At 62.4% G+C, this 111,579-nt stretch carries 110 protein-coding genes and 3 tRNA genes (1 of these 113 only partly in view); 43 read left to right on the forward strand and 70 right to left on the reverse strand.

Annotated elements, in window-relative coordinates:
- Positions 1-42: 42 nt before the first annotated feature.
- From M1E05_RS18435 to M1E05_RS18500, 14 genes are all read right to left on the reverse strand, one after another.
- Entirely contained in the window at positions 43-1,083 is a 1,041-nt protein-coding gene (locus tag M1E05_RS18435) for a thioesterase domain-containing protein (protein ID WP_458113136.1), read from the reverse strand.
- A gap of 74 nt (positions 1,084-1,157) precedes the next feature.
- Positions 1,158-1,706, reverse strand: coding sequence for an HAD family hydrolase (locus M1E05_RS18440; RefSeq protein ID WP_461163826.1), 549 nt, complete (start codon positions 1,704-1,706; stop codon positions 1,158-1,160).
- 99 nt (positions 1,707-1,805) lie between these two features.
- Positions 1,806-2,564, reverse strand: coding sequence for a GAF and ANTAR domain-containing protein (locus M1E05_RS18445; RefSeq protein ID WP_461163827.1), 759 nt, complete (start codon positions 2,562-2,564; stop codon positions 1,806-1,808).
- An 83-nt stretch (positions 2,565-2,647) separates the two neighbouring features.
- Positions 2,648-3,232, reverse strand: a complete 585-nt coding sequence (gene pyrE, locus M1E05_RS18450) for an orotate phosphoribosyltransferase (RefSeq protein ID WP_461163828.1) — start codon at positions 3,230-3,232, stop codon at positions 2,648-2,650.
- A gap of 10 nt (positions 3,233-3,242) precedes the next feature.
- Entirely contained in the window at positions 3,243-3,791 is a 549-nt protein-coding gene (locus tag M1E05_RS18455) for a gluconokinase (protein WP_458113132.1), read from the reverse strand.
- Positions 3,781-5,010: a D-mannonate dehydratase ManD gene (gene manD / locus M1E05_RS18460; RefSeq protein ID WP_461163829.1), complete on the reverse strand. Its 1,230-nt coding sequence runs from the start codon at positions 5,008-5,010 to the stop codon at positions 3,781-3,783. The genes M1E05_RS18455 and manD overlap by 11 nt, the downstream gene beginning before the upstream one ends.
- A gap of 4 nt (positions 5,011-5,014) precedes the next feature.
- Positions 5,015-6,469, reverse strand: coding sequence for a mannitol dehydrogenase family protein (locus M1E05_RS18465; RefSeq protein ID WP_461163830.1), 1,455 nt, complete (start codon positions 6,467-6,469; stop codon positions 5,015-5,017).
- A complete protein-coding gene (gene uxaC / locus M1E05_RS18470) occupies positions 6,466-7,866 on the reverse strand; it encodes a glucuronate isomerase (RefSeq protein ID WP_461163831.1) in 1,401 nt (466 codons plus the stop codon). Before uxaC ends, M1E05_RS18465 begins: the two co-directional genes overlap by 4 nt.
- A gap of 59 nt (positions 7,867-7,925) precedes the next feature.
- Entirely contained in the window at positions 7,926-8,831 is a 906-nt protein-coding gene (locus M1E05_RS18475) for a sugar phosphate isomerase/epimerase family protein (RefSeq protein ID WP_461163832.1), read from the reverse strand.
- Positions 8,832-8,835: 4 nt separating this feature from the next.
- A complete protein-coding gene (locus M1E05_RS18480; protein ID WP_461163833.1) occupies positions 8,836-10,002 on the reverse strand; it encodes a Gfo/Idh/MocA family protein in 1,167 nt (388 codons plus the stop codon).
- Positions 9,999-10,847 (reverse strand): sugar phosphate isomerase/epimerase family protein, encoded by an 849-nt coding sequence (locus tag M1E05_RS18485; protein WP_461163834.1) that lies wholly within the window; start codon positions 10,845-10,847, stop codon positions 9,999-10,001. The genes M1E05_RS18480 and M1E05_RS18485 overlap by 4 nt, the downstream gene beginning before the upstream one ends.
- Before the next feature lie 5 nt (positions 10,848-10,852).
- Entirely contained in the window at positions 10,853-11,767 is a 915-nt protein-coding gene (locus M1E05_RS18490; RefSeq protein ID WP_458113125.1) for a carbohydrate ABC transporter permease, read from the reverse strand.
- A complete protein-coding gene (locus tag M1E05_RS18495) occupies positions 11,764-12,795 on the reverse strand; it encodes a carbohydrate ABC transporter permease (protein WP_458113124.1) in 1,032 nt (343 codons plus the stop codon). The genes M1E05_RS18490 and M1E05_RS18495 overlap by 4 nt, the downstream gene beginning before the upstream one ends.
- 6 nt (positions 12,796-12,801) lie before the next feature.
- Positions 12,802-14,160, reverse strand: a complete 1,359-nt coding sequence (locus tag M1E05_RS18500) for an ABC transporter substrate-binding protein (protein WP_461163835.1) — start codon at positions 14,158-14,160, stop codon at positions 12,802-12,804.
- Positions 14,161-14,369: 209 nt separating this feature from the next.
- On the opposite strand from M1E05_RS18500, the gene M1E05_RS18505 reads away from it, so the two are divergent.
- Together M1E05_RS18505 and nadE are read left to right on the forward strand one after the other, a co-directional pair.
- The gene (locus tag M1E05_RS18505; protein WP_461163836.1) at positions 14,370-15,401 is read left to right on the forward strand and encodes a LacI family DNA-binding transcriptional regulator; all 1,032 of its coding nucleotides are present in this window, start codon (positions 14,370-14,372) and stop codon (positions 15,399-15,401) included.
- A 105-nt stretch (positions 15,402-15,506) separates the two neighbouring features.
- Positions 15,507-16,328, forward strand: coding sequence for an ammonia-dependent NAD(+) synthetase (gene nadE / locus M1E05_RS18510; RefSeq protein ID WP_461163837.1), 822 nt, complete (start codon positions 15,507-15,509; stop codon positions 16,326-16,328).
- Between the two features lie 12 nt (positions 16,329-16,340).
- Here the strand turns inward: nadE and M1E05_RS18515 are convergent, their stop codons facing one another.
- Complete coding sequence (locus tag M1E05_RS18515) at positions 16,341-17,120, reverse strand: IclR family transcriptional regulator (protein WP_458113120.1); 780 nt, start codon at positions 17,118-17,120, stop codon at positions 16,341-16,343.
- A 188-nt stretch (positions 17,121-17,308) separates the two neighbouring features.
- Between M1E05_RS18515 and M1E05_RS18520 the strand changes: the two genes are divergently transcribed.
- Genes M1E05_RS18520 through M1E05_RS18530 form a run of 3 tightly spaced genes read left to right on the forward strand, consistent with a single transcriptional unit; the run spans position 17,309 to position 19,935 of the window.
- On the forward strand, positions 17,309-18,025 hold the full coding sequence (locus M1E05_RS18520; RefSeq protein ID WP_461163838.1) for a CoA transferase subunit A: 717 nt from the start codon (positions 17,309-17,311) through the stop codon (positions 18,023-18,025).
- A gap of 30 nt (positions 18,026-18,055) precedes the next feature.
- The gene (locus M1E05_RS18525; RefSeq protein WP_461165287.1) at positions 18,056-18,724 is read left to right on the forward strand and encodes a 3-oxoacid CoA-transferase subunit B; all 669 of its coding nucleotides are present in this window, start codon (positions 18,056-18,058) and stop codon (positions 18,722-18,724) included.
- Positions 18,721-19,935 (forward strand): acetyl-CoA acetyltransferase, encoded by a 1,215-nt coding sequence (locus M1E05_RS18530; RefSeq protein ID WP_461163839.1) that lies wholly within the window; start codon positions 18,721-18,723, stop codon positions 19,933-19,935. The genes M1E05_RS18525 and M1E05_RS18530 overlap by 4 nt, the downstream gene beginning before the upstream one ends.
- A 10-nt stretch (positions 19,936-19,945) precedes the next feature.
- On the opposite strand, the gene M1E05_RS18535 is transcribed toward M1E05_RS18530, so the two are convergent.
- A complete protein-coding gene (locus M1E05_RS18535; protein WP_461163840.1) occupies positions 19,946-20,560 on the reverse strand; it encodes a DnaJ family domain-containing protein in 615 nt (204 codons plus the stop codon).
- Positions 20,561-20,703: 143 nt separating this feature from the next.
- On the opposite strand from M1E05_RS18535, the gene M1E05_RS18540 reads away from it, so the two are divergent.
- Positions 20,704-21,381 (forward strand): SGNH/GDSL hydrolase family protein, encoded by a 678-nt coding sequence (locus tag M1E05_RS18540; protein WP_461163841.1) that lies wholly within the window; start codon positions 20,704-20,706, stop codon positions 21,379-21,381.
- An 11-nt stretch (positions 21,382-21,392) separates the two neighbouring features.
- Here the strand turns inward: M1E05_RS18540 and M1E05_RS18545 are convergent, their stop codons facing one another.
- The gene (locus M1E05_RS18545; RefSeq protein ID WP_461163842.1) at positions 21,393-22,307 is read right to left on the reverse strand and encodes an SRPBCC family protein; all 915 of its coding nucleotides are present in this window, start codon (positions 22,305-22,307) and stop codon (positions 21,393-21,395) included.
- 257 nt (positions 22,308-22,564) lie between these two features.
- Between M1E05_RS18545 and M1E05_RS18550 the strand changes: the two genes are divergently transcribed.
- From M1E05_RS18550 to M1E05_RS18565, 4 genes are read left to right on the forward strand one after another with little or no spacing between them, the layout of a single operon-like run.
- The gene (locus tag M1E05_RS18550) at positions 22,565-24,097 is read left to right on the forward strand and encodes an ABC transporter substrate-binding protein (RefSeq protein WP_461165288.1); all 1,533 of its coding nucleotides are present in this window, start codon (positions 22,565-22,567) and stop codon (positions 24,095-24,097) included.
- A 26-nt stretch (positions 24,098-24,123) separates the two neighbouring features.
- Positions 24,124-25,065 (forward strand): ABC transporter permease, encoded by a 942-nt coding sequence (locus tag M1E05_RS18555; RefSeq protein ID WP_458113114.1) that lies wholly within the window; start codon positions 24,124-24,126, stop codon positions 25,063-25,065.
- Entirely contained in the window at positions 25,058-25,894 is an 837-nt protein-coding gene (locus tag M1E05_RS18560) for an ABC transporter permease (RefSeq protein WP_461163843.1), read from the forward strand. Before M1E05_RS18555 ends, M1E05_RS18560 begins: the two co-directional genes overlap by 8 nt.
- Complete coding sequence (locus tag M1E05_RS18565) at positions 25,887-27,635, forward strand: ATP-binding cassette domain-containing protein (RefSeq protein ID WP_461163844.1); 1,749 nt, start codon at positions 25,887-25,889, stop codon at positions 27,633-27,635. The genes M1E05_RS18560 and M1E05_RS18565 overlap by 8 nt, the downstream gene beginning before the upstream one ends.
- A gap of 12 nt (positions 27,636-27,647) precedes the next feature.
- On the opposite strand, the gene M1E05_RS18570 is transcribed toward M1E05_RS18565, so the two are convergent.
- Both M1E05_RS18570 and M1E05_RS18575 read right to left on the reverse strand, forming a co-directional pair.
- Positions 27,648-27,968: a DUF6221 family protein gene (locus tag M1E05_RS18570; RefSeq protein ID WP_458113111.1), complete on the reverse strand. Its 321-nt coding sequence runs from the start codon at positions 27,966-27,968 to the stop codon at positions 27,648-27,650.
- 80 nt (positions 27,969-28,048) lie between these two features.
- Positions 28,049-29,182 (reverse strand): acyl-CoA dehydrogenase family protein, encoded by a 1,134-nt coding sequence (locus tag M1E05_RS18575; RefSeq protein WP_461165289.1) that lies wholly within the window; start codon positions 29,180-29,182, stop codon positions 28,049-28,051.
- Between the two features lie 207 nt (positions 29,183-29,389).
- Here M1E05_RS18575 and M1E05_RS18580 point away from each other — a divergent pair, with 207 nt between their 5' ends.
- The gene (locus M1E05_RS18580; RefSeq protein ID WP_458113110.1) at positions 29,390-29,893 is read left to right on the forward strand and encodes a MarR family winged helix-turn-helix transcriptional regulator; all 504 of its coding nucleotides are present in this window, start codon (positions 29,390-29,392) and stop codon (positions 29,891-29,893) included.
- 71 nt (positions 29,894-29,964) lie between these two features.
- On the opposite strand, the gene M1E05_RS18585 is transcribed toward M1E05_RS18580, so the two are convergent.
- Together M1E05_RS18585 and M1E05_RS18590 are read right to left on the reverse strand one after the other, a co-directional pair.
- The gene (locus M1E05_RS18585; RefSeq protein ID WP_461163845.1) at positions 29,965-30,342 is read right to left on the reverse strand and encodes a zinc-binding dehydrogenase; all 378 of its coding nucleotides are present in this window, start codon (positions 30,340-30,342) and stop codon (positions 29,965-29,967) included.
- A gap of 300 nt (positions 30,343-30,642) precedes the next feature.
- Positions 30,643-31,224 (reverse strand): helix-turn-helix domain-containing protein, encoded by a 582-nt coding sequence (locus tag M1E05_RS18590; RefSeq protein WP_461163846.1) that lies wholly within the window; start codon positions 31,222-31,224, stop codon positions 30,643-30,645.
- Positions 31,225-31,316: 92 nt separating this feature from the next.
- Here M1E05_RS18590 and M1E05_RS18595 point away from each other — a divergent pair, with 92 nt between their 5' ends.
- Positions 31,317-32,291: an NAD(P)/FAD-dependent oxidoreductase gene (locus M1E05_RS18595; RefSeq protein WP_461163847.1), complete on the forward strand. Its 975-nt coding sequence runs from the start codon at positions 31,317-31,319 to the stop codon at positions 32,289-32,291.
- Between the two features lie 32 nt (positions 32,292-32,323).
- Here M1E05_RS18595 and M1E05_RS18600 read toward each other — a convergent pair whose 3' ends face one another.
- The 5 genes from M1E05_RS18600 to M1E05_RS18620 form a co-directional block, all read right to left on the reverse strand.
- The gene (locus tag M1E05_RS18600) at positions 32,324-33,169 is read right to left on the reverse strand and encodes a CPBP family intramembrane glutamic endopeptidase (RefSeq protein WP_461163848.1); all 846 of its coding nucleotides are present in this window, start codon (positions 33,167-33,169) and stop codon (positions 32,324-32,326) included.
- Between the two features lie 6 nt (positions 33,170-33,175).
- Positions 33,176-33,955, reverse strand: a complete 780-nt coding sequence (locus M1E05_RS18605; RefSeq protein ID WP_458113105.1) for an enoyl-CoA hydratase — start codon at positions 33,953-33,955, stop codon at positions 33,176-33,178.
- On the reverse strand, positions 33,952-34,998 hold the full coding sequence (gene mmsB, locus M1E05_RS18610) for a 3-hydroxyisobutyrate dehydrogenase (protein ID WP_461163849.1): 1,047 nt from the start codon (positions 34,996-34,998) through the stop codon (positions 33,952-33,954). Before mmsB ends, M1E05_RS18605 begins: the two co-directional genes overlap by 4 nt.
- The gene (locus M1E05_RS18615) at positions 34,991-35,995 is read right to left on the reverse strand and encodes an enoyl-CoA hydratase/isomerase family protein (protein WP_461165290.1); all 1,005 of its coding nucleotides are present in this window, start codon (positions 35,993-35,995) and stop codon (positions 34,991-34,993) included. The genes mmsB and M1E05_RS18615 overlap by 8 nt, the downstream gene beginning before the upstream one ends.
- A gap of 101 nt (positions 35,996-36,096) precedes the next feature.
- Positions 36,097-37,596, reverse strand: a complete 1,500-nt coding sequence (locus tag M1E05_RS18620; RefSeq protein ID WP_461163850.1) for a CoA-acylating methylmalonate-semialdehyde dehydrogenase — start codon at positions 37,594-37,596, stop codon at positions 36,097-36,099.
- 249 nt (positions 37,597-37,845) lie between these two features.
- On the opposite strand from M1E05_RS18620, the gene M1E05_RS18625 reads away from it, so the two are divergent.
- On the forward strand, positions 37,846-38,652 hold the full coding sequence (locus tag M1E05_RS18625; RefSeq protein ID WP_458113101.1) for an exodeoxyribonuclease III: 807 nt from the start codon (positions 37,846-37,848) through the stop codon (positions 38,650-38,652).
- A gap of 37 nt (positions 38,653-38,689) precedes the next feature.
- Positions 38,690-39,571: a hypothetical protein gene (locus M1E05_RS18630; RefSeq protein ID WP_458113100.1), complete on the forward strand. Its 882-nt coding sequence runs from the start codon at positions 38,690-38,692 to the stop codon at positions 39,569-39,571.
- On the opposite strand, the gene M1E05_RS18635 is transcribed toward M1E05_RS18630, so the two are convergent.
- From M1E05_RS18635 to M1E05_RS18695, 13 genes are all read right to left on the reverse strand, one after another.
- A complete protein-coding gene (locus tag M1E05_RS18635; protein WP_458113099.1) occupies positions 39,568-40,662 on the reverse strand; it encodes a LacI family DNA-binding transcriptional regulator in 1,095 nt (364 codons plus the stop codon). The two genes, M1E05_RS18630 and M1E05_RS18635, sit on opposite strands and share 4 nt — an antisense overlap.
- A gap of 144 nt (positions 40,663-40,806) precedes the next feature.
- On the reverse strand, positions 40,807-41,775 hold the full coding sequence (locus M1E05_RS18640; RefSeq protein WP_458113098.1) for a carbohydrate ABC transporter permease: 969 nt from the start codon (positions 41,773-41,775) through the stop codon (positions 40,807-40,809).
- Positions 41,772-42,737, reverse strand: a complete 966-nt coding sequence (locus M1E05_RS18645) for a carbohydrate ABC transporter permease (RefSeq protein ID WP_458113097.1) — start codon at positions 42,735-42,737, stop codon at positions 41,772-41,774. Before M1E05_RS18645 ends, M1E05_RS18640 begins: the two co-directional genes overlap by 4 nt.
- A 96-nt stretch (positions 42,738-42,833) precedes the next feature.
- On the reverse strand, positions 42,834-44,168 hold the full coding sequence (locus tag M1E05_RS18650) for an ABC transporter substrate-binding protein (protein ID WP_458113096.1): 1,335 nt from the start codon (positions 44,166-44,168) through the stop codon (positions 42,834-42,836).
- Between the two features lie 154 nt (positions 44,169-44,322).
- Complete coding sequence (locus M1E05_RS18655) at positions 44,323-44,934, reverse strand: hypothetical protein (protein WP_461163851.1); 612 nt, start codon at positions 44,932-44,934, stop codon at positions 44,323-44,325.
- Positions 44,931-45,494, reverse strand: a complete 564-nt coding sequence (locus M1E05_RS18660; protein ID WP_461165291.1) for a hypothetical protein — start codon at positions 45,492-45,494, stop codon at positions 44,931-44,933. The genes M1E05_RS18655 and M1E05_RS18660 overlap by 4 nt, the downstream gene beginning before the upstream one ends.
- 128 nt (positions 45,495-45,622) lie before the next feature.
- Positions 45,623-46,006, reverse strand: a complete 384-nt coding sequence (locus M1E05_RS18665) for a hypothetical protein (RefSeq protein WP_461163852.1) — start codon at positions 46,004-46,006, stop codon at positions 45,623-45,625.
- Positions 46,003-46,194: a hypothetical protein gene (locus M1E05_RS18670; RefSeq protein WP_309108420.1), complete on the reverse strand. Its 192-nt coding sequence runs from the start codon at positions 46,192-46,194 to the stop codon at positions 46,003-46,005. Before M1E05_RS18670 ends, M1E05_RS18665 begins: the two co-directional genes overlap by 4 nt.
- Complete coding sequence (locus tag M1E05_RS18675) at positions 46,191-46,685, reverse strand: Asp23/Gls24 family envelope stress response protein (RefSeq protein WP_461163853.1); 495 nt, start codon at positions 46,683-46,685, stop codon at positions 46,191-46,193. Before M1E05_RS18675 ends, M1E05_RS18670 begins: the two co-directional genes overlap by 4 nt.
- 86 nt (positions 46,686-46,771) lie before the next feature.
- Positions 46,772-47,218, reverse strand: coding sequence for a hypothetical protein (locus tag M1E05_RS18680; RefSeq protein WP_458113092.1), 447 nt, complete (start codon positions 47,216-47,218; stop codon positions 46,772-46,774).
- Between the two features lie 606 nt (positions 47,219-47,824).
- Positions 47,825-47,900, reverse strand: a tRNA-Phe gene (locus M1E05_RS18685).
- Between the two features lie 48 nt (positions 47,901-47,948).
- Positions 47,949-48,022, reverse strand: a tRNA-Asp gene (locus tag M1E05_RS18690).
- A 109-nt stretch (positions 48,023-48,131) separates the two neighbouring features.
- Positions 48,132-48,204: transfer RNA gene (locus M1E05_RS18695), tRNA-Glu, on the reverse strand.
- 240 nt (positions 48,205-48,444) lie between these two features.
- Here M1E05_RS18695 and M1E05_RS18700 point away from each other — a divergent pair.
- From M1E05_RS18700 to M1E05_RS18715, 4 genes are all read left to right on the forward strand, one after another.
- Entirely contained in the window at positions 48,445-49,434 is a 990-nt protein-coding gene (locus M1E05_RS18700; RefSeq protein WP_461163854.1) for a DMT family transporter, read from the forward strand.
- Between the two features lie 10 nt (positions 49,435-49,444).
- The gene (locus M1E05_RS18705) at positions 49,445-49,870 is read left to right on the forward strand and encodes a metallopeptidase family protein (protein ID WP_458113090.1); all 426 of its coding nucleotides are present in this window, start codon (positions 49,445-49,447) and stop codon (positions 49,868-49,870) included.
- 66 nt (positions 49,871-49,936) lie between these two features.
- Positions 49,937-50,857, forward strand: coding sequence for a cation diffusion facilitator family transporter (locus tag M1E05_RS18710; protein ID WP_461163855.1), 921 nt, complete (start codon positions 49,937-49,939; stop codon positions 50,855-50,857).
- Between the two features lie 186 nt (positions 50,858-51,043).
- Complete coding sequence (locus tag M1E05_RS18715; protein ID WP_461163856.1) at positions 51,044-52,423, forward strand: C40 family peptidase; 1,380 nt, start codon at positions 51,044-51,046, stop codon at positions 52,421-52,423.
- Between the two features lie 43 nt (positions 52,424-52,466).
- On the opposite strand, the gene M1E05_RS18720 is transcribed toward M1E05_RS18715, so the two are convergent.
- The 4 genes from M1E05_RS18720 to M1E05_RS18735 form a co-directional block, all read right to left on the reverse strand.
- A complete protein-coding gene (locus tag M1E05_RS18720; protein WP_461163857.1) occupies positions 52,467-53,354 on the reverse strand; it encodes an ABC transporter permease in 888 nt (295 codons plus the stop codon).
- Entirely contained in the window at positions 53,344-54,336 is a 993-nt protein-coding gene (locus M1E05_RS18725) for an ABC transporter ATP-binding protein (protein ID WP_458113086.1), read from the reverse strand. The genes M1E05_RS18720 and M1E05_RS18725 overlap by 11 nt, the downstream gene beginning before the upstream one ends.
- A complete protein-coding gene (locus M1E05_RS18730; RefSeq protein WP_461163858.1) occupies positions 54,333-55,451 on the reverse strand; it encodes a LolA family protein in 1,119 nt (372 codons plus the stop codon). The genes M1E05_RS18725 and M1E05_RS18730 overlap by 4 nt, the downstream gene beginning before the upstream one ends.
- Before the next feature lie 97 nt (positions 55,452-55,548).
- On the reverse strand, positions 55,549-56,580 hold the full coding sequence (locus M1E05_RS18735) for a universal stress protein (protein WP_461163859.1): 1,032 nt from the start codon (positions 56,578-56,580) through the stop codon (positions 55,549-55,551).
- A 437-nt stretch (positions 56,581-57,017) separates the two neighbouring features.
- On the opposite strand from M1E05_RS18735, the gene M1E05_RS18740 reads away from it, so the two are divergent.
- Positions 57,018-57,650: an FAD-dependent monooxygenase gene (locus tag M1E05_RS18740; RefSeq protein ID WP_458114615.1), complete on the forward strand. Its 633-nt coding sequence runs from the start codon at positions 57,018-57,020 to the stop codon at positions 57,648-57,650.
- Between the two features lie 58 nt (positions 57,651-57,708).
- On the opposite strand, the gene M1E05_RS18745 is transcribed toward M1E05_RS18740, so the two are convergent.
- Positions 57,709-58,380, reverse strand: a complete 672-nt coding sequence (locus M1E05_RS18745) for a copper resistance CopC family protein (protein WP_461163860.1) — start codon at positions 58,378-58,380, stop codon at positions 57,709-57,711.
- A gap of 110 nt (positions 58,381-58,490) precedes the next feature.
- Between M1E05_RS18745 and M1E05_RS18750 the strand changes: the two genes are divergently transcribed.
- The gene (locus M1E05_RS18750; RefSeq protein WP_461165292.1) at positions 58,491-59,933 is read left to right on the forward strand and encodes an NCS2 family permease; all 1,443 of its coding nucleotides are present in this window, start codon (positions 58,491-58,493) and stop codon (positions 59,931-59,933) included.
- Between the two features lie 174 nt (positions 59,934-60,107).
- A complete protein-coding gene (hutG, locus tag M1E05_RS18755; protein ID WP_461163861.1) occupies positions 60,108-61,124 on the forward strand; it encodes a formimidoylglutamase in 1,017 nt (338 codons plus the stop codon).
- Between the two features lie 3 nt (positions 61,125-61,127).
- On the opposite strand, the gene M1E05_RS18760 is transcribed toward hutG, so the two are convergent.
- The gene (locus M1E05_RS18760) at positions 61,128-62,999 is read right to left on the reverse strand and encodes a hypothetical protein (RefSeq protein WP_461163862.1); all 1,872 of its coding nucleotides are present in this window, start codon (positions 62,997-62,999) and stop codon (positions 61,128-61,130) included.
- 316 nt (positions 63,000-63,315) lie between these two features.
- On the opposite strand from M1E05_RS18760, the gene M1E05_RS18765 reads away from it, so the two are divergent.
- From M1E05_RS18765 to M1E05_RS18775, 3 genes are read left to right on the forward strand one after another with little or no spacing between them, the layout of a single operon-like run.
- Positions 63,316-64,650, forward strand: coding sequence for an ABC transporter substrate-binding protein (locus M1E05_RS18765; RefSeq protein ID WP_461163863.1), 1,335 nt, complete (start codon positions 63,316-63,318; stop codon positions 64,648-64,650).
- A gap of 45 nt (positions 64,651-64,695) precedes the next feature.
- Positions 64,696-65,682, forward strand: coding sequence for a carbohydrate ABC transporter permease (locus M1E05_RS18770; protein ID WP_461163864.1), 987 nt, complete (start codon positions 64,696-64,698; stop codon positions 65,680-65,682).
- Positions 65,679-66,647 (forward strand): carbohydrate ABC transporter permease, encoded by a 969-nt coding sequence (locus M1E05_RS18775; protein ID WP_458113078.1) that lies wholly within the window; start codon positions 65,679-65,681, stop codon positions 66,645-66,647. Before M1E05_RS18770 ends, M1E05_RS18775 begins: the two co-directional genes overlap by 4 nt.
- 29 nt (positions 66,648-66,676) lie before the next feature.
- On the opposite strand, the gene M1E05_RS18780 is transcribed toward M1E05_RS18775, so the two are convergent.
- Both M1E05_RS18780 and M1E05_RS18785 read right to left on the reverse strand, forming a co-directional pair.
- On the reverse strand, positions 66,677-67,981 hold the full coding sequence (locus tag M1E05_RS18780) for a cation:proton antiporter (RefSeq protein ID WP_461163865.1): 1,305 nt from the start codon (positions 67,979-67,981) through the stop codon (positions 66,677-66,679).
- A gap of 68 nt (positions 67,982-68,049) precedes the next feature.
- Positions 68,050-68,850 carry a GDSL-type esterase/lipase family protein gene (locus M1E05_RS18785; protein ID WP_458113076.1) on the reverse strand — a complete coding sequence of 267 codons (801 nt, stop codon included), beginning with the start codon at positions 68,848-68,850 and terminating at the stop codon, positions 68,050-68,052.
- Between the two features lie 157 nt (positions 68,851-69,007).
- Between M1E05_RS18785 and M1E05_RS18790 the strand changes: the two genes are divergently transcribed.
- The 3 genes from M1E05_RS18790 (at position 69,008) to M1E05_RS18800 (ending at position 70,869) form a co-directional block, all read left to right on the forward strand.
- Positions 69,008-69,493 (forward strand): transporter substrate-binding domain-containing protein, encoded by a 486-nt coding sequence (locus tag M1E05_RS18790; RefSeq protein ID WP_461163866.1) that lies wholly within the window; start codon positions 69,008-69,010, stop codon positions 69,491-69,493.
- Positions 69,490-70,515: a cation transporter gene (locus tag M1E05_RS18795; protein WP_458113074.1), complete on the forward strand. Its 1,026-nt coding sequence runs from the start codon at positions 69,490-69,492 to the stop codon at positions 70,513-70,515. Before M1E05_RS18790 ends, M1E05_RS18795 begins: the two co-directional genes overlap by 4 nt.
- A gap of 120 nt (positions 70,516-70,635) precedes the next feature.
- Positions 70,636-70,869, forward strand: coding sequence for a hypothetical protein (locus tag M1E05_RS18800; RefSeq protein ID WP_309105682.1), 234 nt, complete (start codon positions 70,636-70,638; stop codon positions 70,867-70,869).
- Between the two features lie 137 nt (positions 70,870-71,006).
- On the opposite strand, the gene M1E05_RS18805 is transcribed toward M1E05_RS18800, so the two are convergent.
- The 10 genes from M1E05_RS18805 to M1E05_RS18850 form a co-directional block, all read right to left on the reverse strand.
- Positions 71,007-71,243, reverse strand: a complete 237-nt coding sequence (locus tag M1E05_RS18805) for a hypothetical protein (RefSeq protein WP_309105683.1) — start codon at positions 71,241-71,243, stop codon at positions 71,007-71,009.
- Positions 71,244-71,405: 162 nt separating this feature from the next.
- A complete protein-coding gene (gene hutH, locus M1E05_RS18810) occupies positions 71,406-72,998 on the reverse strand; it encodes a histidine ammonia-lyase (RefSeq protein WP_461163867.1) in 1,593 nt (530 codons plus the stop codon).
- 10 nt (positions 72,999-73,008) lie between these two features.
- On the reverse strand, positions 73,009-74,727 hold the full coding sequence (gene hutU / locus M1E05_RS18815) for a urocanate hydratase (RefSeq protein ID WP_461163868.1): 1,719 nt from the start codon (positions 74,725-74,727) through the stop codon (positions 73,009-73,011).
- Positions 74,728-74,929: 202 nt separating this feature from the next.
- Positions 74,930-75,763: an IclR family transcriptional regulator gene (locus M1E05_RS18820; protein ID WP_458113071.1), complete on the reverse strand. Its 834-nt coding sequence runs from the start codon at positions 75,761-75,763 to the stop codon at positions 74,930-74,932.
- An 89-nt stretch (positions 75,764-75,852) separates the two neighbouring features.
- Positions 75,853-76,428: a hypothetical protein gene (locus M1E05_RS18825; RefSeq protein WP_458113070.1), complete on the reverse strand. Its 576-nt coding sequence runs from the start codon at positions 76,426-76,428 to the stop codon at positions 75,853-75,855.
- Positions 76,429-76,489: 61 nt separating this feature from the next.
- The gene (locus tag M1E05_RS18830) at positions 76,490-77,638 is read right to left on the reverse strand and encodes a zinc-dependent alcohol dehydrogenase (RefSeq protein ID WP_461165293.1); all 1,149 of its coding nucleotides are present in this window, start codon (positions 77,636-77,638) and stop codon (positions 76,490-76,492) included.
- Positions 77,639-77,687: 49 nt separating this feature from the next.
- Complete coding sequence (locus tag M1E05_RS18835; protein WP_461163869.1) at positions 77,688-78,056, reverse strand: hypothetical protein; 369 nt, start codon at positions 78,054-78,056, stop codon at positions 77,688-77,690.
- Between the two features lie 41 nt (positions 78,057-78,097).
- On the reverse strand, positions 78,098-78,310 hold the full coding sequence (locus M1E05_RS18840) for a hypothetical protein (RefSeq protein WP_461163870.1): 213 nt from the start codon (positions 78,308-78,310) through the stop codon (positions 78,098-78,100).
- Positions 78,311-78,526: 216 nt separating this feature from the next.
- Complete coding sequence (locus M1E05_RS18845) at positions 78,527-78,772, reverse strand: hypothetical protein (RefSeq protein ID WP_458114612.1); 246 nt, start codon at positions 78,770-78,772, stop codon at positions 78,527-78,529.
- On the reverse strand, positions 78,772-79,116 hold the full coding sequence (locus M1E05_RS18850; protein WP_461163871.1) for a hypothetical protein: 345 nt from the start codon (positions 79,114-79,116) through the stop codon (positions 78,772-78,774). Before M1E05_RS18850 ends, M1E05_RS18845 begins: the two co-directional genes overlap by 1 nt.
- Before the next feature lie 441 nt (positions 79,117-79,557).
- Here M1E05_RS18850 and M1E05_RS18855 point away from each other — a divergent pair, with 441 nt between their 5' ends.
- Complete coding sequence (locus M1E05_RS18855; RefSeq protein ID WP_461163872.1) at positions 79,558-81,714, forward strand: amylo-alpha-1,6-glucosidase; 2,157 nt, start codon at positions 79,558-79,560, stop codon at positions 81,712-81,714.
- Positions 81,715-81,734: 20 nt separating this feature from the next.
- Here M1E05_RS18855 and M1E05_RS18860 read toward each other — a convergent pair whose 3' ends face one another.
- Genes M1E05_RS18860 through M1E05_RS18880 form a run of 5 tightly spaced genes read right to left on the reverse strand, consistent with a single transcriptional unit; the run spans position 81,735 to position 87,382 of the window.
- Positions 81,735-82,745: a D-2-hydroxyacid dehydrogenase gene (locus M1E05_RS18860; protein WP_461163873.1), complete on the reverse strand. Its 1,011-nt coding sequence runs from the start codon at positions 82,743-82,745 to the stop codon at positions 81,735-81,737.
- Positions 82,742-83,824: a tartrate dehydrogenase gene (locus tag M1E05_RS18865; RefSeq protein WP_461163874.1), complete on the reverse strand. Its 1,083-nt coding sequence runs from the start codon at positions 83,822-83,824 to the stop codon at positions 82,742-82,744. The genes M1E05_RS18860 and M1E05_RS18865 overlap by 4 nt, the downstream gene beginning before the upstream one ends.
- On the reverse strand, positions 83,821-85,368 hold the full coding sequence (locus M1E05_RS18870) for an aldehyde dehydrogenase family protein (protein WP_461163875.1): 1,548 nt from the start codon (positions 85,366-85,368) through the stop codon (positions 83,821-83,823). Before M1E05_RS18870 ends, M1E05_RS18865 begins: the two co-directional genes overlap by 4 nt.
- Before the next feature lie 34 nt (positions 85,369-85,402).
- Positions 85,403-86,680, reverse strand: coding sequence for an NAD(P)/FAD-dependent oxidoreductase (locus M1E05_RS18875; RefSeq protein WP_461163876.1), 1,278 nt, complete (start codon positions 86,678-86,680; stop codon positions 85,403-85,405).
- 27 nt (positions 86,681-86,707) lie between these two features.
- Entirely contained in the window at positions 86,708-87,382 is a 675-nt protein-coding gene (locus M1E05_RS18880; RefSeq protein WP_461163877.1) for a haloacid dehalogenase type II, read from the reverse strand.
- Between the two features lie 414 nt (positions 87,383-87,796).
- On the opposite strand from M1E05_RS18880, the gene M1E05_RS18885 reads away from it, so the two are divergent.
- The 13 genes from M1E05_RS18885 to M1E05_RS18945 all read left to right on the forward strand — a co-directional run bounded on the left by M1E05_RS18885 (position 87,797) and on the right by M1E05_RS18945 (position 101,313).
- Positions 87,797-88,726: a transporter substrate-binding domain-containing protein gene (locus M1E05_RS18885; RefSeq protein WP_461163878.1), complete on the forward strand. Its 930-nt coding sequence runs from the start codon at positions 87,797-87,799 to the stop codon at positions 88,724-88,726.
- A 48-nt stretch (positions 88,727-88,774) separates the two neighbouring features.
- Positions 88,775-89,671, forward strand: a complete 897-nt coding sequence (locus M1E05_RS18890; protein WP_458113059.1) for an amino acid ABC transporter permease — start codon at positions 88,775-88,777, stop codon at positions 89,669-89,671.
- A complete protein-coding gene (locus M1E05_RS18895) occupies positions 89,668-90,435 on the forward strand; it encodes an amino acid ABC transporter ATP-binding protein (protein WP_461163879.1) in 768 nt (255 codons plus the stop codon). Before M1E05_RS18890 ends, M1E05_RS18895 begins: the two co-directional genes overlap by 4 nt.
- 2 nt (positions 90,436-90,437) lie before the next feature.
- A complete protein-coding gene (solA, locus tag M1E05_RS18900; protein WP_458113058.1) occupies positions 90,438-91,592 on the forward strand; it encodes an N-methyl-L-tryptophan oxidase in 1,155 nt (384 codons plus the stop codon).
- A 56-nt stretch (positions 91,593-91,648) separates the two neighbouring features.
- Positions 91,649-92,902: an aspartate aminotransferase family protein gene (locus tag M1E05_RS18905; RefSeq protein ID WP_458113057.1), complete on the forward strand. Its 1,254-nt coding sequence runs from the start codon at positions 91,649-91,651 to the stop codon at positions 92,900-92,902.
- Between the two features lie 29 nt (positions 92,903-92,931).
- Positions 92,932-94,386, forward strand: a complete 1,455-nt coding sequence (locus M1E05_RS18910; RefSeq protein ID WP_458113056.1) for an NAD-dependent succinate-semialdehyde dehydrogenase — start codon at positions 92,932-92,934, stop codon at positions 94,384-94,386.
- Positions 94,387-94,429: 43 nt separating this feature from the next.
- A complete protein-coding gene (locus tag M1E05_RS18915; RefSeq protein ID WP_458113055.1) occupies positions 94,430-95,122 on the forward strand; it encodes a GntR family transcriptional regulator in 693 nt (230 codons plus the stop codon).
- A 181-nt stretch (positions 95,123-95,303) separates the two neighbouring features.
- Complete coding sequence (locus tag M1E05_RS18920) at positions 95,304-96,230, forward strand: ABC transporter substrate-binding protein (protein ID WP_458113054.1); 927 nt, start codon at positions 95,304-95,306, stop codon at positions 96,228-96,230.
- Positions 96,231-96,240: 10 nt separating this feature from the next.
- Positions 96,241-97,173: an amino acid ABC transporter permease gene (locus M1E05_RS18925; protein ID WP_458113053.1), complete on the forward strand. Its 933-nt coding sequence runs from the start codon at positions 96,241-96,243 to the stop codon at positions 97,171-97,173.
- On the forward strand, positions 97,170-97,937 hold the full coding sequence (locus tag M1E05_RS18930; protein WP_461163880.1) for an amino acid ABC transporter ATP-binding protein: 768 nt from the start codon (positions 97,170-97,172) through the stop codon (positions 97,935-97,937). The genes M1E05_RS18925 and M1E05_RS18930 overlap by 4 nt, the downstream gene beginning before the upstream one ends.
- A 16-nt stretch (positions 97,938-97,953) precedes the next feature.
- Entirely contained in the window at positions 97,954-99,087 is a 1,134-nt protein-coding gene (locus M1E05_RS18935; protein WP_461163881.1) for an FAD-dependent oxidoreductase, read from the forward strand.
- 117 nt (positions 99,088-99,204) lie between these two features.
- Positions 99,205-99,906 carry a GntR family transcriptional regulator gene (locus M1E05_RS18940; protein ID WP_461163882.1) on the forward strand — a complete coding sequence of 234 codons (702 nt, stop codon included), beginning with the start codon at positions 99,205-99,207 and terminating at the stop codon, positions 99,904-99,906.
- A 771-nt stretch (positions 99,907-100,677) separates the two neighbouring features.
- On the forward strand, positions 100,678-101,313 hold the full coding sequence (locus tag M1E05_RS18945) for a LysE family translocator (protein ID WP_461163883.1): 636 nt from the start codon (positions 100,678-100,680) through the stop codon (positions 101,311-101,313).
- Positions 101,314-101,367: 54 nt separating this feature from the next.
- On the opposite strand, the gene M1E05_RS18950 is transcribed toward M1E05_RS18945, so the two are convergent.
- Positions 101,368-102,123, reverse strand: coding sequence for a 3-hydroxybutyrate dehydrogenase (locus M1E05_RS18950; protein WP_461163884.1), 756 nt, complete (start codon positions 102,121-102,123; stop codon positions 101,368-101,370).
- A gap of 124 nt (positions 102,124-102,247) precedes the next feature.
- Here M1E05_RS18950 and M1E05_RS18955 point away from each other — a divergent pair, with 124 nt between their 5' ends.
- On the forward strand, positions 102,248-103,156 hold the full coding sequence (locus M1E05_RS18955; RefSeq protein ID WP_461163885.1) for a LysR family transcriptional regulator: 909 nt from the start codon (positions 102,248-102,250) through the stop codon (positions 103,154-103,156).
- Here M1E05_RS18955 and M1E05_RS18960 read toward each other — a convergent pair.
- From M1E05_RS18960 to M1E05_RS18970, 3 genes are all read right to left on the reverse strand, one after another.
- A complete protein-coding gene (locus tag M1E05_RS18960) occupies positions 103,153-104,049 on the reverse strand; it encodes a spermidine synthase (RefSeq protein ID WP_458113046.1) in 897 nt (298 codons plus the stop codon). The genes M1E05_RS18955 and M1E05_RS18960 overlap by 4 nt on opposite strands.
- A 95-nt stretch (positions 104,050-104,144) precedes the next feature.
- Positions 104,145-105,689 carry a D-glycero-beta-D-manno-heptose 1-phosphate adenylyltransferase gene (gene rfaE2 / locus M1E05_RS18965; RefSeq protein ID WP_461163886.1) on the reverse strand — a complete coding sequence of 515 codons (1,545 nt, stop codon included), beginning with the start codon at positions 105,687-105,689 and terminating at the stop codon, positions 104,145-104,147.
- Positions 105,686-107,212, reverse strand: a complete 1,527-nt coding sequence (locus M1E05_RS18970; protein ID WP_461163887.1) for an aldehyde dehydrogenase family protein — start codon at positions 107,210-107,212, stop codon at positions 105,686-105,688. Before M1E05_RS18970 ends, rfaE2 begins: the two co-directional genes overlap by 4 nt.
- A gap of 252 nt (positions 107,213-107,464) precedes the next feature.
- On the opposite strand from M1E05_RS18970, the gene M1E05_RS18975 reads away from it, so the two are divergent.
- The gene (locus tag M1E05_RS18975; RefSeq protein WP_458113043.1) at positions 107,465-108,610 is read left to right on the forward strand and encodes a glycosyltransferase family 9 protein; all 1,146 of its coding nucleotides are present in this window, start codon (positions 107,465-107,467) and stop codon (positions 108,608-108,610) included.
- Here M1E05_RS18975 and M1E05_RS18980 read toward each other — a convergent pair.
- The 4 genes in view from M1E05_RS18980 to M1E05_RS18995 are tightly spaced (at most 56 nt apart) and all read right to left on the reverse strand, a layout consistent with a single transcriptional unit that may run on beyond the window.
- A complete protein-coding gene (locus M1E05_RS18980) occupies positions 108,576-109,277 on the reverse strand; it encodes an SDR family oxidoreductase (RefSeq protein WP_461163888.1) in 702 nt (233 codons plus the stop codon). The genes M1E05_RS18975 and M1E05_RS18980 overlap by 35 nt on opposite strands.
- Positions 109,278-109,309: 32 nt before the next feature.
- A complete protein-coding gene (locus M1E05_RS18985) occupies positions 109,310-110,704 on the reverse strand; it encodes a PfkB family carbohydrate kinase (RefSeq protein ID WP_458113041.1) in 1,395 nt (464 codons plus the stop codon).
- On the reverse strand, positions 110,701-111,363 hold the full coding sequence (locus M1E05_RS18990) for a D-sedoheptulose-7-phosphate isomerase (protein WP_458114611.1): 663 nt from the start codon (positions 111,361-111,363) through the stop codon (positions 110,701-110,703). Before M1E05_RS18990 ends, M1E05_RS18985 begins: the two co-directional genes overlap by 4 nt.
- A 56-nt stretch (positions 111,364-111,419) precedes the next feature.
- On the reverse strand, positions 111,420-111,579 hold the final stretch of the coding sequence (locus M1E05_RS18995; protein ID WP_458113040.1) for a glycosyltransferase. Its footprint extends 1,100 nt past the window's final position; the window shows 160 of its 1,260 coding nt (coding positions 1,101-1,260); its start codon lies off the right edge, out of view; it ends in the stop codon at positions 111,420-111,422.

A 111,579-nucleotide genomic window follows, 5' to 3' on the forward strand; every position in this document is an offset into this window, starting at 1 on the left:
CGTTGCTTCCTGGCAAGGGCCACAGGCTTCCCGACAGGACCGCTAGTAAGCCGTCACACGCCCGCCGCCACCAGGCAGGGGGAAAAGCTGTTCCTCGAGGTCTGCCACCACACGGCTGTACAGGGAAGGATTCCATTGAGGGCTGGCGTGGGCCGGCACTGCACCCTCCGTCAGCAGTTCGTTGGAAGTCATGTACTGGGAATAAGTACGTGACCAGGACCTGCGGGCGGTTTCATAATTGACGGTCTTGTCCCGCGGGTTTCCGATAAAAGCCATGCGCGCCTTGCCAAGCTTGTCCACAAAGCGGGTGGCATCAAAGTGGTAGATGTAAGCGGATTCGGACTGGATCAGGATGCTCGATGGCGCCAGCGGTGACAGTTGCTCAAGTGTCTGGTCCATGATCTGACGCCAGGTGCGCTCGTCCTTGTGCACGATCCGTTCGCCGAGCTCATAGCCCCCACGCAACACTGTAGGCACCCGGAAACCACTCTCGTACAGGACCACCACTCCTTCGAACCAACTTTGGTCCAAGACGTCGTATTTGCTGTAAGGGCTGGAGTCCAACAGAATCAGCTCGACACCCACCCCGTGGAGTTCCAGCAGCCTCGCGGCCACTTGCGTGGCGACCATACCGCCAAAGCTATGGCCGTAGAAGTAGAGCTTTGTCAGCTGCCTTGCCCGGACATGCTCAATGATGGCAATGACCAGCTGGTCAATGTCCAGCCCCTCGTTGGAATACCCGACGGCGGCGAGCTGGCCGCGTTCGCGCAAGGCACCACGGAGCGAGTTGAGGATCCACTGTGCCTCCTCCCAGCTGGTTTTGTAGCCCGGGAACAGGATCCAGCTGGAGTTGGGAAAGTACTTCTCAGCAAAGTCGTCTTCCACGGTGAGGATCTTGTTGACCTGGCGCTCGCGTTGCACACGGCGGGTGAACAGCATGTCTGCGGCCAGGACGGAGGATGCTCCGGCACCAATAAAAAAGCTTCGACGGGAGAAGGTTTTGAGCTCGGCGGCGTGCCGGAGTAGACGGACCCCGTCAGGGCTGGGGCCACTGTTGGGGTCCACATCCTCCACACGCGGCATACTCCTACCGTATCCACACGTGGCCCGTGTGGTGCAATTCCCAGGAGGCGCCGGCGGAGCGGGGGGAGTACGAATTACTCGATGAGGGATTTACGTTCGGATTCTCTCTCCGAGGGGCTGCTTTGGCGCCGTTCAATCTCCATGCCGATGGCTTCGTACTGCGCCAGCAGCTCAGATCCGGTCACGGCAGCGGGATCGTCCAGCATACCGAACACGGAATCACTGGCAGCGAGCAGCTCGTCATCAGAGTACTTGGCGAGCGGATGGGATCCTGAGGGATCGATGGAAGCTAAGAATTCTCCTGTAACTTCAAGCGCCTGCGCGTCATTGTCACTGTCTTGGTGGGAATCCAGGCCGCGCTGGATCAATTCCAGGGACACGCCGGTGGCGCCTCCGTCAATGGCATTGAGGTCGTTGCGGAGGCCTGCGAGAGCGGCGGATTCAACGTGCATGGCGCGGAAAAGGTCAACGCGGATGTGCGACTTGATGCCCATGCGGCGGATTCTGCGGATGACGTGCACCAGGGCAGAGCGGGAATCCTGTGTGAGGTTTCCCTGGACGTCAATCCGGACAACGTCAGACACGACGTCGAGTTTAACGAGGGCTTGCAGCTTGCGGTCCATAGGTACTCCAAAAATGGATTTCTATGGCCGACGGCTCAACCGTTTGTCAGCTTATCCCGGCTGAAGAGTTACTACAAGCCGTAGGGTTCCAAAAAGCCTTCAGCCGGCCTGGCTTTTCTCGGGCTCCTGGTAATGGGTTCGCGTGGCCGCTCCGCCTACCGATTCCACAAGCGACTTTGCGATATCCCGGAGTTTGACATTGCTGTTGCTCGAGGCATCCGCGAGGATCCTGGCTGCCGAATCCTGGCTGCAGCGGTTCTGTGCCATCACGATTCCTACGGCGATATCGATGGTGGTGCGTGATTCCAGAGTGGCGCGAAGGTTGGTGGCACTGTCGGCGTGAAGGGAGAAACGCACAGCGAGCCGGAGGGCCTGGGAGATCTCGCGGGTATAGCCCCGGGCCTTCGCCGCAGCCTTCTCATCGAACTTGTTCGGAGCATCCGAGTACAGGTTCAGGGCGGCCTTGGCATCACCCTGGAGATGGAACGGAAGCGACAACACGGAGCGCAGGCCATGGGCAGCAACCGCGTTTGCATAGTCCGGGCCCCACCGGTCCTCTTCGAACAGATCAGGAACGTGGACTTCCCGCTCTTCCTCGGCAGCCGTCAGGCATGGTCCCTGCGACAGGGAATACTGGATTTCATCCACCTCGCGGGCAGAATCACTGCTCCAACCTATGGTGGCGGCCTTACGGTCCCGCAGGAGGGTGATTCCGCAGAGCGCGTCGTCGCCGTCGCCGGCCATTTGGTGAGCTGAAAACCGTGCCAGTTCGTTCAGGAAATCCTCGAAGTCAGCGCTCTCCAGAATCAGGTTCTGGATCTGGTCAACGGTGGTCAAGGATTTTTCTGGCGGGGCCATGGCACGGTTCTCCAAAGGGCAGGTACTGACGTGTGGATAGGCAAATGATAGGTCACTGCCGAACTGCCGTCCACACGCAAGCGCTAGCTGAGGCCGAGCTCATCCTTGCCAAAGGCGAAGAGGTAAGGGACTCCTGTTTCGGCTTCAATCTTCTCTTTGGCACCGGTGTCCCGGTCCACGATGACTGCTACGGCCACTACATTGCCGCCGGCCTTGCGGACGCCCTCCACTGCGGTCAGGGCTGAGCCTCCAGTGGTGGAGGTGTCCTCCAGTACGAGAATCTTGCGGCCTTCGACTGAGGGGCCTTCGACCTGACGCCCCATTCCATAGGATTTCTGCGCCTTCCGGACCACAAAAGCATCAACAGCGCGGCCGGCATCGGAAGCCGCATGCATCACTGCCGTGCCGACAGGATCTGCCCCCATCGTGAGCCCACCGGCGCACTCAAAGTCGATACCGGCGTCGTCAACGAGGGAAAGCATGACCTGACCCACCAGCTTCGACGCTTCGTGGTGCAGAGTGATGCGCCGTAGGTCGATGTAGTAATCGGCCTCGGCACCGCTGGAGAGGATCACCTTGCCCCGGACTACGGCGAGTTCCTTGATCAGTTCCAGCAGGCGGGCGCGGGCAGCGGAAGCGTCAGCTGCAAAGTCAGGGGTGGAAGTCATGGGTTCCAGTTTAGTGGCTGCGCGTAAGTGCCCCTGCCTTGGACAGACCGGCCAGCGCCTCTGTCACCACGCCGTCAACCGAACCTGCGATATCCACCACCACGCCGGGTTCGTCCGGCTCAAGTGGCTCGAGCGCTGCCAGTTGGGACTCGAGCAGCGTTGCGGGCATGAAGTGGCCGCTGCGGTCTTGCAGGCGTGAGGCAAGGACCTCCCTCGCTCCGTCCAGGTGCAGGAAGACGGTCTGCGGGGCGTAGGCGCGGATGGCGTCACGGTAGCTGCGTTTCAGTGCGGAGCAGGCAAGCACCACGCCCCGCGCTCCGGCGCCGGCCAGCTCACTCCCTATGACGGCGAGCCACGGCCAGCGGTCTTCATCCGTCAAGGGCGTCCCGCTGGCCATTTTGACGACATTCTCCACGGGGTGGAGCGAATCGCCATCGAGGAAGGGGATGCCGAGTTGCCGTGCCACCAGACTACCGATAGTGGTCTTCCCGCAACCGCACACCCCCATCACCACAATGCCGGAGCTGCCAGGCACCGGCAGCCCCTCCTCACCAGTCATGGACGGTTCCGTCAACGAGGCGGTTGTAGGGCAGGTAGGCCTGCTGGTACGGGAACGTTGCGGCTGCTTCCTCGTTAAACTCAACGCCGATGCCCGGCTTATCGCCCGGGTGCAGGTAGCCGTCCACGAACGTCATGGACTGCTCGAAGACGCTGTTCGTTTGCGGCGAGTGCTGCATGTATTCCTGGATGCCGTAGTTGTGGATGGCCAGGCCAACGTGCAGTTGCGCGGCGAAGCCGACCGGGGAGATGTCGGTGGGCCCGTGGAAGCCTGACTTGATCTGGTACTGCGCGGCGAAATCCATGACCTTCTTCAGCGGGGAGATCCCGCCGAAGTGCGTGGAGGCTGCCCGGACGTAGTCAATCAGCTGCTCTTTGATGATGGTTTGGAAGTCGTACACGGTGTTGAAGATCTCCCCGATAGCCAAAGGCGTGGTGGTGTGCTGGCGGACCAGGCGCAGCGCCTCCTGGTTCTCGGCCGGCGTGCAGTCCTCCAGCCAGAACAGGTCATACGGCTCCAGGGCCTTGCCGAGCTTGGCGGCCTGGATGGGCGTCATCCGGTGGTGGCCGTCGTGCAGCAGCGGCAGCTCCGGGCCGAACTCGTTCCGGACGGCTTCGAAGACGGAGGGAAGGTGGCGCAGGTAGGCGCGGGTGTCCCAGTCCTCCTCCAACGGGAAGGCCCCGCGGCCGGCCGGCTCGTAGTCGTAGCGTTCGCCCGTGGCCTGCACCTGGGAGGCGACGCCGTAGATGGACTTCAGCGAGGGCACCGCGGTCTGGATGCGGACGGACTTGTAGCCCAGTTCCAGGTGTTCACGGACAGAGTCGAAGAGCGAGGGAAGATCCATACCGGAGGCATGCCCGTAGGCGCGCAACCCGTTGCGTGACGCACCACCCAGCAGCTGGTACACCGGCATGCCGGCCATCTTGCCCTTGATGTCCCACAGCGCCATGTCAACGGCGGCGATCGCGGCCATCGTTACCGGCCCCCGCCGCCAGTACGCCGAACGGTAAAGGAACTGCCAGGTATCCTCGATCCGCTGGGGGTCCTTGCCGACCAGCAACTGCGCAACATGCTCCTTCAGGTACGCGGCGACGGCGAGTTCCCGCCCGTTGAGCGTGGCGTCACCGATGCCCGTGACGCCGTCCTCAGTGGTGATCCTGAGCGTCACGAAATTACGGGACGGGCTGGTGACAAAAACTTCGGCTGCGACGATCTTCATAATTTCAGCTGTTCCTTCCGGAAATCTTTTGCGGGGTGGGACTCATGGTGCGCGTTGCGCCAGGGGCGAAGGCCCCAAGAAGGCCAGCCACGAGCGAGACGATCTGCGGGTCAGCGGAGAGTTGCGGGCTGACGAGGCTGAGGAGGGCTGCCACCCGGTTCTCTCCTTCCAGCCTGTTGGCCATGCCGAGGGCCGGGGCTCGCGGGTCCTGCGGCTCGCTTTCCCGGCCAAGGTAGTCAATCCAGGCTGCGAGCATCAGGGCGCTGCCGGCACCGGAACGGCCCTGGGCTCTTTCGGCAGCCAGGACCGGAAGGGCCCTCATCCTGAGTTTTGTGGTGCCGTCCGCTGCGATCTGGGAGAGATGGTGGGCGATGCGGCCGTTGCCGAACCTTTCGCGCAGCGCTTCCCGGTATTCGGGGATGTGGAGGTCTTCACCGTCCAGGTGCGCCGCCGCCTCATCCCAAAACAGCTCCATGGCCTCCCGGCAGAGCCTGTCGTTGAGTGCTTCCGACACTGTGGTGTGGCCACGCAGCTGCCCGGCATAGGCCAGCAGTGAATGTGCCCCGTTCAGAAGCCACAATTTCCGGTTCTCGTACGGCTCGATGTCATCCACAACAACGGCACCGGCGTCCTCCCACCGAGGGCGGCCCGCCGGGAAATCGCCGCTGAGCACCCAGTTCCGGAAGGGTTCGGCCACCACTGGCGAGTTGTCGCGGTAGCCGCAGCTCTCCTCAACTTCGGCGACGTCAGCCGCCGTGGTCCGCGGCGTGATCCGGTCCACAGAGGTACTGACAAAACTGACGTTCTCATCGATCCAGCCCGCGACCGTCGTGTTCCAGGCATCCGCCATGCCAAGAACAGCACGACGAGCCACGTCACCATTGCCGGAAAGGTTGTCGCAACTCACGACGGCGAGAGGTCCCGCTCCGGCCTCCCTGCGGGCGGCGAGGGCCAGGACCAGGCGACCCAGCGGCGTCGTCGGATTTTCGCTGCCGGCAGCGCGGGCGGCGCCACTGGCGCCACCCCTCAGCCGGGCGAGATCGCCCGCCACGACCCGTGATCCGGCGTCGAAACTCCCGTCGGAGGCCAGGCCGTAGGCGGCCTCAGTGATAGTCAGGGTGACCACGGACGTCTCCTTTGCAGAGACCAGCTCACAGAGGCGTCCGACGTCGGCCCCGTCCACTGCCTCGACGATGCTGCCGATCACCTCAAAGCTGTCCTCCCGGCCGGAGCGTTCAATCAGCGTGAACAGGCCATCCTGCTCCGCGAGCGCGTCCGCCGCATCCGGGCGCCTGCCGGTGAAGGCGGCAATCCCCCACTCAGCACCGTCGCGGGAATGCTGGGTGTACCAGGCCTGATGGGAGCGGTGGAAGGCACCGAGCCCGAGGTGCACCATCCGGACCGGAGCTTTGGGGAAGGATAGGAGCGTCCGGTCCAGCACAGGCGGGTTCCCGCTCATAGTTTGAAGACCCTTCGCGGGGAGGAATCCACTATGTCCAGGATGAGTTCGTGGGCACGCTCCTCGCTGATCCGGTGCTCAGCCACGAGCCGGGCCAGGAACGCGGACTCGATCCGCCGGGACGTATCGTGGCGGGCGGGGATGGAGCAGAACGCCCGGGTGTCGTCGATGAAGCCGGAGGACCTGGAAAAGCCAGCCGTTTCCGTGACAGCGGAGCGGAAACGCAGCATTGCGTCAGGTGCGTCAAGGAACCACCAGGGGGCGCCTACGTAGACCGACGGGTAGAAGCCGGCCAGCGGCGCCAGTTCCCGTGAGAACACAGTCTCATCCAGGGTGAACAGCACCAGATGGAAGTCCTTGGCTGTACCGAAGTCCTGCAGCAGGGGGCGGATGGCTTCCGTGTAGTTCACGGCGAAGGGGATGTCGTGCCCGGCGTCAGCACCAAAGGCCTCGAAAGTGGGTTCATGGTGGTTCCGGTACGAGCCGGGGTGGATGGTCATGACCAGCCCGTCCTCCACAGACATCCTGGCCATCTGGTACAGCATGTGGGCTTCAAACACCTCGCGGTCCTCAGCGCTGGCCTTTCCCGCGCGGGCCCGCTCGAAAATCCGGCCTGCCTCGGCGTCGTCCAGCTTGAGTGTGGCCGGTGTATGCACACCGTGATCGGCCGAGACGGCGCCCCGCTCAACGAAGTAGCGCCGTCGTTCCGCCAGGGCCGCAAGGTAACCGGTATAGCCGGATGACCCCGGCACCGCCCCCAACAGCCTTTCGACGTTCGTCTGCCACTGGGGGTGCGCGATGTTCAGGTAGGCATCCGGGCGGAACGTGGGCAGCACGCGGCCGGCAAAAGCGCCGTCTGCCGCCAGGGCAGCGTGGCTGTCCAGGCTGTCCAAGGGATCGTCCGTGGTGGCGAGGACCTCTATGTTGAATTCCTTGAAAAGCTCCCTCGGACGGAACCCCGGTTCAGCAAGCTTGGCGGAGATGGCATCGTAGGTCTGGTCCGCCGTCTCCACGGCGGGCTCCTCCCTGATGCCGAACACGTGCTCGAACTCCTGGCGGATCCAGTATCCCGAGGCCGTCCCTTCGAAGAGCGGCCATGCCTTGCAAAACTCATGCCAGATTCGCCGAGAGCCGGTTGCTGAAGACCCCAGCCCAAGCTGATCAAGCGAGACTCCGGACGTATGGATCAGGCGCGTCACGTAATGGTCAGGCGTCACCAGGAGTGCTGCGGGATCCGGAAACGCCAGGTTCTGTTCGATGACGGCGGCGTCCACGTGCCCGTGCGGGGAAATGATGGGCAAATTCTCCACTCGGGAAAACAGCGAGCGGGCTATCTGCCGCACTCCTGGGTCTGCGGGGAGAAGTCGGTCCGGGTGGGCTGCAATCGGCTGTGGCATGGCTCAAATCTTTCGGGTGTTCAGGAGCGGCAGCTGTCCGGCGGCCGTTCTGGTCTGGTTCAGCGGATTCCGGCACCGACGGTGAGCCCGGCCAGGGCTGCCGTGCGGCGCAGGTAATCGAGGTTTCCGGCTGTACGTTCCTTGAGCGGCAGATCGGTGGAGAAGTCCTCCACCGTGACCCAGCCGTCATAGCCAAATTCGGCGAGCGCGCGGAAATACCGGAGCACGCTCCCCTGCCCGGACTGCAGCGGAGCCCACTCGTTCTCCCAAACCGCAGCACCGGATTCATCGGTGGCCTCCCGGCGGGCCCAGCGGGTGTTCTTGACGTGGATGTGGGCCAGGTACTCCCCCAGCAGCTGGAAGCCTGGCAGCGGGACTTCGTACCCCTCGATCAGCAGATTTCCGAGGTCGTGGATGACGCCTACATGCCGGGGGTCCAGGCCTTCGAGCAGGCGCCGGGCGGCCGACGCGGAAGAGGTCACAGTGCCATGGTGGAGCTCCACCAGGGCCTTGACGCCGTGATGCGCGGCCCTTTCCGCGACCCACTCGTAATGCTCCCGGGTCTCCGCAAACAGCTCCGGGTACGGGATGCCGGTGGGTCGCTGTGCCGCATGTCCGGCTGTTCCGAGCGGAAGGACGTTGACGCGGACCTGCCGGGCACCCAGGGCGGCCGTCGCCGACAACATGCGTTCGACGTCGTCATGGTTGTCGCACCGCGCATAGCCGCCGAGGCCCGAGTACTCCAGTCCGGCGTCGGAGGTCACGCGGGCAATCTCGCCGAGGTTGTCCTCCAGCCCTGTCAGCGGCCAGGTACAGCGGTTTCCTGCCCAGAAGCCAGGCTCCGGAGCCGCCGCCTGGTCCGTGATCCGCCATTCGACGCCGTCCCAGCCTTGCGCCGAGAGTTCTGTGGCTGCCTCGGCCGGGGTCCAGTCCGGGGTGGAGGCGGTGAATACTGAGAATTTCATGGCTTCAGACCCTTTCCGATGACGCCGTGCCGGTCTGGGCCACGAGATCGTTGTACTTTCCGGCCAGGACGTCCTCGAAGAGCACGGGCTGGTTCAGAGTGGCCGACACATAGACGGCCCGGACTGCCGCCAGCGCGTTGACAGCATCGGTAACGGTTACCCCGGGCGCACGTCCTTCCTCGATGGCACCGAGAATGTCGCGGTACTGGCGGACGTGCCCTGCCGGGTTCACAGTGGGATCCTTCGCCTCATAGTCCTCAGCCGGGTAGTTGGCCAGTTCCTGTGCCGCCTGGTTACCTCCGCCTGCCAGTCCCATGCTGGAGGCTTCGTCACTCGCATCGGCAGCGTGGAAGTAGGCAAGGAGGTCATTGTCCACGACGGCGGAACCCTCAGAACCCATCAACTGCACGCGGACCGTCAGTCCCGGATACGCCGCGGTGGTGGCGTGGAGCACGGCGAGTCCCCCGTTTTCGAACGTGATGGTGGCCACCGCGGTGTCCTCCACCTCGATCCGGTCATGGGCCAGGCGTGCTGTCCGGGCATTGATCTCCACGGGACGGCCCATGAACCACAGCAGCAGGTCCACGGTGTGCACGCCTTGGTTCATCAGGGCTCCGCCGCCGTCCATCGCCCAGGTGCCGCGCCAGTCGCCGGAATCGTAGTACCCCTGGCTCCGCCACCAGGCCACGGAGGCGATGGCCGAGGTCAACCGGCCGAAGCGGCCCTTGGCGACGGCGTCTGAAACAGCGATGCTTGCCTGATCGAAACGGTGCTGGCTGATGACTGAAGCAACAACGCCGTCCCGGGTTGCTGCCTCGACGGCGGACTCAATCTCCTGTGCTCGGCTCAGGTCGACGTCGAGCGGTTTTTCGATCACAACGTGCTTGCGGGCGGCGAGCACCTCGAGGGCCTGCTGGATATGGAGGCCGCTCGGGGTTGCGAGCGCAACGAGGTCGACGTCCCGGGCAGCGAACGCCTCGGCCTGGGTGGCGTAGACGCCGGGACGCGGCTGTCCGCTGTGTTCGATGTAGTCCGCCAGGGATTCGGCGGCGGCCGGGATCGCGTCCACGAGCGCCACGATTCTGGCCTGCGGAAACTCCTGCAGCGCAGCGGCGTGGGTGCGGCCGATGATCCCGCAACCGGTGATGGCAACGTTCAGGGTGTCTTTCATGCTGTCTGGACTCCTGCCTCTGAGGTGACTTTGGCAAACGCCCTGGCTGCAATTCCAAACGCCGTAGGCCCTGAGAAACCGCCCAAGCCGTGGGCCCCGGCCAAATGGGGTTCCAGGGATGCGAATCCGGTGTAGCCGTCGGCCTTCAAGGCTTCGACCGTCCGCAGCAGGTCCCCGTCGCCCTCGCCTGCAGGCATGACGTGGCCGGTGGAGAACAGGGCGTCCTTCACCTGCAGATACACAAGATGGGGGCGGAGCTTCCCGTAGCCTTCGTCGAAGGGTTTGACCCCCACCTGGACGAAGTTCGCCGCGTCCCAGGCCACCTTTAAGGCAGGCGAGTTCACGGTCTCGATGATGTCCAGCACGCGGTCAGGTGTATCGCCGTAGATGTCCTTTTCGTTCTCGTGCAGCAGCACAACGCCGGCTTCTTCTGCCACACGGGCGAGGGCAGTCATCCGCTCCATGACCGCATCGCGGATGCTCTCCACCGCGACACCCTCGCCGTAGTAGAAGGAGAAGATCCGGATGTACTGGGCTTCGAGCACCTTGGCGGCATTCACGGCGCGGTGCAGCCGTTCCACCTCGTGCTCAGCGGGCAAGCTGACATCGACCTTCCCGATCGGGGAGGCGATGGCGGAGACCTTCATGTCCTTCTCGGCCAGGAGCTCCTTCAGCCTGTTTAGCTGTTCCTCAGAGAGATCCACAATGTTGGTACCCCAGGCGCTGCGGACTTCGATGTGGCTGGCACCGAGGGCCTGCAGCACCGCGATCTGAATGGCGGGGTCGTCGTCGATCTCGTCTCCGAAACCGGATAGCAACCAGGTGGGCGAAGTGTTCTCACTCATAAGTTTTACTTGACTCCTCCGGCGGTCAGTCCGCCAACTAGGTAACGCTGGAAAATGAGGTACAGGATCACCACTGGCGCGGCACACACCAGGGCGGAGGCCATCATCTGGCCGTAGAAGGGGATGGCGCCGCCCTCTGCCGAGGACCCAAAGACCTGAAGCGCGACGGCGGCCGTCTGGCTTTCCGGCCGGGTCATGACAGAGGCGAACAGGACGTCGTTCCACCCGAGCAGGAAGGCGAAGATGCCGGACACGACGATTCCGGGCCAGCTCAGCGGCAGGATGATCCGGAACAGGACGCCCAGGTTGCTGGCGCCGTCGATCCTTGCCGCCTCTTCGAGTTCCCGTGGCAGGCCGCGCAGGTAGGTCACCATGACCCAGGTGGAGAAGGGCAGGGCGAAGGTGAGGTAGGTCAGGAACAATCCCCACTGGGTGCCGATCACCCGGACGCCGAGGTACGTGGCCGCGGAGGAGAAGAGAACGAAGACGGGGAGCAGCATCAGGGTGCCGGGAATGGACTGCAGTGCCAGCAGCCCACGAAGGATGGTGAGCCTCCCGCGGAACTGGTAACGGACCAGCACGTAGGCGGTGGAGACGGAGACAGCCGCCGAAACGACCGCCGTCGAACCCGCCACCAGCACACTGTTCATCAGCCCGTTAGCCAGGCCGACGCTGGTCCAGATCTTGGAGTAGTTCTCGAACGTGACTTCGGCAGGCCAGAAGTCGCCCCGGGCGACGCTGATGTCCGTGTTGATGGAGGCCAAAAAGATGTACAGCATGGGCACCAGCACGATGGCCGCCAGGACAGCGATGACGATCACCAGCAGCGGGGTGGGGAGCAGTCGCGTCACCTCATGCTGGCGACGGGAGCCGGGGCGGAACGTTGCTGTATCCCGGCGGGTGGCAGTCGAGGTGCTCATTTGCGGACTCCTGGAGTTTCCGCATCATCGAGCTTGACGGCGCGGAGGTAGACGAACAGCGGGATCGCGACGAGCACCAGCGACACGAACGCCATGGCGGCGCTGAGGCCGAAACGGAAGCTCTGGAAGCTCGTTACATATGTCAGCAGCGGGAGGACTTCAACGTCGCTGGGGGCTGGCAGTCCGAAGAGGACGAACGGCAGCGTGAAGTTGTTGATGTGGTGCAGCATGCCGATCAGGAAGGCCAGCGACAACGGACCCTTCAGGTACGGGAAAACGACGTATCTTAGCTTGTTCCACCAGAGCGCCCCGTCAATTGCCGAAGCCTCGTGGACTTCATGGTCAACTGCCTGGAGCCCGGACAATGCCAGCAGGTAGATGAAGGGCCATGATGCCCAGACCTGCACGATGATCAGGGTCCAGTAGCTGTTCGGTCCGTTGAGCCAGAGTCCTGACTCGATGCCGATGCCCTGAAGTGCGTTGTCAATGATGCCGCCAGGCTGGAACATGGTCCGCCAGACGGTAGCCACCACAAACGCCGGCAGCACGTACGGAATGAGGAAGACGGAACGGACAATCCCCCGCCCCTTGAAGGAGTTCTGGGTTGCCACCGCTGCGGCGATTCCGAGCGGGAGGGTGATGATCATGGCCACGAGTGAGTAGCTCACACTGAGCCAGATCGCCCGGATCAACGGTGTTCCCGTCAACGCTTCAACAAAGTTCTCGGCACCGATGAAGGGAGCGCTGACCCAACGGCGCAGGGAGTACTGGTCCAGGTTCAGGGTGGCCATGTAGATGCCCAGGAGCATCGGCAGGACCACGATGACGACCATCAGGGCACCGCCCGGGATCAGCATCCACAGTGGGCGGTTCTTTTCACTGGACATCCGTCGACGCCGTTGCCCGCCCTTCCTGCCACCGGGTTCAAGGTTTTCCGCCACCGGAGTCACTGATTCCACAGGACGTGGCGGGGTGACTGTTACTGAGCCCCCCTCGAGCAACGACTCTTCTCGTGAATTGATGGGCATGGCGTCCTAGCCTTTGGCTGCCCGGTCAAGGGAGGACTGGACCTTGCCCTGGCCCTCTTTGAGCCGCTGAGCAAGGGCCGAATCCGGAACAGAGCCACCGGCGAGTTCCGGGACTGACTGGACCACAACATTCATCAGGCCCAGCTGGAAGTCTCCCCAGGCGCCGGTGAACGGCGTGGCCTGCGATTTCTCGGCGGCTACGGTGATGGCGTCGAGTTTCGGATCCGAGCTGAGTTCCTTCAGAGCCTCGGCATTGGCGGGCAGGTCGCCGAAGATCTTCTGGTAGTTCAGCTGCTCTTCCTTGGAGGTGATGAGCTTGATGTATTCGTAGGCAAGGTCCTTGTTCTCCGAGTAGTCAGCCACAACGAGGTTGTCGCCCGAGAGGATGCTCGCTACTTCCTTGCCGTCCTGGGGCTTGGTTTCACCCGGAGCGGCCACAGGCATGAGGGCATAGTCGTACTTGTCGGCGACGGCGGACTTGTTCAACGTGGGGACGGACCCGGAACTGGTCATTGGGAAAAATGCGGCCTTGCCGGCAGCGAATTCCGCCAAGGCCTGGGAGTTGGTCCAACCGACTGAATCAGGAGAGACCACCTTTTCCTTGGTGAGCCAGCCGAAGTACGTTTCGTAGGCTTTTTTGGTGGCGGGGTCGTCGAGTTTCGCGGTGTCGCCGTCAACAAGGGGGTTACCGGCTTGAACTGACATCGCCCAGATGAATTTCCAGGGGTCGAAGTTGTCCTTGTAGGCCACGGCCATTCCATAGGTTCCGGCGGATGCGTTGGTGGTCTTCTTTGCCTGCTCCACCAGGCCATCCCAGGTGGTGGCGGGCTTGTCGATGCCCGCCGCTGCGAGCAGTTCCTTGTTGTACGCCATGACAAACGGGCGGCTGACGAAGGGGATGCCCACCTGGTGGTCCTCATCAGGCCCGGAGATTCCCAGGGCGGCCGGGTTGAAGCGGTCCTTGCCGCCCACCTTCTCCCACTCCGCATCGCCGAGGGTCACAAAGGCCTTGGTGGAGTAGGCAGTGGGGGTGAAAGTGGTGCCGAGGCCATAGACGTCGGGGCCCTCTCCGGAAACGACAGAGGTCTGGATGCGGGTCAGCTCTTCGTTCGCATTCGCAAACGTCTCGAACTTGACCTCCGCGCCGGTCTGTTCCTTGAACTTCCCTGCGATGTCAGTCATCCAGGTCTTTTGCTGCTCCGGGTAGGCTGCGTTGCTGGCGACCAGGACATTGAGGGTCTTACCGGCTTCGTCAACAGCTCCCCCGGGGCTTCCGGAGCCTCCTGATCCGGAACTGCAGGCTGTGAGTGCCAAGGCTGCGACCGCAACGACGGCGGACAGGCCTTTCGACGATGCAAACTTCATTGTTTCCTCCTCTGAGCACCTACAAGGCCACAGCTTCATGTGGCACACGTCACTGCAGGCGACCGGGTTCTAGTTTAGGAAGTGGCAACAACGGCGGCAAGCGTTTGCCAAAAGTTGCCAAAAGTGTTGAAATCAGAAGAGCGGGTTCCCGTGGAACCTGCCTCCCCGGGACGCTAAAGGGGGATTGGTACTCGGAGGGGATGGCCATCATGGAGGCACCAAAGCAAGAACAGGGCGAGCCTACCCGCCTGCCCACCATCAAAGACGTTGCCGAGCTTGCCGGAGTGGCCACTTCCACTGTCTCGCGGGCCTTGTCCAATCCGGACCGCGTGAACCGACGCACCAGGGAACGCATCGAAGAGGTTGCTGCCCGGCTTAACTACGTACCCAGCTCCCAGGCCCGCGGCCTTAGTTCCGGCCGCACCAACGCCGTCGCCGTCCTGGTTCCGGACATCACGAATCCCTTCTACTTCGACATCATTCGCGGCACCCAGCATCAGCTCAAGGCAGCCGGCTTCACCCAACTCCTGGTGGACACCGAGGAGTCCAGCGAGATGGAACTTGATGCACTGCACAAGATGCGACGATCCGCCGACGGCTTTATCCTTGCCGCTTCCCGCCTGACGGATGCGGAACTGGCCGAGGTCTCCGGGACCCAGCCACTGGTGACCATCAACCGGGCCTCAGCCATCGCGCCGTCGGTGGTGATCGACACGCCGTCCGCCATCATCCAGGCACTGGAGCACCTGGCGTCCCTGGGCCACCAACGCGTCTGCTACGTCAGCGGGCCTCCAACCTCCTGGTCTAACCACATGCGCTGGAAGGTGTTTGAAGAGGAGTCGGCCCACCGGAGCATGGAGACCCACCGCATCGGGCCTTTTATCCCCAAAACCACTTCGGGGGCTGCCGCCGCCGACGCTGCTGTCCGGACAGGTGCAACGGCATGCATTGTGTTCAACGACCTTCTCGCTATCGGCATGCTCCAGCGGCTGCGGGAACGAGGGATCCGTGTACCGGAGGACATCAGCATCGTTGGATCAGACGACATCTTCGGTGCTGACTTTTGCAATCCCCCGCTCACCACCATCGCGAGCCCCATTGAACAGGCGGGCCGGGTGGCGGTCTCGATGCTTCTGTCCCAGCTCAATCCCACCCCGGGCCGGTCCAGCCGCCAGCTTGCCGTCATGCCGACGCACCTCACCATCCGCGCTTCCACAGGCCCTGCCCCGGCTCAGGTGTAGCGGCAACCGGCTCAGGCGTAGCGGCAACCCCAGTTGAGAACCAGGCGAGGGGAAAACGGACGTCGCAGTTGAGGGCAGTTGACACTCCTGACTAGGCTGGGACACATGCGCGAACTCCAGGCCAAGATCATTGAAGAAATGGGCGTGCAGCCCCAGATCGATCCCGCAGGGGAGGTGCGCAAACGCGTCACTTTCCTCAAGGAGTACTTGAAGGCCACCCACACAAAGGGCTTCGTCCTGGGGATCTCCGGAGGCATCGATTCCTCCCTCGCCGGCCGGCTCACCCAGCTTGCCGTGGAGGAACTGAACGCAGAGGGAGTGGACGCCGACTTCATTGCCGTCCGCCTGCCTTACGGTGTCCAGCATGACGAAGACGACGCCCAGGCTGCCCTGGAATTTATCCAGGCCAAGACTGAACGAACCTTCAACGTTTCGGCCGCCGTCAACGGCATTGAGGACGAGTTCGAAAAAAGCACCGGCTCCCCCATCTCTGACTTCCACAAGGGCAACACCAAAGCCCGTGCCCGCATGACCGCGCAGTACGCCTTGGCCGGTGAATTCAACTACCTCGTGGTCGGCACGGACCACGGTGCGGAATCAGTCACCGGGTTCTTCACCAAGTACGGCGACGGCGGCGCCGACATCCTGCCGCTGTTCGGCCTGAACAAGCGTCAGAACCGGGCCCTGCTCGGCGAGCTTGGCGCTCCCGCCCGGGTCTGGGAGAAGGTCCCCACAGCTGATCTTCTTGACGGCAGGCCCGGCCGCACTGACGAGGATGAACTCGGCGTCACCTATGACCAGATTGACGACTACCTTGAGGGGCGTGAGGTGCCTGAAGGCGTAGCCATGCTGATCGAGGAGAAGTACTTGCGGACCAGGCACAAGCGCACTGTCCCCGTCACCATTTTCGATTCCTGGTGGAAATAGCGGTTCCGCCGCCTACCTTTCAGCTGTGCGCAGTGCGGTTGTGATCCTGTGCGCTTCCTCCATGAGCAGCCGGCCCAGGAATTCCTGCCTGTCCTCGCGGAACCGCGGCTCGATACCTGTCAGCGATAAGGCACAAGCCGGACGGCCCTTGGCGTCGAACACTGCCGCCCCCATCCCCCAGCTTCCCTCCAGCACAAGCCCCGGGTTCACAGAGTAGCCAACATGGCGCGTCCGCTTAAGGTTCTCCCTGACCACAGAGGCCGGATGCCCCTCGGCAAATGTTCCAGCGTGGCTATTCCATCGGCCCAACAGCTCCTCCTGTTCCGCTTCGGGCAGGAAGGCCATGATCGCCGTGCCGGCTGAGGCAACGCCAAGGGGGAAGCGGACGCCTTCATGCAGCACGAAAGAGCGGATCGGGAAGCTGCCCTCTTCCCTGAGCACGCACACCGTTTCCAACCCGCGGCGGATTGAGAAAAACGCGCTCTCCCCGGTTTCCTCGGCCAGCCGCCGCAGGCTTGGCCGGGCCACTTCCTCCAAAGGGAAGCGGGCGGTGGCGACGGAGGACATCAGCAGGATCTCCGGCCCCAGCACCCAGTTGCCCGTCCGGGCATCCTGATCCAGCAGCCCCTCGGAAGCAAGCGACGTCAGCAGCCGGTGAACTGTTGGCCTGGTCAGCCCTGATTCCCGTACTACCCCGACGAGCGGAACCCCTTCGGGTTTCCTCGCGACGATGCGAAGCAGGGCTGCCACCCTGCTCACTACCTGCGCCCCTTGAACTGGTACCGACGTCACTGCTTTCCCACTTTCCATCCAATCCGTCCATATTATGGATAGCCCCAAGCATATCGTCCACAGTGTAATCACGCGAGTTCTGGCCCTATTCCGTTCCTTGACAGAAGCCTCCGAGCAACCCTAGGCTCCTGAGTCAGGACTCTCCGTCCACAAAGTGGAGGGGATAAACCACTCAATGAGGAGATGCGATGTCAAAGGTTCGATCCAATCCGGCGGGTGCGCTACGGGACGTGCTGCGAGACGGCATGACCCTGGCTGTGGGCGGCTTCGGCCTGAGCGGCATCCCCGCAGACCTCATCGAAGCTGTGCGGGATTCACGTGTCCGGGACCTGACCGTGGTGTCCAACAACATGGGCGTTGACGGCAAGGGACTCGGCATCCTCATCGAGGCCGGACAGGTCCGCAAAGTCATCGCCTCCTACGTTGGTGAAAACAAGCTGTTCGCGGAGCAATACCTGGCCGGCCTCCTCGAAGTGGAATTCACACCCCAAGGCACCCTGGCCGAGCGGCTCCGGGCAGGCGGCGCCGGAATCCCCGCCTTCTACACCAAAACGGGCGTCGGAACCCTGGTTGCCGAAGGCAAACCGCTGGCAGAGTTCGACGGCGAAACGTATGTTCAGGAGCGCGCCATCAGGGCCGACGTCGCACTCGTCCATGCACACACCGCAGACACCGACGGGAACCTCATCTACCGCTTCACCGCCCGGAACTTCAACCCGGTGGTGGCAACCGCCGGCACAACGACCGTCGCTGAAGCAGAGGTGATCGTTGAACCCGGGGTACTTGATCCCAATCACATCGTCACTCCCGGTGTTTACGTCCAGTATCTGGTCCAGGCCAGCGGCAGGATCAAGGACATCGAACAACGGACGGTCCGGCAGCATACCGGATTCGTTCCCGCCTGATCTGCTTCCATGACTACAAAGGAGAAAACCGTGGCCTGGACCAGGGATGAAATGGCTGCGATAGCAGCCGAAGAACTGAACGACGGCGACTACGTGAATCTCGGCATCGGGATCCCCACCCTTGTGGCCAACAACCTGCCCGACGGTGTCCGGGTGGTCCTGCAGAGTGAGAACGGGCTGCTCGGCATGGGCCCCTTCCCTTACGAGGGTGAGGAGGATGCAGACCTCATCAATGCAGGCAAGCAAACGGTGACGGTCCTCCCGGGCGGAAGCATCTTTGACTCAGCGACGTCCTTCGGCATGATCCGCGGCGGGCACGTCAAGGTCGCAATCCTCGGCGCCATGCAGGTCTCCGGCAGCGGCGACCTCGCCAACTGGACCATCCCCGGAAAGATGGTCAAGGGCATGGGCGGTGCAATGGACCTCGTGGCCGGCACGCCGCGCGTGGTGGTCCTCACCGAGCATGTTGCCAAGGACGGCACACCAAAGATCGTTTCCGAATGCAGCCTGCCGCTGACAGGACTGGGCGTTGTGGACCGGATCATCAGCGACATTGCAGTATTTGACCTCATCAAGAACGACGGCGGGCGGCAACTCACGCTAACCCGCCTCGCCCCCGGTTTGACCGAGCAGGAGATCCGCGAAAAGACCGCAGCCGAATTCACGGTTGCCCTCGAAACTGAAGGAGCAGCCGCATGAGCCTGAAAGAACAGTTCGGCAAGGACATCCTGCTGACGGGATGGGGCCACAGCCGCTTCGGGAAACTGAGCGATGACACCCTGGAGTCACTCATCGTCCAGGTTTCCACCGAAGCGATTGAGAATGCCGGTATCGAACCCGGCCAGATCGACGAAATCTACCTGGGACAGTTCAACTCCGGAATGATGCCCTTGGCGTTTCCATCCTCCCTCGCCCTACAGGTTTCGGAGGAACTCGCGTACGTTCCTGCCACCCGGGTGGAGAACGCCTGTGCCTCAGGTTCGGCCGCCTTTCAACAAGGGGCAAAAGCACTGCTGGCCGGAACTGCTAAAACCGTCCTGGTGATCGGCGCGGAAAAGATGACCCACGCCGGCGCGGACATCGTCGGCTCCGCCTTGCTGGGAGCGGATTACGACATGGCAGGCAAAGCCTCCACCACTGGCTTCACCGGGCTCTTCGCCGAGGTGGCAAAACACTATGAAAAGCGCTTCGGGGAACGTGGCTACGGCGGCTCTTTCGGAAATCTTGGCGACGTCCTGGGCACTATCGCAGCCAAGAACCACCGGAACGGGGTGGACAATCCTTACGCCCAGCTCCGCAAGGACCTCGGCGAGGAATTCTGCCGAACGGTCTCGGACAAGAACCCGATGGTGGCCGACCCCCTGCGCCGCACCGACTGCTCCCCCGTCTCTGACGGCGCCGCCGCCGTCGTCCTCTCTGCCGCGGCGCGACAGAGGTCAGCAACAGGGCCGGTCCGCCTGGCGGGCTTCGGCCATGCGAACGACTTCATGCCTGCCGAACGCCGGGACCCGACAGCGTTCGCCGCGACCCGTGGCTCCTGGCAGCGGGCACTGGCCATGGCCGGCGCCGGGCTGGAGGATCTTGACTTCGCCGAGGTGCATGACTGCTTCACCATTGCCGAACTGCTCATGTACGAAGCCATGGGGCTCACCGAGCCGGGCCAAGGCGTCCGTGCCCTGGAGGAAGGCTGGGTGTTCAAGGACGGAAAACTCCCCATCAACATCTCCGGCGGACTCAAAGCAAAGGGCCATCCGGTTGGTGCCACCGGAGTTTCGCAGCACGTCGTCGCCGCCATGCAGCTCACCGGCACTGCCGGGGCCATGCAGCTGGCCAATCCGCGCCGCGCCGCCGTGCAGAACATGGGCGGGGTGGGCATAGCCAACTACGTCAGCGTGCTGGAAGCCGTGTAGCCGACCTGGGTCAATTGGGGCCGCGGACTGACCAAAGCCGCCTCCACCATCCCCGGCGGACTTCCGGTTCAGGCTCAGGCGGGCGCGCAGCTGCGGCCGCGATCCGCCGTTCGCGCCAGCGATCCACCTCATGGTCGACGTCCCTCGTTTTGGTAATGACCGGAGGGCCTCCCTGAAGCTGCCGGCGGGCCTCAATGACACGCTTGTTAAAGCTCTCGACCGTTTCGCGGACCTGCTGTTCGGAGTAGCGGCCATCCAGCAACGAGTCCAGTTCCGCATCCTCCTTGCGAAGCAGAATTGCAGGTGGTCCCAGCCCGGTGAGGTTCTCACGGCTGATGAGTCCCTTGATCCACCAGTCAGGATCGGTGTTCTCACCCAGGCCAGGGATGGGTTCTCCTGCATATTTGAGGTTGTCGAACTCGCCCCTGGCCATGGCGTCCCTGATCAGGTAGTCCGCCCGTTGAGCATCACTGATCTTTCGACGTTTCTGGCGTGCGTCGGCGTCCGCAGCAGCAGCACCGGGTTCGGCCTCCTCGTGGGGGGCCCGGTTGGAGGTTTGGGCGGCCCGAAGTTCAGCTGCCCGCTCCAGTCGCCGCTCGTTATTCTCTGTGGCCCTGTCATTCATCGCCTGCCTCCGCCCCGGCTGGTCAATCGCCCCTTCCATTTTCGCCGATGGGGCAAGGGCGTCCAAGGCCATTCAAGTTTTGCGGTCATTGACCTTGGTGCCATTACGAAGAAGAAAATAGAAAACACGGAAAGGAGGCAGCCATGATGGAACGGCAACCGGGAGCGTCAACCGGCCATGTGGTCCTGCTCGGAGATTCAATTTTCGATAATCAGGCGTATGTCGACGGCGCCCCCGATGTTGCACAGCAACTTCGCCAGGAACTGCCCGGTGACTGGAGTTGTACGCTCCTCGCCGTGGACGGGGACAGAATTTCCGACGTCGACCGGCAGCTTCGCTTTCTGCCGCCGGACACCACCCACCTTGTGGTGAGCGTGGGCGGGAACGACGCGCTCGGTTTCGCTCCCTTGCTCGAGGAGGACGCCGGAACTGTCACCGACGCCCTCCTCATCCTGGGCAAGGCACAGGACCGGTTCGCCGCCGACTATGCGGCGATGATCGACGCCGCAGTGGCGAAGGGACTGCCCACAGCCGTGAGCACTATCTACGACACGCCCCCGTCCAGCCCAGGGCAAAGAATCATCAGAACCGCATTAGCGCTCTTCAACGACTCCATTACAAGGGCTGCGTTTGACCGCGGCGTCTCTGTCATCGACCTCCGGCTGATTTGCAACGAGGATCAGGACTACGCCAATCCCATTGAGCCCTCAGCCCATGGAGGACAGAAAATTGCCCGGGCCATAGCCGCCCTTGTACTGGCCAACGGCACGGCGCAGCGGTCGATAGTCGTGGCGGCGGAACCGGCCGATCAAACCGTCTAGCGGACGGCCCCTCAGTAGCGCGTTGGGGCAGGCGGCACGATCGGAGGAACGGTACCGTCGTCGCCGTCCTCGTTCTCGCGGTCGGCTGCACTCTTCGCCTCGCTCCCGGCCATTTCGTCCGACTCGCCAAGCGTGTCCGCCAGGCCGTTGGTCTGGTCGAATGGACGTGCAATCCGTTCAGCAGATGGATCCGAAGAGGCACCGGACATTTCCCTTGCCGTTCCTGTGCTCATCCCGGAGCTACCCGCCATGGATGCCCCGGGCGCCGGGGCCGCATCTGTCCGCGAAGTGTCAACCCGGGTGGCGTCCTCCTCCATTCCCTTGTTTTTTCCTTGCGTCGCAGCAGCAACTCCCGCCGCAGCCGCTGCAGCTACCCCGACTCCGGCAGCAACCTTTCCGGATACTCCTGCCTTGCCAGAGTCACCATGTGATCCGGCCGCATCTTCAACGCCCGGCGTCCCGGCTGAGGCACCTTCATTAACTGAGCCACGCCATGCCCCGCTGGCATATCCTTCGGCCTCAATGAATTCCTTAAACCTCTTTAAATCGGCTTCAGCCTCGTTTTCAACCACATTAAGCTTGTCACCGACCTTTTCCACGAGGCCCTCGGGCTCGTACTCCAGGGTCAGCTGGATGGACGTCTGTCCTCCGCCCACATCTTCGAACATCACTGCGCCGGCATTGGTTGCTCCTTCGGTGGCGGCCCAGGACACTTTGCGGTCCGGTACCTGCTCCAGGATTTTGGCTTCCCAGCGCCGCCGGACACCTGCGATTTCCGCCACCCATTCGAGGCGGTCGTCGCTCAGCTGGGTCACGCTCTTAACGCCTCCCATGAACTGGGGGAAATCCTCAAACTGGGTCCACTGGTTATAGGCAGTGCTTACGGGAACGTTGACCAGAATGCGCTTCTCAACCTTCGTGCTCACAGCGTCTCCTTCGACTAGAACAGGTCACGACGAAAGCAAGTCCATTTCGTCAGTATGCTTACTATATGCCTGCTTCGAGCAGTCAGCCACCGTCGAAAGTGACCAAAATCGCACCTCGAGGAAGAGCGAAGGCGCCTTTATTACCAGGCTAAATCGACAACTACGATAGGTAAGGCTACCCTCAGTAGGCGGCCTTCGTTCCAGAAGCGTCTTGAGAATCCTATGAAGGTGGTTTTGTGCGTTTTCCTGTCCCGTCAATGGTGGCAACGGGCGCGGCAGCAGTCCTCGCGCTTTCCGCTTGTGGTTTCACCCCCGAGAACAACGCCTCAGCGCAGCCTGTAGACACGAACCAGCGCATTGTGGTGGACAACTTCCGCGCGCCGGTGGCCGGCTGGGAGCTGGAGACAGACTCTGCGTACATCCTTTCCCTGGCCGGGTGCCTTGAGACCCTGACGAAGTACGACCAAGCGCAGGGAAAAGTTGTCCCCTCCCTCGCCACCGAGTGGAAGCAAGTCTCGCCGCTGGAATGGGATTTCACACTTCGGGATGACGTGAAATTCCAGGACGGCACGGCTCTCACGCCGGAAGCCGTAACGGCTTCCCTCCAGCACGTGCTCGGCGCCAAAGTGCCCGCGCGCGCCTTCAATCCCAAGATGGTCAGTGGAGTCAAAGTGCTGGATGCACACACGGTGCGCGTCACGACCCCCACTGAGAGTCCTCTGGTTCCCTACCGGTTGGCCAGTGTAAACACCGGCATCCTTGCCCCTGCCGCGTATGCCAAGGACACCATCGATCCCTTTGGACACTGCACGGGTCCCTTCAAACCCGTCTCCGAAAAAACCAAACAGTCCTTGACGCTGGACCGCAACGAGGATTACTGGGGAGGCCCGGTCCAACTGGCGGGTGCCGAGATACGCTTTATCACCAATGGCGCCACCCGCGCTGCCCAGGTTCAGACCGGGGAAGCCGATGTGTCCCTTTCGGTTCCTGTTTCCAGCCTGCCTGCCTTGGAGAAAGCCCCCGGTGTTGGCATTTTGAAGGCAGACTCACCCAGGACTGCCACCCTCTATATGAACAACGGCCGTGCGCCATTCAACAACCTCAACTTCCGGAAAGCGATCCGCACCGCCTTGGATCTCGATTCGCTGGCGGCCAGCGTCTACGAAGGCGCAGCGTTGCCGGCCACCGGCCCCTTCGCTCCCACCGAACCCTGGGCACCCGCTGGTGTCGAATCTCCCAAGCAGGATCTTGACGAAGCCAAGTCACTGCTGGCAACAGCCGGTTACACAGCCGAACGGCCCTTGGACATCATTGCGATCGTGGAGCGGGCGGAGTTCGCGGACGTTGCAACCGTGATCCAGGAGAACCTGAAGAACATCGGTATCCCGGTCAGCATTCAGACCAAAGAATACGCGTCGGTGGAGCCGGACCTGCTTGCAGGGAACTACGACATGGTACTCAGCCAGCGCAACCGCCTGATCGACATCGCTGATCCGATCGGCTTCCTCACTGCTGACTACACGTGCGCCGGCACGTACAACCTGAGCCATTTCTGCGATGCGGAGTACGACAAAACCATCGCCAAGGCAGCTCAGACCAACGACACTAAAGAGCGTCACAAGCTCTATGCCGAGGCCGGGAAGATCCTGGACGCGCAGGCAGTCAACGCTTGGCTGGTGAACGAACAAGCCACCGATGCCATCCGCACCAGTGTGCAGTCGTACGTTCAGGACCCTCTGTCCCGGTACGTCCTCACAGCCCAGACAGCGAAGTCGGGGTCCGGCTCGTAGGGAGCCTGACCCCGTAGCAGAAACGCATGATCTCCTTTATCGCCAGGCGGACGGCGACCCTTGTGGTCGCCGTCCTGCTGGCGTCCATCGCGGTCTTCATGGTCCCGTATGTGACCCCCGGCGATCCTGTACGCAAGATCATCAGGTCACGGGTTGCAGGCGATGTGGTGGACGCCTCCTCGGTCCAGGCTTTGAGCGATAGTCTCGGGCTGCAGGATCCACTGCCCGTGCAGTACTTTCGTTGGCTGGCCCGCTTCTGCACTGGCGACATGGGGCTGTCCCACATCAGCCGGACCCCGGTGGTGGAACAGGTGCTGCCTGCCCTCGCTGTGACGGTAAGCCTGGTGATCCTGGCCCTTGGCGCAGCAGCGTTGATCTCCTTGCCGTTGGGGATCACGGCCGCCCTCCGGGAAGGTCGGCGGACTGACAAGATCATCACTACGATCACTCAATCCTTCATTGCGATGCCCGAATACTGGCTGGCTCCCCTGCTGGTACTGGTGTTCGCCCTCCGCCTGGCAGTGCTGCCCTCGGCAGGATGGACGGGTCCGGCCTCCATGGTCTTGCCCGTTGCCACGCTGGCCCTGCGTCCGATCAGCTATTTCACCTCTGCCGCACGCTCAGGGATGATTGACGCCTTGGCAGCCGACCACGTCAACGCCGCCCGAAGCCGCGGATTGAGCTATCCGCAGGCGGTCCTCAGGCACGTAGTCCCCAATGGCCTGCTGCCACTGACCACCTTGTTCGCTGTGTGGTTTGCCGGGTTGCTGGGCGGATCGGTCATCGTTGAAGTGATCTTCGCGGTTCCCGGAATGGGCAGGCTGCTTTACGACGCAGTCCTCAACAGTGACATTCCGCTTGCCCAAGGAGGCGTTGTTGTGGTTGTCGCTTTGGCTGTGGTGGTAACAACAGGCGCAGATTTTGTACACCAACTCCTGAACCCGAGGCTCGGTGGACGTCTTGGTTAGGAAACAAACGGCCGGCTGGGCCGCCGTCGTGATCCTGGCCATTATTGTCTTGGCCGTGACCTTCTCCCCCTGGCTCATGCCGCATCCCCCGGCACAGCAGAATTTGGCGCTGCGCCTGAGTCCGCCAAGCCTCAACCACTGGTTGGGGACTGACCACCTGGGCCGGGATACGCTCAGCCGCCTGCTGGACGGTGGGCGGTTCTCCATGTCGATAGCAGCGTTGGCCACCCTGCTGACCGGTCTCCTTGGAACGGCAATAGGCGTGATCAGCGCTCGACGCCGGGGATGGTTCGATGAGTTCTTCACCCGTACCAATGACGTCCTCCTGGCGCTTCCCGAGATGGTGATTGCCCTGTTTATCGTGGCGGCTATGGGCACGGGTTTTCCTTCCCTTCTGCTTGCCTTGACGATAACTGGCTGGACTCCCTTCGCGAGGCTTGCCAGGACGCTTGCCTATGACGTGTCAGCGGAGGGGTTCGTGGAGGCAGCCAAGGTAGTGGGCTGCCCGCCGTCGTTCATCATTTTCCGCCACATTCTCCCGCATCTGGCGGGGCCTTTGCTGGGACAGGCAACGCTGCGGTTCGGTCAACTGTTGATCAGCGTCGGCGCTCTTTCTTATCTGGGCCTCGGTGTCCAGCCGCCACAATCGGACTGGGGCTCCATGCTCGCTGCCGCACAGCCATATTCCGAGCGGGCACCCTTGGCAATCCTGGCCCCGGGGCTCGCAATCTTCACCGTGGCATTGTGCGTAACGTTGACCGGCCAACGTATCTCCCACATGGCGGGGAGCCGACTGCTTATTCCCACCGGGGCGGTGAAAGATGACTGAGGGACTCGTTATAGAAGATCTGCATACCGGCACAGGTGGAGCGCGTTCAATTCTGGCCGGTGTCAGCCTGTCGGTAAATCCGGGCGAATTCGTGGCCCTGGTTGGCGGGTCCGGTTGCGGGAAGACGATGACGGCGATGTCCATCCTTCAGCTGCTTCCGCCGCACGTACACCTCCAATCGGGGAGCATCCGCCTCGGATCCCAGGAGCTGACGACGGCGGCTGAGGGCGTATTGAACAGCGTTCGCGGTGGCGGCATCGGAATGTTGTATCAACAGCCCAAGCGCATGTTCAATCCCCGCAAGACAATAGCCAGCCATCTGAAGGAGCCGCTCAAGCGCCATTGCGGGCTGCAAGGAAAAGCTGCCGACGATAAAGTGCTGGAACTGCTTGCTGAAGTCGGCTTCGACGAACCCGAGTTAGGAGCCCAGGCCAAAGCACATCAGCTCTCCGGTGGAATGGCGCAACGGGCCATGACTGCCCTAGCTTTGGCCGGTGCACCGGACATCCTGCTGGCCGATGAACCGACCTCCTCACTGGACAAGATGCTTGAGGTCCAGGTCCTGCAGCTGCTTGACCGGGAACGCCGGGAGCGGGGTCTTGGGATTCTCTACATCACCCACAACATCCGCACCGTGGCACAGTTTGCCGACAAGGTCCTGGTGATGGAGGCCGGCACGATTGTTGAATCAGGCCCTGCCCAGGAGGTCCTGAACTACCCTCGTTCCCCGTACACCAAGCGACTGCTGGAGGCTGCAAGCCTTGCCCCCGAAGGGAACCGCGGCCCGCGGCAGGGCCAGGTTGCGGAACAGGGGGTTCAGCAGCGCCAGGGCCAGGAGCTCCGCGAAGTGCTGACCCTGGAGCGTGTCAGCAAAGACTTCAGGGCGAAGAAACGGGCAAGCAAACGCGGAAACCGGCCGGCCTTAACCGATATTTCCCTTGGCCTTGGACAGGGTGAGATTCTCGGAGTTCTGGGGCAATCCGGTTCGGGGAAGAGCACCCTTGCCAGGTCGATCATCGGCCTGGAAAACATCGACCGCGGAAGAATCAGCCTTAATCTCCAAGATGCCGGTTGCCGGAATCCTGGCCTCCAGGATGTTGGCGTCCGGAATCCTGGCGTCCAGCATGTTGGTCTCCAGGATGCAGGGAGGGCCGTTCAGCATTCCCGGGTTCAGCTCGTGTTCCAGGAACCACACGATTCTTTCGATCCACGTATGCGGCTCCAGACCAGCCTGGAAGCACCGTTGCTCCGGCGCAAGGACCTGACGAAGGACGAGCGTTCCTCACGCATTCTTCAGGCAATTGAGGAAGTAGGGCTTGACCCGGGACTGCTGGATCGGCTCCCCGGCCAATGCTCGGGAGGTCAGCTCCAAAGGCTCACCATCGCCAGGGCGCTTCTCCTGGAGCCCTCAATCCTCATCTGTGATGAGGCGACGTCGGCGCTGGACGCCCTGACTCAGCGGCTGGTCCTGAACCTGCTCCTGCGCTTGCATCGGGACAAGGGTCTGTCCCTCGTCCTGATCAGCCATGACATGGACGTCATCCGCTATATGAGTGACAGGGTGGCTGTGCTGTTCAAAGGCCGGCTTGTGGAGGTAGCCGAAACCGGGGAGTTCTTTACGCGCCCGCAACACGAGCACAGCCAGGCCCTGGTTTCGGCTGCGCTGCCCGTTTGCGAACTCTTGAGCCGGACCGTGCGCCCTCCGACCACCGCCAGGTTGTTTCCAGCCGAAGCAACCTGAGCAGCCCAACAGCTATTCCGTCAGCCGCCAGCCTTCCTGGAAATCAGGGTGGTCCGAATAAGGGAAGGCAAGGGCGTGCAGGGCCAAGGCAGTCCACGCTATTGCTTCTGTGACACCGACGGTCTCGCCCGGCGATGAGGCCACAATCCGGGCCAGGCTGGCCTGCCGGGCCGATTCGATGACCGCGATGAGACGCCGTTTTGCTTCGCATTCACGCAGCAGCCGGTGCTCGTACCATCGCCCGGATTGGGAGACGGAACGGTCTCCGAGGAGTTTTTGCGCGGCCTTCTCATCTTCCTTGATTCGTTCGAGCAGGAACTCCACAACGTCCATAGGCAGAGCCTACCCGCGCCGGGACAAAGAGTAGCGGCACGCAGGGCAGCAGCCTGTGGCCCAGTTCAGGCCCGGCCGGATCAGGTAAAGGCGGATTTCCCGGTGACGGCGCGCCCCACAATGAGCGAGTTGATTTCGTAGCTGCCTTCATAGGTGTAGAGGACCTCAGCGTCCCCGAACAACTTGGCCATTTCAAAATCACTGCTGATGCCGTTGCCGCCCAGGATGGATCGCCCCATGGCTACTGTGGAGCGCGCCAGCCGAGTGGTGGTGGCTTTGGCCATGGCCGCCTGGGCCATCTCCAATTTGCCCTCGTCCTGAATCCGCGCGAGCTGGACCATCAGGGCAAGGGAAGCAGTGGCGTTTCCCAGCATGTCGGCCAGCTGCTGCTGAATGAGCTGGAACCGCGCAAGTTCCCTGCCGAACTGCTTGCGTTGCAATGAATAGGCACGCCCGACGTCGAAGGCGGCCAACTGGATTCCGGCACCTTGCCAGCCCACCCAGGCGCGCGAATCCCGCAGGAGGCTGTTGGCTTTTGAAAAGTCGGTGGCACCGGGGAGCAGGTTGGCCTGGGGGATCCGAACCTCCGAGAGCGTGATGTCCGCGTTCTGCATGATCCGGAGGCCGATTTTGTTGCTGATTTTCATGGCGGAGTAGCCTGGGCGGTCGGTTTCGACAATGAAGCCCTTGATCTGGCCGTCTTCAAGGTCCCGGGCCCAGACCAGCGCGAAGTCAGCGATAGTGCCGGCGCCGATCCATCGTTTGGCGCCGTTGATCACCCACTCCTCGCCATCGAGCCGTGCATTGGTTTCCAGCCCGCCTGCGATGTCCGAGCCATGATCGGGTTCGGTCAGGGCAAAGGCGCCCAGGTGGGTGAAGGCAGTGAGGCCCGGTAGCCATTGCCTCTTTTGCTCGGTGGAACCGAGCTGATCGATCATCCCCACGATGAGCTCGTTGTGGATCCCCACCAGCGCCGAGAGTGATACGTCAGCACGCGCCACCTCGACGTACATCAGGCCCTTAAACAGTTGCGAGCTGCCGTCCGTTTGCAGGCCTCCCAACCCATATTTCCCCATTTCCGCAACCAGGGTGAAAGGGAATTCCTCCCGGTTCCAGTAGTCGATGGATGCAGCACGGATCCGGGACTGCAGAAACTCCCTCACTTCCAGATACCGGGAACGCTCGGCAGCGGGCAGGAGTCCGGCGATGTACATCAGATCGGCGTCCGCAAATGGCAGAGGGGCAGGGATCCCGGCTGTTGCCGGCGGGTCCGCGGCCGGCCCCTCATGACGTCCTGATGGCTGCACCCGTCCCCCGGCCTCTTCGCTCTTCCAAACCCTTGGATGTCCTAGTATATTGCACAGTGATGTGGATCACTAGGCTGAGCAGACGCCCTGGCCGGGCAAGGCTAAGGAGGAACGGTGGGAACTCCACTTCCCCGTGACCCCATCGCGGATGCCCAGCAAAACTGGGAAGGCCACGGCTGGGTAAATGAGGCAGCCCCCATGGCTGCCGTCACGGCCATCATGCGCACCCAGCAGATTCTGTTGGGACGGATCGAGGCCGTCCTCAAACCCTTCGGCCTGACATTCGCGCGCTACGAGCTCCTGGCGCTGCTCAGTTTCGCCCGCAGCGGAGCACTCCCGATGAACAAAGCAAGCGCGCTCCTGCAGGTCCATCCGACCTCGGTGACAAACGCGGTCGACCGACTGCAGGCCGCAGGCCTGGTGGTCCGGTCCGCCCACCCTACTGACGGCCGGACCACCTTAATAGAGCTCACCTCCGAGGGGCGGACTCTTGCCAAGAGCGCGACGGCGGCGCTGAACTCTGAGGTATTCATCCAGTCGGGATTCGCTGACCAGGATGTGGACCAGCTGATCAGGATCCTCAGTGCGTTTCGGAAGAACGCAGGCGATTTCACCTAACAGAGCCCTGAATCAAGACCCCCAGGCGCATTTGACCAGTTCATTTTTGCGCTTGGGGGTCTTTGATCATTTCAGGTCAGCAGGACCGGTTTGATCACGGCTCCGGATTTAGTGTCTGCCACGGCCTGGTTGATCTCTTCCAGGCGATAGGTCTGCACCAGCCGTTCCACGGGAAACCTCCCCGATTCCATCAGGGTGATGATTGAAGGAATCAGGGTTTCAATCTCGCTGTCACCCAGAGTCACTCCCTCGATGCGGCGTCCGGGCATCATGAAGTTCACGTCCACGGCAACAGTGGCCCCGAACGCTGGAGCTCCGATCACCACAATGTGTCCCCTCGCCCGGGTGGCGCCGATGGCCTGTTCGAGAACCCTCGTGTTTCCCGTGGCCTCGATGGCCGCGTGAGCACCTCCACCGGTGATTTTGTGGATCTCCTCCGCAACGTCCATGGATCAGTCCTTCGCCTTCCCACATGGCACCAGTAACTCCCTGTTCACCAATGGGGCCAGGCGACTGTGCTGGATCCCCGGACGGGGCCGGCAATGACAAGGACGAAAGATACGACGGCGGGAGCAAAACTTGCTGTTCATCGGAACACCCTGGTTTTCGACATTGAAACGGAGGGAGGTAGCCGCAAAGGTGCTGCTGCTGCCATGTGTTGTGGATCAATTATCAGGATTACTGATAATCAGGAAACCTGCCCATGACAGGAGGGCCGACGTTCCCCCACGTCAATAGAAATCTGCTTCTTACCGCCCTGCCGGTTTCGCCCGCACATGCATCCGCTCCCCCTGCCGGCCGAACAGGCTCAGGAATTCCACAGCCTGGGTATCAGCCCGTCCGAACCAGTGCGGCACCCTGGTGTCGAACTCAGCAGCTTCACCGGCCGGAAGAATCAGGTCCCGCTCACCCAGGATCATCCGCAGGTTCCCATTGAGAACATAGAGCCACTCATAGCCCTCGTGGACCTGCGGGTCGGGCTGCTCAGGCCCGCCAGCGTGCAGGATGTGCTTATACGCCTGTACTCCACCGGGCCGGCGCGTCAGCGGGATGATGGTCATCCGCTTCTTCACAATGGGGCGCAGGTGAACCCTGGGGTCTCCGGTGGCAGGAGCGCCCACCAGTTCATCAAGCGGCACCTGATGGGCCTTGGCGAGGGGCAGCAGTAGTTCCAGGTTGGGACGCCGCTGCCCCGATTCCAGTCTGGACAGCGTGCTCACGGAAATGCCCGTTGCGTCAGACAGGGAGGCAAGGGTGGTTTCCCTGCTCAAGCGCAGTGCACGGAGGCGGGGCCCCACCGCGGAAAGAACGTCGTCGATCATTTCATCCATACCGATAGTTTGCCATTTCAGCAATATCCTTTGCCACTCCAGGCCGGTGGCGAGAAGGATAAGAACAACGAAAAACCCTGAAAGGAAACGCTATGTATGATGTGGTAATTGTCGGTGGAGGCGCGGCCGGCCTGAGTGCAGCCCAAATGCTGGGCCGTGCCCGCCGATCAGTGCGGGTGATCGACGCCGGGGAGCCGCGGAACGCTCCTGCCGAGGCAGTCCACGGCTTCCTGTCCCGCGACGGCATCAACCCCGCCGAATTGCTCAAGGTCGGCCGGACTGAGGTGGAGTCCTATGGGGGCCGCATCCTCAACGGGCGAGTCGTCGCCGTCGAACGCCTGAACGGGGAACACGGGGAATCCGGGGGCTTTGAAGCACGGCTCCAGGACGGGACGGCTCTGGAAAGTACGATTCAGGGCCGGCGCCTGCTGATTACCACCGGACTGGTGGACGGGTTGCCTGATATTCCTGGCATCCAGGAACTTTGGGGCAAGGACGTTCTGCATTGCCCGTACTGCCACGGTTGGGAGGTCCAGGACCGGGAAATCGGAATCCTGGGAACCGGACCGATGGCCGTCTTTCAGGCACTCCTGTTCCGGCAATGGAGCAGCAACATCACACTGTTCCTCAACGGCTCCGTCAGCCCTGACGAGGCTGAGCTGGAGCAATTGGCGGCACGGAATATCACGGTGGTGCATGGGGCGGTGGAGCGGCTGCAGATGGATCGGGGCAGGCTCAGCGGAGTGAAACTGGCCACTGGCGGCGTCGTTTCGGTTGACGCCCTGGCGGTGGCGCCGGTTTTCACGGCCCGTACGCACGTCTTTTCCCGTCTCGGACTCAGAATCCAGCAACATCCCAGCGGAATGGGCGAATACCTTGAGACCGACGCCGACGGCGCCACTGGCGTTCCGGGTGTATGGGCCGCGGGGAACGTGGCGGATCTTCGCGCCCAAGTGCTGTCGTCAGCAGCAGGGGGCGCCGCGGCCGCCGTCGCGATTAACTCCGATCTGATGGCAGAAGAACTCCGAGCGGCGGTGGCCGCCTACCGGCACCGCGTCTCCGTGTAGCGCCCGCGGTATAACGCCTGGCAAGGGCACGCTCAGTAGAGGAAGATATCGATCCACTCTCGGTTGTGGGCGTGGAGCAGGACCAGGAACAGGACAAAGTCGAACAGCAGGTGGACGCACACGATGTACAGCAGGGATTTTGTAATCGTGAAGAGTCGGGCCTGGAGCAGCGCAAACGGAAAGATAAAAAACGGGGCGTAGGCGTGGAATCCCAGCTCCCAAAGGAAGGAGGTGAAGAGGACCGCCTGGAGCAGGTTGGCCTGCCAATCCGGAAGATGCCGTCGCAGAAGGGTGAACGCGGTGCAGATGAAGAAGAGTTCATCCCAGATGCCTAAACCGTTTGTTCCGATGAAAAGGCGGGCAATGCCCTCAGGGTCACTGACCGCAGGCCAGTTGTTGTAGACACCGGTCTGGATCATGTACACCGGGATCAAGGCATAACCGATAACGACGACGGCGGGCAAGTACCATTTCTCGGCCCGGGTCCAGGGCTGGCCGGTACGGATGGGGAATCTGATCGCATAGTCCTTGAGGACAAACCGCGAGACGGAGTACGGGATTCCAACCGCCAGGATCATGGCCGTTCCCATTACCAGCATGTGCTCGGTGCTGATGTCCGTGGTGATGGGAACGGCGCTCATCGCAATCAGGCCAACCGAAATCAGCGCGAGGTCCGTGAAAAGGGACCGGTTGATGATCGCGGCGAGCACCAGGGCTGTTCCCAACACGAGGTATCCAGCGGCGCGGTCCTCCAGGACGAAGAGGACAAAACCTGACAAGGACAGCAGCGCTGCAGGGACCAGGCTCAATGAGGTCCTGTCCGCCTTACCCGGGCCGAAGGTCCGGTCCGCAGCCGGCGCCTTGGGTTGATGACTCATGGTGGCCTACCTGTGCTTAAACTCCGGCGTGCGCTTCTCGCTGAACGCCGCCATGCCTTCTTTCTGGTCCTCAGTGGCGAAGAGGGAATGGAAGACTCTGCGTTCGAAAAGAACACCCTGGGCCAGTCCGGTTTCAAAGGCTGCGTTGACTGCTTCCTTGGCCATCATTGCCACCGGCTTGGATTTGGAGGCAATGACTTCTGCGGCCCGCAGCGCTTCCTCGACGACGTCGGCGGCCGGAACCACCCGGGATACCAGTCCTGAGCGCTCAGCCTCCTGGGCGTCCATGTACCGTCCGGTGAGAATCATGTCCATGGCTTTGGCCTTGCCCACAGCGCGGGTAAGCCGCTGTGAGCCACCCATTCCTGGCAGGACGCCGAGATTGATTTCGGGCTGGCCGAATTTTGCGTTGTCGCCGGCGATGATGAAGTCGCACATCATCGCCAGCTCGCAGCCTCCGCCCAAAGCGAAGCCGGAAACAGCCGCCACCACCGGGATGCGGAGCCTGGTGAAATCCTCCCAGCCGCGGAACCAGTCCGCGGAGTACATGTCGACGTAGCCTTTCACCGCCATCTCCTTGATATCGGCTCCGGCGGCGAAGGCTTTGGCTGAACCGGTAATGACTACGGCACCCACCTCTGGATCGCTGTCCATAGCGCCCACGGCTGAAACGAGTTCGTCCATGGTGGCTTTGTCGAGGGCGTTCAAGGCTTGGGGCCGGTTCAGGGTCACCAGCCCTACCCGTCCACGGCGCTCGACCAGGATGTTTGAGTACTGTTCGGTCATCCGTGGCCCCTCGCCTGTCGCTGATCCTGGTCCTGTTCCGCCGCCCGTTCAGACTCTTGTGCCTGACCGGATTTGTCCCGGATGGCCGTGATGATTGCCGAGAAGTCCTTTCCGGCACCGCCCTCCGCCGCAAACGTATCGTAAATTTCGGACGCCAGGGGACCCACCCTGGCCGCGACCCCGGTGCTTTCCAGCGCGTTCAGCGCCAGCCGTAGGTCCTTGGCCATCAGCGCGCCGGCGAAACCTGGCTGATAATCGCGGTTGGCGGGACTGCTGGGTACAGGGCCCGGAACAGGGCAGTTGGTGGTCAGCGCCCAGCATTGGCCTGACGCCGCCGAGGCAACATCGAAGAGAGCCTGATGGGTGAGACCAAGCTTCTCTCCCAGAACAAAGGCCTCACTGACTGCGATCATGGAAACCCCGAGGATCAGGTTATTGCAGATTTTAGCTGCCTGCCCGGCCCCATGGTCGCCGCAATGGACAACACGCTTGCCCATCACTTCCAGCAGCGGCCGGACCGCCTCGAAATCTTCAGGAAGTGCGCCAACCATGAACGTCAGGGTTCCGGCCTCAGCCCCCACAACACCCCCGGACACAGGGGCGTCGACCGAGCGGTGCCCGGCATCCACAGCCAGCCCTGCCGCCTCCCGGGCCTCATCCACATTGATGGTGGAGCAGTCCAGGAACATGGTGCCCGGTGCAGCCACTGCCAGCAGTCCGGGTTCCCAGCCTCCTCCGGAGGAGAAGTCACTCCCGGCGGAAAAGTCGCTGCCGGTGGCGGAGTCCCGCCCCCTGTACGCATCCAGGAGATGCTTGCCGCTGGGGAGCATGGTCAGCACCACAGAGGCACCCTCAACGGCGGAAGCAGCCGTGTCCGCCGTCGGAATTCCGTGGCTCCGGGCGGTTTCCAGGGCCGTGGGCATCACATCGTAGCCCACAACACGGTAACCGGCGTTGACGAGGTTCAGGGCCATCGGAGCGCCCATATGCCCGAGCCCCAGGAAAGCAATGGTTCCGGCTCCATTGGGTGATACCTCAGGCATTGTCCGTCTCCTTTACTGAAAGATTCAGCTCGCGATCCCCGAGCGGTTCAAAATACCTGACGACGTCGGCGTCCCGCACTTCCGCCAGTGTGGCCGGACGCCAGCGCGGGTTCCTGTCCTTGTCCACTACCTGGGCCCGGATCCCTTCGCGGAAGTCAGGACCGGCCAGGCAGTGCAGGCCCACCGTGAACTCCTGCGTCAGAGCCTGCTCAAGAGTCATCCCCCGCACCCTCCGCAATGACTCCAGCGCAACCTTCACGGCGGTCGGCGATTTCGACTCTATGGTCTCCGCGGCCACGACGGCCTCCCCGCCGAAAGCGCGCAGCCGGCCGAGGATTTCTTCAACATCATTGCCGGCGTAGCACTCATCGATCCAGGTCCGCTGACCTGCCAGCGCGGAGTCCGGTGCCCGTTCTGCAAAGCGGCCGACGGCGTCTTCCGCTGTCTCGCTCTCGAGGGCAGCGGCCAGCGCTGGAAGGGTCTCCGAGCGGACAAAGTGGTCGGCCAGCCCGAGGAACAAGGCATCGGCGCCGTCCAGGTGGGCGCCGGTCAGGGCGGCGTGGGTGCCTGTTTCACCCGGCGAGCGCGAGAGCAGCAAGGTACCGCCGACGTCGGGCACAAATCCGATGGTGGTCTCTGGCATTCCTGTGCGGGTGCGCTCCGTGACTATCCGGACGGAGCCGTGCGCCGAGATCCCCACACCTCCGCCGAGCACCAGTCCGTCCATGAACGCCACATAAGGCTTGGGGTACCGGGCAATCATCGCGTTCAGCCGATACTCCGCTTCCCAGAATTCGGCCGTCCCGGACCCTCCTGTCAGCATGTCCTGGTAAATGGCCACAATATCCCCGCCGGCACAGAACCCCCGGCTCCCGGAACCCTGGACCAACACAGTGGCAACGCCGCGGTCCTCCGCCCAGTCAGCAAGCTGTTCCAGCATGGCGTGAACCATGCCTGTCGTGAGCGCATTGACGGCCCTGGGACGGTTCAGGGTCATGATGCCAAGGTGCCCCCGTTGTTCGACGAGCACCTCGTTCGGGTCGCGGCCAGCCGGGTCGCCGCCAGCCGGGTCGCTGCCTGCCGGGTCGCTGCCTGCCATCAGCTTCCTTCCGGCATGATGAAGCTTGCGCCCTGCCGGATGCCCGAGGGCCAGCGCGTGGTCACGGTCTTGGTCTTGGTGTAGAAACGGAACGCGTCGGCGCCGTGCTGGTTGAGGTCGCCGAACCCGGAGGCTTTCCAGCCGCCGAAGGTGTAGTAGGCGATCGGCACGGGGATGGGCACATTGATTCCGACCATCCCCACCTGGACACGGCTCGCGAAGTCCCGGGCCGCATCACCGTCCCTCGTGAAGATGGCCACGCCGTTGCCGAATTCATGCTCGCTGCAGAGCCGCAGTGCCTCCTCATAGTCCCCGGCGCGGACCACGCTGAGCACTGGGCCGAAGATCTCCTCCCGATAGATTTTCATGTCCTTGGTGACGTTGTCGAAGAGGGTCGGTCCCACCCAGAAGCCGTTCTCGTACCCTTCGACTGTGACCCCACGTCCGTCGGCAAGAAGGGTGGCGCCCTGATCGACGCCGGACTGGATGTAGCCCTCGATCCGCTCTTTAGCCGATGCAGCAACAACAGGGCCGAAGTCCGATTCCTTGTCCAGGCTGTGGCCCACCCTCAGGGCCTTGACCCGTTCTTCGAGCTTGGCCACCAGCGCATCCGCTGTCTCCCGCCCAACAGGCACCGCGACGGACACGGCCATGCAGCGTTCGCCGGCGGAGCCATAGCCGGCCCCGATCAGGGCATCGGCGGCCATCTCCAGATCCGCGTCCGGGAGGATCACCATGTGGTTCTTGGCCCCGCCGAAGCACTGTGCCCGCTTGCCGTGAGCCGCAGCCGTGGCATAGATGTACTGGGCAATAGGGGTTGAACCAACAAAACCGATCGCTTTCACCCGCGGATCCCCCAGAAGAGAATCCACCGCTTCCTTGTCCCCGTTGACCACATTGAAGACGCCGTCAGGAACCCCCGCTTCGCTGTACAGTTCGGCGAGCCGCAGCGGAACCGACGGATCACGCTCCGAGGGTTTGAGGATAAAGGCGTTTCCGGTTGCGAGCGCAGGACCGGACTTCCACAGCGGAATCATGGCAGGGAAGTTGAAGGGGGTGATGCCTGCGACCACCCCCAACGGCTGCCGGAGGGAGTGGACATCGATGCCGGCACCGGCGTCGTCGGAAAATTCACCCTTCAGCAGATGCGGGGCGCCGGCGGCAAATTCCACCACCTCGATTCCCCGCTGGATGTCGCCTTTGGCATCAGGGAGGGTCTTGCCGTGTTCAGAGGCCAGCAATTCGGCCAGTTCGTCCATGTTCCGGTTGACGAGTTCCACGAACCTGAGCAGGATGCGCCCGCGTCGTTGCGGGTTCATCGCTGCCCACTCCGGCTGGGCCTTTTCGGCGCTCGCTATTGCCCGCTGGACTTCTTCCCCCGCCGCCAGCGCAAGCCGGGCCTGCACGTCACCCGTGCAGGGATCATAGACCTCTCCCCAACGTCCTGAGGTACCTTCCACCCGTTGTCCGTCAATGTAATGGCCTAGCTCGCGAACCATGATCGATGCTCCCTTGCATGTGGGTCCTGGAATGCCGGTCCGGCAGCAGATGCCTTGGGTCCCCTGCCACTGGAACATGTGAGCCCGGTGCAAGTGCGACCCACGCCATCTGCTGCCGAATATACTCGGACTTCCTACTAAATTCCAGAGCCGTTGCGGGTCGCTGCCTACCCTGCGTTGTTCGCCGCGCAACGGCCTGTGGGACCGGCCGAGGGGATCATGGGGGCCAAGTTCGGTAAGTTAGGAACTGTGAAGATTGCTACCTGGAATGTGAACTCCCTCCGTGCCCGAGCCGACCGTGTTGAGGCGTGGCTTCGCCGCAGTGACTGCGATGTCCTGGCGATCCAGGAAACCAAGTGCTCCGACGACAACTTCCCCTGGGAGCTCTTTGAGCGGGACGGCTACGAAGTAGCCCATTTCGGCCTCAACCAGTGGAACGGCGTCGCTATCGCTTCCCGCGTGGGGCTCGACGACGTCCAACGCACCTTTCTGGACCAGCCGGCATTCGGCAAAGCCGGGAAGGATCCGGTGGCGGAGGCCCGTGCTATCGGTGCCACCTGCGGCGGCGTCAGGATCTGGAGCCTGTATGTTCCCAACGGACGATCGCTCGACGACGAACACATGCCCTACAAGCTCAACTGGCTGAGCACCCTCAAGAACCACGCCGAGAGTTGGGTTACTGAAAACCCTGAGTCCCAGATTGCCCTCATGGGCGACTGGAACATCGCGCCGCAGGATGAAGACGTCTGGGACATCGACCTTTTCCTTTCACAGGGTTACACCCACGTGAGCCCGCCCGAACGTGCTGCCTTCCACGCCTTCGAGGCTGCCGGATACACGGACGTTGTCCGGCCCCACACACCTGGGCCAGGCGTCTACACCTACTGGGACTACACCCAGCTCCGCTTCCCCAAGAAGGAAGGCATGCGGATCGACTTCGTCCTGGCCTCCCCCGCACTGGCGGCAAGGGTCACCGGCGCCTCGATCGACAGGGAAGAACGCAAGGGCAAGGGTGCTTCAGACCATGCGCCGGTTATTGTTGAGTTGACTGACTGATGAACGCAACGCAGGGGATGATCGGGAGGTGGCTGCCATGACCGGCAACCTTTACCGGGGACAGGCCGGGCTGCCTTTCTCCTCAACCCTGCGTATCTACGAGCCTCTGACTGCTTTTCCGGAGGAGCAGCGCGCTGCCATCAGGGCTTCCGCTGCCCGCGCGAAATCGCGGGCCGCTGTGGAAAACGCCGAACTCCTCGCGTCACTGGGACGCATCACCAGGCCGGGCGGAGATCCGTTCCCCACGGGACGCACCGATCTTGTCCGGGTGATGCCCCTGACCGGGAAGCCCGACGGCGGCACCCCCGAGGGGAAGCCCTCCGTCACGCTGTTGTACTGCCCCAGCCAGCTGGTTCTCCGGGCAGGCCTGGCAGCGAATGCACTGATGGAAGGCATCCACGGACCGCTGGCAGAATTGCTGATCGCGGAAGAGCAAAGGGACCGCCATCAGGAACGCATAGACCTGGTGAAGGCCAAGGAAGGCGTCGGCAAGGTACACACCCGTGCCTCCACCTGGGGAATTCCGTTCAGCTGGTTCTCGCTGTTCCAGGAATCCGACCATAAGGACGTGGTGGAATCAGGTGGCCGCATCCTCACCGTCCGAGTGCGGACCAACATCGGTGATGCGCTGGAGCGGGTCCGCTACGCGGTGGCCAACCTTGCATTGGCTGCCCCGGACCTGGATATGCTCGATGATCTTGCCCAGCTGACTGAATGGTTGGAACTGTTCCACAGCGACTCCTGGGTGGAACTCGATTACGGAGCAGTGGCGGACAAGGTTTACCCTGACGACTCCCCCATGGACGTCCGGCTTGGCATCGAGTGCCTTGCCGAAGGTGACATGACCGGAGCTGCCGCAGCCTACCGCAGGCTGGCTTCCCGCTGGATTCCCATCCGGCAGCTGGCGCGCGCGTCCTAGGCTTTGACCGGGCGGGGCTCCCTCTGTTCGGGTGCACCGTGAGCCGGCGGGGGCGCCGTCGTCGAACGAACAATGAGCTGGTGCGGCGCAACCATGGAGCGGACGGATCCGGTGCGGCCATCCAGCTCATCCAGCAGCATCCTGGTTGCCAGCTCTGCCTGCACGTCCGGGCGTTGGCCAACGGTGGTCAGGCCCAGAGTCACAGAGAAATCGTGATCGTCGATGCCGATCACGGATAGGTCCTCGGGAACGCGTACGCCCCGGCGGTTGGCCTCGAAAATAACGCCCATAGCCATCTCATCCGAGGCGCAGAAAATGGCTGTGGGCTTGGGACCGGAATTCCCCCACAGCTTGATAAACGCCTGCTGCCCGCTCCTGACTGTAAAGTCCCCCACCTCATCCCACTCCGGACGCAGGTCAAGCCCTGATGCGGTCATTACGTCCTGGAAGGCCTTGATGCGGACCCGGGGGACGTCGAAATTCAGGTCCGTCTCGTCGTCGCCATGGAGCAGGGCGATGTCCTTGTGACCCAGGCTGATGAGGTGGCGGACAGCCGTTGAGGCAGCGGCGTAGTCATCAATGCCGATGTAGGCGCATTCCTCCACGTGGCCCCCCACCACCACAAGGGGAATATCGATTTTTTGCAGATGGTTGAGTTCTTCGTGGGTCAGCGCCATACACAGGACCAACAGGGCATCAATTTGCTTGTAAACCATGGTCCTGCTGAAAAGACGCTCGCGGTTACTCCCGTGCCCGCCCAGGTTGAACAGGGACAGGTTGTACTGCCGGGCATGCAGCTCCCGGTCAGCTCCCTCAATGGCTTTGGAGAAGAACCAGCGGCTCACAAAGGGCGCGAGCACTCCAATGGTCTTGGTACGGCCCGTAGCCAGTCCGGAGGCTGAGGAGGAAGCAACATAGCCGAGCTCCGCGGCAACGCGCAGGATCTTCTCCCGTGTGGACGGCGAAACCCTGGGCAGTCCCCGTACCGCCCGTGACACCGTGGCCGTGGACACTCCCGCTGCGGCTGCCACGTCCTCAATGCTGACACCGGAATGGCCTCCCCGTTGGGCCCTCTCAGTTGTCCGTGCCACGATCTCCCCTTATTCGGTTATGCCGCGGAAGTCGCTGCTGTGCTCCCTGTCCGCAACAAATGAGTCTAGTGCCCGCGCTCCAGCTGGGCCGCCTGAGGTCCGTACGTTACAGACGGCACAGCCGGAAGCGGGTCATGCAGAGGATCAGCCCTTGAGGCCTCCGGCAAGCAGACCTCGGACAAAGTAGCGCTGGAGGGCGAAGAAGACCCCCAATGGAATGATGATGGACACGAAGGCAGCAGCGGGGTTCAGGTAGTCCCTCGCGCCGCGTGTGCCGGAAATTTCCGCAAGCCGCTGGGTAATAGGAGCAACGTCCGGAGTTCCGCCGGAGAAGACCAAAGCCACCAGCAAGTCATTCCACACCCACAGGAACTGGAAAATCGCCAGGGAAGCCAGAGCCGGAACGGACAGTGGCAGGATGATTCGCCAGAAGATTGTGGTGTGTCCTGCCCCATCGACCCTTGCTGCCTCAATCACTTCCCCGGGGATCTCGGAAATGAAGTTGTGCAACAGGAAGATGCCCAACGGCAAACCAAAGATCGTGTGGGCAATCCACAACTGGGCATAGGACCCGGCCGGCAGTTGCAGGACCTGCGTGAAGAGCTGCAGCAGAGGAATCAGGGCCATCTGCAGGGGGACAATCTGCAGGGCGAAAACGAAGATAAACATCGCATGGCGCCCCCTGAAATTGCCCCAGGCGAAAATGTAAGCCGCCATCGATGCCAGCACCAGGACGAACAACGTGACGGGGATGACGATCGCCACCGAGTTGATCAAGTACTGGGACAGATTGGGTGACTGCGACCCTGCAGCGGCGGTCGCATCGACATAGTTCTTGAAAGTGAACTGCCCGTCAAAAAAGGCATTCCACCAACCGTCGGAGCGGGGGCCCACCTGTTTTGCGGCCGGACGGAACGATTGAACGAAAAGGCCAAAAGTGGGCACAGTCCAGATTGCGGCAATGATGAGGGCGGCAGCGGTGGCAAAAGGCGAGGTGAGCTTGGTTTTCACACGGCGCATGATGGGCTCATCGGCGGCCTGGAGGCCCTTCTCGCCAAGAGGAAGACCCACCAGGGCCTTATCTGCCTCGTCCCGTGCTGGCGTGGCGGTCATCGGATCTCCCTTTGCTGACGAAGGACACGTGCGTTGTAAACGACGATGGGTAGGACCAGAAGGAAAAGTACAAGGGCCAAGGCGGCACCACGGCCGGGTTCGTCGGCGCGGAAAGCCTGGGTGTACATTTCATTGGCCACCACAGAGGTCTCGAAGTTACCGGCCGTCATGGTGCGGACAATATCGAACACCTTGAGGGTGGCAATGGTGATGGTGGTCAGCACCACAACCAAAGATCCACGGATCCCGGGGATCGTGACGTTACGGAACTGCTGCCACGGGTTGGCTCCGTCAAGCCTTGCCGCCTCAACAAGTTCCACAGGGACACCCTTAATAGCGGCTGAAAGGATCACCATGGCGAAACCTGTCTGGATCCAAACCATGACGATGATCAGGAAGATGGTGTTTTCCGGAGCATCGAGGAGGAACTGTTTGGGCTCCATCCCAACTGCCACACGCAGTGCGTTGAGCACGCCCGTTTGTTCGATGCCGGCGCCGCGGAAGTCGTAGACCAGCTTCCAGATAACGCCTGCGCCCACGAATGAGATGGCCATGGGCATGAATACCAGGGCCTTCAGGATCCTCTCGCCCCGCGCTTTGTCGATGAAGACCGCATAGGCGAGGCCGAAGACTGTTGATAGTAGGGGGACGAGTACGGTCCAGATAACGGTGTTCCGCAGCGTGATGACCGCCTCAGGCTGGGTAAACATCCAGACGAAGTTGTCCACTCCGTTCGGCGTCCCCTTCGCGTCTGTAAATGCAAGGTAGGACGTTTGCACCGCGGGGTAGACCAGCCCGACGATCATCAGGATGGCCGCCGGCGCTAGAAAGCCGATGACTGTAACTTTGTCTCTTGTTGATTTTGGTGCCCTGTCTACAAGCAGCATGATGAGCCCGATGACGGCTGCGAAAGCCGCGATCGCGATCCCTACTTGGAGAAGTTTCCCTCCGACGAATTCCATGGCCAACCTCCAAGGTGTGGGTGGATGAGTTGATTGAAGACAAAATGCTGCGTTCCCCCACGGGTGCTCGTGCAGGGGAACGCAGCACTGCAGCTCTTAGCTCTTAGGCCAGCTGCCTTCAATACTGTCGGCGACCTGCTTTGACGGGGTGCCGTTGATCCACGCCACGATTCCCTTCCAGAAGGAGTTGGAGCCGACGGCTGCGGGCATCAGGTCAGAACCGTCGAAACGGAATACCGTCTCGGGATCCTGAAGGAGCTCAACAGAAAGCTTGTCCAGCTCTGTCTGGGCGTTAGCAGGGTCCAGGCCCTTGTTGGCGCTGACTACACCGCCGAGCTTGACACGGTTGTTCGCGAAGTCCGCACTTGCCATGTACTGCAGGAATGACTGAACCTCGGGCGTGTCCTTGTAGGCGCCCACCATCTCGCCGCCGCCGGTGATGGCCTTGCCCTTGCTCTCGTCGATGGGAGGTGTCATGAAGGCCCAAACATCACCATCGGGAGCCACAACGGTGCCTTCGGGCCAGTTTGCGGCCTGGAAGTTGGCCTGGTGGTGCATGGCGCACTGGCCGTCAAGGACAGGTTGGCCTGCCTGGGCGAAGCCGGTTGTCAGGATGGAACGGACATCGCCGAAGCCACCGTTGACGTAGTCCGGGTTGAGCAGGATCTCACCGGTCTTGTCCATGGCCGAAACAATCCGGGGATCGTTGAACGGGATCTGGTGGGCGACCCACTGGTCGTAGACCTCTGGGCCTGCCTCACGGAGGATGACGTCCTCGATCCAGTCAGTACCCGGCCAACCTGTGGCCTCACCGGACTCGAAGCCCGCACACCACGGCTTCATGGCACCGTCGTCCGCGATGGTCTTTGTCAGGGTCATCATTTCGTCAAAGGTCTTGGGAACTTCCCAGCCCTTGTCCTCGAATGTCTTTGGCGCGTACCAGACGAAGCCCTTGACGTTGGCAAGCATGGGGGCCGCATAGAACGTTCCGTTGACGGTTCCGTACTTCTTCCAGTCGGCCGACCAGTTCTCGTCTACGAGGTCTGAGACGGCCTTCGGCGCCGGCTTCAGGTTGCTGGCCTGAGCGGCCAACAGGCCGGGCTGCGGGAAGATGGCAACGTCCGGTGGGTTTCCGGCTTGGGCCCGCACACCGATCTGCGTTTCGAATTCCTTGCTGCCTTCGTATTTGACCGTGATGCCGGTGCATTTTTCGAAGTCCGCCCAGGCTGTCTCAAGGTTCGTGGCTTCAATGTCGACGATGGTTGAGTAGACCGAAACAGTCTTGCCTTCGTGCTTGCCATAATCGGAGTAGGCGGAGCAGTCAGCAGCCTCGCCACCCCCGCCGCCACCAGTTTCGGGACTACATGCCGTAACGGTTAGGGCCAGGACACCGACCGCTGCGGCCGGAATTAGGAACTTTGGGCTTTTCATTACTGGAGACTCCTCGCTGAGTGACAAGAGAAAATCGCGGTGCAGACTTTGTGACCTCAATCACCCTAGTAAGCCTGCGTACAGAAATGCAAGCGTTTACATAAACCTTAATCGAAAGGAGACCTGATATCAGAATCGCAACACAGCGCAGGCTTTAGCGGACGCGTTCGGCCCTGCTGAAACGGGCACGAGTGCCTGCCCCGAGGTGAATCAACACGGGGGTACGTTTGCCAACAACATGGTCCAGGGCCTCCACGAGCGCCGAAACTTCGGCCGCCAACGCGTTCGGAGCCACCCCCAGTCGCGGTTGCAACCTGATTCTCAAGGCAGGTTCCCCACGGATCTCGTACGTCGCTACAGATACGCCAGCCAGATCCGGACGGTCGGCAAGGGCTGCCTTGAGCGCCTGCTCCGCCACGCCGCCGCCGATCCGGACATCACCCGGCACGCTACCGGGAACCTCCTCAAACAGGATGAGATCGGCCCGGCCCTTACCCTGTTGAGCAATCCACGCCACCATGGCGCCGATGAGCAGCACCAACAGAAGCACCAGCAGGATCCACACCCAGCTCTCCTGACGGCCCGGAAACCTGGTCTGGTCAAATAACTGCTGGGCGCCGGACCACAATCCCGCAGACCACGACTGCCACCAAGAGGCGACAGCAGGGACGCTTGCCAGCAGAACCAGGAGGGCGCCGACTACCAGCAGAACCAGTCCCAGAATGCCGATCAGGATGCGGTTAAGAAGGCGGGGCGTGCTGTTCATGCTCCCACTACCCCGGACGTCGCCAGGTTCACCCGAACGTCCGGCATGGGCGACGGTGCCATTCGGGTGAGTTCATCCTGCACAGCCGCAAGAACGTCGTCGTGCCTGACGGGCACGCCGGACGTGGGGCGGACGTTGACCACTGCCTGATATCTGGACACGACCACCATCACCTGTTCCGGTGTGACGTTGGCGGCGAGCCGGGCCCGTCTGGCCAGCGCGGCGGCAATAATTTCATCGTCCACCAGCACGCCCGCCCGGGGATCCTGGAGGATGTGCCGGGCTTTGCGTCCAGGAAGCACCGCGCTGAGGAAGAAAAACAGTCCAGCCATGAATACGACTCCTCCGGTGACTCCCAGCAGAAGTGGCGGCATACCTTCAGGGAGGGCGACTATCCGGTGGGCGGCGGTCTGCGGATCGATAAGCCAGGGCGGCTGCCCGATGGCACGCACAGCAGCCTCCAAGAGTGCATAAACGCAAAGAATGATTACCAGCACACCGGCGATGACGGCGACACCGGCTCTTGACGACTGTGTTTCGCGCTGGAGGATCCACGGCATCAGGGAACCGGGGCCGTAATCTGCCCCGTCTTTATCCTTCAGCTCACGCTCAGGCCCGGCGATAACTTCGGTGTCTTGTTCTGTAACAGGAGTTTGTGCCTCGTCGGGTTTGTTTCCGTAGGCATGGCTCACAGTACCCGCCCCCTTTCGGAAACGGCTGTGCCGCTGATTCTTATGTCCACGCGGCTCAGCTGGGCTCCGCTGAATTCCATGACCCTGTCCAGGATGACCGATTTGGCAGCAACAGCCCTGTCCCGGATGGAACCCCCAAAGATGGCCACGCGCTCCGGGTTCCGCAGCACAGAAGCCAATGGCGGGATCCTGATAGGGGAAACCAGGGACAGCGCAAGCAGGCCGTCGTCGTCGGACCAGTCAGCGCGGACATCGTGGGCCTCCACGCCCAAGGCCTCAGCGGCTGCGGCACGGGCCAAACTGGTGAGGGCCTGCGTGCTGATCCTGTTGTGCCCCGCCAGTACCCGGCCCTGCTCTGTCATCGGGGCCGTACTGCTCATGATGAAGAGCGCCGGCCCGTAATGGCGTCCATGACGCTGCGCAGATCCAGTTTCCCTTCCGCTGCGCGGCCCAGCAGGGCCCCGATCCCCATAAAAAGGAGGGAACCCAGGAAGCCCCAGACTCCGAACTGGAAGGACATGAAGGCGACGAAGGCACCCATTGCAATTCCCGCAACAGTCAGGCTCATGGGATTGCCTCTCTCTCCGGACGGCTTCCGGGGGCTGCCGGAGTATTGAGTACTGGACGCGGCTCCGGGTTGGTTCCGGGTTTCACCGGGCCCGGCACGTAAATGTCATTGATCTCGACGTTGACTTCTATGACCTGCAGCCCCACAAGCTCTTCCACCGCCGAATAGACGGCGGAACGCACTTGGTTGGCAAGGGAATGAAGGGGGGTGCCGTAGACAGCCACCAAGTTGAGGTCCACGGCGACCTGGGTCTCACCGACTTCAGCATGGACGCCTGCGGCGTGGTCAGAGTTGCCGACGGCGTCGCGTATGGCGCCCAAGGCCCGCGACGGCCCCGTCCCCAGGGAATAGACTCCTGGGACTGCGCGGGCGGCGATGCCGGCAACTTTTGCGACGGCGGTCTCGGAAATAACGGTACGTCCACCGCCTGGTACTGCAACGGCGGCGTCCGCACGGACCCCCTGGCCGGGTTGTGGGTTCTGGTATTCCATCGAGCACTCCCCTCTTCTTGGAACAACCCTATCCCTTGGCCACGACAACCGCGCGGACGGAGCCCGCGGGCAATCACACGTCGTGCCTATTTACAGTTAGTGGCCAGCCACGCTGTCACCGGCCCCATAGCAGCGTTGAACTTCCCGCTGGAAAAGACGGTCTGGTCAGTGAGGCCTGCGACAGCTACCTCATTGAGGTGTACGAAATCGGCCTTAACGCTGTCTGGCGCCTTCTCCGCTGTTTCCGCCAGTTCGGCTTTGAGCTGTTCAAGTTCCTGCGTCTTGCCCTGGGCCGCCGACATCGGCAACAAGGATGCTCCCGTGGCCTGCTGCGAGATGGTGGTGCATGCTTCTGCAGCGCTGGCGAAACCTCCGAAAGGGCCGGAGGACATGGTGGGGCTGGGTGTCGCGGAAGGAGCTGCAGCCTCTGACGCCGGCGCGTTGCCAGTGCTGCTGGCTTGAGGTGCCGAACATGCGGACAGTGCGAGGACAGTGAACAGGGCGGCGGCAAGAGGGCGTGCAAAGAGTTTCACAAGTCACATTTCTGTTGAGGATAGTTTCTGTTGAAAGTGCACCACCGGTCGTTTCCGACGCTGGCGGCAGCATATGTCCCCGGCGTGCGAGTCTAGCCCGGAATGCTGTCCGGTTTCCAAGCGGGGTGACTTGTGGGAGGGGCCTGGTGCCGAAAAATACGGGCATCCAGCAGCAAGAAAATTGTCGCTGCAACAAGGGCCGGCAGCGGAAAGGGCGGCATCAGAAAGGGCCAAGAGTGGAGTCAAAGGGAAGGGCCGACGACGGCTGGGGGGGAGCCTCGGTCTCAGAAGGCTCTGCCATCGTCGGCCCCGTCAATCTCCCCGGCCGTGACCTGGGAAACCCTCTCGCGAGACCTGGGCAACTGGCGGAACGGTCCAGGTTCGGTGGGGCCGCCACTAACTGCCGTTCTCAGTTAATCGCGCAGTGGCACCCCTCCACACGCGTAGTGTGTACTCGTTTTTTTGGCCCAGTAGAGGCCAGCACCACTTGCTTTCTCCGGCGCTCCTGGCCGTCTGGGCTACTGCCCCGATCTTGACCCTCGCGCCAACTTTGGATCGGCGCTTAAAGAAGAAAAGCACCAGTTCCGAAGAACTGATGCTTCCCAGTGGTGGCTCCGACCGGCGTCGATCCGGTGACCTTTCGATTTTCAGTCGAACGCTCTACCAACTGAGCTACAGAGCCTAGGTGACATGTCACCATGACAGCCGGAATTTCTTCTGGCAATCAGAGCGACCCTGACGGGACTTGAACCCGCGACCTCCGCCGTGACAGGGCGGCGCGCTAACCAACTGCGCTACAGGGCCTTGCTTTTTTCTTGCTTTTCTGCATCACCGATATGAATACCGCTACTGCAATTTTTCAAGGCTTTTAGCCTACCAGACTTTCACATCCGGTTTGACCGCGTTCCTTGCGTACCCCCAACGGGATTCGAACCCGTGCCGCCGCCGTGAAAGGGCGGTGTCCTAGGCCGCTAGACGATGGGGGCCAGAACTCAATCCGCCTGAACGAGGGCAAAAATTAAGGGCCGAAGCCTTCCGTTTTTGTCCTTTCGTTTCCGTCGAACTGGACCTATAAAACTATAGGGGCAACCCCAGGATTATCCAAAATCGGCGAGATGGGGCCCTTGTCACAGGAGGGAAGGGCTCTCCAAAAGTTGGCAGTTTTTCGGGTAGACGTGGCCGATTTCCGCCAGCCGTTCCATCCCCGCAGCGGTTAGATTTGCCTGATGGCAAGCACAGCCGAAACCAACCCCGCGCAACCGTCCCGCTCCCCTGAGGTGACTCCTGAGGTGACTGCCGCCGCGTCCGCTCAACAACAGCTACCCACCGGCACCGTCCCCACCGGCAAGGAACCCATCAACAAGCTGGGCGTCGCCGCCGTCGTCATCACCGTAGTCCTCTGGGCGTCCGCCTTCGTGGGCATCAGGGCCATCGGCCCCAGCTTCTCGCCCGGCCCGCTCACCTTGGGCAGGCTGGTGGTCGCCGCCGTCGTCCTGGGCCTGTTTGTGCTCCCCACACTGCGCAGGCTTCCCCGTGGCCGAGAGTGGTGGCCGATCCTTGCCTACGGTGTGATGTGGTTCGGCGGCTACAACGTGGCCCTGAACGCCGCCGAGCACCTCCTGGACGCGGGGACCAGCGCGATGCTTATCAACGTCTCCCCCATCATCGTGGCGGTTCTGGCCGGCTTCATCCTGAAGGAAGGGTTTCCCCGCTGGCTGATCATTGGGAGCACTCTGGCGTTCGGCGGTGTGGCCATGATCGCCGTCGGCTCCGGTCAAAGGTCGACGGCGGACGTGGTGGGAGTGTTGCTGTGCCTCCTTGCCGCCGTGCTTGCCGCCGTCAGCGTGATCATCCAGAAACCCGTGTTGAAGAAGTTCCCTGCAGCCCAGGCAACCTGGTTCGGGATCATGGTCGGGACAGTATGCTGCCTTCCTTTCACGGGGCAGCTCGTCACAGAGGTTCAGCAGGCGCCCATCCCGGCAACACTGGGGCTTCTTTATCTGGGAATCTTCCCAACAGCCATCGCCTTCACCACGTGGGCCTACGCGCTGTCCCTGATCGACGCCGGCAAGATGGCCGCCACCACCTACCTCGTCCCAGGCACCACCATTCTGATTTCCTGGCTGATCCTGAGTGAGGTCCCCACCATTTGGGGCCTTATCGGCGGCATCATCTGCCTTGTAGGCGTGGGCCTGACGAGGCGCAGATCCCGCTAGAGTTTCGGGTATGCAAGCAAACCTGCCGCCGGGCCTTCCGATCGTCCCGGATGGCGGCGATTCCGCACCCTTTCCAATGTCCGCTGAGGATTTCGAGGCTGCCGTAAGCGCCGCCTTGGAACGGATTCCCGCGGACATCGCAAAGGCGATGGACAACGTGGCGGTGTTCATCGATGACGACTACACCCCTCAGCCGGGAGAAGACCCGGACACCGTGCTGCTGGGGCTCTACGAAGGCGTCCCCCTGACCGAACGGGACGGCTGGTGGGACGCAGGATCGTTGCCCGACCGCATCACCATCTACCGGCAACCGATCCTGGATATCTGCAGCTCCCGTGAAGAGGTGATCCAGGAGGTTGCCATCACAGTTACCCACGAGGTTGCCCACCACTTCGGCATTAGCGATGAGCGGCTTCACGAGCTGGGCTGGGGCTGAGCGGAGCGCTGACTCCTGGGGGTTCGCCGCTCCGGCACCTGCACCGTTGGGACTAGCCTTGTAGGCATGGGACATGATCATGGCCACATACACGGGATGACGGCGACCGGGCGCCACCGAAACCGGCTGATAGCCGTCCTGGCTATCACGCTGGCAGTGGTCCTGGTTCAGATAGTGGGCGGAATCGTTTCGGGTTCGCTGGCACTGCTGGCGGACGCGGGCCACATGCTGTCCGACGCCGCCGGGGTGTTCGTCGCACTGTTGGCCGCGTGGATTGCCGCCCGTCCGGCCAGTGACGTCAGGACGTACGGCTACCAGCGAGCCGAAGTCCTTGCGGCCCTGGCCAATGCCCTGGTGCTCATAGTCATCTCCGTGGTGATTTTCATCGAAGCGATCCGTCGATGGGGCTCCGAACCTGAAGTCCAGACTGACGTCATGCTGTACGCGGCAATTGTGGGCGCGGCCGCAAATCTGATCTCGCTCCTCATCCTGCGCAGCGCTCAGAAGGAAAGCCTGAACGTCCGCGGTGCCTACCTTGAAGTGCTGGGGGACCTGCTGGGTTCGTTCGCCGTCATTGCAGCGGCCCTCACCATCATGTTGACCGGGCTTCAGGCGGCGGACACCGTTGCCTCAATCATCATCGCGATCATGATCCTGCCTCGCGCCTGGCATCTGCTGCGGGACGTGGTGGATGTCCTGCTCGAAGCAAGCCCAAAGGGTGTTGAGGTTCAGATGATTCGGGAGCACATCCTTTCCGTCTCGGGGGTGGTGGCTGTCCATGACATCCACATCTGGACCATCACATCCGGCGTGCCCGTGTTCTCCGCCCATGTGGTGGTGGAGGACGAATTGCTTAGCGCAAGAGGAGCGGATCAGGTCCTGGACAAACTCACCACCTGCCTCGGCTCCCACTTCGATACAGAGCACTGCACGTTCCAGTTGGAGCCTGCAAGCCATGCCGAACACGAGTCCCACCAGCACGCCTGAGACCGACACGCCGGGGCCGCTACCAGCCTCCGGAGCCCTCTGGTGTTTATGTTAAAGATGAGACTCTTGTTGCCAAAGTGGTTTGGGAGAACGTAACCTCGGGTTTGTTGCACCATTCGCCGAGGAACTTTCTGCGCGCAGAACCTGCACCTCGTCCGCTACAGCCCGACACAACGAGGTTTGCCCATGGCTTGGACCGGTTCCGCCCGAAGATCCGCCGTGCTGTGCAGCGCCATCGCGCTCCTCTTTTCCAGCACTCTGCCCGCAGCGGCCACTCCGACGAGCCAGGCAGTGGCTGAACAGGTCTTCACGACACGCTTTCCGGCTGCGCCTGAAATCCCGTCACCCGAAGACATCGCAGCTGCCAAAGCCAGTGAAAGCGCGACGGCGGATGAGGTCGCCAAAATCGACGGAATCCTTGCAGCGACCGCTGTCGAGCAAAACGTGACGGCTGCGGCCTCGATGCGCGCGAACAACGCCTACGGTGACGCGCTGGTAGAGCTCCGATCCCGCCAGGAAACCGCAAGCCTTGCCTCTGCCAAAGCCAAGGCCGCCGGGACCGAACAGGAGAACACCCGCAAACAGGTTGGCCAGATCGCCGCCGACCTTTACCGAAATGGCGGGCTCAACCCTGCCCTGAGCACCGTGCTCTCGGGAAGCGGCGAGAGCTTGCAACAAGCTGCCACCCTTGAGGCAATCTCAGCGAATCGCAGCCGCGCCTTCGAGTCAGCGGAAACAGCCGCGGCAGCAGCGGAGTCTTTGACCGCAGCCGCAGAGGAAGCGAACCAGGCGGCGGAAGAGGCGGCCAGGACCGCCGAGGACCGCAAGTCCGAGGCCGACCAGGCCCATGCTGCGCTGTTGAAGAGCATCGCCGACGCCAAGGCTCAGCGCACCGTACTGGTCAGCCAGCTCGCCTCTTTGAAGGACACCACTGAAGCGCTCGAGTCCGCCCGGGTTGAGGCGATGGAGCGGCAACGCCAGCAGGAACAACTGGCTGACGTCACTGCCGCCAGCCAACAGCAAGCCGCAGGATCCCCAACAGGGCAGGCGCCTCCTCCCCCGGCCGCTCCCCCGGCGCTGAACCCCGGACCTGCACCCGTCCCGGCCCCTGGAAACCCGCCGCCTGCCCCTCCGGCGCCGGCCCCTGCGCCTCCTCCTGCACCTGCGCCGGCACCGGCACCGTCACCAGGAGCAGGCGGAAACCAGGCTGCGATTTCCGCGGCCCTGGGTAAGGTCGGCGCACCGTACTTCTACGAATACGGCAGCGCGGGGCCCTTGGGTTTCGATTGTTCAGGGTTTGTGCAGAATGCCTTCGCTGCCGCTGGAAAGTATCTGCCCCGCACAGCAGCCCAACAGTTTGCCCAGGCACCCGGCCGTGTTCCTCTCGCGCAGGCACAGCCGGGCGACCTGCTGGTGTGGGGATCGCCGTCAGACTTCAGTCACGTTGCGATCTACCTGGGCAACGGGCAGGTGGTGCAGGCCTTAAACCCGCAGGCCGGGATAGAGGTCACGCCACTGAGCTGGATGGCGGGAATGCAGCTCTACCCCTACGCTGCCCGATACTGAGGCACCTCTGGCGCTGCCGCGTCGTCCTAGCTGACGCGCCTGGCTAGGACAGGATGTCTTTCGTCACGAACCGGCTGTAGGCGAGGGCGCCGAAGACGGCCATGTAACCGGCCTGCAGCCAGGCATTGCTGGCGAAGGAGTCCCATCCGATGGGCTGGCGAAGCAATTCAGAAAACCCCAGCCAATAGTGGCTGAACAGCCACGGATGCAGCCACTCAAGCTGGGGCAAGGCGTCCAGCACCTGGGACACCACGGACAGCACCACGGTGGCCGCCATTGCCCCGACCGGGACGTCGGTCAGGGTGGACATGAATAGGCCAATGGCAGACAGGCCCAACAATGACACGGCGATGTAGGCAGCAATCAGGATCAGCCTGACCACAGCTTCGGCCGGAGCTATGGTGTCTCCGGATAGCAGAGTCACCCGTCCTACCGGGAACAGAGCCGCACCGATTGCCGCACCGGTGAGGGCAACCACCAGGGGTGCGACGATGCAGAAAACCACTGCGCCGGCGTACTTAACAAGCAGGAGCTTGACCCGTCCCGCCGGAGCCAGCAGCAGGTAGCGCAACGTGCCCAGCCCAGCCTCGCCTGCTACGGTATCGCCCGCCACCACGCCCACGGTGAGGGGCAGGAAGAGCGGGATGGACACCAGCATTCCAGTAACGCCGACAAAAAGGCCGTTCTGCGTAATCCTGTCCAGGAATGCCGGGCCTCGCCCCGGCGGCACGGACGAGGAAAGCCGCACGGCGACGGCGATCAGAATCGGGATAGCCGCGAGCGCCACCAGCATGGCCCACGTCCGGCGACGCCGGAAGAGGACCGACAATTCGGATGCCAGGAGGGACCTCGCCGACGGGCGGCTCGCACTTTCCGGTGCAGCGCTGCCGTACTCACCGGTCACTCCACCGGTCAGGCTGTCATTGGGCAATGTCGAACCCCTCCCCCGTCAGCGCCACAAAACGGTCTTCCAGGCTTCCCTGCTCCACAGCGAAACCCCTGACGCGCACTCCGGCGTCGACCAAGGCCGCCACAATGTCCTCGGGAGCCACCCCGCCGTCGGAAGCCGCCATGCCGTCCAGGTCCGGAAGTGCCGCCGTCAGCACCCCTGTTGCCCTCGCTGAGCCGTCTGTAACCGGGGTGATGCCCAACCGCAGGAGTACGGCAGAGGCCGTTCCGGCGTCGGGCGTTAACAAACGAAGAGTTCGGCCGCCGGACTGACGCAGGGAAGCCAAGGTCCCCTGCGCCACCAGGCTGCCGGCGCTCATCACCGCGGCATGCGTGCAGATCTGTTCCACTTCGGCGAGGAGGTGGCTGGAGACGAACACGGTGGCGCCATCGGCAGCCAGGGAACGAACCAGGTGCCTCACCTCCCTGGTGCCTTGGGGATCCAGGCCGTTGGTCGGCTCGTCCAGCACCAGCAGTTCACGAGGAGACAACAGCGCGTTGGCGATGCCGAGGCGCTGCTTCATCCCCAGGGAATAGGCCCGGACTTTCTTTCCCGCTGCATGGGTCAGCCCTACCCGTTCGAGTGCCGTCTGCACACGCGCTGCCCGGGTTGCCCGGACAGAATGGGGATCGGCCGCATCGAAGCGGTGCAAATTAGCTGCGCCTGACAGAAAAGGGTAGAAAGCGGGCCCCTCAACCAAGGCACCAACGCGGGGCAGCACGTCCTGCAGTTGCCGCGGCATCTCCTGGCCCAACACGCTGATAGTCCCCTCGGAGGCAGCGGCGAGACCAAGCATTATGCGAATGGTGGTGGTCTTTCCAGAACCGTTCGGCCCGAGGAATCCGAATACGGACCCCTTGGGCACGGCGAGATCGATGTTGTTCACTGCCAGCTGGTGGCCGAACCGTTTGCTCAGCCCCTTGGCCTCGATGGCAAGGCCATCAGCCGAACCGGCACCCGTCACCTTGGCGTGGCTGCAGCCTGCAGCATCTCCACCGGAACTGCACCGACAAAGATCCGGCCATCGTCGGTGAGCAGCACGTTCAGTAGGGATGTCGACAGGACCTTTCCGCCAGGAACAGCGACCATGGCCTGCTGCAGCAGCGGCTCCCTCGTTAGGAGGCCTTCGGCGGCAAGGGCATCCTCTCCCACTCGGAATCCGACGACTGTCTCCCATCCCCTGCCGGTCACCTGGGGACGTCCGACGTCGGACCCGCCGGTGTGGCCGTCCAGTTCGGGATGAACTCCGAGGGGACGCGGAGGTGGCTGAACTTCCTTCACAGTGGTGCCCGGAGGCGGCGTGAACTCAAAGAGCGCCGGATCAGGGGCACCCAGGGTCAGGCTGCTGTAAGCAAGCGCGAAAGCCGGCTCGGCCTGTCCGCGGGCCGTAACCTGAAACGACATGGGCAATCCGTTCTCGCCGTCCACGGCTATGGACACAGAGCCCACCAACGTCTGCTGGGAGCGGGGGGTCAGCACCAGGTTGTACGCAGAACGGCCGGCCACCTGGACATCGGTTCCAACCGAGATGTCCGTACTGGGATCGAGCTTGGCCAGCAGCTTATCGGTCAGCTCCGCGGGGGTAGGCATGGTGGAGGAGTCCGGGAAACCAGGCTCAACCTTCTCCGCGGGCTCTTGCCCTGCCGGGGCTGCCGCCGGGTCCGGCAGCGTTACGTGAACCGCCGACTGGTCCTTCGAGCTGTACCACCACAACTCCCGTCCGTTCCGCACAAGATCCCGCTCGGCCATCCGGTCAAGGATTTGGATCCTCATTTTGGCGGGACCGTCTTTATAGACACGTGCGGTGTGCGGCCCGGAAAGGAGCTCAAGCCAGGACGTCTCCGCCGAAGCTGAGGGGCGAGTCTGGGGAACCTCAGGCAAGCCAAGGTTGGAAGTCTGCTCGACTGTCCCGGAGAGAGCCTGCACCTTGTGCTCGGCCACAAGCGCCAAAACCTGCGCAGGACTCTTGGCCGGGAGTGGATCCACCGCACTTGCCGGCAGAGAACCGACCGCAACACCAGCCGCTATGACGGCAGGAACCGCCACAGCCGGCATCCACCGCAGCAAACGGCGGTTCATTTCAGTCCCGATCCAACGTCGCAACTCATGGTTCAAGATTACGCCCCGAAGGTCAGGCATGCCTGAGGTTAGTCCACGTTGTTTCAGGCAGGTGCTTTCAGGCAGCTCCGAGCATCGGGCCGAACTTGGGCCGGTCTGCAAGCCGGGGGTCGTCCTTGTCCGGAACTACCAAAACCGGTCCCTTCGCGTGATGCAGGACGCCGTCGGAGGTGGAGCCAAGGAGCATGCCGGCAAAGCCGCCCCGGCCCCGGGTACCCACCACAACGAGCTCCACGTGTTTGCTCGCCTCCACCAATACATCTACCGGAGTTCCATCTACCAGCTGGGTCTCGATGGTCAGGTTGGGATAATGACTTTGCAGCCAGGCCACCCCGGCATCCAGCTGGACCCGGATATCAGCGAAGAGGGCTTCCCGGTCCATCGGCGCCGGCACCCACGCCAGAGAGCCGCTGTATTGCGGCACGGCGCATACGGCCCGCAGACTGGCGCCCATCCGTTCAGCCTGCGCAGCCGCTTCCAGAACAGCCACGCGCGCTTGTTCGGAGCCGTCGACTCCCACCACAACCACGTTCTCCACCGGCTGGCTCCCGGATTTCTCCTGCTCAGCACGGACTCGTTTGTCTGTGGTGGTTTCGCCCAGGCGTGCGGCGCAGACAAGCGGCACTGTCACCGTGGGGCACTTGGCGTGAGCGGGCAGCGCACTGCTGACCGATCCCAGGAGCCGCCCGACAAAGCCGCCGCGCCCGCGGGTACCGAATACCAGAAGCTCAGCCGTCTCTGACATCTCCAGAAGGACACCGGAAGCATCGCCATTCTCAACTGAAGCGTCCACATCAATATCGTAGGAGGACACCTTGTCCACGGCCTGCTTCAGAATGGCCTCCGCACCTTCCCGAATGACGGAATCGTCCACAGTTGCGTACCCGCCATCCAGCCCTGAAGCTGCGAAGATCGGTACTGAATATGCCGTCACAATATGCAAAGGACGACGGCGACGTTCTGCTTCGCGTGCAGCCCACACCAGGGCGCACTGGCTATGCTCGGATCCATCAACACCCACGACAATTCCCTGCGGGGCGACGACCTCGTCATCCCCCTCCGGTTCGGGGTGCATCTGTTGTCGGGCCATGGGGTCCGCCTCCTCGCGATACTGCCTGATGTTCCGGCTATTCTGCCAGAAGATTCAACCCTAGGATGACACTTAAGGCGAGGACCTGCAGCTACCCGGAAAAGCCGTTCCTGAAACTCACTATTCTCGTTTCCCAGACACTTGGCAAGAGCCCGTAACGGAGGGTTTGCAGGCAGGAAATCCGGCCGAAACAATGGGGCCGGACCTCCCCCGTCCTCCTGGTCGACACACCGAATGGAAGAACAGCCAATCTTGGGTGAACCCTTTCCAGAGCGGGAAAAGTTCTGTAGTCTTCGAGGCGTTGTTGAAGCGGATGCGTGTTTCAGAACATGATTCCAATTCAGTCAGGCGGCCGCACTTTGGGGGTAACGGAGCGCGTGCGGAACAGCACCGCTCCGCATTTCGAACCATCAAGGAGGATCCCGGTAGTGTCAAGCATGCCTATATACGACGGGGCCGAGAAGACCACCACGGTGATCATCGGCACGGGTCTCTCCGGACTGGCCGTTGCCAGTGAACTTCGCCGCCACGGGGTGGCATCCATCATTGTCGAAGGACTTGACGCCGCGGGCGGCTCCCCCTCACCCCTGACCGCTTCCCTCCCGCGCTGCGACGCCGGAGATGCCGGGAGCAGGCAGGAAAGAAACGAGATCCTCCGGCATCTGCGTAACTACGCAGCCAGCCATCACCTCGATATCCGCAATCAGACCTTCGCCGTGCAGCTGGACAGGATTGCACCCGGGGGCTCCGACGGTTCAGTCCATCAATGGGCCATCCACACCGCGGACGGTGTGCTCTTTGCAGACCACATTGTGCTCACCCGGTGCGGGCAAAGCCAGCTCCGCCGGATGTTGTCCGAGTTGGGAATGACCGTTGGCCAGAATTTTGCCGCGGCCATGCGGGCAGTAGGGATCTATCTGGTGGGCGTGGGCGAGTTGTTGGCTCCCACCCCGAAGGAAGTCCTCAGGCAGGCCAAAGTAGTAGGCCAGGCCATCGCTGCCAAGGTTCACCCGGACCGGGTTCCGTCCATCCTTACCGGCAGCTTTGCCGCCTTGCCTTCTCCGGCCTAGAAGTGTTATCGCTCACGTAAGTCAGGGCCGTGGCGTGAGCCAGGCCCCTGGCGCGCCCTTAGGGCCGCGAGGACGGCAACTGGTCACCCTGCTCCAGATCCTCCTCGTCAGAGGGAGCGAGCCGCCGCTTGGCCAGAACAGCGAGAGCCACCAGGATGCCCAGTGCAACCGCGGCGAAAATCACCAGGCTCCAAGGAAACGGCTCCGAAGAATCTGCCTCGAATTCTGCCGGTGGAGTAACGCCTGGCTGGGCGGTCCCAATGGTAGGGACGGCTCCCTGGGTCCCGGGCGGTGACGTAACTGCCGGCGTCGAACCTGCTCCGGGAGCCGTTGCGCCCGGGGTAGCAGCGCCGGAAGTAGCAGTGAAAGTGAAACTTCCCTCGATGGGATGCGAATCTGAGCTCACCACGCGCCAGATCACCGTGAACTGCCCGGCCGGGGCACCCTCTTTGAGCTTCTGAGACGCCACGTTGTCCACGATCTCTACGTCGCCGTCAGCCCAATCCGTTCCGGCGGCGTCATTAACCCGGATCTGCGAGCCGAGGGCCAACGGATTGTTGTTGAACGTGATGGAAACCTGCTCGGGCGGTGTCGGGACTGTGGCACCTTGCGCCGGGCTGCTGGACTCGGCCACGTCATGGGCTGATGCCGGTAAAGCCCCGAACAGCATGGTGGCGGCAAGAAAACAAAGGCCGAGGAAAATTCCCAGCGGCTGGCGGGTGAAACGCATGACGGGACAGCTCCTGTGTGTTGGCTTCCTTACAGACTAGGCGATTTTGTGCGTCGGCCCCGGGGCGCCCTAATAAGATTCAATGCATGACTTCAACGCGCGGTGGTCTCATGCTCAAGCAGGGCTCGGCCCTGGACCGGTACTTTATGATCTCGGAACGTGGCTCCAACGTGTCCCGCGAGATTCGTGGCGGCTTCGCCACATTCTTCGCCATGAGCTACATCGTGGTGCTCAACCCGCTGATTCTCTCCGGAGCTGATTCCAGCGGCGCCACCCTGGGCTTCCCTGCGGTGGCCGCTGTCACGGCTTTCGTGGCCGGCATCCTGACTATCCTCATGGGAGCGTGGGCCAAACATCCCTTCGCGATGGCCACCGGACTTGGAGTAAATGCTTTCGTCGCGGTCACTGTGTCCACCAACCCAGGCCTCACCTGGCCTGACGTGATGGGCCTCGTGGTCATCTCGGGCATCACCATGCTCATCCTGGTACTGACAGGGTTCCGCACGGCTGTCTTCAAAGCCGTGCCCGACGGCTTGAAGACCGCCATCGTCGTGGGCATTGGCTTGTTTATCGCCCTGATCGGTTTGGTAAACGCAGGCTTCGTGCGGCGGATCCCGGACGTCGCTGGTACCACCGTGCCGGTGGGGCTGGGCTTCGACGGAAAGCTCCTGGGCTGGCCTACGCTGGTGTTCGTCTTCGGCCTGATCCTGACCATCGCGCTTGTGGTCAGGAAGGTCAAGGGTGCCATCCTCATCGGCATCATCAGTTCCACGGTGCTCGCCGTGATCCTCGAATTCACCCTGCACATCGGCCCGAGTTTCGACGGCAAGAACGTCAACCCGCAGGGCTGGTCCTTGGTGGCTCCCACCTTTACGGAATGGGCGGCACCTGACCTGTCACTGATCGGCAAGGCAAACCCGCTCGGAGCCTTTGAGCACTTGGGCTTCGTGGCCGCCAGTCTGTTGGCCTTCGTGATCCTGCTGAGCATTTTCTTTGATGCCATGGGCACCATGGTGGGCCTGGCCAATGAGGCCGGCACCGTGGACGAGAAGGGCAACATCCCGAATGTGGACCGCGTGCTGATGGTCGACGCCGTAGGTGCCATTGCCGGTGGCGGCGCGTCCGTCTCCTCCAATCAGATCTACGTCGAATCCGGGGCAGGAATCGGCGAGGGCGCCCGCACCGGCCTGGCGTCGATCGTCACCGGTCTGCTGTTCCTCGTGGCCATGTTCTTCACACCACTGATCAACCTTGTTCCGTTCGAAGCCGTAGCCCCTGCCCTGGTGGTGGTGGGCTTCATGATGGTGTCACAGGTCGGCAGGATCGACTGGCAGGACTGGGGAATCGCCATTCCCGCCTTCCTGACCTTCACGCTCATGCCGTTCACCTACTCAATCGCGAACGGCCTCGGCGCAGGGTTCATTGCGTTTGTCCTCATCCGCACCTTCCAGGGCCGCAGCCGGGATGTCCACCCCCTGATGTGGGCTGTGGCAGCGGCTTTCCTGCTCTTCTTCGCGATCGGCCCCATCGAGCAGGCCCTTGGGATTCACTAGCATCCACCTGAGCCCCTCACCCCTCCTCCGAGAGTGCACTTCACGGCAGTCCGAGCCGTGAACACTGCCGTGAAGTGTATTCTCGCCGGATTTACACCGGCACTTTCCGGTATTCCGGACAGGGCGACGGCGGCGCGGCTGGTTTTGGCGCTAGCGCCGGTGTGAGCTTGGACTATGGATTTCACTGCACTCGTTGTGGACGTGCCGCCGCAGCTCTGGACGGGCCGTTTCGATGGCGAAGAAGAGGAACACCGCCGCTGGTGGCAGGTTGTCAGGCCGTACCCGGGGATCCCGCCTGCTGCGGCTGTCGGCGGAACGGCCACAGCCGCTGATGACGCCCTCCCAGCGACTTTTCCGGCCGTTCCTGACAGCCGTCCGGCAGTGTTGCTGGGTTTCAGCAGTGATGAAGGTGTCCGGCGGAACAATGGTCGCGTCGGAGCGGCTGCCGCTCCGGCCGCCCTCCGGGGTTCCTTAGGTTCACTCGCCTTCCACCTGAACCGCCAGGTCTTCGACGCCGGCGACGTCGCGGTGGCCGGCATGCGGTTGGAGGCGGGGCAGGCCCGCGCAGGACTGGCAGTGTCTGCAATCCTCGACGCCGGACATCTCACGGTGCTGCTGGGCGGCGGCCACGAAACAGCGTTCGCCAGTTACCTTGGCGTTGCGCATTCGGCGGCGGTACGCCAGGGCAAGCGGTTGGGAGTCCTCAACCTGGACGCCCACTTCGACCTCAGGGACCATCCAGAACCGACCTCGGGCACCCCGTTCCTCCAGATGGCCAAGGCTGAAGCCGCCGCTGGGCGCGAACTCAACTACACCGTCGTCGGGATCTCCGAGCCGAACAACACCGGGGCACTGTTCAACACCGCAAGGCGGCTGGGAGTGAAGTACCTGCTGGATGAAGACTGCTCGGTGGAGCGGACGCGGAACTTCGTAGCGAAATTCCTGGATGATGTGGACATCGTGTATCTCACCATCGACCTGGACGTTCTCCCTGCCGCTGTGGCTCCGGGTGTCAGCGCGCCCGCGGCCTACGGGGTTCCGTTACCCGTCATCAGTGCCGTCTGCCGACAGGTGGCTGCCAGCGGCAAGCTTTTCCACCTTGATGTGGCTGAGCTGAATCCGGCTGTGGACATCGATCAGCGGACCGCGAGGGTGGCGGCACGGCTCATCCACACCCTGCTTTCGAACTAAGACTCAGGGGAATTCGACGACTGCAGTGGACCACGGCGCCAGCTCGAAGGTGAGTACGCCGTCGTGGTCCGGTTCGATTCGTTCGCCAGAGCCTGTTGCCTCGCCGATTACCGTGAGCCGGGCGGAAGCAGCAGTGCCGGAACGGCCAGGTGCCCCGTCCGCGAAGGATACCTGCACCGTCTCGATGCGCGGCCCCAGATTCCCTGCGAACAACCGTAAGCCGGCGGGGCCAGAGACGGGATAGAGAGTCACCGGGCTGTCCTCAGGAGAGTCCGTCCCGACCGAATGCAGGGCCTCGCCCTTCAACCCTGCCAGCTGCCTCAGAAGCTCGCCGGAGGGCGTCAGCCTGCCATCATCCGTACGGATTCCCCTTGGAGGCCCGGCTTCGAAATAGGTAATGGATGCCACTCCCTCCAGGGTCAAGCTGCTGATGCTGGCGAGGGTCCACGCCGCTGTGAAGACGTGGTCCTGCAGCTCATCGGAATCGGGCGTCTGGCCTGGTGCATGAAGCCGGGGCTTCAGGGTGATGGGTCCGACGTGAACGGGCTTCCCTCCCCCGATGCGCAGGGCGTTCAAGGCCGTGAGCCGCTGAATGGGGATAGTTTCAACGATGTGCGCAATCTCGGTGCTGTGCGCCTGCGGTGTGGGGCTGTACGTCAAGGCATCGGCATCGCGGAACGCCGCCGCGTCCTTGGCCCGCTTGTTCAGCTCGGTGAAATGGGAACGCGTTCCGGCGAGTATTTCGCCGCTGAAACCCGTGGCCTCAAGAGTCCTCTTGAAGTCGGGGAGCAAAGCAGGGTCGGTGCAGTGTGTGGCCGGGCTGAAGATCCCCAGCCGCCGGACGGGCCTCAGCTTTTCCGCTTCTGCAAACAGCTCGGGCAGCCCTTCCAGATCCTCAGCCACGATCCGCACATCCAGCGCGGCGCCGTGAACGGCAGCCTCGGTGGCGGCGGCCTGGAGGCGTGCCGCCCGGACCTCAGGAGGCCCGTAAAGTTCGACGACGACGGCGTCCAGGCCTTTGAGAGCCGGCACCGGTTCGGTGTGGGCCGCGGCCACCTCCCCCTGGGTGCCTGTCGGATCAACGGAAACGCCGAGGGGAGGGACGGTGCCAGCTGCTGGGCCCACCGAGAATACCGACAGGGCAGGCTCCAGAGACACAGCTGTCACGTCCGGAGATTCGATGCTGGCAGCTTCCAGGCTTACCGATTGACGGACAACATCGCCTTCTTCAACGTCAACGGGGATAGGGTCTGCCGACGGCGTGCTGTAGGTCTTGAAGGAGGCATCGGTCCAGTTCCGTTGATCCTCTGTTTCGAAAACGTCGCCGGCAAAGGAGAGGTCAAAGGCCGTTCCGGCGTCCGCCCACTCGAGGGAGGCGATGTCGGTGAAAATCAGCTCCGGGCTAATGTCCTCGGGAAAGCGCCTGGTGGTGACATTGCCTGCCGGAGTAACGGCAGTGACTTCCCGCCCCGATTCGCTTGCGGGGTGCAGCACAACAAGCCCGATCCTGTTTCGCCGGAAAGCCGTCTTGGCCCTGCCGTTGAACTCCACATCCACTGTGAGCGGGGTTAAGCGCACCTTGAGCATCGACTCATAGCGGGCCTCCCCGCCGGCATAGTCCACATGGAACCTGACGGTGACGCCGTCGTCGTCCTCCAAAAACGCCACGTCCCGGACTGCGGGCTGAAGTGTGCGCCATTGGTGGTCCCGGATCACTCCCTTGATGGCCCGAAGTACCGGACGGCCGGCATACGTGATGTTAGCCAGTTCGTCCCCCACGAGCTCAGCGGTCCAGTTGCCAACGGCGAACGTCCGGGCTTCCGGGGCCAAACGGTTCTGCAGGGACGTGGTGTGATTCAGGTCCGGGAGGCTCATGGTTTTGACCCTATCCGAAGGTGGCTGGGCCCTCAACGGAGCGTGGGAAGATTCCTTTGAGGAAAAATGCCAGTGCGGCGAACCGGGAGCCGCACGCAGAATCATGCGGGCAAAAAAGGAAACTTTTGGCCACGTCTTGAATGTGGGCCCCGACACATGACATCATCAGGCCACAGGATAACGATTTCCTCAAAGCTTTTGGGAGCGGTCCTCGAGGTTGAGGTTCCTGCTTGACAGGATCTGGGAAATTTCCTTGTCCTCAGCTTTTTCCATCCCTTTAGCGTAAGTAAGACCTGCATCCCAAGGAAGTGAACAGATGAGAACAGCACACAAGAAGGTGCTTTCAGTAGCTGCGGCAATCGCCGCAATCGGTCTTGTCAGCGGTTGCGGCAGCGCCACTGCCCCGACAGCCCCGGCAGCAGACGCGGGTCCGGTAACAATCGATGTCTGGGGGTGGGACGCCGAGTCCACGCCGAACGTGGTGGCCGCATATAACGCCAGCCAGGACAAGATCAAGGTCAACTACGTACTTCAGGCCAGCCTCAAGGCCACCCAGACGAACTTCAGGAACGTCATGGAGTCGAAGAAGGACATCCCCTGCTACTTGCCGGGCATCGGACCCATGGCCACCACGCTTGTCAACGGCTGGGCCCAGGACGTCACCGAGTACGTAGAGCCAATCAAGGACGTTTACAGCAAGGGCGCGCAGGCGGCCGCACAGGTCGAGGGTAAGTTCTTCGGCTTCCCGGCGGGACCCTCGGCAACGTTCATGATGGCCAACAAGGCTGTTTATGAGAAGTACGGGCTGGCCGTTCCGAAAACGTGGGAAGAGTTTGTCACCACGGGCAAGGAGCTGAAGAAGCACGGCGTCACGGTGATGAACCTCGCCGGAGAAGACCCCTCGACACTCCTGCAGATGTCCCAACAGGCCGGTGCCAGCTGGTTCGAAATCGATGGGGACAAGTGGAAAGTCAACCTCCAGGACGACGCCACCATGAAGGCCGTGGACATCATCCAGCAGATGGTGGACAACGACCTGGTAGCCCACCAAACCTACCAGGACAGGCCCGCGCTGTACTCCTATTTTGACAGTGGCCAGCTTGCCACGGTTCCTCTGGCATGGTGGTCCATGGCCGGATACCAGACGAACTTCAAAGCCTCGCTCGGCCAGTGGGAAGCAGTCGACGTTCCTCAGTTCAAGGACGCCAAGGAGTTTGTGAGCTCCGGCATGGCAGATCCCGGCTTCGTTCCGGTCGGCTGCGAAAACCCCGCCGCTGCCATCGAATACGTCCATTGGGTAGCCAGCTCCAAGGAAGCCATTGAAGCCGGCAGAAACAAGAAGACCGGGGCAATTGGAGTTCCCGCTCACCTGGCTGACGTTTCCACCTACACGGAGGACGTTGTTCCGGACAAGATCTTCGGTGCCCAGCCGGCCGCCGAGGTCGGCAAGGTAATCGCCAAGGCGCAAAATGCGGCCGTCGGCAAGTTCGAGCGCGGCCCGAACTACGACGCCTGGTTCCCCGAGATGCAGGACCAATGGGGCAAGGCCATGGCCAAGCAGATCACCCTGAAGGAGGCCATGGCCAACGTCCAGACCTTCATCACCAAGGACCTTGACAGCAAGGGCATCAAGTACGAGGTCAGCAAGTAACCACCCCGGTTCTCTTCGGGGATCCGCTACAGAGAGGAGACGCGGATGTCTTCCAGTTTAGAAGTCCGTAATACCCTAGACGGCAAAAAGCAGGAGCCCTCCAGGCCGGCACGGACACAAGGAAGCTCCGCGTCTCCCCGCTGGTCGTGGCGCAGCATCCAACGGATCAAAGGGGCATCGTTCACTTGGCCATTCGTTGTTGGTTTCGCAGTTTTCACCATCCTGCCGGTGGTGGTTGGTCTGGCGCAGAGCATGTACGCCTCCAAGACCAGCGGCTTGGGCTTCGGGGCGGCGACCGTCAGCTTTGTCGGGTTCGACAACTTTGCCCGCGGGCTCGTGGATGTGGTTTTTTGGGAGTCCATGCTGCGGGTGAGCATCTACGCCGTGGTGATCGTCCCGGTGATCCAAGTGGTCAGTTTGGTGCTGGCCCTTCTCATCGACGCCGTTCAACGCCGTGTTGCCAACAGGTTCCGGCTGATCCTGCTGGTCCCCTACATGATTCCGGGGATCGTGGCCACTATGATCTGGATCTATCTCTACAGCCCCGTCGTGGGGCCGTTGAAGCCCTTCCTCGGATTCTTCGGGCTTGACGTCGACTTCTTCAGCGGCAGCATGATCTGGGTGTCCATCGGAAACCTCGCGTTGTGGGGTGCCATAGGTTTCAACATGCTGATCCTCTACGGCGCACTGCAGGCTGTCCCCCGGGAAATCTTTGACGCCGCCAGAGTGGATGGTGCCTCGGAGTTCCGAATCGCGATGTCCATCAAGGTCCCCTATGTCCAGGCGTCCCTGGTGTTGACGGGGCTCCTGTCCATCATCGGAACCCTGCAGATCTTTGCTGAACCGACGCTGTTCCGGTCCATCTCGCCGGAGACCATCACCAAGGACTTCACGCCCAGCATGGTCATCTTCAACCAGGCATTCCAGGTGGGAAACCTTAACTATGCCGCAGCCCAGTCCATCATCCTCGCCGCCGTGGTGGGGGTAGCTTCGGTGATCATTTACCGACTGACAAAAAAGGTCGACTCATGACCCTCGCTTCCGTCACTGCCGACTCACCTCGAACCGAAGAAGAGGTGCAGAAGTCCGTCCTCAAGTCCCGCCGTCGCCCCCGTCCGAAGAAAATCCGGGAGGCTGATGACTCATCCGAACTGAGTGGTAAGCGTGGCGGTTCCAGGATGGTGGTCATCATCGGTCTGGTGTTGTTCGCCCTGTATTCCATAGGTCCCGCCTGGTGGTTGATAGTTTCATCAACCAAAACCAAGGAAGACCTCTACACCACGGACGCCCTGTGGTTCGCCAACTTCAGCCTGTTCGACAACCTGTCCTCCCTTTTCACTTACCAGGACGGCATCTTCGGAGTCTGGATGTGGAACTCCACCCTCTATGCCTTTGCGGGTTCCATCGGCCATACCCTGGTCTCCCTGGCGGCGGGGTATGGGCTGGCCATGTACTCCTTCCGGGGCAAGGGCACCACCATGGGCTTTATCATCGGCTCGTTTCTGATTCCAGGGGCCCTGCTGACCATTCCGTCCTACCTGCTCTTTGTGCAGTTGGGCATGTACGACACCATCTGGGCCATGATCATCCCGGCGTTCTTCAGCCCGTTTGCGGTATATCTTGCCAAGATTTATGCCGAGGGGGCGGTGCCCGGTGAGTTACTGGAGGCTGCAAGGATTGACGGCGCAGGTGAATACCGGATCTTCTTCCAGATCGCGTTCCGCCTCATGACCACCGCGGGCGCCACTATCTTCCTCCTGCACTTCGTAGGCTCCTGGAACGCCTTCTTCGGCCCGATGGTGTTCCTGCGCGGAGCGGACAAGTGGCCAGTCATGCTTGGTCTCTACTCATGGCTGCAGCGCGGAACCGACTCCACTGTGGACCTGACCGGCCTCGTGATCACCGGTTCCCTCGTGGCGACCATTCCCATGGTGATCCTCATGATTGCAATGCAGCGCTACTGGCGCTCCGGTGTGGCCATGGGCAGCCTCAAGTAAGTACTTTTCCCCCGTTCGACGGCAGCTGCTTAGACAGCAGTGCGGGGCGCTTCGCCCTCGTCGCCAAACTTCTCCACTGCCTTCTCCACGCGAAGGCGGTCAAGCCAGTTCATCACCGGTGCTGTGGTGGCTCCATGAAGGACCACCGACGCCGCCACCACCAGGCCAACAAGGGCCCAGAGCTGGCTGGCTTGACCGCCGAATTCGCCTTTACCAAGGGCGTAGGCGAGGTAGTAGAGGGAGCCGATACCACGGATCCCGAAGAAGGAAATGGCGATGCGTTCCCGGGGGCCGGTTGTTCCCCCCAAGAGGCCGATCCAGCCCGCGAGAGGGCGCACCAGCAACAGGAACATCGCGGCCATGGCAACCTCAGCCCACCCGATTCCCGCGAGGAGACCCCGGGCGATGGCGCCGCCCAACAGGACAAGGATGACCACCGTCAGCAACCGCTCCAGCTGTTCAACGTAAGTGTGCAAAATCCGGTGGTAGCCATGTGTGTGTTCAGCTGCCCTGATAGTCACAGCGCAAACAAACACAGCGATAAACCCGTAGCCTTCCACCATCTCGGTCACACCGTAGGCGAGGAACGTTGCCGCCAACGCAATGAATCCCTCTGAATGATTCGACAGCCGCACACTTTCATGGCGGGCGGAAAAGAAGATGCGGGCGAAGACTTTCCCTGCAGCAAATCCCAAGACCAGGCCGACGCCGATGCGCCACAGTACATCCACGCCAAACCACTGGGGCAACCAGGCGTCCGGTGACGTGCCCACGACGCTGAGGGCGATGGCCAAGTACACGAAGGGAAAGGCAAGGCCGTCGTTGAGCCCGGCTTCTGACGTCAGCCCAAACCGGACCTCATCCTCCTTATCGGCATCCTCCTCTTGGTCCGCAGGCTCCCCCACCTGAACTTCCGAAGCCAGCACAGGATCCGTAGGGGCCAGGGTTGCCGCAATCAAGACGGCGGCCGCCAGGCTGAGGCCCAGGAGCCAGAGACCTAACAGCGTCAACCCTAGGATGGACAGGGGCATGGCGATCCCCAGCATGCGCCAGGTGGTGGCCCATCTCAACCTGCCGAACGGCCTGTCCAGCGCAAGCCCGGCCCCCATGAGCGAGATGATGACGCAGACTTCAGTCAGGTGCGTCACCAATTCGCCGTGGGCCATAGGGTCAGGATCGGGCAACTCCGGGATGATGCTGAACGCCAGGAGTCCCGAACCAAGAAACACCATAGGCATGGAGAACGGGGCCTTATGCAGCAGCTTCGGAGCAATGGCAGCGACAAAAACGGCTATTCCCGCTGCTACAAAAATGATGCTTGGAACCTCAAACACCCTCCACTTCCCCTCCTGCCCAACGCCCGGCCCGCTCCAATCCGGGCATTCGCGAATCCCGCGGTTGCTCAGGAACCCCAGTATGAAGCCTTCCAGGTCAGCTCGGCCAGAGCCTCCTGGCCGCGAAGCCCCGGGTGGAAGTAGTCAAGGGTGCTCACATCCTCAGCCGCGAATCTGTAGCCGTAAACAGCTCCGCCGTCCCACCTGCAGTTCCGAAACCGGGAGCATGAAGTCGCGAGGACCAAGTTGAACGCCTGCTGACGTTGAACCACCATTTGCCGGTCTGCTTCAGTATTGGACGGGCTCAGCATTGACTGGCAAATGTTCGAGCCCGCCCACTTCCCGCTGGCCGAGGGGTTTCCGTGCAGCACCGCCCACAATTGATAGAGGTCCGGGACGCTGCTGAGGAATATGCGGGATCGCGGCAGCCTCTCGTCAAGCGTGGCGAGAGCGCTCATAACGTGCCCTTCGAACTCTTCGACCGACGTCATGCTGGAGGGGGACGAAGCACAAAGATCATTCGCTCCTATCAGTATGGTGACGTAGTCGGCGCCTTGGGATGCCGCAGCATTGGCTTGGGCCGGGAGGTCAGCTGCCGTGGATCCGCTGACAGCATTGTTGTTCCGGGAGAGCCCGGGTTGCAGCTCGAGCAGACGCCTGTAGTGGCTGTAAATGCCTTCCGCAGCACTCGAGCCGGTAGACCAGGACAGTTCCGGCTGGTCCCCGGGGTGGCAGCAGGCTGAGTGGGCACGCGTGATCGAATCCCCCAACGCGGCCATGCTGCGGGGAAAAGAAGCCTGGGGCGGCTGGATTCCGACGGCCAACAGCACCAATAGCAGAACCACCAGTATTTTCGTGAGGTTGCGCATGGAACCGCCTCGAAGCGTCGGCACTGCCCGCCCGTCTTCAATCTGAGCTACACCAGTGACGGTACGCGAACTGGCCCAACCGTGTCGATGGTTGAAGAAAAAAACAGTAAGTATGCTGTCTAGTAAGGGAACAGCCGAGTATTAGGGGATTCGCGGGATGACGTTATGGGCGGTCGCGAGGGTATTGGTGCTTCTGTGCACCCTGCTCCTCCTGCCGGCCTGCGTCCAGACCATGCCTGCAGACCCCGAGGGGACCCTGGAACGCGTCAGCGGCGGAACACTCAGGGTTGGCGTCACGGACAATGGCGACTGGGTATCCGTGCAACCAACAAGGGAACCTGAAGGAAGTGAACCCGAGCTCATCCGTCAATTCGCCGGGAGACTCGGCGCCTCAATCGAATGGTCGGCGGGAAGTGAGCAGGTACTCGCCAACGACCTGAAACACGGGGAGTTGGACGTCGTGATCGGCGGCTTGGATGCCCATACGCCCTGGGAGAAGCACGCCGGGCTCACCATGCCATACACGGAATCCAAGGACGAACGCGGGGAGACTCACAAGTACGTCATGCTTGTCCGTAAGGGCGAGAATGCCTTCCTGCTGGAGCTGGATAAGTTCCTGGCCGAAGCGGAGCAGTCCCCATGAAAAGGAGCCAACAGGAGCAGCCACGGGACGCTGTGAAATTCGGCAACACCGAACTTCCGGATGAACAGCAGGTGGCCCTCCGCAAGGCCATCCGGATCGAGTGGATCACCATTGCTTTCCTCACGGCCTCAACGCTCCTGGTTTACCTCGTTCTCGGAAATTCCCAGGCGATGAAGGCAGCGTGGGTGGAGGACATGCTGTCCATATTGCCCCCGGTCTCATTCCTGATCGCTGCACGGGCCATCCGGAAACGGCCCAGCGAGGAGCACCCGTATGGATTCCATCGTGCCATTGGGATCGCGCATGTAGTGGCAGCCGTGGCTCTTACTGTGATGGGCGCCTATCTGATGGTGGATTCCGCTGTTGGGCTCGTGACGGTAGAGCATCCCACCATTGGCGGTTTCGACTTCTTTGGACAAACCATCTGGCTGGGCTGGGTGATGATCGTGGCCATGGTCCTCACGGCCTTGCCTCCCGTCTACTTGGGCCGCATCAAGATGAAGCTCGCGGAGAAGCTGCACGACAAAGTCCTGTATGCAGATGCAGACATGAACAAGGCGGACTGGATGACCGCATTGGCTGCCGCAGTAGGCGTAGCCGGGATCGGAGTCGGCTGGTGGTGGGCTGATGCCGTTGCTGCCCTGGGCATTTCCGCCAGCATCCTGCACGACGGCGTCAGGAACACCAAGGCCGCAGTCTCCGCACTGATGGACAGGCGAGCCCGCACCTACGACGATACGGCACCGCACCCTGTTGCGAAACGGCTGGACGACTATCTCAAAAGCTTGGACTGGACCACGGATGCCAGATCCAGGATCCGCGATGAGGGTCATGTATTTCACGTGGAATCGTTCGTAGTCCCTGTGGGCGGCAGAATGCCATCCTTGAACCAGCTCGAAGGCGCCCGCCTTGCCTGTGTTGAACTGGATTGGAAAATCCAGGACATGGTGCTGGTTCCGGTGTCCGCCTTGCCTCCCGAGTTCCTTCCGGGTGTCCCAACACCTGGTGGGGAAAGGGCGTAGGGGAAGCTGGTGAGAGGGCCATAAGGGCAGCAGATATGCCAGACGTCTTACCTCCGATAGGCGCAGGGTCTAAAATTGCCTAGTCCCTTAAGGGCACGCCCCAACAAGAAAGCCGACACCATGAGCTCTGCAGCCATCGATCCCCTGGCCATCCCGCCACGGTCAATCAGCCTCAACTTCGCAGCCGCGGACGAAATCCACGTCGGAATCGAAAACGCCGTCAAGACCCTCATCATCGCAGCCAGCCAGGACGGCACCTGCGGCATCCGGGTAACCCGCCACGAGCCCGGCGCCTTCACCGTTGCCTTGGATGACACAGTGCCCTTCGGCGAAACGTACGAGGACCTCGCCTGATTCCGGGCCCGGCAGTTTCAACCAGGACTCTGACCTTAAACGGAAAATCCCCGCCCTCTCAGCACCCCCTCATGGGGGAACTGCTGAGAAGGCGGGGATTTTCTGAGCGCCTGCTTGAGCGCCTGGTTATTCGGTGTTTAGCTCCGGCGCACCCTGACGCCGTCGGACTTCATAAACAACTGAGTCTCCGAGGGCCCCGTTGGCACCAGCCACAAGACTTGGCCGCTGAGCGAGACTTCCTCCACTTCGCCTGAGGCGACGACATGTGCGTGCTTGAGAATTTCCACCCGCTCCCCCGGCTTCAGTGTTCCCCAGTCGGAAACCGTGCCGGCGTGCGCGATGCGCCTGGACAGAACTGTCCCGCGTGCTTTCATTGAACTTCTACCCCTTTGTGGATGTTCGCTGCCACAACATCTTTGGTGCGGCCTTTTGTTACACCTTCATTTTTACTACAGATTCCGGGCCCCCGTTGACCGTGTCGCCTCTTGTTTCGGTGGCGCCGGTGGTTCTGCAGCTTCTTTGAATCACCTTCGGCTTCAGGCAAGATTTCCGACGGCGGATTCGGCGGCCTCGCGAAGCGCTCCTGAGGCCACCAGCCGGTCAGCCGCTTCCAGTTCCGGCGAGAGGAACCTGTCGGTGCCGGGGCCATCGACCACGGCGCGCAACGCGGCGATAACCGCGGAGCCCGCGGGTCCCGGGGTAAGTTCCCCGCCGGAGTCCTGCGTGCGGATGTCGAGGGCGCGGGCTGAGGTAACCAGCTCGATTGCCAGCACGCGGCGCAGGTTCTCCACGGCCCGGCGAAGCTTTCGTGCCGCATGCCAACCCATGGACACGTGGTCCTCCTGCATGGCAGAGCTCGGGATGGAATCCACCGACGCCGGTACAGCCAGCCGCTTGTTGTCGGAGACGAGCCCCGCCTGAGTGTACTGGGCGATCATCATTCCGGAATCGACGCCGGGATCGCTCGCGAGGAAGGCGGGCAATCCATGGGAGCGTGCGGGGTCCAGCATCCGGTCCGTGCGGCGTTCGGCAATGGAACTGAGGTCCGCGACGGCGATGGCAAGGAAGTCCAGCACGTAGCCGACCGGTGCCCCATGGAAGTTCCCGTTGGAGCTGACGCGTCCGTCCGGTAGGACCACGGGGTTATCAATGGCAGCCGCCAGTTCACGCGAGGCCACCAGGGCCGCATGATCAACGGTGTCGCGGACGGCACCGGCCACCTGCGGGGCGCAGCGCAGTGAGTATGCGTCCTGGACCTTGGTGTCGTTGATGCGGTGAGAGGCCACAATCGGTGAGTTTGAGAGAACCCGAAGCATGTTCTCCGCACTGGCCGCCTGCCCCGGATGCGGCCGGAGTGCGGCGTGGAGCTCGGGCAGGAACACCTGGTCCGTTCCCAGTAGTGCCTCCACGCTGAGCGCCGCGGTGATATCCGCCGTCGTCAGCAGTTGCCGGATGTCCGCGATAGCCATCAGAAGCATTCCGAGCATTCCCTCGGTGCCATTGACTAACGCCAGTCCCTCTTTTTCGGCGAGGGTCACGGGGGCGATGCCGTGCGCGGCGAGCAGTTCGGCAACCGGGCTTTCGCCGCGCCCGCCGTACGTCACGCCGTCGGGTCCTGCCGCTTCCCCTTCGCCCATGAGCACCAGGGCACAGTGCGAAAGCGGAGCAAGGTCGCCGGAGCAGCCCAGCGAACCGAATTCACGGACCACCGGCGTGATGCCGGCGTTCAGTACGTCCACCATGGTCTGCAGGACCACGGGGCGGACGCCGGTACGGCCGGAAGCAAGCGTCTTCGCACGCAGGAACATGATGCCGCGCACCACTTCGCGCTCCACTGCCGGACCCATGCCGGCTGCGTGGCTGCGGATCAGCGACTTCTGCAGTTGCGTGCGCAGCTCATTGGGTATGTGCCGGTTGGCGAGTGCACCAAAGCCGGTGGAGATGCCGTAGGCCGGGACGTCACTGTGGGCCAGGCCATCAATATGGGCGCGGACTTTAGCCACTGCAGCCAGGGCTTCCTCTGAAATTGTCACCTTCGCGTTGTTGCGTGCGACGGCGAGGACATCTTCCGGAGTGACGCCGCTGGAGCCGAGGGTAACGGTCAGCGGTTCATGGGTAATCGTTGTCATGGTGGTGTTCCTACTTCTTTGCTTCTGCAGAGTCCGAGGACTCCTGCATCGGGATGCGGACGCCGCGTTCTTTGGCGACGTCGAGGGCGCGGTCGTAGCCGGCGTCGGCGTGGCGGATGACGCCCATGCCGGGGTCGTTGGTGAGGAGCCGTTCGAGCTTTTGGGCTGCGAGGTCGGTGCCGTCCGCCACGGAGACCTGCCCGGCGTGGATGGAGCGGCCGATCCCCACACCCCCACCATGGTGCAGCGAGACCCAGGTCGCCCCGGAGGCGGTGTTGAGCAGCGCGTTGAGCATGGGCCAGTCAGCAATCGCGTCCGAACCGTCAGCCATCGCCTCGGTCTCCCGGTACGGGGAAGCCACCGAACCCGAATCCAGGTGGTCACGGCCGATCACGATGGGGGCCTTGACCTTGCCGTCCCTGACGAGCTGGTTGAACAGCAGGCCTGCCTTGGCCCGGTCCCCGTAACCGAGCCAGCAGATCCGCGCCGGGAGGCCTTCGAACTCGACCCGTTCCTGCGCGGCGTCGATCCAGCGGTGCAGGTGCCTGTTCTCCGGAAAGAGTTCCTTGATGGCCTCATCGGTGACCCGGATGTCCTCGGGATCGCCGGAAAGCGCCACCCAGCGGAACGGGCCCAGGCCCTCGCAGAACAGCGGCCGGATATACGCCGGAACGAAGCCGGGGAACTCGAACGCCCGGGCGTAGCCGCCCTTGCGGGCCTCATCCCGGATCGAGTTGCCGTAATCAAAGACCTCCGCCCCGGCGTCCTGGAACTCCACCATAGCCTGCACATGCCTGGCCATCGAGGCCTGGGCCTTCTTCGTGAACCCCTCCGGGTCCGCCCCGGCCTCACGGTGCCACTCCGCCACGGAGATGCCCTCCGGGAGGTAGGACAGCGGATCATGCGCGGAAGTCTGGTCCGTGACAATGTCCACCGTCAGTTCGCCCGCCTTGTGCCGGCGCAGGATCTCCGGGAACACCTCCGCGGCGTTCCCCACATACCCCACCGACCAGCCCCGCCGCTCCTCCTTGGCCGCCAGGACTTTGGCGATCGCGGCGTCCAGGTCCGTTTCCACCTCGTCCAGGTACCGTTTGCCGGCACGGCGGCGGAGGCGGGTCTCGTCGACGTCCACTATCAGGCACGCGCCCTCATTCAGCGTCACCGCCAGAGGCTGGGCCCCGCCCATTCCGCCGCACCCCCCGGTCAACGTCAACGTGCCCGCGAGCGTGCCGTCCTCGTCCCCGGTCAGCTTCCGGGCGATCGCAGCGAACGTCTCAAACGTGCCCTGCAGAATGCCCTGCGTGCCAATATAAATCCACGAACCCGCCGTCATCTGCCCGTACATCATCAGACCCTCGGCCTCAAGCCGGCGGAACTCGGGCCAGTTCGCCCAATCCCCCACCAGGTTCGAATTCGCCAGCAGCACCCGCGGCGCCCACTCATTCGTACGGAACACACCAACAGGCTTACCCGACTGGACCAGCAGCGTCTCATCCGCCTCCATGGTTTCCAACGTCCGGGTGATCGCGTCGAATGCTGCCCAGGACCGGACGGCCCGGCCCGTGCCGCCGTAGACCACCAGATCATCAGGACGCTCAGCGACCTCAGGATCCAGATTGTTCATCAGCATCCGCAACGGAGCTTCAGTCTGCCAGGACTTAGCAGTCAACACGGTCCCGCGGGCAGCTTTGACCGGGCGGGCACCGGTAGTGAAATCGGCGGTTGCCATGGTGGCTCCTTCAGATGTCAGGTGTGGTTCAACGGATAAGTTCTCCTGTATCTACTAAAGCCTGTCCACAAGAGCGTTGACAGGGGTTCCGCAAGGGTGGTGTCCGGTATCTCAGACGCGTGCCCGTACGCAAGTCAGTTAGCAGTTGATGCTGTCTTGAGCGGCCAAAACAACACCGACTGCTACCTGGTTGGGTGGCGGGCTAGTTGGGTTGCGGGCGGCCATGGATACGGATCGAGAGATCGTCAGCTACCTTCTGGATCCGCCATGCGAGCTCGGGCCATTGATCCGCCGGCAGTTTGTCCTCCAGGAACGTCACGGCGACTGCCGCCGTCGGCCACCCGACATGATCGGTCACGGCTGCAGCGATGGAACCGAAACCGGGCGTCACTTCACCATGTTCGGTGGCGTAGCCTCGTTGCCGGACCTGGTCCAGATGCGAGGACAAAGCGGAATACTTCATGATGGCGCCCTCCACTTCGTGGCGCGCGGTGAAGGCGGCAGCGTTGGGGTACAGCGCACGGACCTGCGACTTCGGCAAGGCAGCAAGGATGGCGCGGCCGCTGGCGGTGAGGTGACTGGGCAGGCGGACGCCGACGTCCGTCACTAGGGAAGGCCTGTTCTTAGCGCGTTCCTCCACGATGTACAGCACGTCCCTGCCGTGGAGCACTGCCAGGTGGGCACTCTCCCCCAGGATGTCAACGAGGGAGGCCAGCATGGGACGGCCCAGGCGTGAGAGGGGTTCCTGCCGTGAATAGGCCGAGCTCAGCTCGAAGGCGCTGATACCCAGGCCGTAGCGCTGCTCTTCGTGCAGGTGCAGGACGAATCCGTTGGCCTCCATCACGCCCAGCAGGTGATAGACGCTGGAGCGCGGCAAGCCCAGTGCGGTGGCAATGTTCGACGCCGCCATCGGCCCACGCTTGGAGGCCAGCAGCTTGAGGATCCGGAGCGTGTTTTCAGCGGCGGGGACTTTGGACGCAGCCTTGTGTTGGGAGGTTCTGGGGCTTGCTGGGGTGGTGGCGCTGCTGGCTTGCATAGTTCTCTTCGCTCCTGAGTGTCCGGTATCCCGTACTCAAGGATGCCCTACGGCGAACCTGCGGCCAAGGCGGATCAGCGAACCTCCAGTCACCTTCTGCGCTGCCGGAACCTGTTCAGGTAACGGAGTGCAATCACTAACCCGCCGCCGGTGACCATCCAGGGACCCGCGACTATCAAAGGATCGATCCACTGGTGGCTCAGGTCAGCACGCTTCTTCCCGAATCTGGAGGATAAGCCGTGGCGCCTGAACTCACTCAGCACACCTGTCTCGGTTACCGGGTTGTCCGGCCTCGTTGAAATGAATGACCGCAGATGGTTTTCCCAGGCATCAATCCGGTCACCCGCCAGCAGGAGCAGCCAGTGCGCCGCCCTTCCCTCACTGTACCGGTACGCGTATTTGCGAACGGCTCCGGAGAGTCCTTTCGGCGGACAGGAAGTACCGAAGACCGGCGGAAGGATCTTGTGCTCGATCGACCGTTCACGCGGCTGCTTCTCCTCTTGGCGGTCCGGAAAATCCCAGTGAGCACCGCTAACCAGGTCCATCCGCTCCCTTGGAACAGCGGGACGGTCCAGGGGATCCAAGTCCACTCCCCAGCCCGGGATAGTGGCCCGCAGTTCCTCGCTCGACTTTCCCTGACCGGGCTTCGCTGCCAGGTACGGCATGAAGTCCTCCTTTCAGCGTGGTTTGCACATCAGTCCAGCACCCGATCCAAAAGTTTTATTCTCAACTGGCGCCCGGAATTATCAGTGGCTTGATGCAGTTATCGAGCTTGGCGGAAAAAATGTGGTAGCCCTCGGCGATATGCTCCAGCGGAATTCGGTGGGTCACAATATCGCTTGGCTTGAGGTAGCCGTTGCGGACGTGCTCGAACAGGCGTGGCCACTGTCGCTTCACCGGGCACTGATTCATCCTGAGCGTCAGGCCCTTGTTTACGGCGTCTCCGAATTTGACTGCGCTGAACATCGGCCCGTAGGCCCCCATTACCGACACAGTCCCGCCCTTGCGCACCGAGTCGATGGCCCAGTTCAGCGCCACCGGCGAGCCACCCTGAAGCTTGAATTTGGTGGAGGTGACGTGCTGCGTAAAGTTTCCGTCCGCTTCTGCACCCACTGCGTCGATGGCGACGTCCGCCCCCAGGTATTCTGTGATCTTCTTCAGGTGCACCACAAGGTCGTCGTACTCCACAAAGTTGTACGTCTCGGCATGCGCGAAGGTCCGGGCCTTTTCCAGCCGGTACTCGAGATGGTCAATCACGATGACGCGCCCGGCGCCCATCAGCCAGGATGATTTGGCGGCAAAGAGGCCAACCGGGCCTGCACCGAATACCACGACGGTGTCGCCTTCGCTGATGTCGCCAAGCTGGGCGCCGAAGTATCCGGTGGCGAGTGCGTCAGTCAGCAGGACGGCATCTTCTTCCTCCATCCACTCGGGAATGAGGGAAGGCCCGACGTCGGCGAAGGGGACGCGCACAAACTCCGCCTGGCCGCCGTCGTACCCTCCACAGGTGTGGGAGTAGCCGTAAATACCGCCGACCGCGGTGGCGTTGGGATTGACGTTGTGGCAGTTGGAGTAGAGACCCCGAGAGCAGAAGTAGCAGGAGCCACAGTAGACGTTGAAGGGAACCATCACCTTGTCGTCTGCTTTAAGGTGCTGCACCGACGGCCCAATCTCGTGGACAACTCCAACGAACTCGTGCCCAAAGGTCATTCCCACCCGGGTGTCGGGCATCATCCCGTGGTACAGGTGCAGATCAGAACCGCAAATGGCCCCCAGTGACACACGGACTATCGCATCATTGGGATGCTCAATCCGTGGAAGGTCCTTTTCCTCCACGCGTACCTTATAAGGACCGCGATACACCATCGCTCGCATCATTGCCGCCTTGAAGTTGCTTGCAGTCCTCCAATAGTAATCATGCTTACTATTTAGTGTCAGCTACTTTTGCGGACTTCCGGCGGCTCCACATGACGATCCAGGCAAGCTCCACAGCTGCGTCCATAAGGTAGATCCGGCTGATATGGCCGCGAGGGGCGTAGGCAAGATCGATTGACGCAAGTGTCGCTGCTGTTCCCAGGCCAATAAACCGTGCCGCTTCGACCCCTTGCCCTGCGGGATGAGTCCGGAGTTGCACCAGGCCGTTTACCAGAAGCAGGCCTGCGACAGTACGGACGAGCCATTTGTCCGTCTTCGGACCGAAGACAGCTTCAAAACTGTGCATGTGCAGGAGTGGCCACAAACCGTTGAGCACGTTGAAGATCCCGTGCAGTCGAGCCAGAGCTACGATATTCATAGGCCTTCCAGACCTTGCAGACACTTACCCCCAGATTACTCTCACCATGAGAGCCTGCGGATGTCTTCTGCCGCATTGAATTCCTCAGAATCCTCGGGGAACAGTCCGACGATGAAATCCGCCGCCGGCCCCGCAGGCCATCCGAATGCGGTGTGCCGTTCGCCGTTTCCCCCACTCATTTTCGGGTGCTGAAACTTCATTGCAGAAACCGCCAAGCGGTCCGTGGCTATGGAGACTAATTCTCGCTTCTTCATGAGGGGTCCTTATGCGTTTCTAAGCTTTGCGGACAGGGCAATCGAGGGGGTGAGCTTGCTAACCACTAACTATTGTTCAACAACAGATATTGTTGAACAATCTACTCGCTTTGGCTCTTCGTGACAAGGGAAATTACCTCGGGAGTTCAGCGCAGTAGCGTTCAGGAGCGGGAGGTGCTCCCGGCCGGGCATGCTCGGGCAAGGCGAACTGACGAGTTAACCTGCGTCGAGTTCGCGGGTCTCACCAAAAGGAACAGAGTCACAAAGGGCAACCGTGTAACGGTTAGGGCCGTGGCGCGTGACCAGTACACCTGCGGTGCCTGCAATGACGGCACTCGGCAGAAGCGCAGCTTCCGCGTCTGAGAGAAGGTTATGCAGCTGTTCTGCGTCGCCGACAAGCACCTCAACACGGTTGCTCACTCGATGGGAAACATGCTGTTTCATGGGGCCGATTGAATGCATCACAAGACCGGCTCCTCGCAGGTGATCACTACGGCATCAGCCACGCACAACATTTTGCGACCCATGCCGTCGTCGGGCCAGATCCACACAATCGAGCCGTCATGCATGACATCGTCGATTACGCCGGCACCCTTGAAGCCATCTGCTTCAAACAGCACTCGTTTACCAACAGAAAAGCCGTGGGGCTGATCTTTTCTTGCTGCAGCACTGGAAAGTCGGGCTTCATCAAGCTTGCTGACTTCCAGAACCGGCAGAACCTCACCTTTTATTGGCTTGGGAGGGGGTGTCCGTACCAGGCCTCGCCTGACACGTTTGGTCTTTGAGAGGGAGGAATGAATTGACATTGGATTACCTCATGTACTGGGGGAAGTTGGGGAGAGCTGGCGGTAAAGGGGTGCGCCACCCGGAGGATAACCGGCTGTGACAAGACGCAGGACTCGCTCTTCGCACCCGAGCTGGGGTCTCCAGCCGGAGCAACTGCTTGGTTCCATCCTAGCAATTGTCAACAATCTACGATAGGTCATAAGGGTAGTTATTTTTTTCAGCCCCTCCTCTCTGACGATCAGGTGGATTCGGATAACCCGTCATCAGGCACAGAATCACTGGCGCAGCCATCTCAACCGCCCCACTGGAGCACTCCCTTGCAGCAGCCAGCCGGGGTCTGGCATCAGAGGGCAAGCGGGAGTAGCGTCGATTGAAGAATGCGTCAAGCAGGTTCAGCAGCAGGATCCCCGGCAGGTCGGGGGCGAACGTTCGCTGGTGCCAGTCTGTTGAAGGAGCCTAGGATGGCTGGATGGAATGCTGACACGGCGGCAGGTCCTCTAGGGGCCACGGTCACTTTGGTAGAAGGATCTTCCTTCTGTATCTCGCTGCCAAACGGGGACATTTTTCCAGAACATCCGCACGGCGCTTTCTACCTCGATACCCGGATCCTGTCCGGCTGGCGCCTCACGGTAAACGGCCAGGCAATTGAACCCCTCGCGGCGGAGACAAAGGAGCCATACCGGGCCCTGCTCGCCGGCCGGATTCCCCGCGCGGACGGGTATGCCGACAGCCCGCTCATCGTGGAGCGGCTGCGCGAAGTGGGCGCCGGCATCCAGGAGCAGGTCACAGTCCGCAACTATTCGGTGGAACCCGCGGAATGCCTGATCAGGGTTGAGGTTGAGGCAGACTTTGCCGACCTTTTTGAGGTGAAAGAGGCGCGAATCCAGCGACGCTGGAAAGAAACCCGGGAGGTTAAGGGAGACACGCTGTCCATCCGCTCTGTCTGGCAGGACATCCGGAAGGGCATTCTGGTGCAGGCTCCTGGAGCCGAGGTCACACCGGAAGGTTTGGCCTACCGGGTGACCGTGGCACCGCACGGGCAGTGGAGCACAGTCCTCACGGTGGTGCCCAGCAGCGACGCAACAAGTCCTCCGCCGCCGTCGTTCGTTCATACTGACGCGGAAGGGCTGTCGCCCCGGGACCTGAGGCGGCGCGAGTGGGTTGAGAAGATCCCCGAACTGCACATGGGAAACCGCTCCATCGAGCGGACGCTGCGGCGCAGCTATGACGATCTGGGTGCCTTGCGCATCGAGGACCCGAACCATCCCGAACGCGTGGTGGTGGCAGCCGGGGCACCGTGGTTCATGACGCTGTTTGGCCGCGACTCCCTCTGGGCCTCAATTATGGCGATGGCCGTGGATCCTTCCCTGGCCCTGGGGACGCTTCAGACGCTGGCAGACCGGCAAGGCAGCGTGGTGGATCCCATGAGCGAGGAGGAGCCGGGAAAGATCCTTCACGAGGTGCGGCTTGATGTATCCAGCGGCTTGTCCCTGGGAGGCAAGTCCATCTACTACGGCAGTGTGGACGCGACGCCGCTGTTCGTCATTGTGCTCGGAGCGGTCAGCAGGTGGGGGTTTGCTCCCGATACCATCGCCGCCCTGCTGCCTCACGCAGACCGTGCGCTCGAGTGGATCGCTGACCATGGGGACAAGGACGGCGACGGATTTGTCGAGTACGACCGCCTCAACCCCCAGGGGCTGATCAACCAGGGCTGGAAGGATTCCTGGGACGGCATCAACTTTGCAAACGGCAAGATGGCCGAGGGGCCAATCGCCCTCTGTGAGGTGCAGGCCTACGTCTACGACGCGTACATGGCCCGTTCCTGGCTGGCGTACGACGCCGGTGACGAAACCTTCGCGGCCGAACTCGCCGATAAGGCTGCAGAGTTCAAGAAGCGGTTCAACGAGCAATTCTGGATGCCTGACCGAGGGTATTACGCTGTAGCCCTCGACGGCAAGAAGCGGCAGGTCGATGCCTGCGCCTCCAACATGGGCCACTGCCTGTGGCACGGCATCGTGGACGAGGACAAGGCGCCGCTCGTGGTGGAGCGGCTAATGTCCCCGGAAATGTTCAGCGGCTGGGGCGTCCGAACACTGGCGAGCGACATGGGTGCCTACAACCCTGCGAGCTACCACAACGGTTCAGTCTGGCCACACGACAACGCCATCATCCAGGCGGGCCTGCTGCGGTACGGCTTTGTGGCGGAGGCACAGCGAATGTCCACGGCCCTGCTGGAAGCGGCCGACTATTCCGACGGCCGCTTACCGGAGCTGTTTTGCGGCTTCAGTCGGGAGCAGTTCGCGGAACCCGTGCCCTACCCGACAGCATGCTCGCCCCAAGCCTGGGCAGCTACAACACCAATCCAACTGGTGACGAGCCTGATGCGTTATGACGCCCACGTTTCCCGCGGCGGAGTCTGGCTGGATCCTGTAATTCCGGAATCCTACGGGCACCTTCACATCACCAATGCTCCCCTGGCGGGTGGCCGCATCACCATCGACATCGCCAATTCTGTGCCGAAAATCCAGAACCTGCCGGAAGGGATGTTGTTCCACCAAGGGCACCGGCCGTGGCTGGCCGAACTTGTGGAGCAGGAGCGCCTACGCCGAAATGCTTAGCTGCCTGTATGAGGCACCGGTTAGGGTGCGGGGACGAATCCGAGTTGTTTGTCCACGATGTTTTCCAGTGGTTCGTTGTTGCAATAGCGTTTGAGGTTGTCCACGAAGAGCTGGCCGAGGTCATCGAGGTAGTCTTCGGTGTCGCCGCTCATGTGCGGTGTGATGATGACGTTCTCCATGCTCCAGAGCGGATGTCCGGCGGGGAGCGGTTCGGGGTCCACAACGTCCAGGGCGGCGCCGGCGATCGAGCCGGTGGCCAGCGCGTGGGTCAGGGCTGCGGTGTCCACGAGCTGGCCGCGGCCTACGTTGATGAGCCGGGCTGAGGGTTTCATCGCTGCGAGCACGTTGGCGCCTGCGAGGCCGGTGGTGTCGGCGGTCAGCGGCGCGGCGAGGACGAGGTAGTCGTAGTCTCCTGCGACGCGGGCCAGGTCCCGGGAGGAGTGGATGACGTCGAAGTCCGCGTCCCCTGGCCGGGTTGTCCTGCCGGCTCCGCTGACTTCCATGCCGACGGCGCGGAAGAGGCGGGCGATTTCGCGGCCGATGGATCCTGTGCCGACCACGAGGGCGGTTTGGCCCTGGATTTTGCGGGTGATCCGGTGCTGCCAGCGCTGTTCCTGCTGGAGACGGTAGGACCCGTGGGAGTCCTTGGCCATGTCCAGGACGAAGCCCAGGGCGAACTCGGCGATGGCCCGGCTGAGCACTCCGCGGGAGTTGGTGTAGACGACGTTGCTGTGGACGAGTTCGTCGAAGAGGAGCTGGCTGACGCCGGCGGCGGAGACGTGGATCCATTCCAGCGTGGACGCGGCGGCCCAGTTCTCCTTCAGCGCGGGTGAGAAGGAGTGCCACTGGTAGAGCACGTCCGCGCCGTCCATGGCTTCGGCGAGGCCATCGGCTTTGGTGAGGCGGACCTCTGCGAGTTCCTGGACTTCGGCGATGCGTGCCGGGAGGGCCTCGCGGTAGAGGGCCGCGACGACCGGCCGCCTGGGCCCTGCGCCGGCGGGACCCGTCGTCGGGCTCTGGCCGGTTGTCATGCTGTTACCGGGATGAGGGCGTCGATGGCGGTCAGGATGGCTTGGGTGAATTCGGTGGTGGTTGAAGTGCCGCCGATATCGCGGGTGCCGTGCCCGTGGCGGAGCGCTGATTCGAACGCTGCCTGAAGGTGCGCTGCGGCGTCGGGGTGGCCGAGGTGTTCGAGCATCATTGCCCCTGACCAGATCTGCCCTACCGGGTTGGCGAGGTTCTTCCCGGCAATGTCCGGGGCGGAGCCGTGGACGGGTTCGAAGAGGGAGGGAAAGTCCCCTTCGGGGTTCAGGTTCGCGCTCGGTGCCAGTCCGATGGAACCGGTCACGGAGCTGCCCAGGTCAGAGAGGATGTCTCCGAAGAGGTTGGACGCGACGATAACGTCAAGGGTCCAGGGCTTCAGGACCAGGTGCGCGGCGAGGGCGTCCACAAGTTCGTGGGTAACAGTCACGCCCGGGTACTGGGCCACGGTTTCGGCGACGACTTCGTCCCAGAACGGCATGGTGTGCACGATACCGTTGCTTTTGGTCGCGGACGTCAGCCTGCCCGTGCGGGTAGCGGCCAGGGTGGCGGCGTAGCGGGCAGCGCGGGAGACGCCCAGGCGGGTGAAGATGGTTTCCTGCACGGCGCTTTCGTGCGGCAGGCCACGGTACATCCTGCCGCCGACTTCTGAGTATTCACCCTCGTTGTTTTCCCGGACGATCAGGATATCGATCGGGTTGGCCGCGGCGAGTGGTGACTTCACGCCGTCGAGCGTTTTGACCGGGCGGAGGTTGATGTATTGCTGGAATTCCCGGCGGATCGGGATCAGCAGACCCCACAGCGATTCGGTGTCCGGGACCTCGGGTGAGCCGACAGCGCCGAGGAAGATCGCCTCATGCTTGGCGAGCTGGTCCAGCCCGTCAACGGGCATCATCCGCCCGTGCCGGCCGTAGTAGTCAGACCCCCAGTCAAAATACGTGAACGCCAGGTCCAGCCCGTGGATCGAGGCGATCCGCTCCAGGCAGGTGATGGCCGCGGGAACAACTTCTTTGCCGATACCGTCCCCGGCGATCACCGCGATGCTGTGGCTGCTGGTTTCGTTGGTCATGGGGTGGTCCTTTCGGTCAGGCCGCCCAGGACCTGCCAGCGGGCCTGTGACTCGCCGAGGTTGATGATGGTGTTTTTGGGTTCTGTCATTTCGCGGACGGCATGGCGGACCCCTTCGCGGCCTACCCCTGATTTTTTGAACCCGCCAAAGGGCATCGAGTCGATCCGGACGTCGGACGTCTCGTTGATGACCACGGCGCCGACGTGGAGTTTCTCCGCTACCGCCAGGGCCAGGTCGATGGACTGGGTGAAGACCCCGGCCTGGAGGCCGAACTCGGTGTTGTTCGCTTCGAACACGGCGTCCCGGACCTCGATGAACGGCAGGATGCTGACCACCGGGCCGAAGACCTCGTCCCGGATGACCCGGGCGTCGGAGGGGACATCGGTCAGGACGGTCGGTTCGTAGTAGGCGTTCCGGCGGATCCCGCCGGTGTGGACGGTTGCGCCGGCGGCCGTGGCTTCGTCCACCCATTCCTCTACCCGCCGGGCTTCGGCTTCGGAGATCAGCGGGCCAACGTCGGTGGCCCGGTCAAGCTTCGGCCCCGTGCGCAGCTCCCTCGTCCCGGCCGTGACCAGCTCCAGGACCGTATCGAACAAGGAAGTGTGGACGTAAACGCGCTGCACGGACAGGCAGTTCTGCCCGGCCACTCCGAACGCGCCGGCCACGATGGCCTTCGCCGCGGCCTGCGCGTCAGCGTCCGCGCACACGATCGTGGCGTTGTTCCCGCCGAGTTCGGAGAGGATCTTTTTCGCTCCGGCCGCGGCGGCGATCCGTTCCGCGGTCGCGGGGCCGCCGGTGAAGGAAATCAGGTCCACCCGCGGGTCAGTGACAACAGCCTCGGACACGCCGGGGCCGGTGACGATCGCGGCGATCCGTCCCGACGGGACACCCGCCTCCAGCAGCAGCTGGACAAAAGCCAGCCCGACCAAAGGGGTGCGGGTGGAGGGCTTCAGCAGGACCCCGTTGCCGCCGATGATGGCCGGGCCCAGCTTGTGCGCCACGAGGTTCAGCGGATCATTGAACGGCGTGATCGCCGCGACAATCCCCACCGGCTTCCGGCTGTACCAGCCGATCTTGCCAGCCCCGGCCATGCTGTCCTCAAAACTCAGGGTCTCCCCCGCGAGCTCCTCAGAAGCAGCGGCGGAAAGCCGCAAGGTCTCGGCGCAACGCCGCACCTCACGCTCCGCCTCGGTGATGGTCTTGCTGCTCTCAGCGGCAATGATGTTGGCGAACCGCTCAGCCTGCTCCCCCAACAACACCACCGCCCGCTCCAGCGCCTCCCGGCGCAAACGGAGCGGCCACTCGTCCGCCTGAAGGTGGCGGTGGATGTGCAAGGTGGCACGCTCCACGTCCTGTGACGTGGAGGTGCACACCCGGCCGAGCAGGACACCGTCTTCAGGATCCCGCACCTCCAAGGTCAACTCGGAGGTCTGCCACTGACCTTCGAAAAAAGCTCCCCCTGGCAGGTTGGCAAATCGTGCACGCCTGTAGGCAGATTCCTCTGTAGTTTTTGGGCGCGCTTCAGCGACAGTTGGTGATGACATGGGGACCCTTATCTTGCCTGGAGGTGAGAAACGTCTACTTGACTCGGTCGATTATTTTTGCTGCTGCGCCGATGAAGGGCAGGAACCATGGCGGGCCGAAGTGTCCAGGGACGGGAGGATTCTTCAAGTCTTCCCACACGTTCGCGGACTTGTCGCCGGCCATGTAATGGGCCATCCGCTTACCCATGTGCGCTGCCATCTGGACGCCGTGGCCGCTGTAGCAGAGGGAGTAGAAGAGCCCATCGTGCTGGCCTGCATGCACCATCTGGTCCATGGACAGGTCCACCAGTCCGCCCCAGATGTAGTCCACCTTAGCTTTGGAGAGGTACGGGAAGAGTTCGAGCATGGCCTTGCGGAGGATCTCGGCGCTCTTAACGTCCGAATCCGGGCTGGACAGAGCAAACCGGGCACGGCCACCGAACAGCAGCCTGTTGTCCGGGGTGATGCGGAAGTAGTAGGTCAGCATCTTGCTGTCCGACGCCTGGCGACGGTTGGGCAGGATACGGTTGACCACGTCTTCGGACAGCGGGTCAGTGACAATGATGAAGCTTCCCACCGGGATAACCCTGCGCTGCAGCCACGGCGTGACGTTGCCCGTGTAGCCGCTGGTGGCCACCAGCACCTGCTTGGCGCGGGTAATGCCGCGGGTGGTGTGCACGTCATGCACAGTACCGGAGACCTTCTTCAGCTCGGTCACCGCAGCGTTCTCGCAAATATCGGCTCCGGCTGCAACAGCCACTCCGGCCAGACCATGCACGAACTTTCCCACGTGGAGGCCAGCCCCGAGCGGATCAACCATCGCGCCCTGGTAGAAGTCCGTTCCGATTTCACTGTGGATCTCGGACTTGGGGATCACGGTGACATGGTGGTCGGCCAGTTTGGCCAGCTTTTCCTGCGACTTCAGGAAACCCTCGTAGTGGGACTTATGGAAGGCCAGCGAGAGCTTTCCAAAGCGGTTGTAGTCGCAGTCGATGCCATTGTCATGCACCAGTTTTTCGATGGTGTCGATGGCGTCGTTGTATTCCTGGAACATCTCCACGGCACGCGTGGCGCCGTAGCGCTTGACCGCCGTGCTGAAGCTGATGGCCAACCCGGTAGTCGCCATTCCCCCGTTGCGTCCCGACGCGCCCCACCCCACGGTGTGGCGTTCGAAAACGGCAACGCTCGCGCCTTGCTTGGCAAATTCCAGGGCCGCTGACAGCCCGGTAAATCCGGCACCGATGATGGCGACGTCGACATTCTCCGGTACCGGTGTCTGCCGGTAGTCTCCGGATGCTTCGGCTGTATCCAGCCAGTAAGGAATGAGTTTCACGGTTTGACCTTTCGCCTCGACGTCGGTTTAGAGACCGAGGTGTTTGTTGATCTCGTCCAGGGACTTGGCAGTGTTCAGGTCATAGCCCGGGCCAATGGGGTCATAGCCACGGTCCAGCATCCAGAGGTTACGGAAGCCCATGTCGTGCATCGGGTGCATGTCGTAGCGGGTGTGCGAGGAGATGTGCAGGAAGTCCTCCGGCTTGGCGTTCAGGGTATCGAGCATGTACTCGAAGGCCTGGTACCGCGGCTTGTAGGCCTGGGCCTGCTCAGCGGTAAACACAGCGTGGAACTCAGCGCCGAGCTTGGGAATGCTGATGTCAAGGAAGCTGGTGTCCGCGTTGGACAGAGCCACCAGCTTGTAGTTGTCGCCCATGAGCTTCAGCGGAGCCGGCACGTCTTCGTGGGCAACCCAGCCGCGTACAGCGTCAGCGAACTCTGCGCCGGCGCCTTCGGTCGGTCCGATGCCCCAGCGCTTGCATACCCGGTCAAAGGAATCCTGAAGGATAGCCTCGTAGGGCTTGTAATCGCCGCAGACCTCGTCGAACCGGTAACCGCGGAACTGCTTCTTGAAGGTAGGCCACTGCTCTTCAGAGATGCGGCCATCAAGCAGGCGACGGGTGGTGGGGTCAATGTCGAAGTTGATCAGCGTGCCGTAGATATCAAAAGAGATGTACTTCGGCCGGGAGTTGGTGTCTGCCATGATTCGTCCGTTTCATTGAGTCTTGAACGGGAGGCCCGGATGTATGGCCTGCCGCCTTCCTGTAAGTCTGCACCAGCGTGTTCCTGGGGTTCGTCAGGGCTTCTTTGCCGGCTGTTCTCGACTCTAGATCCGCAATTGTAGATTGTCAACAGTTCTTTTTGAGATCCTTTCGCAAGTAGCACGAGACGAGAGAAATACTGAATTTTTTTATCGTCAATTGTTGACAATCAGCGATTCTGACTGTTGCATTGCTTTAGATGCGGAACGAGATCCTGATCACAACCGCATGTAGCAAGAACCACCAGCACCGTCCGGGAGATCCTGCAGCAAGGGATCCCGACACGGAAAGTCCTGGAAAAGAATGCCCCCATTTCAGCAGATCACTTTCAGCTGAACCATTCGAAGGGAAGCACCATGAAGACCATCAACAAAGTTCAGACCGCAGCCGCAGGGCTCGCCGTCGTATTCGCCCTAAGCGCCTGTGGCGGCACTGCCACCGGCACCCCGGCCTCTGAAGACACAAAGTCAAAGACCTCAAACACGACTGACGTCTCGGAGGGCATCCAGCCGGACGCTGCGGCGGTTGCCTTGTTGCCACAGTCCTACAAGGACAAGGGCGAGCTCACGGTCGCAATGGACCTGCACTACCCGCCCACCACCTTCCTCGCTGAGGATAACACCACCCCGATCGGCCTCAACCCGGACGTCGCCCGGCTCCTTGCGAAGAAGCTTGATCTGAAGCTGAAGTTCGTGGACACGAAGTTCGACACGATCGTCCCAGGCCTCGACGGTGGCCGCTTCGATTTCACCGCTACCACCATGTCCAAGACCGAAGAGCGGCTCAAGGTCCTCGACATGATCGACTACTTCAAAGCCGGCACGTCAGTGGCCGCAGCTGCCGGGAACCCGCTGAAGCTAACCGTCGAGACCCTGTGCGGCAAGAACATCGCCGTCACCCAGGGCTCCACCGGCCAGCTCAAGCGCCTCCCTGCCCTCAACGAGCAGACCTGCACCTCCAAGGGACAGCCGGCGATCAACGCTGTGACGCTGCCCAACGTTCAGGAGGCCCTGACCCAGCTGCACTCCAAGCGGATCGACGGCGTCCTCTACGACACCACCTCGCTCGGATGGGCCGAGAAGCAGCAGCCGGGCTCATTCACCATCATCGGCCGGGTTAACGTCGGCAACAGTGACGTGACTGCCATTGGCGTTAAGAAGAACTCTGCACTGACCCCGGCCCTGCAGAAGGCCATGCAGTCCGTCCTTGAAACTCCCGAGTACAAGGAGTCCCTCGAGAACTGGGGTCTCGAGTCCGGGGCCATCACCGATGCCAAGCTGAACTAGCGGGAGGCCTCCATGGTCACAGCTACTAATAAAGGAAAGGAAGCGACGATGAGTAGCATTGAAGCAGCGCTCAAGCCACGGATTCGGCTTCGGACTCCCGGCGAGTACGCGGGATGGGTCCTCAGCATTCTCGCTGGCGTCGGGATCCTTGTCTCGGTCCTGACCAACCCCAACTTCAAGTGGGGCGTGGTCGCCCAGTACTTCACGCATGAATCCATCCTCCGTGGGCTGATGCTCACCATCTTCCTCACCCTTGCCAGCATGGCCCTGGGAACGCTGCTGGGGCTGGGCCTGGCGATCATGCGCTCATCCCATGTGAAGCCGATTTCCATCGCCGCAAATATCTACATCACGCTTTTCCGCGGCACACCGGTCCTGGTGCAGCTGATCTTCTGGTTCAACATCTCCGCGCTGTACCCGAACCTGACGATCGGGATCCCGTTCACGAACATCGGCACCGCGATCGACACGAACGCCCTGATGGCACCCATCACCGCAGCCCTGGTGGGCCTGACCCTGAACGAGGCCGCCTACATGGCCGAGATCATCCGTGGCGGGTTCTCCTCGGTGGGCAAGGGCCAGATCGAGGCCGCAGACTCGCTCGGGATGAGCGCCGGTACCAGGATGCGCAAGGTCATCATCCCGCAGGCGATGCCCTCCATCATCCCGGCCACCGGCAACCAGGTGATCGGCATGTTCAAGGGAACCTCCCTCGTCAGTGTGCTCGGCGTCGCGGAACTGCTCCAAAGCGCCCAGCTCATCTACGCCCGCACCTACGAGACCATCCCGCTGCTGCTCGTGGCCAGCCTCTGGTACCTCGTGATGACGCTGCTGCTGAGCTACCCGCAGTCCAAGCTTGAGCAGAAATACTCCCGCGCAACCTCCAGGCTCCCCCGGAAGGCGAAGAAGGTTGTGCTGACAGAACCGGAAGGTACCCTCCGATGAGCAAAGACGGCACGATACTTGCCCAGAAAATCCGGAAGTCTTTCGGACCCAAAACCGTCCTGAAAGACATCAACCTGGACATCGCCAGCGGAGAGATCTGCTGCATCATCGGCCCCAGCGGCTCGGGGAAGTCCACCATCCTGCGCTGCATCAACGGCCTGGAGACCGTCGACTCGGGTGTGCTGAAAGTCAACGGCGAGGACTTCGGCTACTACGAGACCGCGCACGCCTACCACGCACATAGCCCCAAGAAGCTCGCCGAGCAGCGCACCAGGGTGGGGATGGTGTTCCAGTCGTTCAACCTGTTTCCGAACATGACCGCCCTGGAAAACGTCATGTCCGGACCTGTCCTGGTCAAGGGCGCAGACAAGAAACAGGCGGCCAAGCGGGCGCACGAACTGCTCGCCAGCGTTGGTCTGGCCGGGTTCGGGGACTACTACCCGGCCCAGCTCTCCGGCGGGCAGCAGCAGCGCGTCGCGATCGCCCGGTCCCTGGCCATGGATCCGGAGATCATGCTCTTCGACGAACCCACCTCCGCACTGGACCCGGAAAAGGTCGGCGAAGTCCTGGCCGTTATGAAGGACCTCGCGAAGAAGGGCATGACCATGGTGGTGGTCACCCATGAGATGGGCTTCGCCCGCGAAGTGGCTGACTCCCTGGTCTTCATGGACGACGGCTACGTCGTCGAACGCGGCGACGCCCGCGAAGTCCTCTCCAACCCACAGGAACCCCGCACCCAGGCGTTCCTGCAGCAGGTGCTCTAACCGTGGATGGAAAACTCGCCGTCATCGGCCTGGGCAGCATCGGTTCCATGGCACTCTGGCAGGCCTCCCGGCTGTCCGACTCCGTCACCGGATTCGAAGCCCATGCTCCCGCCCACGGCCGCAGCGCCGTGGGCGGCGACACCAGGCTCTTCCGCATGCTCTACCGCGGAGTCCCTGACTTCTACCCCATCCTCAAGCGCTCCCGCAGCCTCTGGGCGGAGCTCGAAGCCGAAACGGGCCAGAGCATTCTGACCCGCTGCGGTGGACTCTCCATCGGTACCAAAGATGGGCCCTACATCCCAAGCCTGCTCGCAACCACCAGGGCCAACGGCGCCGAGCACCAGATCCTCAGCCGCGAAGAAATGGCCGAACGCTACCCCCAGCACAACCTCCGCCCGGACGACATCGCCGTCTACGACCCCAACGGCGGCGCCCTGCGCACCGACCGTGCGGTCACGGCGGCAGTTGCTGCGGCCCAGGCCAACGGCGCGACAGTACACAGCAACACCCCGATCGACAGCATCACCGAAACCGCCGACGGCGTCGTCATCACCTCAGGCGGGAAGTCCTGGACCTTCGAGAACGTCATCGTCTCCTCCGGCGGCTGGTCCCAGCGCCTGATGCCCGACTACCTCAAGGCAGCAAGCGAAACACGCCGGAATTATCTTTCCTGGTTCGTTGCCCGGGACGCAGCAGATTTCTCGCCGGAAAAGTTCCCGATCTTCATCCGGATCTCCGGGGACCGCTCCATGTACGGGGCGCCGGCTGTTGACGGCGTTACCGTGAAAGCGACCCTGGATGGCAGATCGGAACAGGCGTCCGGACCAGATTCCGTCGTCAGGGAACTAACAGCCGCGGAAATCTCGGAAACCATGGAGACGGTCACGGAGTTCTTCCCCGGGCTGTTCCCCAACATCGTCCGCTCCGATGCCTTCCCTGATCTCTACACCAAAGACGGCAATCCCCTGCTCGGGCACCTGAATGAGCAGAGCAAAATCTACCTCGCCACAGGATTTTCCGGCGGGGGCTTCAAAATGGCTACGGGTTACGGAGAGATCGCCGCAAACGAAGCCTTGGGCAAGCGGACCTTTGATGGCCTGGCTTTCGTCAGGCCTGAACGCTTCAAGACGAGCTCTAGTCGTCCAACAAGTGTTTGACGCGGATCACTCCGCTAATTGTTGACAATCTACAACCCCTACGAAAGTATGAAGCCATGGCAACTCTCAGTCCCCTCCTCAAGCAAGCTACCCCGGTCGTCGTAGACCATGCCCTTGGCAGCTGGATCCACGCGACCGACGGCAAAAAGTACCTCGATTTCACCACTGGAATCGGTGTCACCAGCACGGGTCACTGCCACCCCGACGTCGTAGCGGCAGCACGCGAGCAGGTGGGCAAGATTGTCCATGCCCAGTACACCACTGTGATGCACAAGCCCTTGCTTGAGCTCACCGAGAAACTGGGAGAGTTCCTGCCCTCGGGGCTGGACAGCGTTTTCTACGCAACGTCCGGCTCCGAGGCAGTGGAAGCTTCAGTACGCCTGGCACGCATGGCCACCGGGCGCCCCAACATCATCTCCTTCCACGGCGGCTTCCACGGCCGCACAGTGGGAGCCGCGTCGCTCACCACTGCCGGCACGAAATTCCGCTCAGGCTTCTCCCCCCTCATGGGCGGAGTGCACATCTCACCCTTCCCGCACTCCTACCGGTACGGCTGGGATGAGGAAACCGCCGTCAACTTCGCGCTGAAGGAACTGGACCACCTGCTCCTAAGCATCAGCAGCCCTGCAGACACTGCAGGTTTCATCATCGAACCGGTCCTTGGCGACGGCGGGTACATCCCCACTCCCCCCGCCTTCCTGCAGGGACTGCGGGAGCGTGCTGACCGCCATGGCATCGTACTCATCCTGGACGAGGTCCAGGCTGGCGTCGGACGCACCGGAAAGTTCTGGGGCCACGACTGGGCAGGCATCACCCCTGACGTGGTCATCACGGCGAAGGGACTCGCCAGCGGCTTCCCCATCTCGGCCATCGCAGCCTCCACCGAGCTGATGGGTAAAGCCTGGGCAGGTTCACAGGGCGGCACCTACGGCGGAAACGCCGTCGCCGCCGCTGCCGGTGTCGCAACCCTCGGCGTCATCGAGCGCGAGAACCTCGTCCAGAATGCCTTGCTCCGGGGCGACGAACTGCGCGCAGGACTTGACCTGCTCAAGACAGAATTCACCGGAATCGGCAATGTCCGCGGCCGCGGCCTCATGCAAGGTGTCGAATTCACCGCTGCAGACAACACGCCTGACGCTGCTACAGCACTGGCCGTCCAGCAGGCAGCCATCAAGGAAGAGCTTCTCCTCCTCACCTGCGGACCCCACGGCAACGTGGTCCGCATCATCCCGGCGCTGAACGTCACCAGCGACGAGATCCAGGCCGGCCTGACCAGGTTCACGCAGGCGCTGAAGACGGCCACCTCCTAATCCTTCCCTTCCATCATTGAAAGCGTGACATGAGCACTTCATTTGATTCCAGTACCCTCTACACCGACCTGTTCATAGATGGCGCCTGGCAGAAGGCCAGCAGCGGGGCGACGTTCCCTGTTGAGAATCCGGCCACAAATGAAGTCATTGCCCACGTCGCCGATGGTGGTCCCGAAGATGCTGCCCTGGCCATCCAGGCAGCGGGCCGCGCCCAGGCAGCGTGGGGCAAGTCCACGCCGCGGGAACGGGCGGACATCCTGCGCCGTGCCTTTGAGCTGGTCATTGCCAACACCGACCGGTTGGCTGCGATCATGACCGCTGAGATGGGCAAGCCGCTGGCAGAGGCGAAGGGTGAGGTGGTGTACGGGGCCGAGATGCTCCGCTGGTTCTCCGAAGAGGCCGTCCGGATCGGCGGGGACAACACCACCTCGGTGGACGGCAATACCCGGATTATGATCACCAAGGAACCCGTGGGTCCCTCGGTGCTGGTGACCCCGTGGAACTTCCCGCTGGCCATGGGGGCGCGCAAGATCGCCCCCGCGGTCGCGGCCGGCTGCACCATGGTCTTCAAACCGGCCGAACTGACCCCGCTGACTTCCCTTGCCCTGGTGGACATTTTCCGCCAGGCGGGCCTTCCTGACGGTGTGCTGAACGTCGTGACCACCGCCAGCGCCGCGCCCGTGGTGGAGAACTGGACCGCCAGCGGCATCGCCCGCAAGATCAGCTTCACCGGCTCCACCGGGGTGGGGAAGATCCTGCTGAAGCAGGCTGCGGAGAACGTGATGCGTTCCTCGATGGAACTGGGCGGCAACGCCCCGTTCATCGTCCTGGCCGACGCCGACATCGAGAAGGCCGTCGACGGGGCCATGAAGGCCAAGATGCGGAACATGGGTGAAGCGTGCACCGCAGCGAACCGCTTCTTCGTGCACCGCTCAGTGGTCACCGAATTCAGCGAGAAGTTCGCCAAGAAAATGTCCGAACTGCAGGTCGGCAACGGCGCCCTGGCCGGAACCGACGTCGGTCCCCTGATCGAGCAGAAGGGCCTGGACAAGGTCGAAAGCCTCGTCGCCGACGCCGTGGCCAAGGGCGCCAGCGTCCTCACCGGCGGGAACCGTCCCGAAGGTCCCGGCTACTTCTACACCCCCACCGTCCTGACCGAGGTGAGCCTGGACGCGGACCTGATGAACACTGAGATCTTCGGGCCCGTAGCCGCGATCACCACCTTCGATAGCGAAGACGAGGTGCTGCGCGTGGCCAACGACACCGAATGGGGCCTGGTGGGCTATGTGTTCACCGAAAGCACCGCCAAGGCCCTGCGGTTCTCCGCCGAACTCGAAGTCGGAATGGTCGGCATCAACACCGGCCTCGTCTCCAACCCGATCGCCCCCTTCGGCGGCATCAAGCAATCCGGACTCGGACGCGAAGGCGGAAAGATCGGCATCGAGGAATTCCTTGAATACAAATACACCGCAATAGCAATCTAGAAATTATGCAGTAATGCCGAAAAGTGAGACGAGGGGGATGTCAATGGCGGCACCAGGAGCACTGTTTGCACTGGAGGGAAGACCCACAGCGCAGCTGATCGCAGACCAACTGCGCGAACAAATTGTCCAGGGGATGTTCCGTCCGGGAGAACAGATCAATGAATCTGTCCTTGCAAGCCAGCTCAACACGTCACGGGGACCAGTCCGTGAGGCGTTGCAGCGGCTGTGTCAGGAGGGGATCTTGGTCAGCCGCAGGAACCGGGGAGTGTTCGTCCTGGAGCTTGCCATTGACGACATCAGGGAGATCTACGCGGTGCGCGAGGCTGTGGAAACAACCGCTGCGGACGCACTGCTGGATGCGGGCCAGGACCAGGTGGACGACACCTGCCAGGTCTTGACATCAGTCATCGAAGACATGGCCAAGCAGGTAGCGGTATCGGACTGGCAGGCAATTGCGCGGCTGGATATGCAGTTCCACACCGCCTTCGTGTCCGGCGCAGGCAACACCCGCCTCATCCGCATTTACGAGACCCTCGCAGCGGAGTCGAGGATGTGTATCCTCAATCTCGCCGTCGCCTACCCCAGGATCGACGTTCTGGTCCAGGAACACCAGAACCTTCTGGATCTCCTGGCGGCCGGCGATAGGGAAGCCCTCCACGATGCCATCGCACGGCACATGCAAAAGGCCGTTGAGGATCTCACGTCGTCCGCAGAAGATCAGGAAAGCACCGTCTAAGCCTCCGGCACAATTCCATCCGCGAGAAGGCCAGATCCACCGGATCTGGCCTTCTCTTTGCTTACTGGCCACCCCCAAGGAGATCCCGCAAAGAAAGATCATGTGAACTGTCGACGATGTGCTATTTGGGTGGTTGCATTGTAACTACAGAGCGGCAGGGGGACGTGCAAAGGAGGTAAGCATGAAACCCAGAAACAAAGTCAGGGCTTTAGCTGCAGCAGCGACAGCCTTGATGGTACTCAGCGCATGCGGCCCGAGCGCCAGCAACGACCCCGGTGGTAACGGCTCCAAGACCTCGAACACCGCCGATATCTCAGAAGGGGTCCAGCCTGACGAGGCCGCCGTCAAGCTCCTGCCGCAGTCCTTCAAGGACGAGGGAGAGGTGACGGTGGCAATGGATCTGCACTACCCGCCGACGACATTCCTGGCTGATGACAACACCACCCCTATCGGGCTGAACCCGGATATGGCGCGCCTGATTGCCAAGAAGCTTGGACTGAAGCTGAAGTTCGAGAACACCGCGTTCGACACGATCATTCCCGGTATCGACGGCGGCCGCTATGACTTCACCGCCACCACAATGTCCCCCTCGGAGGAGCGCCTGAAAGTCCTGGACATGATCGACTACTTCAACGGAGGACTTTCTGTCGCAGTTGCCCACGGTAATCCCCTCAACATCAGCAACGACGATATGTGCGGCCGGAACATTGCTGTCACCAAGGGCTCAAACGCCCAGCTGAAGCACCTGCCGAACGTCTCGAAGTGGACCTGCGAGGAGAAGGGCAAGCCTGCCATCAATGGAACAACGCTTCCCAACATCCAGGAGGCCCTGACGCAGCTGGCCTCCAAGCGCGTTGACGGCATCTTGTACGACACCGTTTCACTCGTCTGGGCAGACGAGCAGCAGCCGAATACTTTCACTGTTCTCACTCCACAGGTGGACACCCGTTCGGATCATGTGGTTGCCGTTGCTCTGAAAAAGAACTCGCCATTGACGCCCGCCTTGCAAGCCGCTGTTCAGTCCGTTCTTGACAGCCCCGAATACAAGAAGTCACTCGCCAACTGGGGCCTTGAAGAAGGCGCCATAACCGAAGCCAAGCTCAACTAGAGGGACGCTCGTGTTGAAAATAGTTCGTCAATCAAATGAGACATTCACGGGTGCCATGGACCCGGCCCTCAAACCCCGGCTAAGGCGTCGAAGTACCTTCGAGTACATCGCATGGGTGCTGTCCACCCTCGTAGGGCTGGGCATCCTGATCTCCGTATCAACCAACCCCAACTTCAAGTGGGGTGTGGTGGCCCGGTACTTTACCCATGAAACAATCATCCGCGGGCTCATGCTCACCATCTTCCTGACAGTGGCCAGCATGGCCCTCGGAACCCTCCTCGGGCTGGCGCTGGCGATCATGAGGTCCTCCAGCATCAAACCGATTGCAGCCACGGCGGGCGTTTACATCACCATTTTCCGCGGTACGCCTGTCCTGGTGCAGCTGATTTTCTGGTTCAACGTTGCTGCGCTCTACCCGAACCTGTCGATCGGAATTCCGTTTACCGACATCAGTACAGCAATCGATATGAATACGCTTATGGCGCCCATCACGGCGGCGCTGGTGGGCCTGACCCTGAATGAGGCCGCGTACATGGCCGAGATCATCCGTGGCGGGTTCTCCGCCGTCGGCAAGGGCCAAATTGAAGCAGCAGATTCTCTGGGCATGAGCGGCTCCATGAAGATGCGCAAGGTCATCATTCCCCAAGCTATGCCCTCGATCATCCCGGCCACCGGAAACCAGGTCATCGGGATGTTCAAGGAAACCTCGCTCGTCAGTGTCCTGGGCGTCGCGGAACTGCTTCAAAGCGCTCAGCTCATCTACGCCCGCACCTACGAGACCATTCCGCTGCTGATTGTCGCCAGCCTCTGGTACCTCGTGATGACGCTTCTGCTGAGCTACCCGCAGTCCAAGCTCGAACAGAAATACTCCCGGGCAACCTCCAGGCTTCCCCGGAAGGCCAAACCCGTTGTGCTCACTGACCAGGAAGGTATTGCCCGATGAGCGACGACGGAACGATTCTTGCCCGGGGAATCCGGAAGTCCTTCGGCGCCAAGACAGTCTTGAACGACATCGACCTGGAAATAGCCAGTGGCGAGATCTGCTGCATCATCGGACCCAGTGGTTCCGGTAAATCGACGCTGCTACGCTGCATCAACGGCCTGGAGACGGTGGATTCCGGCGTCCTGAAGGTCAATGGCGAGGACTTCGGGTATTTCGAGACGGCACGCGCCTACCACGCCGTGAGCCGCAAGAAGCTGGCTGAGCAGCGCACCAGGGTGGGCATGGTCTTCCAGCAGTTCAACCTGTTCCCGAACATGACCGCCCAGGAAAACATCATGTCCGGGCCGGTCCTGGTGAAGCGCGGCGACAGGCAGGAAGCCGCCAAGCAGGCCCATCAACTGCTCACAAGTGTCGGACTGAGCGGGTTTGGAGATTACTTTCCCGCGCAGCTCTCCGGCGGCCAGCAGCAACGGGTAGCGATGGCCAGGTCGCTTGCAATGGAACCCAGCATCATCTTGTTTGATGAGCCCACCAGCGCACTGGATCCCGAAAAAGTGGGCGAGGTGCTCGCCGTCATGAAGGAGCTCGCGAAGAAGGGCATGACCATGGTGGTGGTCACCCACGAAATGGGCTTCGCCCGCGAAGTGGCCGATTCGCTGATCTTCATGGACGACGGTTTTGTTGTGGAACGCGGCGACGCCCGTGAAGTTCTCGCCGACCCCAAGGAAGCCCGCGCCCAGGCCTTTCTGGACAAGGTGCTCTAATGGACAAGGTGCTCTAGTGGACGGACAACTCGCCGTCATCGGCCTGGGCAGCATCGGTTCCATGGTGCTCTGGCAGGCCTCGCGCCTGTCCGATTCCGTCGTCGGCTTCGAAGCCCAAGTACCCGCCCATGCCCGCAGTGCCGTTGGCGGCGACACCAGGCTCTTCCGCATGCTCTACCGCGGGGTGCCGGACTACTACCCCATCCTGCAGCGGTCACGCGATCTCTGGGCCGAACTTGAGGCGGAGACCGGCCAGAACATCCTTACAAGGTGCGGCGGACTCTCCATCGGCACCACGGACGGCCCCTACATCCCCAAGCTGCTGGAAACCACCAGGATCAACCGGGCTGAGCACGGAATCCTCAGCCGCGAGGAGATGGCCGAACGCTACCCGCAGCACAACCTCCGCGCTGATGACGTCGCCGTCCACGACCCTTATGGCGGCGCCCTGCGCACGGACCGGGCAGTCACTGCCGCCATCGCCGCAGCCAATGCGAACGGCGCAACGATCCACACCAACACGCCCATCGACAGCATCACCGACACGGCCGACGGCGTCATCATCACCTCAGGCGGGAAGTCCTGGACTTTCGAGAACGTCATCATCTCCTCCGGCGGGTGGTCCGGGAAGCTCATGCCGGACTACCTGCAAAAGGCCACTCAGCCCAAACGGATTTTCCTGACCTGGTTCGTCGCCCGGGATCCAGTGGAATTTTCCCCGGAACGGTTCCCCATCTTCATCAGAATCTCCGGTGACCAGTCCATGTACGGGGCTCCAAGCGTCGATGGTGCAACCGTCAAGGCGACCCTCGATGGCCGCGGCGGAGCAACCCCGGTCGCTGACGCAGTACCCAGGGAACTGACCCAGGCAGAAATCACAGAGACCACCGAAACCGTCACGGAGTTCTTCCCTGGCCTCTTCCCCAACATCGTCCGCTCCGACGCCTTTCCGGACCTCTATACAGCCGACGGGAATCCCCTGCTCGGCCCGCTGAACCAAGAGAGCAGAATCTACTGCGCCACCGGGTTCTCCGGAGCGGGCTTCAAAATGGCTACCGGCTACGGCCAGATCGCAGCAAACGAGGCGTTGGGCAAGCGGACCTTTGAGGGCCTCGAGTTCGTGAGACCCCAACGGTTCAGGGGGACATGACGGGAGCGCTTCAGAAAAGTGATTCTGCCAAGCCTCGCGCCTGATGCTGCGTGTAGGGCTCCGAGTCCAATACTGTCTATGAAGGTATTAGCCCAAGAATGAAGTGAGGGGATAGCAATGGCGGCACCTGAGGGACTGTTTGCACTGGAAGGAAGACCAACCGCGCAGCTGATCGCTGATCAGTTGCGGGAACAGATTGTCCAGGGGATCTTCCGCCCAGGTGAGCAGATCAATGAATCTGTCCTGGCAGGCCAGTTGCATTCCTCCAGGGGCCCGGTCCGTGAGGCACTGCAGCGGCTGTCCCAGGAGGGGCTCCTCGTCAGCCATCGCAACCGGGGGGTGTTCGTCCTGGAGCTCTCCAACGACGACATCAAGGAAATCTATGCGGTACGCGAAGCTGTGGAAACAACGGCTGCTGAGGCATTGCTGGCCGCCGGCGCGGAACGGATAAAGGACACCTGCCAGATCCTGACGGGCATCATCGAAGACATGGCAAAGCAGGTTGCTGTATCGGACTGGCAGGCAATTGCCCGGCTGGACATGCAATTCCACACCGCCTTCGTGTCCGGCACAGGCAACTCGCGGCTGATCCGGATTTACCAGACCCTGGCAGCGGAATCGAGAATGTGCATCCTCAACCTGGAAGTGGCCTATCCCCGCGTAGACGCCCTGGTGGAGGAACACCAGAACCTGCTGGGTCTCCTTGCGGCGGGCAACAAAGCAGGGCTCCTCAAGGCCATCAAGCGGCACATGCAATCGGCCGTTGACGATCTCACCGCACAGAGGGAAGAGAAGGCCCCAAAAACGCCTCGGGCCTAGCTCCAAAAACTCCGGAGACCACCTCGTTCAAGGAAACCCGGGCGGCATCAGAGCTGCTGCCGTCCGGTCCGTGCTGCGCGGCATCGAGAATCGAGTAAATCTGTTTTCCCTCTAGTAATTGTCAACAGTTGACGATAGACTCGCTGAGGACATTTCGTCCAATGTACAAGGGTGGAAACGGAAAGGTGGACGAGAATGCTACTAAACGTTGGTGTATCTTCGTGGGCGTCATGTTGAGCCTGGCGGTACTCATCGCCGCCGCACTCCTGACCAGCTCATGCGCACTTTTACGCTCTCCGCGCTCAGCTCCACACGCAAGGCGGCGGAAGGCATTCAGTGACAGCTCCCTGTTGCAGGTCTGTACCGGGATCGTTGCCCTGAGCTCCCTGCTCTTCGCCGTGCATGTTGATCTGGGGATGTTCCTTGGCTGAGGCATTGTTGGCCGGAGCTCTCTCTCCAATTGGACCCGAGCTGATCTTCCATGACCCTCTCTGTCCTTCCGGACCTGCCTCCGAGCCCGGGCCTGAGCAACCAGCCCTCTCCCGCGTCCCCGCAGTGCCTCACCACTGTGAGCCCGGGCTGAAACGCCCGAAGAGAATGCCTGCTACCCGCGCCGATCGCCTGGAAGCTGTTGCCAGGGAACTTATTCTCCTCGGTCGGGACCGGGGAAAAGCGGCTGGCTGACGCCGAGTCCCGCGGTCCGCACTGAGAACCAGCGGGTGAGAACCTACAGGTGCTGACCAAAGCCAAGGCCGAGGACTACCATCAAACATGATCCCCTTGAGTAACCTCGTTGCTTTCTCACTTGCTGCCTTTGTGCTCATTGCCATTCCCGGCCCGAGTGTCCTGTTTGTCGTGGGCCGCTCCCTGGCCCTTGGACGCAAAGGGGGGTTGCTGAGTGTCCTGGGCAATACCCTCGGAGAACTTGTCCAGGTGGCAGCGGTGGCCGTGGGCCTCGGCGTCGTCCTGACCCAGTCGGTAGTGCTGTTCACTGCGATCAAGTTCGCTGGCGCAGCGTATTTGGTCTACTTGGGCATCCGCGCCATCAGGCATCGTGGACAGGGAACGACGACGGCGGAGCCGGTCCGCGGATCCTCCACGGGACGGATCCTCAGGGAAGGCACCCTTGTGGGGGCCACCAATCCAAAGTCATTGATGTTTTTCGTGGCCGTTCTGCCGCAGTTCGTGGACTACTCCGCGGGCGCGATCCCGTGGCAGCTTGCCACGCTGGGCTTGGTGTTCCTGCTGATAGCCGTGGTGTCCGACAGCGCCTGGGCCCTTACCGCGGGGACTGCGCGGCAATGGTTTGCGCGCTCCCCCCGCAGGGTTGCGGCTGTGGGAACCACCGGCGGTGTGATGATGATCGGCTTGGGCGGAACCCTTGCCCTGACTGGCACTAAAACATAGTTCCCGGCCGACCCCACCGCTACCGCCCTCCCCACGATTCAACCCTCCCGAGGACTACCGGGCTGACCAGCCGCCATCCATCGTGTAGCTGGCACCGGTCACCATCCCGGCCTGCTCGGAGGCCAGCCAGGCAACCAGTGAAGCTACCTCCTCAGGTTCAACGAGGCGCTTCACTGCGCTCTCGGTCAACATGACCTTGGCCAGGACTTCGGACTCCGGAATACCGTGGACCTTGGCTTGATCTGCTATCTGCGATTCCACCAGCGGCGTGCGGACGTAGCCCGGGTTGATGCAGTTGGAGGTGACCCCGTACTCCCCTCCTTCAAGGGCCGCCACCTTGCTCAGCCCCTCGAGCCCGTGTTTGGCGGCGACATAGGCTCCCTTGAAGGGAGACGCGCGGATCCCGTGGACCGAGGAGACATTGATGATGCGCCCAAAGCCGTTGGCGTACATGTACGGCAGCGCTGCACGGATGAGGAGGAACGGTGCTTCCAGCATGAGGGCCAGGAGGTGACGGAAATCGGCGGGATCAAACTCGTGCAGGGGGTTGATGCGCTGGATTCCGGCGTTATTAACAAGAATGTCGCAGTCCAGGCTCAGTGACTCCAACGATCCCACGTCAAGCAGGTCAACTGCCCAGGCTGTGCCGCCCACTTCGTCTGCCAAAGTGGTGGCGCCGGCCTGGTCGACGTCGGCGACGACTACTTTTGCCCCTGCCTCCGCAAGGGCCCGCACGCACGCCGCTCCGATTCCGCTCGCGCCGCCCGTGACCAGCGCTTTCCTGCCGTTCAGCATGTTTTCCTTCTCCATGGGTCAATCAATCCTTAACTCCACCCCCTCCCACCAGGCAGGGTTTGTGCATTCCTGAGTATTACTTTCCGAATGTCGCGGTTCAATGGGCAATGAAGCACCGCTCGTGTGCAGAATTGCAGATATGGACATTAATCCGGACGACCTGCTGGTGCTGCTCGCGGTGTCCCGCTCGGCAAAATTCACGACGGCGGCCCAGGCTCTCGGGCTGAACCACACCACCGTTTCACGCAGGGTAGCGGCATTGGAAAAGACTCTCGGAGGCCGGGTGCTGGCGCGCGCAGCCGGGGGTTGGGAATTGACCGAACTGGGCGCCCAGGCTGTCGCCGTTGCCGAGCAGGTGGAGGCGGCCGTGGATACGCTGGGGCCGTCTGGCAGGGCACCTGACCCGATTACCAGCGTGGTCCGCATGACCGCTACCGATGGCTTCAGCGCCTATATCGCCGCCCCGGCAGTGGCGCGGCTGCGCAAAAACCACCCCGGGCTGAGTGTGGAAATCGTCACCGTGACCAGGCGGGCACTGCAGCAGCGCTCGGGCCTGGACATTGAGGTTGTGGTCGGAGAACCGCAGGTCCACCGTGCTGAAGCGTTCCGTTTGGGTGAATATGTGCTCGGAATGTATGCCTCGAGGAGATATCTCGCCGCCAACGGAACCCCGGCCACAGTGGCGGAACTGGCCGTACATCCCCTGGTCTACTTTGTGGACTCCATGCTGCAGGTGGATGACCTGGATGCTCCGCGCAGACTGGTTCCCGAGATGAAGGATGGACTCAGCTCCACGAATGTCTTCGTCCATGTGGAGGCCACCCGGGCCGGAGCGGGCATCGGTTTCCTGCCGTGCTTCATGGGGGACCTTCATGAGGATCTGGTGCGGCTGATGCCTGGGAAGTTTGCCGAGCGACTCCCCTACTGGATGGTCCTGCGGCCGGATTCCATGCGCCGGCCCGCCGTCGCCGCCGTCGTCCATGCCTTGCGCGAGCAGACGGTGGTGCACCGCAAGGCACTGCTGGGTATGGCCCAGGGGATTACCTAGGGGACGGCCACGGTTTCCATCGGATCCTGCAGCTCGACAGGATCGTGGCGGATCGGTGCTCCAGCGGCAAAAGCACGCACCTTGGCGTCGTCCCAGATGTGGGCAGGAACGCCGCCGCCGAGGAGCCGGCGAGTCAGTTGGGGATCGTCGTCGAACGGCTGGTCGCTCCCGGCCATCACCATGTTGCCGTAGCGGCGGCCCTTCAGCATGGCCGGGTCCGCAATGATCATGGTGTGCTCGAAGGTAGCCGCAATGGTGGCGGCGTCCTCCCTCGCGTTTTTCAGGTCAGGCGCATCTCCGGAGTTCACAATGTAGATTCCTCCCGGCGCGAGGACCCGGCGGGCGTGCTGGTTGAATTCCCTGGTGGTCAGCGGCCGCGGCGTGAATGCCCCGGCGAAGACATCCCGGATGATGACGTCCCTCGTTTGGGCGGTGAGGGTTTCCGTGACCTCGCGGGCTTCCCCTACTCGCAGGCGAAGCATGGGGGCTTTCGGCAGATCGAACCAGCCGCGGACGTATTCAGCCAGCTTGCCGTCCAGTTCCACCACCACTTGGCGCGCCTCAGGATAGGAGGCATGGAAGTATCGGGCCAGGGAGCACGCGCCACCGCCAAGGTGCAGAAGCCGCAGCTTTGGCTTGGACTCCGCCGGCCAACGTGATTCAACCAAAGCGGACATCCAGCGCATGTATTCGAATTCGAGAAGCAGCGGGTCGGCCAGGTCGATGTGGGAGCTCATCACACCGTTGATCCGCAGGAGCCAACCCGTTGAGTTGTCCTGGTCAGCGATGAGCTGGCAGTCACCGGTATCGATGTAATAGACACCTTCCGCAGGTCCTGCCGGACGGGTTCCCTTGGGTATTTCAACCACTCCCGGCACTGACTTTCCGGCCATCGCACTTCCGGCGGTTTTACCGGCTCTGCCCTTCCGCCCCATCAGCCGGCCACTGCTTTACTCATGCCTTAACCCTAAGCGCTGATGCAGGAACGCTAGGTCACAGCACCGCCATTAACGGCACCGTCAACGGCACTGTCTCCAAGAGCAGCGCTATCGCCCTTCCTGATTCGCTCCACGACAGCGGTGGTGGACAACTCGGCGACGTAGTCCAGGATGGTAACTTTGCCGCCATAACGTTCAACAGCCGGGGTTTCGGCGAGCATTTCCGGAGTGTAGTCGCCGCCTTTGGCGTAGATCTCGGGCTGGACCATCTCGATCAACGGGATGGGGGTAGGGGTGTCGAAGACTGTCACGTAGTCCACGCAGCTCAGCGCGGCGATGACGGCTGCCCGGTCAGCCACCGTGTTGATCGGCCGGCCGGGACCTTTGAGCTTCCGCACGGAATCGTCGCTGTTGAGCGCAACCACCAGGATGTCACCCAATTGCTTAGCCTGGTTTAGGTACCTTGTGTGGCCGCGGTGCAGCACGTCGAAGCATCCGTTCGTCAGGACGATCCTGCGGCCTTCGCTGCGGTGACCTTGGACATGGCGCACCAGCTCCTCAGCGCTGAGGGCAGTATCCGCGAAGCTTTCGAGGTACCGGCTAAGCTCCGCTGTGCCGCAGACCGAGGTGCCGGCATGGTGAACCACGACGTCGGCGGCAGCTTGGGCGAGGTCAAGGCTGGTGGTGAGGGGCAGGGAGGCGGTCCGAGCCAACGTCAGGGCAGCCACGAAGGTGTCCCCGGCCCCCGAAGCCTGCTTTTCGGTAGCCGGCCGCGCCCAGGTGCGGTGGGTGGTGCCGGCCGCGGGCAGCAGCAACGTGCCGTCCCGGTCCAGAGTGACCACCACGGCCTTTGCCCCCGTTGCTTCAATCAGGCGGTCCCGGTTGCTCTCGATGACGGAGGGACGGTCGTCGTCGTCGGACAAACGAAGATCCAGCAGCCGTGCTGCCTCCTGCGCATTGGGAGTCACAAGGTCCGGTTGAAGGTGGGCCCACGGGCGGGGATCATGCGCGTCCACCACCGTGAGAAGCCCAGTCTGCCGGCCGGAGAGCACATCCAGGAGGGCGCTCCGGACCGGACCTTCAAGCGCGCCGGAACTGTAATCGCACAGGACAACGGCATCCTGCCCCCTAACGGAATCGGCCACTGCGTCCGCCAGCGTATTCAACGCCTCTAGCGGAATGGCCCGGGCGGCATCATCGAAACGGAGCAGGACCTGCCCGCCGCTGCTGACGCGGGTCTTGGTAGTGGTCACCATGTCCGCGTGGTCCACCAGATTCCTGACGTCCACACCTGCGTCCTGCAGCTGCCGCTTGAGTTCCCGGCCTGCCTCGTCCCGGCCGATGATTCCCGCGATCCTGACCCGGGCCCCCAAGGCAGCCAGGTTCATGGCGGTATTGGCAGCGCCACCGGGTGCAAAGTCCCTCCGGTTGATTTCCACCACCGGTGCCGGGGCTTCACGGCACAAACGGTTGATGGCACCGCTCCACCAGCCATCAAGCATGACGTCGCCCATCACAGTAATGGCGGGAGAGGTAGCGGCGAGCCTGCCGGGCAGCCATTCCGCGAGTCCCCGCTGCTCGGAGAGTTCCGTCATGGCTGACCGTCCACGCTGCCGTCTACTACGGCGGCGCCTTCTGTGCGAACAAACGCAATGCTCGCCGGAGCGGCAACGTGTGGAGCGGAGTCAGCTTCAACAGAAGAATCAGCTTCCGGGGAAGGGGCAGTTTCAGGGGCGGCAGCAATATGGACCACCTTGACGCGGGTGAATTCATCCAGCAGCTCCGGCCCGTACCCGAAGCCATCGCCGCTCTCGCCACGCGGTTGGGCAGAGCCGCCGGGCGCCCCGCCAAAGACCTCGTTGATCTTGACCGTGCCGACCGGCAGCCCGGCGATGGCGCGCTGGGCGTGGGCGATCCTTCCCGTCAGTAGCGTGGCGGCCAAGCCATAGCGCCCGCTCGCAGCCAGGGCAAGGCCCTCGTCGAAACTGTCCACCACCTGCACTGGTGCCACCGGCCCGAACGTCTCTTTTGTCATAATGTCCATGCTTCCGGTGCAGTCCACGAGGACGGTGGCGGGGTAAAAAGCACCCGGGCCCTCCGGAACCTCGCCGCCTTCGACCGCGCGGGCTCCCTGCTCCACGGCAGCCTCCACCTGCTGGTGAACGGCCTCCCGCATGCGGAGATCCACAAGCGGAGCCAACGCACCGGCCTCATTCCGTTGGCGCGCTTCCGCTTCCAGGGCTGTGCAGAATGCCTCCGCTATGGAGCGGTGAACGTAGATCCGCTCTACTGACGTGCAGATCTGCCCGCTGTTGCTGAACGCGCCGATGGCAGCTTGCCTGGCCGCCCAGACGGGATCGACGTCGTCATCCACCAGCAGGGGATCGTTGCCGCCGTTTTCCCTGATCACGTGCGCGGCGTTCTGCAGCGAAGTGCGGGCGATCTGCGCCCCTGCTTCGCTGGAACCTACGTGCGCCACCACTGCCACTCCCGCCTGCTCTGTGAGAAGCGTCCCGATCTCCGGGCCCCCGGTGAGGGTTATCAGGACATCCGGCGGAAATACCGGAGCCAGAACCTCGCCAAGCAGGCGGCCGAGGTGCGGGCACCGTTCGCTGGGCTTATGGATTACGGTGTTCCCGGTCACCAGGGCCGCCCCGATAAGGCCGCAGGCGACAGCCACCGGATCATTCCAGGGAGTCAAAAGAGCAGCAACGCCACGGGGTTCGGCGACGGTGTAGTCAGACGCCAGGAGATTACCCCTCAGACTGTGTCCGCGATGGACAGGCCCAAGCTCCGCATACTGCTCCAGTGTTGATACACCTGCCGCGATTCCGGCCAAAGCTTCTTCCACCGGCCTGCCGGTCTCCCGGGCGTTCAAATCAGCCAGCTTGGCCGCCGCCGAGTCCAAGGCGAGCGCGGCTTCCCTCAGATACCTTCCGCGGTCAGAGGGAGACGTGGCACCCCACTCTTCCTGGGCGTCGCGGGCAGCATTCACCGCTCGCCGGATATCCAACGGAGCCGCCTCCTGTAAGGTACCCAGCAGATCTCCGGTCCGGGGATCGTAAATGGTGATTCCTTCCACGGCGGCGGTACGGGCTCGCTGGACAACTGTGGACATGGCGTTCCTCCTCGGCAGTCGCTGACCAGCCCCGGGTAAGGGGTGGGAAGCAGTGGGTCTGCAAGACGTTCTTATCCCGTTTCCGTACCCCTTCATCATGCCCTTTAGACACCGAAACAGAGACTCATTTTGGAGCGGAACGGGAGGGTACTTTGCCAGTAGCCAGAGGCCGCTGAAGGGCCGTATGGTGGCTCCACGGGGAGCGGCGGCCAAGCCCTCCAAAGAGACGATCAGCAGCATAAGGAGAGCAGAGTGGAGCAGCTGACGGCAGATTTTGGTGGAGCGGGCATTGTTGGAACCGGAGTTGGCCCCGTCCTGGAAAAGTTCGAGGGAATCTCGAGGATTGCTGTGCTCCGCGGAGGCGGGCTCGGGGATCTGCTGTTCGCCGTTCCCGCCATCGCCGCGCTCAAAACTGCCTATCCCGGGGCGGAAGTCACCCTGCTTGGAACGCCAATCCATCAGCAGGTGGTCGAGGCGACTGTCGGGCCCATCGATAGTGTGCGCATCCTGCCCTATGCAGAAGGGGTCCGTCCGGGCGAAGAGGACCCGGAAGGGTTGGAACGCTTTTTTGCTGAGATGCGTGCAGAAGAGTTTGACCTCGCCGTGCAGCTCCACGGAGGAGGACGCTACTCCAATCCGTTCCTGCTGCGGCTGGGAGCCCGCCACACGGTGGGCACGCGGACAGTGGACGCGGCAAGCCTGGAGCGCACAGTCCCCTACCTCTATTACCAGAATGAGCCGCTCCGCGCGTTGGAGGTGGCGGGCTTTGCAGGAGCCCCTCCCGTTGACCTTGAGGCGAGACTGGCCCCGTCCGCCAGCGTGGATGAGGCCCTGGTGAACAACGAGGCCCAGGCGCTGGTTGTGATCCACCCCGGCGCTACGGATCCTCGGCGGCGTTGGCCTGCCGAACGGTTCGCGGAACTGGCCGCGGCCTGCGCGGCTGATGGATGCCAGGTGCTGATCGTGGGCGATTCGAGTGAGCAACCACTCGCTGAACGGATCAGGGAACTCGCCGCCGTCTCCTCCCCCGGGATGGTCAGGTCAGTAGCAGGCGAGCTTGATGTGTCCGGACTGGCAGCACTGCTGGCCAGATGCACCGTGATGGTGGCCAATGATAGCGGGCCCCGGCACCTGGCTCAGGCGTTAGGCGCTCCCACTGTCGGCATTTACTGGGCAGGAAACGTTATCAACGCCGGCGCTCTGGGCCGGAGCCTCCACCGCGTGCATGCCTCCTGGACCACGAAATGTCCAAGTTGCGGGATTGATGTGACCCAGGTCGGCTGGACGGCCCCCCGCTGCAGCCATAACGACTCCCTGGTGGAGGAGGTTGCGGTCACCGCAGTCTATGAGGACGTTCGGGGCCTTACGGCCAGGAGCCCTCGTCTTCGTGGCAGATGAGCATCTCCCGGATTTCACATCCTTGAGGCTGGGACAGCACAAAAAGAATGGCCTGTGCCACATTGGCCGGATCATTCAAGCGGGAGTCGTCCTGGGGTTTGTACTGTTCCGGACGGTCATCGAAGAATCTGGTTTTCATTCCGCCTGGGATCATGGTGGTGACCCCTATCTCGCCGCCCGTCTCGGCTGCCAGAGCGTGGCTGAAGCCCACCACTCCGAACTTTGAGGCGCAGTAGGCCGAGGCCTCAGGCAGCGCCCGCTTTCCCAGGGTGGACGCGACGGTCACCGCCCTGCCTCGGGACGCCTTCAGGTACGGCAGGGCTGCGCGGACAACAGAGACCGTACCCAATAGATTGACCCCGATGACCTTCTCCCAATCCTCCGCGGCCACGTCCTCCAGTTTTCCGCAGCGGTCAATCCCGGCAGCGGTGACCACGGCATCAAGTCCATCAAGGGTCTCCGCCGCCTGCCGCACCGCCTCCTCGACTGCCCTCCGGTCAGAGACGTCCACTTCGTAAGCCTTTACGGCCGAGACGTTGCTGATGTCGCGGTCCAGCACCACGGGGGTCCCGCCGGCTTTCAGGACGGCGTCGACGACGGCGGCACCGAGTCCGGAGGCTCCCCCCGTCACCAGTACGCGGCAGGGGCGCATTGATTCTGCAGTCATGGTTTTCCTTCCGTTGGTGAAAAGTGGGGCGCTCAGCCAACTTTCAAGAGCGCTTCCGCAAGGTTCGACGTCGATCTGGCAGGGTGGTAAGGAACGGTGGTGCACCGCCCGCCCCAGCTTTCAACGAGCGCTGCTTCCGGCAATTCCGTGACGTCATAGTCTCCGCCCTTGACCCATAGATCCGGCCGCAGCTTGTCCAGGCATAGCATGGGCGTGTCCTCATCGAACACCATCACGGCGTCCACATATTCGAGGGCAAGGAGCATCTCTGTTCGGTCCTCCTGGCTGATGATGGGCCGGTGCTCGCCCTTGATGCGGCGTACTGATTCATCCGAGTTCAGGCACACAATCAGGCAATCCCCCAACTTCCGTGCAGCGGCGAGCGCCCGTGTATGACCAGCATGCAGCAGGTCGAAGCAGCCCCCTGTAGCAACCACAGTCCCGCCCGCCTCGTGCACATTGCGGGCAAGGGCCAGGGCATCGGTACCGCTGCCGTGCAGCTTCACGGGTTGGCGTTCCCCCGCCAGAGTGGCAACGCCGCCTGCTCCGAGGAACGCTGCTGCCTCCCGGACGGCCAGGACAGCGGAATCATCCACATTGTGGCCGGCCAGCAGGTGCACAACGAGGCTGGCGGCCAAGCGGTCGCCGGCACCGCAGGGGTCTGACACTGAGGTTGCGGGCGCGGGAATGGTCAAGGCAGGCCTGCCGTCCTCCCGCACGAGCACGGCTCCGCGCGCCCCCATCGTCACCAGCACCGCTTTACTGTGCCAGTTCCGCAAGAGTGCCGCCGCAATGTACCCGGGGTCTTCGCTTCGTTCACCACCCTTGGGCTCACTGCCCGTGAGCTCCCCTGGCCGTGCCGAGAAACCACGGGCTTCACTCAGGTTGGGGGTCACGGCCTGGACGCCGTGGACAGGCTGGGTCCCTGCCGGATGCGGGTCCCAGACGATGGGGATCTGCGAAGCCAGGGACTCCAGGACCATCCGAAGCTCCGGCGCGGCCGTCAGTCCCCTGCCGTAGTCCGCCACCACAATCGCCTTGGCCTGTTCGAGAGCGTGCAGCATCGGTTGGGTGACCGCAGGCACCGGTGGGGGCTCGCAGCCCTCGTCAAAGCGGACAACGGGGTGGCCGTCGGCCCGCACCCTGGTCTTGACCGGCGTCGGCGCTCCCGACGGTCCGGCGATGACGGTGACTCCGTCCAGGGCACGTTCCAGATGCGAGGCGGATTCGTCGTCGGACAGGACAGTCACCAGGGTGACGTGATGCCCGTCAGCGGCCAGCATCTTCGCCACGAGCCCTGCACCCCCGGCCCGGCGCTGGACAGACCCAACGTCCACTACGGGAACTGGGGCGTCCGGGCACAGACGCGTGGCGTGGCCGGCGAGATCAACGTCCAGCAGCACATCCCCCACCACCACTATCCTCACGGCCGGACCTCCCCGGACCGAAAGTGCGCAGGAGAGCCGGCCGTAAAGCCCGCTGCCCGCCTCGATACCTCAGCGTCAAACGCCCGGCAGATTGCGTGCAGTGCAATCAAATGCCCCTCCTGCGCATTGGCTGAAATGGCGTCAACAACCACCGCTTCATCGCAGGCTTCCGAGAGGGGATTGGGGCCAGGTCCTGTCAAGGCCCATGTGCTGATGTTCAGGGCGGCGGCGGTTTCAGCAGCCCTCAGGAGGTTGGGGCTTTTGCCGCTCGTCGAGAGCAGGATCAGCACATCCCCTGACCTGCCATGGGCCCTGACCTGGCGGGCGAAGAGCTCCTCAAACCCGTAATCATTGGCAATGGCTGTCACGGCCGACGTCTCCGCATGCAGGCTGATGGCCGAAAACGGCACCCTCTCGCCGTCGAACCTTCCTACCAGCTCGGCCGTCAGGTGCTGGGCCTCGGCAGCCGAACCGCCGTTGCCGGCGGCGAGAAGCCGCTGGCCGCGCAGCAGCCGCTGCGCCAGCTCCTGCCCCCAGGAAGCGAGCCGATCGGCCTGGCCGCGCAGGGATTCCAAGGCCGGGAGGACATTCTGCAGGTGAGCCTGCACAGCCGCCAGTGACTGATTGCCGTTGCTATCCACCAAGGGCACGGTTGCCAAGGGTGGGAACGGAAGCAATGCCGGAACGGCACCCTCCTTGACCTTCCATTCAGTAGTCACAGCGCTGCTCCTTTCACATGCTCCAGCTGACGGGATGCGGCGTTTCCTGCCATTGCCTGTTGATAGGCCTTCTCCGATTCCGCTGCCACCCTGTCCCAGGAATAGCGGGACCTGGCACGCTTCTCCCCGGCCTTGCCAAGGTCGGAGCGCAGCCCC

The sequence above is a fragment of the Arthrobacter sp. R4-81 genome (assembly GCF_054792365.1).

What these genes read in the sequence shown, in the direction of transcription:
- M1E05_RS18435 (WP_458113136.1), bottom strand. Translation starts at nt 1,083, where the DNA reads ATGCCGCGTGTGGAGGATGTGGACCCCAACAGTGGCCCCAGCCCTGAC.
- M1E05_RS18440 (WP_461163826.1), bottom strand. Translation starts at nt 1,706, where the DNA reads ATGGACCGCAAGCTGCAAGCCCTCGTTAAACTCGACGTCGTGTCTGAC.
- M1E05_RS18445 (WP_461163827.1), bottom strand. Translation starts at nt 2,564, where the DNA reads ATGGCCCCGCCAGAAAAATCCTTGACCACCGTTGACCAGATCCAGAAC.
- pyrE (WP_461163828.1), bottom strand. Translation starts at nt 3,232, where the DNA reads ATGACTTCCACCCCTGACTTTGCAGCTGACGCTTCCGCTGCCCGCGCC.
- M1E05_RS18455 (WP_458113132.1), bottom strand. Translation starts at nt 3,791, where the DNA reads ATGACTGGTGAGGAGGGGCTGCCGGTGCCTGGCAGCTCCGGCATTGTG.
- manD (WP_461163829.1), bottom strand. Translation starts at nt 5,010, where the DNA reads ATGAAGATCGTCGCAGCCGAAGTTTTTGTCACCAGCCCGTCCCGTAAT.
- M1E05_RS18465 (WP_461163830.1), bottom strand. Translation starts at nt 6,469, where the DNA reads ATGAGCGGGAACCCGCCTGTGCTGGACCGGACGCTCCTATCCTTCCCC.
- uxaC (WP_461163831.1), bottom strand. Translation starts at nt 7,866, where the DNA reads ATGCCACAGCCGATTGCAGCCCACCCGGACCGACTTCTCCCCGCAGAC.
- M1E05_RS18475 (WP_461163832.1), bottom strand. Translation starts at nt 8,831, where the DNA reads ATGAAATTCTCAGTATTCACCGCCTCCACCCCGGACTGGACCCCGGCC.
- M1E05_RS18480 (WP_461163833.1), bottom strand. Translation starts at nt 10,002, where the DNA reads ATGAAAGACACCCTGAACGTTGCCATCACCGGTTGCGGGATCATCGGC.
- M1E05_RS18485 (WP_461163834.1), bottom strand. Translation starts at nt 10,847, where the DNA reads ATGAGTGAGAACACTTCGCCCACCTGGTTGCTATCCGGTTTCGGAGAC.
- M1E05_RS18490 (WP_458113125.1), bottom strand. Translation starts at nt 11,767, where the DNA reads ATGAGCACCTCGACTGCCACCCGCCGGGATACAGCAACGTTCCGCCCC.
- M1E05_RS18495 (WP_458113124.1), bottom strand. Translation starts at nt 12,795, where the DNA reads ATGCCCATCAATTCACGAGAAGAGTCGTTGCTCGAGGGGGGCTCAGTA.
- M1E05_RS18500 (WP_461163835.1), bottom strand. Translation starts at nt 14,160, where the DNA reads ATGAAGTTTGCATCGTCGAAAGGCCTGTCCGCCGTCGTTGCGGTCGCA.
- M1E05_RS18505 (WP_461163836.1), top strand. Translation starts at nt 14,370, where the DNA reads ATGGAGGCACCAAAGCAAGAACAGGGCGAGCCTACCCGCCTGCCCACC.
- nadE (WP_461163837.1), top strand. Translation starts at nt 15,507, where the DNA reads ATGCGCGAACTCCAGGCCAAGATCATTGAAGAAATGGGCGTGCAGCCC.
- M1E05_RS18520 (WP_461163838.1), top strand. Translation starts at nt 17,309, where the DNA reads ATGTCAAAGGTTCGATCCAATCCGGCGGGTGCGCTACGGGACGTGCTG.
- M1E05_RS18530 (WP_461163839.1), top strand. Translation starts at nt 18,721, where the DNA reads ATGAGCCTGAAAGAACAGTTCGGCAAGGACATCCTGCTGACGGGATGG.
- M1E05_RS18535 (WP_461163840.1), bottom strand. Translation starts at nt 20,560, where the DNA reads ATGAATGACAGGGCCACAGAGAATAACGAGCGGCGACTGGAGCGGGCA.
- M1E05_RS18540 (WP_461163841.1), top strand. Translation starts at nt 20,704, where the DNA reads ATGATGGAACGGCAACCGGGAGCGTCAACCGGCCATGTGGTCCTGCTC.
- M1E05_RS18550 (WP_461165288.1), top strand. Translation starts at nt 22,565, where the DNA reads ATGGTGGCAACGGGCGCGGCAGCAGTCCTCGCGCTTTCCGCTTGTGGT.
- M1E05_RS18555 (WP_458113114.1), top strand. Translation starts at nt 24,124, where the DNA reads ATGATCTCCTTTATCGCCAGGCGGACGGCGACCCTTGTGGTCGCCGTC.
- M1E05_RS18565 (WP_461163844.1), top strand. Translation starts at nt 25,887, where the DNA reads ATGACTGAGGGACTCGTTATAGAAGATCTGCATACCGGCACAGGTGGA.
- M1E05_RS18570 (WP_458113111.1), bottom strand. Translation starts at nt 27,968, where the DNA reads ATGGACGTTGTGGAGTTCCTGCTCGAACGAATCAAGGAAGATGAGAAG.
- M1E05_RS18575 (WP_461165289.1), bottom strand. Translation starts at nt 29,182, where the DNA reads ATGTACATCGCCGGACTCCTGCCCGCTGCCGAGCGTTCCCGGTATCTG.
- M1E05_RS18585 (WP_461163845.1), bottom strand. Translation starts at nt 30,342, where the DNA reads ATGGACGTTGCGGAGGAGATCCACAAAATCACCGGTGGAGGTGCTCAC.
- M1E05_RS18590 (WP_461163846.1), bottom strand. Translation starts at nt 31,224, where the DNA reads ATGGATGAAATGATCGACGACGTTCTTTCCGCGGTGGGGCCCCGCCTC.
- M1E05_RS18595 (WP_461163847.1), top strand. Translation starts at nt 31,317, where the DNA reads ATGTATGATGTGGTAATTGTCGGTGGAGGCGCGGCCGGCCTGAGTGCA.
- M1E05_RS18600 (WP_461163848.1), bottom strand. Translation starts at nt 33,169, where the DNA reads ATGAGTCATCAACCCAAGGCGCCGGCTGCGGACCGGACCTTCGGCCCG.
- M1E05_RS18605 (WP_458113105.1), bottom strand. Translation starts at nt 33,955, where the DNA reads ATGACCGAACAGTACTCAAACATCCTGGTCGAGCGCCGTGGACGGGTA.
- mmsB (WP_461163849.1), bottom strand. Translation starts at nt 34,998, where the DNA reads ATGCCTGAGGTATCACCCAATGGAGCCGGAACCATTGCTTTCCTGGGG.
- M1E05_RS18615 (WP_461165290.1), bottom strand. Translation starts at nt 35,995, where the DNA reads ATGACCCTGAACCGTCCCAGGGCCGTCAATGCGCTCACGACAGGCATG.
- M1E05_RS18620 (WP_461163850.1), bottom strand. Translation starts at nt 37,596, where the DNA reads ATGGTTCGCGAGCTAGGCCATTACATTGACGGACAACGGGTGGAAGGT.
- M1E05_RS18630 (WP_458113100.1), top strand. Translation starts at nt 38,690, where the DNA reads ATGACCGGCAACCTTTACCGGGGACAGGCCGGGCTGCCTTTCTCCTCA.
- M1E05_RS18640 (WP_458113098.1), bottom strand. Translation starts at nt 41,775, where the DNA reads ATGACCGCCACGCCAGCACGGGACGAGGCAGATAAGGCCCTGGTGGGT.
- M1E05_RS18645 (WP_458113097.1), bottom strand. Translation starts at nt 42,737, where the DNA reads ATGGAATTCGTCGGAGGGAAACTTCTCCAAGTAGGGATCGCGATCGCG.
- M1E05_RS18650 (WP_458113096.1), bottom strand. Translation starts at nt 44,168, where the DNA reads ATGAAAAGCCCAAAGTTCCTAATTCCGGCCGCAGCGGTCGGTGTCCTG.
- M1E05_RS18655 (WP_461163851.1), bottom strand. Translation starts at nt 44,934, where the DNA reads ATGAACAGCACGCCCCGCCTTCTTAACCGCATCCTGATCGGCATTCTG.
- M1E05_RS18660 (WP_461165291.1), bottom strand. Translation starts at nt 45,494, where the DNA reads ATGCCGTGGATCCTCCAGCGCGAAACACAGTCGTCAAGAGCCGGTGTC.
- M1E05_RS18665 (WP_461163852.1), bottom strand. Translation starts at nt 46,006, where the DNA reads ATGAGCAGTACGGCCCCGATGACAGAGCAGGGCCGGGTACTGGCGGGG.
- M1E05_RS18670 (WP_309108420.1), bottom strand. Translation starts at nt 46,194, where the DNA reads ATGAGCCTGACTGTTGCGGGAATTGCAATGGGTGCCTTCGTCGCCTTC.
- M1E05_RS18675 (WP_461163853.1), bottom strand. Translation starts at nt 46,685, where the DNA reads ATGGAATACCAGAACCCACAACCCGGCCAGGGGGTCCGTGCGGACGCC.
- M1E05_RS18700 (WP_461163854.1), top strand. Translation starts at nt 48,445, where the DNA reads ATGGCAAGCACAGCCGAAACCAACCCCGCGCAACCGTCCCGCTCCCCT.
- M1E05_RS18705 (WP_458113090.1), top strand. Translation starts at nt 49,445, where the DNA reads ATGCAAGCAAACCTGCCGCCGGGCCTTCCGATCGTCCCGGATGGCGGC.
- M1E05_RS18710 (WP_461163855.1), top strand. Translation starts at nt 49,937, where the DNA reads ATGGGACATGATCATGGCCACATACACGGGATGACGGCGACCGGGCGC.
- M1E05_RS18715 (WP_461163856.1), top strand. Translation starts at nt 51,044, where the DNA reads ATGGCTTGGACCGGTTCCGCCCGAAGATCCGCCGTGCTGTGCAGCGCC.
- M1E05_RS18730 (WP_461163858.1), bottom strand. Translation starts at nt 55,451, where the DNA reads ATGAACCGCCGTTTGCTGCGGTGGATGCCGGCTGTGGCGGTTCCTGCC.
- M1E05_RS18735 (WP_461163859.1), bottom strand. Translation starts at nt 56,580, where the DNA reads ATGGCCCGACAACAGATGCACCCCGAACCGGAGGGGGATGACGAGGTC.
- M1E05_RS18740 (WP_458114615.1), top strand. Translation starts at nt 57,018, where the DNA reads ATGCCTATATACGACGGGGCCGAGAAGACCACCACGGTGATCATCGGC.
- M1E05_RS18745 (WP_461163860.1), bottom strand. Translation starts at nt 58,380, where the DNA reads ATGCGTTTCACCCGCCAGCCGCTGGGAATTTTCCTCGGCCTTTGTTTT.
- M1E05_RS18750 (WP_461165292.1), top strand. Translation starts at nt 58,491, where the DNA reads ATGCTCAAGCAGGGCTCGGCCCTGGACCGGTACTTTATGATCTCGGAA.
- hutG (WP_461163861.1), top strand. Translation starts at nt 60,108, where the DNA reads ATGGATTTCACTGCACTCGTTGTGGACGTGCCGCCGCAGCTCTGGACG.
- M1E05_RS18760 (WP_461163862.1), bottom strand. Translation starts at nt 62,999, where the DNA reads ATGAGCCTCCCGGACCTGAATCACACCACGTCCCTGCAGAACCGTTTG.
- M1E05_RS18765 (WP_461163863.1), top strand. Translation starts at nt 63,316, where the DNA reads ATGAGAACAGCACACAAGAAGGTGCTTTCAGTAGCTGCGGCAATCGCC.
- M1E05_RS18770 (WP_461163864.1), top strand. Translation starts at nt 64,696, where the DNA reads ATGTCTTCCAGTTTAGAAGTCCGTAATACCCTAGACGGCAAAAAGCAG.
- M1E05_RS18775 (WP_458113078.1), top strand. Translation starts at nt 65,679, where the DNA reads ATGACCCTCGCTTCCGTCACTGCCGACTCACCTCGAACCGAAGAAGAG.
- M1E05_RS18785 (WP_458113076.1), bottom strand. Translation starts at nt 68,850, where the DNA reads ATGCGCAACCTCACGAAAATACTGGTGGTTCTGCTATTGGTGCTGTTG.
- M1E05_RS18790 (WP_461163866.1), top strand. Translation starts at nt 69,008, where the DNA reads ATGACGTTATGGGCGGTCGCGAGGGTATTGGTGCTTCTGTGCACCCTG.
- M1E05_RS18795 (WP_458113074.1), top strand. Translation starts at nt 69,490, where the DNA reads ATGAAAAGGAGCCAACAGGAGCAGCCACGGGACGCTGTGAAATTCGGC.
- M1E05_RS18800 (WP_309105682.1), top strand. Translation starts at nt 70,636, where the DNA reads ATGAGCTCTGCAGCCATCGATCCCCTGGCCATCCCGCCACGGTCAATC.
- M1E05_RS18805 (WP_309105683.1), bottom strand. Translation starts at nt 71,243, where the DNA reads ATGAAAGCACGCGGGACAGTTCTGTCCAGGCGCATCGCGCACGCCGGC.
- hutH (WP_461163867.1), bottom strand. Translation starts at nt 72,998, where the DNA reads ATGACAACGATTACCCATGAACCGCTGACCGTTACCCTCGGCTCCAGC.
- hutU (WP_461163868.1), bottom strand. Translation starts at nt 74,727, where the DNA reads ATGGCAACCGCCGATTTCACTACCGGTGCCCGCCCGGTCAAAGCTGCC.
- M1E05_RS18820 (WP_458113071.1), bottom strand. Translation starts at nt 75,763, where the DNA reads ATGCAAGCCAGCAGCGCCACCACCCCAGCAAGCCCCAGAACCTCCCAA.
- M1E05_RS18825 (WP_458113070.1), bottom strand. Translation starts at nt 76,428, where the DNA reads ATGCCGTACCTGGCAGCGAAGCCCGGTCAGGGAAAGTCGAGCGAGGAA.
- M1E05_RS18830 (WP_461165293.1), bottom strand. Translation starts at nt 77,638, where the DNA reads ATGCGAGCGATGGTGTATCGCGGTCCTTATAAGGTACGCGTGGAGGAA.
- M1E05_RS18835 (WP_461163869.1), bottom strand. Translation starts at nt 78,056, where the DNA reads ATGAATATCGTAGCTCTGGCTCGACTGCACGGGATCTTCAACGTGCTC.
- M1E05_RS18840 (WP_461163870.1), bottom strand. Translation starts at nt 78,310, where the DNA reads ATGAAGAAGCGAGAATTAGTCTCCATAGCCACGGACCGCTTGGCGGTT.
- M1E05_RS18845 (WP_458114612.1), bottom strand. Translation starts at nt 78,772, where the DNA reads ATGCATTCAATCGGCCCCATGAAACAGCATGTTTCCCATCGAGTGAGC.
- M1E05_RS18850 (WP_461163871.1), bottom strand. Translation starts at nt 79,116, where the DNA reads ATGTCAATTCATTCCTCCCTCTCAAAGACCAAACGTGTCAGGCGAGGC.
- M1E05_RS18855 (WP_461163872.1), top strand. Translation starts at nt 79,558, where the DNA reads ATGGCTGGATGGAATGCTGACACGGCGGCAGGTCCTCTAGGGGCCACG.
- M1E05_RS18860 (WP_461163873.1), bottom strand. Translation starts at nt 82,745, where the DNA reads ATGACAACCGGCCAGAGCCCGACGACGGGTCCCGCCGGCGCAGGGCCC.
- M1E05_RS18865 (WP_461163874.1), bottom strand. Translation starts at nt 83,824, where the DNA reads ATGACCAACGAAACCAGCAGCCACAGCATCGCGGTGATCGCCGGGGAC.
- M1E05_RS18870 (WP_461163875.1), bottom strand. Translation starts at nt 85,368, where the DNA reads ATGTCATCACCAACTGTCGCTGAAGCGCGCCCAAAAACTACAGAGGAA.
- M1E05_RS18880 (WP_461163877.1), bottom strand. Translation starts at nt 87,382, where the DNA reads ATGGCAGACACCAACTCCCGGCCGAAGTACATCTCTTTTGATATCTAC.
- M1E05_RS18885 (WP_461163878.1), top strand. Translation starts at nt 87,797, where the DNA reads ATGAAGACCATCAACAAAGTTCAGACCGCAGCCGCAGGGCTCGCCGTC.
- M1E05_RS18890 (WP_458113059.1), top strand. Translation starts at nt 88,775, where the DNA reads ATGAGTAGCATTGAAGCAGCGCTCAAGCCACGGATTCGGCTTCGGACT.
- M1E05_RS18895 (WP_461163879.1), top strand. Translation starts at nt 89,668, where the DNA reads ATGAGCAAAGACGGCACGATACTTGCCCAGAAAATCCGGAAGTCTTTC.
- M1E05_RS18905 (WP_458113057.1), top strand. Translation starts at nt 91,649, where the DNA reads ATGGCAACTCTCAGTCCCCTCCTCAAGCAAGCTACCCCGGTCGTCGTA.
- M1E05_RS18910 (WP_458113056.1), top strand. Translation starts at nt 92,932, where the DNA reads ATGAGCACTTCATTTGATTCCAGTACCCTCTACACCGACCTGTTCATA.
- M1E05_RS18915 (WP_458113055.1), top strand. Translation starts at nt 94,430, where the DNA reads ATGGCGGCACCAGGAGCACTGTTTGCACTGGAGGGAAGACCCACAGCG.
- M1E05_RS18920 (WP_458113054.1), top strand. Translation starts at nt 95,304, where the DNA reads ATGAAACCCAGAAACAAAGTCAGGGCTTTAGCTGCAGCAGCGACAGCC.
- M1E05_RS18930 (WP_461163880.1), top strand. Translation starts at nt 97,170, where the DNA reads ATGAGCGACGACGGAACGATTCTTGCCCGGGGAATCCGGAAGTCCTTC.
- M1E05_RS18940 (WP_461163882.1), top strand. Translation starts at nt 99,205, where the DNA reads ATGGCGGCACCTGAGGGACTGTTTGCACTGGAAGGAAGACCAACCGCG.
- M1E05_RS18945 (WP_461163883.1), top strand. Translation starts at nt 100,678, where the DNA reads ATGATCCCCTTGAGTAACCTCGTTGCTTTCTCACTTGCTGCCTTTGTG.
- M1E05_RS18950 (WP_461163884.1), bottom strand. Translation starts at nt 102,123, where the DNA reads ATGGAGAAGGAAAACATGCTGAACGGCAGGAAAGCGCTGGTCACGGGC.
- M1E05_RS18955 (WP_461163885.1), top strand. Translation starts at nt 102,248, where the DNA reads ATGGACATTAATCCGGACGACCTGCTGGTGCTGCTCGCGGTGTCCCGC.
- M1E05_RS18960 (WP_458113046.1), bottom strand. Translation starts at nt 104,049, where the DNA reads ATGGCCGGAAAGTCAGTGCCGGGAGTGGTTGAAATACCCAAGGGAACC.
- rfaE2 (WP_461163886.1), bottom strand. Translation starts at nt 105,689, where the DNA reads ATGACGGAACTCTCCGAGCAGCGGGGACTCGCGGAATGGCTGCCCGGC.
- M1E05_RS18970 (WP_461163887.1), bottom strand. Translation starts at nt 107,212, where the DNA reads ATGTCCACAGTTGTCCAGCGAGCCCGTACCGCCGCCGTGGAAGGAATC.
- M1E05_RS18980 (WP_461163888.1), bottom strand. Translation starts at nt 109,277, where the DNA reads ATGACTGCAGAATCAATGCGCCCCTGCCGCGTACTGGTGACGGGGGGA.